The sequence below is a fragment of the Undibacterium sp. Ren11W genome, assembly GCF_049340485.1.
Lineage (GTDB): Bacteria > Pseudomonadota > Gammaproteobacteria > Burkholderiales > Burkholderiaceae_D > Undibacterium.
This window is the reverse complement of sequence record NZ_JBMPPB010000004.1, coordinates 173,015-288,357: the sequence shown is the minus strand read 5'-3', so window position 1 is coordinate 288,357 and position 115,343 is coordinate 173,015. Positions and strand designations below refer to the sequence as shown.

At 47.4% G+C, this 115,343-nt stretch carries 102 protein-coding genes, 5 tRNA genes, 1 other RNA gene and 1 pseudogene (1 of these 109 cut by a window edge); 52 read left to right on the top strand and 57 right to left on the bottom strand.

All coding sequences use genetic code 11. The features are described 5' to 3' along the window. The first annotated feature begins 191 nt into the window (after positions 1 to 191). The 3 genes from ACO0K8_RS11930 to ACO0K8_RS11920 all read left to right on the top strand — a co-directional run bounded on the left by ACO0K8_RS11930 (position 192) and on the right by ACO0K8_RS11920 (position 4,518). Entirely contained in the window at positions 192 to 1,490 is a 1,299-nt protein-coding gene (locus ACO0K8_RS11930; protein ID WP_422946867.1) for an MFS transporter, read from the top strand. 274 nt (positions 1,491 to 1,764) lie between these two features. Then, the gene (locus ACO0K8_RS11925; protein ID WP_422946866.1) at positions 1,765 to 4,038 is read left to right on the top strand and encodes an OPT family oligopeptide transporter; all 2,274 of its coding nucleotides are present in this window, start codon (positions 1,765 to 1,767) and stop codon (positions 4,036 to 4,038) included. A gap of 213 nt (positions 4,039 to 4,251) precedes the next feature. Further along, on the top strand, positions 4,252 to 4,518 hold the full coding sequence (locus ACO0K8_RS11920) for a hypothetical protein (protein WP_422946865.1): 267 nt from the start codon (positions 4,252 to 4,254) through the stop codon (positions 4,516 to 4,518). Positions 4,519 to 4,725: 207 nt separating this feature from the next. Here the strand turns inward: ACO0K8_RS11920 and ACO0K8_RS11915 are convergent, their stop codons facing one another. Continuing rightward, on the bottom strand, positions 4,726 to 6,780 hold the full coding sequence (locus tag ACO0K8_RS11915) for a M13 family metallopeptidase (RefSeq protein WP_422946864.1): 2,055 nt from the start codon (positions 6,778 to 6,780) through the stop codon (positions 4,726 to 4,728). 150 nt (positions 6,781 to 6,930) lie between these two features. Then, positions 6,931 to 7,176 carry a hypothetical protein gene (locus ACO0K8_RS11910; protein ID WP_322348664.1) on the bottom strand — a complete coding sequence of 82 codons (246 nt, stop codon included), beginning with the start codon at positions 7,174 to 7,176 and terminating at the stop codon, positions 6,931 to 6,933. 196 nt (positions 7,177 to 7,372) lie between these two features. On the opposite strand from ACO0K8_RS11910, the gene ACO0K8_RS11905 reads away from it, so the two are divergent. Further along, the gene (locus ACO0K8_RS11905; RefSeq protein WP_422946863.1) at positions 7,373 to 7,858 is read left to right on the top strand and encodes a hypothetical protein; all 486 of its coding nucleotides are present in this window, start codon (positions 7,373 to 7,375) and stop codon (positions 7,856 to 7,858) included. 46 nt (positions 7,859 to 7,904) lie between these two features. Here the strand turns inward: ACO0K8_RS11905 and ACO0K8_RS11900 are convergent, their stop codons facing one another. The 3 genes from ACO0K8_RS11900 to ACO0K8_RS11890 form a co-directional block, all read right to left on the bottom strand. Further along, positions 7,905 to 8,861: a chemotaxis protein gene (locus ACO0K8_RS11900; RefSeq protein WP_422946862.1), complete on the bottom strand. Its 957-nt coding sequence runs from the start codon at positions 8,859 to 8,861 to the stop codon at positions 7,905 to 7,907. Between the two features lie 141 nt (positions 8,862 to 9,002). Beyond that, on the bottom strand, positions 9,003 to 10,373 hold the full coding sequence (gene ppnN, locus ACO0K8_RS11895; protein ID WP_422946861.1) for a nucleotide 5'-monophosphate nucleosidase PpnN: 1,371 nt from the start codon (positions 10,371 to 10,373) through the stop codon (positions 9,003 to 9,005). A gap of 54 nt (positions 10,374 to 10,427) precedes the next feature. Continuing rightward, the gene (locus ACO0K8_RS11890) at positions 10,428 to 13,163 is read right to left on the bottom strand and encodes a diguanylate cyclase (protein WP_422946860.1); all 2,736 of its coding nucleotides are present in this window, start codon (positions 13,161 to 13,163) and stop codon (positions 10,428 to 10,430) included. A 248-nt stretch (positions 13,164 to 13,411) separates the two neighbouring features. Between ACO0K8_RS11890 and ACO0K8_RS11885 the strand changes: the two genes are divergently transcribed. The 6 genes from ACO0K8_RS11885 (at position 13,412) to ACO0K8_RS11860 (ending at position 18,597) form a co-directional block, all read left to right on the top strand. Next, a tRNA-Met gene (locus ACO0K8_RS11885) sits at positions 13,412 to 13,488 on the top strand. Between the two features lie 521 nt (positions 13,489 to 14,009). Beyond that, positions 14,010 to 15,389 (top strand): ATP-dependent RNA helicase DbpA, encoded by a 1,380-nt coding sequence (gene dbpA / locus ACO0K8_RS11880; protein WP_422946859.1) that lies wholly within the window; start codon positions 14,010 to 14,012, stop codon positions 15,387 to 15,389. Between the two features lie 177 nt (positions 15,390 to 15,566). Then, the gene (locus tag ACO0K8_RS11875; RefSeq protein WP_422946858.1) at positions 15,567 to 16,196 is read left to right on the top strand and encodes a response regulator; all 630 of its coding nucleotides are present in this window, start codon (positions 15,567 to 15,569) and stop codon (positions 16,194 to 16,196) included. A gap of 177 nt (positions 16,197 to 16,373) precedes the next feature. After that, positions 16,374 to 16,757, top strand: coding sequence for a response regulator (locus ACO0K8_RS11870; protein ID WP_422946857.1), 384 nt, complete (start codon positions 16,374 to 16,376; stop codon positions 16,755 to 16,757). A 23-nt stretch (positions 16,758 to 16,780) separates the two neighbouring features. After that, positions 16,781 to 17,686: a Crp/Fnr family transcriptional regulator gene (locus ACO0K8_RS11865; RefSeq protein WP_422946856.1), complete on the top strand. Its 906-nt coding sequence runs from the start codon at positions 16,781 to 16,783 to the stop codon at positions 17,684 to 17,686. A 71-nt stretch (positions 17,687 to 17,757) separates the two neighbouring features. Further along, entirely contained in the window at positions 17,758 to 18,597 is an 840-nt protein-coding gene (locus ACO0K8_RS11860; protein WP_422946855.1) for a universal stress protein, read from the top strand. Positions 18,598 to 18,661: 64 nt separating this feature from the next. Here ACO0K8_RS11860 and ACO0K8_RS11855 read toward each other — a convergent pair whose 3' ends face one another. Continuing rightward, the gene (locus ACO0K8_RS11855; protein WP_422946977.1) at positions 18,662 to 19,039 is read right to left on the bottom strand and encodes a hypothetical protein; all 378 of its coding nucleotides are present in this window, start codon (positions 19,037 to 19,039) and stop codon (positions 18,662 to 18,664) included. On the opposite strand from ACO0K8_RS11855, the gene ACO0K8_RS11850 reads away from it, so the two are divergent. Next, positions 18,942 to 20,753 carry an MASE3 domain-containing protein gene (locus ACO0K8_RS11850; RefSeq protein ID WP_422946974.1) on the top strand — a complete coding sequence of 604 codons (1,812 nt, stop codon included), beginning with the start codon at positions 18,942 to 18,944 and terminating at the stop codon, positions 20,751 to 20,753. The two genes, ACO0K8_RS11855 and ACO0K8_RS11850, sit on opposite strands and share 98 nt — an antisense overlap. Before the next feature lie 63 nt (positions 20,754 to 20,816). Continuing rightward, the gene (locus ACO0K8_RS11845) at positions 20,817 to 21,170 is read left to right on the top strand and encodes a flagellar basal body rod C-terminal domain-containing protein (protein ID WP_422946854.1); all 354 of its coding nucleotides are present in this window, start codon (positions 20,817 to 20,819) and stop codon (positions 21,168 to 21,170) included. Between the two features lie 209 nt (positions 21,171 to 21,379). Here the strand turns inward: ACO0K8_RS11845 and ACO0K8_RS11840 are convergent, their stop codons facing one another. The 12 genes from ACO0K8_RS11840 to ACO0K8_RS11785 form a co-directional block, all read right to left on the bottom strand. Beyond that, complete coding sequence (locus tag ACO0K8_RS11840) at positions 21,380 to 22,144, bottom strand: sulfite exporter TauE/SafE family protein (protein ID WP_422946853.1); 765 nt, start codon at positions 22,142 to 22,144, stop codon at positions 21,380 to 21,382. A 252-nt stretch (positions 22,145 to 22,396) separates the two neighbouring features. Continuing rightward, positions 22,397 to 22,654, bottom strand: coding sequence for a hypothetical protein (locus tag ACO0K8_RS11835; RefSeq protein ID WP_422946852.1), 258 nt, complete (start codon positions 22,652 to 22,654; stop codon positions 22,397 to 22,399). A 49-nt stretch (positions 22,655 to 22,703) separates the two neighbouring features. Then, positions 22,704 to 23,249, bottom strand: coding sequence for a FixH family protein (locus ACO0K8_RS11830; RefSeq protein ID WP_422946851.1), 546 nt, complete (start codon positions 23,247 to 23,249; stop codon positions 22,704 to 22,706). Between the two features lie 8 nt (positions 23,250 to 23,257). Then, positions 23,258 to 24,640 carry a cytochrome c oxidase accessory protein CcoG gene (gene ccoG, locus ACO0K8_RS11825; protein ID WP_422946850.1) on the bottom strand — a complete coding sequence of 461 codons (1,383 nt, stop codon included), beginning with the start codon at positions 24,638 to 24,640 and terminating at the stop codon, positions 23,258 to 23,260. A gap of 74 nt (positions 24,641 to 24,714) precedes the next feature. Then, positions 24,715 to 25,701: a cytochrome-c oxidase, cbb3-type subunit III gene (ccoP, locus tag ACO0K8_RS11820; protein WP_422946849.1), complete on the bottom strand. Its 987-nt coding sequence runs from the start codon at positions 25,699 to 25,701 to the stop codon at positions 24,715 to 24,717. Between the two features lie 2 nt (positions 25,702 to 25,703). Continuing rightward, on the bottom strand, positions 25,704 to 25,850 hold the full coding sequence (locus ACO0K8_RS11815) for a cbb3-type cytochrome oxidase subunit 3 (RefSeq protein WP_422946848.1): 147 nt from the start codon (positions 25,848 to 25,850) through the stop codon (positions 25,704 to 25,706). A 30-nt stretch (positions 25,851 to 25,880) separates the two neighbouring features. Further along, the gene (gene ccoO / locus ACO0K8_RS11810; RefSeq protein ID WP_422946847.1) at positions 25,881 to 26,498 is read right to left on the bottom strand and encodes a cytochrome-c oxidase, cbb3-type subunit II; all 618 of its coding nucleotides are present in this window, start codon (positions 26,496 to 26,498) and stop codon (positions 25,881 to 25,883) included. A 27-nt stretch (positions 26,499 to 26,525) separates the two neighbouring features. Beyond that, on the bottom strand, positions 26,526 to 27,965 hold the full coding sequence (gene ccoN, locus ACO0K8_RS11805; RefSeq protein ID WP_422946846.1) for a cytochrome-c oxidase, cbb3-type subunit I: 1,440 nt from the start codon (positions 27,963 to 27,965) through the stop codon (positions 26,526 to 26,528). Between the two features lie 218 nt (positions 27,966 to 28,183). After that, positions 28,184 to 30,103, bottom strand: a complete 1,920-nt coding sequence (locus tag ACO0K8_RS11800) for a SurA N-terminal domain-containing protein (protein WP_422946845.1) — start codon at positions 30,101 to 30,103, stop codon at positions 28,184 to 28,186. Between the two features lie 72 nt (positions 30,104 to 30,175). Then, positions 30,176 to 30,252, bottom strand: a tRNA-Asp gene (locus ACO0K8_RS11795). 29 nt (positions 30,253 to 30,281) lie between these two features. Continuing rightward, a tRNA-Val gene (locus ACO0K8_RS11790) sits at positions 30,282 to 30,357 on the bottom strand. Between the two features lie 53 nt (positions 30,358 to 30,410). After that, entirely contained in the window at positions 30,411 to 30,683 is a 273-nt protein-coding gene (locus tag ACO0K8_RS11785) for an HU family DNA-binding protein (RefSeq protein WP_422946844.1), read from the bottom strand. Between the two features lie 299 nt (positions 30,684 to 30,982). On the opposite strand from ACO0K8_RS11785, the gene purT reads away from it, so the two are divergent. Both purT and nadB read left to right on the top strand, forming a co-directional pair. Beyond that, positions 30,983 to 32,197: a formate-dependent phosphoribosylglycinamide formyltransferase gene (gene purT / locus ACO0K8_RS11780; RefSeq protein ID WP_422946843.1), complete on the top strand. Its 1,215-nt coding sequence runs from the start codon at positions 30,983 to 30,985 to the stop codon at positions 32,195 to 32,197. Positions 32,198 to 32,323: 126 nt separating this feature from the next. Then, a complete protein-coding gene (gene nadB, locus ACO0K8_RS11775) occupies positions 32,324 to 33,928 on the top strand; it encodes an L-aspartate oxidase (RefSeq protein WP_422946973.1) in 1,605 nt (534 codons plus the stop codon). Between the two features lie 152 nt (positions 33,929 to 34,080). On the opposite strand, the gene nadC is transcribed toward nadB, so the two are convergent. From nadC to ACO0K8_RS11750, 5 genes are all read right to left on the bottom strand, one after another. Continuing rightward, entirely contained in the window at positions 34,081 to 34,947 is an 867-nt protein-coding gene (gene nadC, locus ACO0K8_RS11770) for a carboxylating nicotinate-nucleotide diphosphorylase (RefSeq protein ID WP_422946842.1), read from the bottom strand. A gap of 96 nt (positions 34,948 to 35,043) precedes the next feature. Further along, a complete protein-coding gene (gene nadA, locus ACO0K8_RS11765) occupies positions 35,044 to 36,177 on the bottom strand; it encodes a quinolinate synthase NadA (RefSeq protein WP_422946841.1) in 1,134 nt (377 codons plus the stop codon). 121 nt (positions 36,178 to 36,298) lie between these two features. Further along, positions 36,299 to 37,609 carry a DUF3443 domain-containing protein gene (locus tag ACO0K8_RS11760; RefSeq protein WP_422946840.1) on the bottom strand — a complete coding sequence of 437 codons (1,311 nt, stop codon included), beginning with the start codon at positions 37,607 to 37,609 and terminating at the stop codon, positions 36,299 to 36,301. A gap of 12 nt (positions 37,610 to 37,621) precedes the next feature. Beyond that, a complete protein-coding gene (locus ACO0K8_RS11755) occupies positions 37,622 to 38,074 on the bottom strand; it encodes a DUF2844 domain-containing protein (RefSeq protein ID WP_422946839.1) in 453 nt (150 codons plus the stop codon). 287 nt (positions 38,075 to 38,361) lie between these two features. Beyond that, a tRNA-Leu gene (locus ACO0K8_RS11750) sits at positions 38,362 to 38,448 on the bottom strand. A gap of 378 nt (positions 38,449 to 38,826) precedes the next feature. Here ACO0K8_RS11750 and ACO0K8_RS11745 point away from each other — a divergent pair. Further along, positions 38,827 to 39,972: a branched-chain amino acid ABC transporter substrate-binding protein gene (locus tag ACO0K8_RS11745; RefSeq protein WP_422946838.1), complete on the top strand. Its 1,146-nt coding sequence runs from the start codon at positions 38,827 to 38,829 to the stop codon at positions 39,970 to 39,972. 149 nt (positions 39,973 to 40,121) lie between these two features. Here the strand turns inward: ACO0K8_RS11745 and ACO0K8_RS11740 are convergent, their stop codons facing one another. Then, complete coding sequence (locus tag ACO0K8_RS11740) at positions 40,122 to 40,430, bottom strand: c-type cytochrome (RefSeq protein WP_422946837.1); 309 nt, start codon at positions 40,428 to 40,430, stop codon at positions 40,122 to 40,124. A gap of 134 nt (positions 40,431 to 40,564) precedes the next feature. Between ACO0K8_RS11740 and ACO0K8_RS11735 the strand changes: the two genes are divergently transcribed. The 5 genes from ACO0K8_RS11735 (at position 40,565) to ACO0K8_RS11715 (ending at position 44,992) form a co-directional block, all read left to right on the top strand. Then, the gene (locus ACO0K8_RS11735) at positions 40,565 to 40,789 is read left to right on the top strand and encodes a TIGR04438 family Trp-rich protein (RefSeq protein ID WP_422946836.1); all 225 of its coding nucleotides are present in this window, start codon (positions 40,565 to 40,567) and stop codon (positions 40,787 to 40,789) included. Positions 40,790 to 40,907: 118 nt separating this feature from the next. After that, positions 40,908 to 41,792, top strand: coding sequence for a LysR family transcriptional regulator (locus tag ACO0K8_RS11730; protein WP_422946835.1), 885 nt, complete (start codon positions 40,908 to 40,910; stop codon positions 41,790 to 41,792). A gap of 13 nt (positions 41,793 to 41,805) precedes the next feature. Continuing rightward, positions 41,806 to 42,675, top strand: a complete 870-nt coding sequence (gene lgt, locus ACO0K8_RS11725) for a prolipoprotein diacylglyceryl transferase (protein ID WP_422946834.1) — start codon at positions 41,806 to 41,808, stop codon at positions 42,673 to 42,675. A gap of 6 nt (positions 42,676 to 42,681) precedes the next feature. Then, entirely contained in the window at positions 42,682 to 43,455 is a 774-nt protein-coding gene (locus tag ACO0K8_RS11720) for an enoyl-CoA hydratase/isomerase family protein (RefSeq protein WP_422946833.1), read from the top strand. A 7-nt stretch (positions 43,456 to 43,462) separates the two neighbouring features. Next, positions 43,463 to 44,992: a malonate--CoA ligase gene (locus tag ACO0K8_RS11715; RefSeq protein ID WP_422946832.1), complete on the top strand. Its 1,530-nt coding sequence runs from the start codon at positions 43,463 to 43,465 to the stop codon at positions 44,990 to 44,992. Here ACO0K8_RS11715 and ACO0K8_RS11710 read toward each other — a convergent pair whose 3' ends face one another. From ACO0K8_RS11710 to ACO0K8_RS11695, 4 genes are all read right to left on the bottom strand, one after another. Then, entirely contained in the window at positions 44,993 to 45,448 is a 456-nt protein-coding gene (locus tag ACO0K8_RS11710; RefSeq protein ID WP_422946831.1) for an EVE domain-containing protein, read from the bottom strand. Between the two features lie 299 nt (positions 45,449 to 45,747). Further along, a non-coding RNA gene (ssrS, locus tag ACO0K8_RS11705) (6S RNA) lies at positions 45,748 to 45,926 on the bottom strand. 68 nt (positions 45,927 to 45,994) lie between these two features. After that, on the bottom strand, positions 45,995 to 46,306 hold the full coding sequence (locus ACO0K8_RS11700) for a cell division protein ZapA (protein ID WP_422946972.1): 312 nt from the start codon (positions 46,304 to 46,306) through the stop codon (positions 45,995 to 45,997). Positions 46,307 to 46,317: 11 nt separating this feature from the next. Further along, positions 46,318 to 46,536, bottom strand: coding sequence for a DUF904 domain-containing protein (locus ACO0K8_RS11695; RefSeq protein WP_422946830.1), 219 nt, complete (start codon positions 46,534 to 46,536; stop codon positions 46,318 to 46,320). Positions 46,537 to 47,075: 539 nt separating this feature from the next. Between ACO0K8_RS11695 and trxA the strand changes: the two genes are divergently transcribed. Next, positions 47,076 to 47,402 carry a thioredoxin TrxA gene (trxA, locus tag ACO0K8_RS11690; RefSeq protein ID WP_422946829.1) on the top strand — a complete coding sequence of 109 codons (327 nt, stop codon included), beginning with the start codon at positions 47,076 to 47,078 and terminating at the stop codon, positions 47,400 to 47,402. Between the two features lie 186 nt (positions 47,403 to 47,588). Further along, positions 47,589 to 48,851: a transcription termination factor Rho gene (gene rho / locus ACO0K8_RS11685; protein ID WP_126768767.1), complete on the top strand. Its 1,263-nt coding sequence runs from the start codon at positions 47,589 to 47,591 to the stop codon at positions 48,849 to 48,851. 94 nt (positions 48,852 to 48,945) lie between these two features. Here rho and ACO0K8_RS11680 read toward each other — a convergent pair whose 3' ends face one another. Genes ACO0K8_RS11680 through ACO0K8_RS11670 form a run of 3 tightly spaced genes read right to left on the bottom strand, consistent with a single transcriptional unit; the run spans position 48,946 to position 54,892 of the window. After that, complete coding sequence (locus ACO0K8_RS11680; protein WP_422946828.1) at positions 48,946 to 50,397, bottom strand: efflux transporter outer membrane subunit; 1,452 nt, start codon at positions 50,395 to 50,397, stop codon at positions 48,946 to 48,948. Between the two features lie 2 nt (positions 50,398 to 50,399). Beyond that, positions 50,400 to 53,555 (bottom strand): efflux RND transporter permease subunit, encoded by a 3,156-nt coding sequence (locus tag ACO0K8_RS11675; RefSeq protein WP_422946827.1) that lies wholly within the window; start codon positions 53,553 to 53,555, stop codon positions 50,400 to 50,402. A gap of 23 nt (positions 53,556 to 53,578) precedes the next feature. Continuing rightward, entirely contained in the window at positions 53,579 to 54,892 is a 1,314-nt protein-coding gene (locus ACO0K8_RS11670; RefSeq protein WP_422946826.1) for an efflux RND transporter periplasmic adaptor subunit, read from the bottom strand. A 338-nt stretch (positions 54,893 to 55,230) separates the two neighbouring features. Here ACO0K8_RS11670 and ACO0K8_RS11665 point away from each other — a divergent pair, with 338 nt between their 5' ends. Then, positions 55,231 to 55,884 carry a TetR family transcriptional regulator gene (locus ACO0K8_RS11665; protein ID WP_422946825.1) on the top strand — a complete coding sequence of 218 codons (654 nt, stop codon included), beginning with the start codon at positions 55,231 to 55,233 and terminating at the stop codon, positions 55,882 to 55,884. Positions 55,885 to 55,936: 52 nt separating this feature from the next. On the opposite strand, the gene ACO0K8_RS11660 is transcribed toward ACO0K8_RS11665, so the two are convergent. Further along, the gene (locus ACO0K8_RS11660; protein ID WP_422946824.1) at positions 55,937 to 56,566 is read right to left on the bottom strand and encodes a trimeric intracellular cation channel family protein; all 630 of its coding nucleotides are present in this window, start codon (positions 56,564 to 56,566) and stop codon (positions 55,937 to 55,939) included. Between the two features lie 351 nt (positions 56,567 to 56,917). Between ACO0K8_RS11660 and ACO0K8_RS11655 the strand changes: the two genes are divergently transcribed. The 6 genes from ACO0K8_RS11655 to ACO0K8_RS11630 all read left to right on the top strand — a co-directional run bounded on the left by ACO0K8_RS11655 (position 56,918) and on the right by ACO0K8_RS11630 (position 64,778). Continuing rightward, positions 56,918 to 57,184 carry a type B 50S ribosomal protein L31 gene (locus ACO0K8_RS11655; protein WP_126128773.1) on the top strand — a complete coding sequence of 89 codons (267 nt, stop codon included), beginning with the start codon at positions 56,918 to 56,920 and terminating at the stop codon, positions 57,182 to 57,184. Positions 57,185 to 57,267: 83 nt separating this feature from the next. Further along, positions 57,268 to 58,986 carry an ArnT family glycosyltransferase gene (locus tag ACO0K8_RS11650; RefSeq protein WP_422946823.1) on the top strand — a complete coding sequence of 573 codons (1,719 nt, stop codon included), beginning with the start codon at positions 57,268 to 57,270 and terminating at the stop codon, positions 58,984 to 58,986. Positions 58,987 to 59,134: 148 nt separating this feature from the next. Then, entirely contained in the window at positions 59,135 to 61,891 is a 2,757-nt protein-coding gene (locus ACO0K8_RS11645; protein ID WP_422946822.1) for a bifunctional diguanylate cyclase/phosphodiesterase, read from the top strand. 4 nt (positions 61,892 to 61,895) lie between these two features. Then, entirely contained in the window at positions 61,896 to 63,233 is a 1,338-nt protein-coding gene (locus ACO0K8_RS11640) for an extracellular solute-binding protein (RefSeq protein ID WP_422946821.1), read from the top strand. 62 nt (positions 63,234 to 63,295) lie between these two features. After that, positions 63,296 to 63,380: transfer RNA gene (locus ACO0K8_RS11635), tRNA-Leu, on the top strand. Positions 63,381 to 63,545: 165 nt separating this feature from the next. Next, complete coding sequence (locus ACO0K8_RS11630) at positions 63,546 to 64,778, top strand: tyrosine-type recombinase/integrase (protein WP_422946820.1); 1,233 nt, start codon at positions 63,546 to 63,548, stop codon at positions 64,776 to 64,778. A 635-nt stretch (positions 64,779 to 65,413) separates the two neighbouring features. Here the strand turns inward: ACO0K8_RS11630 and ACO0K8_RS11625 are convergent. Further along, complete coding sequence (locus ACO0K8_RS11625) at positions 65,414 to 67,141, bottom strand: sensor domain-containing diguanylate cyclase (RefSeq protein ID WP_422946819.1); 1,728 nt, start codon at positions 67,139 to 67,141, stop codon at positions 65,414 to 65,416. A gap of 145 nt (positions 67,142 to 67,286) precedes the next feature. Here ACO0K8_RS11625 and ACO0K8_RS11620 point away from each other — a divergent pair, with 145 nt between their 5' ends. The 3 genes and pseudogenes from ACO0K8_RS11620 to ACO0K8_RS11610 form a co-directional block, all read left to right on the top strand. Next, on the top strand, positions 67,287 to 67,946 hold the full coding sequence (locus ACO0K8_RS11620; RefSeq protein WP_422946818.1) for a diguanylate cyclase domain-containing protein: 660 nt from the start codon (positions 67,287 to 67,289) through the stop codon (positions 67,944 to 67,946). A gap of 340 nt (positions 67,947 to 68,286) precedes the next feature. Further along, positions 68,287 to 69,033, top strand: coding sequence for a Crp/Fnr family transcriptional regulator (locus ACO0K8_RS11615; RefSeq protein WP_422946817.1), 747 nt, complete (start codon positions 68,287 to 68,289; stop codon positions 69,031 to 69,033). Positions 69,034 to 69,634: 601 nt separating this feature from the next. Further along, positions 69,635 to 69,811: pseudogene (locus ACO0K8_RS11610) on the top strand (transposase domain-containing protein); the annotation flags it as partial. Positions 69,812 to 69,923: 112 nt separating this feature from the next. Here the strand turns inward: ACO0K8_RS11610 and ACO0K8_RS11605 are convergent. Then, positions 69,924 to 70,109 carry a CsbD family protein gene (locus ACO0K8_RS11605; RefSeq protein ID WP_422946816.1) on the bottom strand — a complete coding sequence of 62 codons (186 nt, stop codon included), beginning with the start codon at positions 70,107 to 70,109 and terminating at the stop codon, positions 69,924 to 69,926. Between the two features lie 593 nt (positions 70,110 to 70,702). Between ACO0K8_RS11605 and ACO0K8_RS11600 the strand changes: the two genes are divergently transcribed. From ACO0K8_RS11600 to ACO0K8_RS11575, 6 genes are all read left to right on the top strand, one after another. Then, entirely contained in the window at positions 70,703 to 71,062 is a 360-nt protein-coding gene (locus ACO0K8_RS11600) for a hypothetical protein (protein ID WP_422946815.1), read from the top strand. A gap of 17 nt (positions 71,063 to 71,079) precedes the next feature. Beyond that, entirely contained in the window at positions 71,080 to 71,412 is a 333-nt protein-coding gene (locus ACO0K8_RS11595; protein WP_422946814.1) for a hypothetical protein, read from the top strand. A 187-nt stretch (positions 71,413 to 71,599) separates the two neighbouring features. After that, entirely contained in the window at positions 71,600 to 72,559 is a 960-nt protein-coding gene (locus ACO0K8_RS11590) for a DUF932 domain-containing protein (RefSeq protein ID WP_422946813.1), read from the top strand. Positions 72,560 to 72,634: 75 nt separating this feature from the next. Continuing rightward, positions 72,635 to 73,636 (top strand): YqaJ viral recombinase family protein, encoded by a 1,002-nt coding sequence (locus ACO0K8_RS11585; protein ID WP_422946812.1) that lies wholly within the window; start codon positions 72,635 to 72,637, stop codon positions 73,634 to 73,636. A 94-nt stretch (positions 73,637 to 73,730) separates the two neighbouring features. Then, complete coding sequence (locus tag ACO0K8_RS11580) at positions 73,731 to 74,678, top strand: hydrolase or metal-binding protein (protein ID WP_422946811.1); 948 nt, start codon at positions 73,731 to 73,733, stop codon at positions 74,676 to 74,678. 254 nt (positions 74,679 to 74,932) lie between these two features. After that, a complete protein-coding gene (locus tag ACO0K8_RS11575) occupies positions 74,933 to 75,139 on the top strand; it encodes a hypothetical protein (RefSeq protein ID WP_422946810.1) in 207 nt (68 codons plus the stop codon). An 86-nt stretch (positions 75,140 to 75,225) separates the two neighbouring features. On the opposite strand, the gene ACO0K8_RS11570 is transcribed toward ACO0K8_RS11575, so the two are convergent. After that, positions 75,226 to 75,354, bottom strand: coding sequence for a hypothetical protein (locus tag ACO0K8_RS11570; RefSeq protein WP_422946809.1), 129 nt, complete (start codon positions 75,352 to 75,354; stop codon positions 75,226 to 75,228). A gap of 137 nt (positions 75,355 to 75,491) precedes the next feature. On the opposite strand from ACO0K8_RS11570, the gene ACO0K8_RS11565 reads away from it, so the two are divergent. Next, positions 75,492 to 77,021 (top strand): DNA cytosine methyltransferase, encoded by a 1,530-nt coding sequence (locus ACO0K8_RS11565; protein WP_422946808.1) that lies wholly within the window; start codon positions 75,492 to 75,494, stop codon positions 77,019 to 77,021. A gap of 27 nt (positions 77,022 to 77,048) precedes the next feature. Here ACO0K8_RS11565 and ACO0K8_RS11560 read toward each other — a convergent pair whose 3' ends face one another. From ACO0K8_RS11560 to ACO0K8_RS11540, 5 genes are all read right to left on the bottom strand, one after another. Further along, the gene (locus ACO0K8_RS11560; protein ID WP_422946807.1) at positions 77,049 to 79,136 is read right to left on the bottom strand and encodes an AIPR family protein; all 2,088 of its coding nucleotides are present in this window, start codon (positions 79,134 to 79,136) and stop codon (positions 77,049 to 77,051) included. Beyond that, the gene (locus ACO0K8_RS11555; protein ID WP_422946806.1) at positions 79,133 to 80,104 is read right to left on the bottom strand and encodes a PD-(D/E)XK motif protein; all 972 of its coding nucleotides are present in this window, start codon (positions 80,102 to 80,104) and stop codon (positions 79,133 to 79,135) included. Before ACO0K8_RS11555 ends, ACO0K8_RS11560 begins: the two co-directional genes overlap by 4 nt. Next, a complete protein-coding gene (locus ACO0K8_RS11550) occupies positions 80,094 to 82,820 on the bottom strand; it encodes a Z1 domain-containing protein (protein WP_422946805.1) in 2,727 nt (908 codons plus the stop codon). The genes ACO0K8_RS11555 and ACO0K8_RS11550 overlap by 11 nt, the downstream gene beginning before the upstream one ends. Further along, positions 82,813 to 84,285 carry an ATP-binding protein gene (locus ACO0K8_RS11545; protein ID WP_422946804.1) on the bottom strand — a complete coding sequence of 491 codons (1,473 nt, stop codon included), beginning with the start codon at positions 84,283 to 84,285 and terminating at the stop codon, positions 82,813 to 82,815. The genes ACO0K8_RS11550 and ACO0K8_RS11545 overlap by 8 nt, the downstream gene beginning before the upstream one ends. A gap of 239 nt (positions 84,286 to 84,524) precedes the next feature. Then, a complete protein-coding gene (locus ACO0K8_RS11540; protein ID WP_422946803.1) occupies positions 84,525 to 84,737 on the bottom strand; it encodes a hypothetical protein in 213 nt (70 codons plus the stop codon). Between the two features lie 709 nt (positions 84,738 to 85,446). Here ACO0K8_RS11540 and ACO0K8_RS11535 point away from each other — a divergent pair. Beyond that, positions 85,447 to 86,163 (top strand): MobA/MobL family protein, encoded by a 717-nt coding sequence (locus ACO0K8_RS11535; protein WP_422946802.1) that lies wholly within the window; start codon positions 85,447 to 85,449, stop codon positions 86,161 to 86,163. Between the two features lie 192 nt (positions 86,164 to 86,355). Here ACO0K8_RS11535 and ACO0K8_RS11530 read toward each other — a convergent pair whose 3' ends face one another. From ACO0K8_RS11530 to ACO0K8_RS11495, 8 genes are all read right to left on the bottom strand, one after another. After that, positions 86,356 to 87,594, bottom strand: a complete 1,239-nt coding sequence (locus tag ACO0K8_RS11530) for an AAA family ATPase (protein WP_422946801.1) — start codon at positions 87,592 to 87,594, stop codon at positions 86,356 to 86,358. 337 nt (positions 87,595 to 87,931) lie between these two features. Beyond that, a complete protein-coding gene (locus tag ACO0K8_RS11525; protein WP_422946800.1) occupies positions 87,932 to 88,243 on the bottom strand; it encodes a helix-turn-helix transcriptional regulator in 312 nt (103 codons plus the stop codon). Positions 88,244 to 88,389: 146 nt separating this feature from the next. Beyond that, positions 88,390 to 89,244, bottom strand: coding sequence for a hypothetical protein (locus ACO0K8_RS11520; protein ID WP_422946799.1), 855 nt, complete (start codon positions 89,242 to 89,244; stop codon positions 88,390 to 88,392). Positions 89,245 to 89,940: 696 nt separating this feature from the next. Next, the gene (locus ACO0K8_RS11515; protein ID WP_422946798.1) at positions 89,941 to 90,171 is read right to left on the bottom strand and encodes a hypothetical protein; all 231 of its coding nucleotides are present in this window, start codon (positions 90,169 to 90,171) and stop codon (positions 89,941 to 89,943) included. 176 nt (positions 90,172 to 90,347) lie between these two features. Beyond that, entirely contained in the window at positions 90,348 to 91,280 is a 933-nt protein-coding gene (locus tag ACO0K8_RS11510) for a TIGR03790 family protein (protein WP_422946797.1), read from the bottom strand. A 542-nt stretch (positions 91,281 to 91,822) separates the two neighbouring features. Continuing rightward, complete coding sequence (locus ACO0K8_RS11505; RefSeq protein WP_422946796.1) at positions 91,823 to 92,800, bottom strand: EpsD family peptidyl-prolyl cis-trans isomerase; 978 nt, start codon at positions 92,798 to 92,800, stop codon at positions 91,823 to 91,825. A gap of 92 nt (positions 92,801 to 92,892) precedes the next feature. After that, positions 92,893 to 93,225 carry a hypothetical protein gene (locus ACO0K8_RS11500; RefSeq protein WP_422946795.1) on the bottom strand — a complete coding sequence of 111 codons (333 nt, stop codon included), beginning with the start codon at positions 93,223 to 93,225 and terminating at the stop codon, positions 92,893 to 92,895. Positions 93,226 to 93,635: 410 nt separating this feature from the next. Next, positions 93,636 to 94,370 carry a SapC family protein gene (locus ACO0K8_RS11495; RefSeq protein ID WP_422946794.1) on the bottom strand — a complete coding sequence of 245 codons (735 nt, stop codon included), beginning with the start codon at positions 94,368 to 94,370 and terminating at the stop codon, positions 93,636 to 93,638. Positions 94,371 to 94,669: 299 nt separating this feature from the next. Between ACO0K8_RS11495 and ACO0K8_RS11490 the strand changes: the two genes are divergently transcribed. The 4 genes from ACO0K8_RS11490 (at position 94,670) to ACO0K8_RS11475 (ending at position 97,580) form a co-directional block, all read left to right on the top strand. Beyond that, the gene (locus ACO0K8_RS11490) at positions 94,670 to 95,089 is read left to right on the top strand and encodes a response regulator (RefSeq protein WP_422946793.1); all 420 of its coding nucleotides are present in this window, start codon (positions 94,670 to 94,672) and stop codon (positions 95,087 to 95,089) included. A gap of 157 nt (positions 95,090 to 95,246) precedes the next feature. Then, on the top strand, positions 95,247 to 95,978 hold the full coding sequence (locus ACO0K8_RS11485) for a flagellar brake protein (RefSeq protein ID WP_422946792.1): 732 nt from the start codon (positions 95,247 to 95,249) through the stop codon (positions 95,976 to 95,978). Positions 95,979 to 96,039: 61 nt separating this feature from the next. Next, positions 96,040 to 96,933 (top strand): KPN_02809 family neutral zinc metallopeptidase, encoded by an 894-nt coding sequence (gene ypfJ / locus ACO0K8_RS11480; RefSeq protein ID WP_422946791.1) that lies wholly within the window; start codon positions 96,040 to 96,042, stop codon positions 96,931 to 96,933. A 20-nt stretch (positions 96,934 to 96,953) separates the two neighbouring features. Further along, a complete protein-coding gene (locus ACO0K8_RS11475; protein ID WP_422946790.1) occupies positions 96,954 to 97,580 on the top strand; it encodes an alpha-ketoglutarate-dependent dioxygenase AlkB family protein in 627 nt (208 codons plus the stop codon). 105 nt (positions 97,581 to 97,685) lie between these two features. Here the strand turns inward: ACO0K8_RS11475 and ACO0K8_RS11470 are convergent, their stop codons facing one another. After that, on the bottom strand, positions 97,686 to 99,179 hold the full coding sequence (locus ACO0K8_RS11470) for a PLP-dependent aminotransferase family protein (RefSeq protein WP_422946789.1): 1,494 nt from the start codon (positions 99,177 to 99,179) through the stop codon (positions 97,686 to 97,688). A gap of 162 nt (positions 99,180 to 99,341) precedes the next feature. Between ACO0K8_RS11470 and ACO0K8_RS11465 the strand changes: the two genes are divergently transcribed. Genes ACO0K8_RS11465 through ACO0K8_RS11455 form a run of 3 tightly spaced genes read left to right on the top strand, consistent with a single transcriptional unit; the run spans position 99,342 to position 100,879 of the window. Further along, positions 99,342 to 99,743, top strand: coding sequence for a GNAT family N-acetyltransferase (locus ACO0K8_RS11465; protein ID WP_422946788.1), 402 nt, complete (start codon positions 99,342 to 99,344; stop codon positions 99,741 to 99,743). A 39-nt stretch (positions 99,744 to 99,782) separates the two neighbouring features. After that, complete coding sequence (locus ACO0K8_RS11460; protein ID WP_422946787.1) at positions 99,783 to 100,244, top strand: OsmC family protein; 462 nt, start codon at positions 99,783 to 99,785, stop codon at positions 100,242 to 100,244. Continuing rightward, the gene (locus tag ACO0K8_RS11455; protein WP_422946786.1) at positions 100,244 to 100,879 is read left to right on the top strand and encodes an FMN-binding negative transcriptional regulator; all 636 of its coding nucleotides are present in this window, start codon (positions 100,244 to 100,246) and stop codon (positions 100,877 to 100,879) included. The genes ACO0K8_RS11460 and ACO0K8_RS11455 overlap by 1 nt, the downstream gene beginning before the upstream one ends. Positions 100,880 to 100,937: 58 nt before the next feature. Here ACO0K8_RS11455 and ybiB read toward each other — a convergent pair whose 3' ends face one another. Beyond that, on the bottom strand, positions 100,938 to 101,921 hold the full coding sequence (ybiB, locus tag ACO0K8_RS11450; protein ID WP_422946785.1) for a DNA-binding protein YbiB: 984 nt from the start codon (positions 101,919 to 101,921) through the stop codon (positions 100,938 to 100,940). Between the two features lie 352 nt (positions 101,922 to 102,273). Between ybiB and ACO0K8_RS11445 the strand changes: the two genes are divergently transcribed. The 3 genes from ACO0K8_RS11445 (at position 102,274) to ACO0K8_RS11435 (ending at position 106,366) form a co-directional block, all read left to right on the top strand. After that, on the top strand, positions 102,274 to 103,185 hold the full coding sequence (locus ACO0K8_RS11445; protein WP_422946784.1) for a hypothetical protein: 912 nt from the start codon (positions 102,274 to 102,276) through the stop codon (positions 103,183 to 103,185). Between the two features lie 84 nt (positions 103,186 to 103,269). Next, positions 103,270 to 105,489, top strand: a complete 2,220-nt coding sequence (locus ACO0K8_RS11440; RefSeq protein WP_422946783.1) for a gluconolaconase — start codon at positions 103,270 to 103,272, stop codon at positions 105,487 to 105,489. A 190-nt stretch (positions 105,490 to 105,679) separates the two neighbouring features. After that, positions 105,680 to 106,366, top strand: a complete 687-nt coding sequence (locus ACO0K8_RS11435; protein WP_422946782.1) for a glutathione S-transferase family protein — start codon at positions 105,680 to 105,682, stop codon at positions 106,364 to 106,366. A gap of 314 nt (positions 106,367 to 106,680) precedes the next feature. Here ACO0K8_RS11435 and ACO0K8_RS11430 read toward each other — a convergent pair whose 3' ends face one another. Genes ACO0K8_RS11430 through ACO0K8_RS11410 form a run of 5 tightly spaced genes read right to left on the bottom strand, consistent with a single transcriptional unit; the run spans position 106,681 to position 109,518 of the window. Beyond that, the gene (locus ACO0K8_RS11430; RefSeq protein WP_422946781.1) at positions 106,681 to 107,568 is read right to left on the bottom strand and encodes a hypothetical protein; all 888 of its coding nucleotides are present in this window, start codon (positions 107,566 to 107,568) and stop codon (positions 106,681 to 106,683) included. A 26-nt stretch (positions 107,569 to 107,594) separates the two neighbouring features. After that, positions 107,595 to 108,089 (bottom strand): hypothetical protein, encoded by a 495-nt coding sequence (locus tag ACO0K8_RS11425; protein ID WP_422946780.1) that lies wholly within the window; start codon positions 108,087 to 108,089, stop codon positions 107,595 to 107,597. 29 nt (positions 108,090 to 108,118) lie between these two features. After that, on the bottom strand, positions 108,119 to 108,655 hold the full coding sequence (locus tag ACO0K8_RS11420) for a hypothetical protein (RefSeq protein ID WP_422946779.1): 537 nt from the start codon (positions 108,653 to 108,655) through the stop codon (positions 108,119 to 108,121). A 1-nt stretch (position 108,656) separates the two neighbouring features. Continuing rightward, the gene (locus ACO0K8_RS11415) at positions 108,657 to 109,181 is read right to left on the bottom strand and encodes a hypothetical protein (protein ID WP_227869674.1); all 525 of its coding nucleotides are present in this window, start codon (positions 109,179 to 109,181) and stop codon (positions 108,657 to 108,659) included. 46 nt (positions 109,182 to 109,227) lie between these two features. After that, positions 109,228 to 109,518, bottom strand: a complete 291-nt coding sequence (locus ACO0K8_RS11410) for a hypothetical protein (RefSeq protein WP_422946778.1) — start codon at positions 109,516 to 109,518, stop codon at positions 109,228 to 109,230. Between the two features lie 504 nt (positions 109,519 to 110,022). Here ACO0K8_RS11410 and ACO0K8_RS11405 point away from each other — a divergent pair. Then, positions 110,023 to 112,128, top strand: a complete 2,106-nt coding sequence (locus tag ACO0K8_RS11405) for a M13 family metallopeptidase (protein ID WP_422946777.1) — start codon at positions 110,023 to 110,025, stop codon at positions 112,126 to 112,128. 107 nt (positions 112,129 to 112,235) lie between these two features. Here ACO0K8_RS11405 and ACO0K8_RS11400 read toward each other — a convergent pair whose 3' ends face one another. Together ACO0K8_RS11400 and ACO0K8_RS11395 are read right to left on the bottom strand one after the other, a co-directional pair. Continuing rightward, complete coding sequence (locus ACO0K8_RS11400) at positions 112,236 to 113,804, bottom strand: methyl-accepting chemotaxis protein (protein ID WP_422946776.1); 1,569 nt, start codon at positions 113,802 to 113,804, stop codon at positions 112,236 to 112,238. Between the two features lie 212 nt (positions 113,805 to 114,016). Next, complete coding sequence (locus ACO0K8_RS11395) at positions 114,017 to 114,805, bottom strand: hypothetical protein (protein WP_422946775.1); 789 nt, start codon at positions 114,803 to 114,805, stop codon at positions 114,017 to 114,019. A gap of 336 nt (positions 114,806 to 115,141) precedes the next feature. Here ACO0K8_RS11395 and ACO0K8_RS11390 point away from each other — a divergent pair, with 336 nt between their 5' ends. Further along, on the top strand, positions 115,142 to 115,343 hold the start of the coding sequence (locus tag ACO0K8_RS11390; RefSeq protein ID WP_422946774.1) for a response regulator. Its footprint extends 1,688 nt past the window's final position; 202 of the gene's 1,890 nt are visible here — the first part of the coding sequence; its start codon is at positions 115,142 to 115,144; its stop codon lies off the right edge, out of view.

Here is a 115,343-nt window from a genome sequence, read left to right as displayed (position 1 = left end):
CGTTGCTCGAATTAATTTACCCAAGTAAATCCGCGCACCTCGCCTATTTTCTTAAACTCTCATTGCAAGACCCTCCTTCTGCGTTCCTGCCTCGCCCCGCAACACGCGTATAGAAGTAGGTGCAAAATATTTAATTTTGCTTAATTTTGCTTACTACTCTTAAGGCGGCGAGCAAACGATACAGGTAAAAAATGTCTATCTCTCTGAGTCAAAATATCTTGTCGCGCTTTTCTTTGCCGAAACACGATCTGTTGCGCGACCTGATCTATCGCCGTCTCTGGACTTCGATCTTGATTAGCTCTTTTGGTGCGCAAATCACTATGCTGGCCCTACCTTTGACAGCGGCCGTGCTACTCAAGGCCAGCCCTACTCAGATGGGTATTTTGATTTTTATGGAGACCCTGCCCTTTGTTTTACTCTCACTGCCGTCCGGGGTCTGGCTGGACAGAGTCAAAAAACTCCCTGTGTATATCGTCGGCGAGAGCATGATCGCTGTCGGTGTTGCCAGTGTGCCTTTGGCATGGTGGCTGGGTTACCTGGACATGAGTTGGTTGTATGTGGTCGGTTTTCTGATCGGAGCGGTCAACACCACGGCCGGTACCGCCGCGCAGATCGTATTGACGCAAATCGTACCGCGCAAAAGACTGGTAGAAGCCTATGCCAAGAATGCGCTAGCCACTTCCGGCGCCGAAGTGGCAGGCCCGGCCACTGCTGGTGCTTTGATTAAATTACTTGGTGCACCCCTGGCTTTACTGGCCGATGCGGTGTTATTACTGAGCTCGGCGCTGATACTACGCGGTATCAAAATTGTAGAAATACGCCCGGTACGCGAAGACGCCCACTTCTGGACCGATCTGAAAGCGGGCGTACGTTTTGTCGCCCACAAACCGCTACTAATTACTTTGGCCTTGATGGTCGGCACCTGGCAACTCTGCTACAACGCTGCGCTGGTGGTGCAAATTTTATTCGCCACCCGCATCCTGGGCTTATCCGAGCAGGCTGTCGGTCTCAGTTATATGGGCATGGGCGTTGGCACTATCATTGCCAGTGTCTATGGCAACCGCATCAGCCGCGCGCTAGGCCCGGGGCCCTGCATGGTGCTCGGCGTAGCGGTCTGTAGTCTGGGCTGGTGTCTATTGGCAATCGCACCGGCGAACGCCTGGGGTATCGCTGCATTTGCCGTGATGCTGGCGTGTTTTTCAGTTGGTGGCGTGCTTATCTTCATTAATTTTCTGGCGCTGCGTCAGGCGGTGACACCAGAACCCATGCTGGGCCGCATGACTAGTACTATGCGCTGGCTGATACTGCTACCGGCTGGCCCCGGTGCCCTGATCGGCGGCTGGCTGGGTGAACATCTGGGCTTACGCTATGCCCTGGGTTTCGCAGGCATCTTGGCATTATTGCTGACCCTGCTGGCATGGAAAAACCCCATTATTCGTAACATCAAAATATTACCTAGTCTGAGCAAGCAAGAAGAGCCGCAAACCTAATACAACAGAGTAAGCATACTTAGCTAATTTGCTAGCCAGGAAGATTGCGTAGGCAGAGTAAAAGGCGGGATAATGCGCAGACTCAGTATTTTGATCTGAGTTTTTTAGGACTGACGCAAAATTGTTCCGGCAAGGCGGTTGCAACGACGCTGGGGTGGTTTTACGTAAGTCCTATTTTGATGTGCCTTGGCGGAGACTCTAAGGCGCGATCAACGCAGCAGGCTGTGGTACACGATACCTCAGCCTAGATTTGACACCACAATAAGGTAGAAAAATGCCAAAAGAAATCGCCGTTCCCGACTTTAAACCATATATTCCGGCCTCGGCCGTGCTCCCCGAGTTCACCCTGCGCGCACTGATCATGGGTGTCGTATTAGGGATGATTTTCGGCGCATCCTCGCTGTATCTGGTGTTAAAAGTAGGTCTCACCGTCAGCGCCTCTATCCCGGTAGCGGTGATCGCCATCACCTTTTTTCGCCTGATCAATAAGCTAGGCGGCAAAGATTCGACCATCTTAGAGAATAGCATTACGCAGACTGCAGGCTCAGCCGGTGAATCGATCGCCTTTGGTCTGGGCGTCACCATGCCCGCCATCTTGATTCTAGGTTTTGATCTGGAAATTTCCCGGGTTGCCTTGGTTGCGGTACTCGGCGGTCTATTGGGTATTTTGTTAATGATCCCTATGCGGCGCGCCATGATCGTTGAAAACCACGGCGTACTGAAATATCCGGAAGGCACAGCCTGCGCCGAAGTCTTAAAAGCCGCAGCGACCGATTCATCGCGCGCCGCCGCTGGCGAAAGCAGCAATCCGCACGCACAAGACGAGGCTGGCAAACGCGCCGCCATCATCTTCGGTGGTTTCGCGGTCGGTATTTTGTACAAGGTCATCAACGTCGCCTTTAAAGGCTGGAAAGATACGCCTGAAGTCGCCTTTGGCGCGCCGCTCAAGGGTGGCTCGATGGGGATAGAAGTCTCGCCTGAACTACTTGGCGTCGGTTATATCATCGGTCCGAAGATTGCCTCAGTCATGGCGGCTGGTGGCGTGATGTCGTATCTGCTGTTAATCCCTATGATCAAATTTTTTGGCGACTCGCTCAGTGTGCCTTTGAGCCCGGGCGTCAAACTGATTAGCGAAATGAGTCCGCATGATGTGCGCAGTGCTTACGTGCTCTACATCGGCGCCGGTGCCGTGGCAGCGGGTGGCTTGATCAGCTTGCTGCGCGCAATGCCGACCATCTGGCGCAGCTTATCTGCCGGTTTATCTGGCCTGAAAAAGACCGATCAGAGCGGCGCGCCGCGCACGGTGGAAGCACGCCTGCGTACCGATCAAGACATCCCTATGAAATGGGTATTGATAGGCGCACTGTCTATCATCGCTGTGATTACCTTCGCCACCCCGCTGCACATGAATTTACTGGGTGCTTTATTGATCTTGGTGTTCGGCTTCCTATTCGCCACGGTGTCTTCCCGTCTAACCGGTGAAATCGGCTCATCGTCGAACCCTATCTCCGGCATGACAGTCGCCACCTTGTTGTTCACCTGTCTGATCTTCCTGATCATGGGCTGGACCGGCGGCCAATATTATGTCACCGCGCTGTCGGTCGGTGCGATCGTTTGCATCGCCTCGAGTAACGCTGGAACCACCTCGCAAGATTTAAAAACCGGCTACATACTCGGCGCCACGCCGCGTCTGCAGCAGTACGCGATTTTGGCTGGAGCACTGTCGTCAGCTTTGATTTTGGGGCCAATTCTGCTCAAGCTCAACGATGCCGGCACGGTCTACGTCCCTGCGGCACAAGTGGCACCGAGCTTGATGACGGACGCCTCCAAACTGACAGACACGGCACAGCTGCAAGGCCCGCAAGCCGAGCAAGATAAAGCCACATATAAGGTTTGGCACAAAGCCGATGCAGTCGGCGGCCCTGCCGGTAAATACCTGGTGGATAACGCGGGCAAAGCGGTGTATCTGGTGGATCCGGGTATCAATGGCGCTTATCACAAACGTCCGGACGGCACCGAAGTGAAAAAATACGATGCGCCTAAGGCGGTGCTGATGTCTTACATCATCAAAGGCATACTTGATAGACAGTTGCCATGGACTCTAGTCCTGTTCGGCGTCATGATTGCACTGGTACTAGAGATGGCAGGTATCCCCTCACTAGCCTTTGCAGTAGGCGTGTATTTGCCACTGTCGTCTTCCGCACCCTTGTTTGTCGGCGGTATGATACGTTATCTGGTTGACCGCAGAAATAACAAGCTGGAGCAAAACAAAAACCTGAGTGAGGAAGAGCAACAAGCCGCTGGCGACAGTGGATCTGGCACTTTGCTGGCTTCGGGCTATATTGCTGGTGGCGCGCTAGGCGGCATTGTGATCGCGTTTACTGCCGGTATTTTGACCGATTTCGACAAGAAACTGGGCGACTGGGCAACCGCCAATAACCCCTTCTTTGAAGGTATCAACGCCGATGCTTTATCCATGCTGCCGTATGCACTAATCGTGCTTGGTTTGTTTTGGATCGCGCGTGAAAAGAATAAACCGGTTGCATAAACAGGCTAGCGAGTCACCCGCCGCTAAGGCAGACTAAACAAATAGGGGCTTAAACGCAGCACGGTTTAAGCCCCTATTTTATTCAAAACAAAAAGTGTATGCGCAATAAGCATGCGCCTTCCAGCCCGATTATCTGCCAGCAGGCGCATAGATAGTGCGGCATCGAATAGTGATTGCGCTTAAAATGCAGCAAACTCCACTGAAAGTCATCCCATGTCCGATCCTAAACTGCTAGACAGCAAAAACCAAGTCGTCGCCCTCGGTGACATCGTGCGCGTCATCACCCTGAGTAAAAAATTCATCAAAAGCTTTCCGGAAGACGAAAGAATTTTGATCGAATCGATGATAGGTAATTTCTTTAAAGTCATGGCGATCGACGAAGAAGGTCAACCTTGCGTCATGCGCGAATGGCACGATGAACACGGTCTGCTACAAACCCATGTGATCGCCCTCGATCCAGAAGAGATGGAAAAAATCTAAAACCTGACCGCCACGCACGGCACGTCGCCTAAGTGATACCCGAAATTAAAATATAGCCAGGCCAGTGGCGCACTATTGACAAGGGTTTTCAGCCTAGGCAGCCTGCAAGCCACATAGATATTGCGGCTTGACGCAGTGCCCGCAATGCCATTTCTGGCATTTTCAAAGGAAAATGGCGCCGCCGTGACGGTGGCGCCATCTTTCAATTTACCAGATAGTTACGCGCTTGCCTTCTACTCGCAATGGCGAACGATCGCCCTGGCAACTAAATGCTTGCGAAAACTCAGGCATATTTGCCAGCGGTGCAATCACCCGGTATTTTTCAGGCGCATGCGGATCGGTGGCCAATTGCAAACGCAGACGTTCATCGCGCATCAGGCCACGGAAACTCTGCGCATTGGCAATGAAGAAGCGTTGTTCAGATGTGAGGCCATCGATTTTATCCGCTTGCGGCTGCTGTTTCAACGATGTTTTTAAGGCCTGCAGAGCGATCTTCATGCCGCCCAGGTCAGCGATATTCTCACCAGCGGTCAGCTTGCCGTTGATATGCAATTGATCGATAGGATTAAACTCATCAAACTGTTTCTCTATGGCGCTCACGCGGCTTAAGAAATTCTTTTCATCCTGCTTGGTCCACCAACTTTTCAAGTTCCCTTGTGCATCAAACTGACGGCCTTCATCATCAAAGGCATGGGTCAACTCATGCCCGATAGTGGCACCAGTATTGCCGTAATTAGCGGCAGGATCGGCATCCACATGGTAGAGCGGCGGTTGTAAAATGCCAGCGGGGAATACCATCTCGTTCATGGTCGGGTTGTAATAGGCATTGACTGTCGGTGGTGTCATGCCCCATTCGTTGCGATCAATAGGTTTGCCCAATTTCGCCAGATTACGTTTGAACTCGAACTCGGCGGCCAACATATTATTCATGGCATAAGAAGACTTACCGTCGATTTTCAAACTGCTGTAATCTCGCCAAGTGTCTGGGTAACCTATCTTAACCAGGATAGTGTCTAGCTTTTTATATGCTTGTTGCTTGGTGCTGTCGGACATCCACGCCAACTGGCTGATGCTCTCGCGCATAGCCTGCTTGATATTATCGACCATCTGCAGCACGCCAGCCTTGGCCTCTGGACTGAAAAATTTAGCCACGTACAATTCGCCCATAGCCTCGCCGACATTGCCGTCTATCGTGACCAACACGCGCTTCCAACGTGGTTGCAATTCTTTGGTGCCTGCCAGGCTGCGTCCGTAAAATTCAAAATTAGCGGTCACAAAATCCGACGACAGATCCTTTGCCTTGCTATTGGCCAGATGAAAACGTAAATAAGTCTGCCATTGTGCTAAAGGCAGCGTGTCCATCATGCGACCCGCCTCTGCCATAAACTTCGGGTGAGCCACATTGATTTGTCCGGGGGCAGCCAGACCTATGTCTTTGAAATATTTATCCCAGGCAGTATGTGTATCGAGTTTTTGCAAACCCTGTATATCCATCAAATGATATGAAGCTTGTGGATCACGTAACGCAACCTTGGTCAGTGAAGCTTTTGCCAGACGGGTTTCCAACGCCAGCACAACGTTGGCATTTTTCTTAGCCAGTTCAGGCGCATCGCCTAGCAAACTAAATAATTTTTCTAAGTAAGCTACATATTGCTGACGAATCTGACGCGTCTTGCCGTCATTTTTCAGATAATAATCTCTATCCGGCAAACCCAGACCACCTTGAGCGATTTGCGGGATATAGCGACTGGTGTTTTTTGCGTCCTGGTCGACATAAAAATTAAAGACAGCACTGACGCCATGCTGATGTTGGGAGGCGATCACCGCCAGCAATTGTTCACGACTTTGTATTGCAGCGATCTGCGCCAGGGCCTCTGCCAAAGGCCTTGCACCATCCGCCTCTATTTGCACCTCATCCATGCCGCTGCGATAGTAAGAACCGACCAGTCGTGCCGCATGGGTTTCGCCTTGCCCGCTTGCAGCAGCTTCGGCTATGTTTTTTAACGCTAACAGATTACGCTCGGTAACTTCATCGTAGGCGCTATAGCGGGCCCGATCTGCAGGAATTGGGTTATTCCGCAACCACTCCCCATTCGCATACTGAAAAAAATCTGTACAGGCATCTACACGCTTATCCATAGCCTGGGATTCCAGCACCAAATTATTGCTAGTCGTGCTGACGAGATTGGCAGCATAGCCATTCAGGGAAAAGCACAGTAAAGTCGCCAATACACTGTGACGCAGAGCGGTCGTTTTATTCATTGATTGTGTCTCAAAATAAGTTTTCGGGTAGTGGGCCAACGCAGATAGCGCCCCCAGCTAAATTTGGCAATTCCGCAGCAGAATAGCGTCGACGCCACGCCGTTTGCAAATGCATGCAGCGTAGACTAGAGAAACAAAGAAAAGTGCCGCTTACTTGCGATAAATTTCTGGCCGGGATTTATTTCTTTGTTCAAAAACTAATTTTGCATCATGCATGGCACGTGAAGGATTGCGCATTTCTACGTGCTCATCATGCAAAACGAAGAAATTGGCAGCTTGGGCGCGCATCACATATTTAATGGCGGCATCATCGGTTAAATCATACATTTCCGTCAATAAAGTAGTCACTTCATCCAGATACTCTTCATACGTCATTTGTTTTTCTGCGGCAGTCATTTTTTATCCTCAATGAGTGGGTATTTTTTATAAGCCTGATATGGTACATCACATGCTCGCCCTCCAGATTGGTAACGGCATGTAATTGCATAGGCAGTAGCGGCATTTTCGTTCTAAAATGAAGTTTACGTCGCCAAGTGTTTTAATAATGACACTACGATAGAATACAGCAGTAATTTTTCTCGCGAGGTGTAACATGAAATGGTTAAGAACATTCAGCAGTAGCACGCTAATTTTATTGGCATTAGCCAGCGCAGCGCCAGCATCTGCGCATGGATATGGTCGTGGCTACGGCCATGGATATTATGGTTCCCGGCTTGGTTTCGGCATCGGTTTGGGTGTTGGCATTGCACTCAGTCCTTACCCTTCGTATTACAGTCCCTACTATGGCAGCGCTTATTACGGCAATCCATATTACGCACGGCCCTACTACCCCTACAATCGTGAGGTAGTGGTCAATACTGTCTACACCTCGGCACCGCCCACGGTTTACTCAGAGCAAAGCTATGCGGTAATCTCAGGGCAATCGCAATCGCAATCGACATCTTACGCGAGCGGACCAGAGTCAGGAGATACATCGAGTTGGTATTACTGCCATAACCCAGATGGTTTTTATCCTTCGATCAAGGCTTGCTCATCCGGCTGGCAGCGGGTAGCGAAACAAGCTCCGACTGAACGTTAAATAAAAAAGGGACGCCGATGCGTCCCTTTTTTATTTGGGCATAGAATTAATGTCCGACCACTTTGCGTATCGTCGCGGCGAGTTCTTCTGCCACGAATTTGGCGACATAGGCATCCGCCCCGACGCTCTTGACGTGTTCTTCGTTGGTAGATCCTGACAAGGACGAGTGTATTACGACAGGTAAATCTTTGAAGCGCTCATCTTGCTTGATATTGCGGGTCAGGGTAAATCCATCCATTTCAGGCATTTCCAAATCTGTGAGAACCATCGCAACCTTATCGCGGATATTTTTACCCTCCGCTTGCGCTGCCACGTGCAGGGATTGCAATTTATCCCAAGCTTCCTTACCAGTTTTTGTCATAATATAATGCGCACCGATCGCATCGAGGGCCTGACCGATCAAGCCACGCGCCACCGCAGAATCATCAGCCGCCAAGATCACCGAGCCTGGCTTGATGATCAGCTTGGCACCTATCGTCTCACTATCGACGTCCTTGGTATCTTTTGGTTGCATCTGACGCAAGATCTGCTCTACGTCCAGCACCTGCGCCAGACGGGTATCTTCGGCATCACCATCCAAGCGTGCAATACTAGTGACCATACCACCTGCAGTACTCGCTTCCGCTGACAAGACCTGACTCCATTCCAAACGCACAATTTCCTCAACCGATTCAACAGCAAACCCTTGCGTAGAACGGGCGAACTCTGTCACCAGCATAATATTCAAGCCAGTTTTTGGCTTGCAACCAACGACCGACGATAAATCAATCACTGGAATAATTTGCCCGCGCAAATTGACCACGCCTAAATTATGCGGGAGTGCGCCGGCAACCGTCGTAATAACTGGCATCGCAACGATTTCACGCACTTTGAATACATTGATACCAAATAATTCAGAACGGCCATGCAAGCCACTTTCTCCCAAGCGAAAGAGCAAAAGTTCAAATTTATTGGAACTGATTAAATTGGTACGCTCATCTACGTCATGCTGTACGGTACTCATATCTATCATCCTCAAAGGTTAGCGCGGCGATCATGGAAGCAAAGCATAAGCTGCCCTGCACTAATTTTTTATTATGCTACTTTTTTTGAAAAAACACTAAATAATTGTCAGTCTGAAATCATTAATATGAGGTTTATTCGCTTATTTTATAACTCTGTAGCAAGGTGTATATGCTTTTCCAGGCAATTTCATCCGATTATGCGCCACAAATGAACTTAATAATGCATCCATGGCCTCCATAATGGCGATGTCACCAGTAATTTCAAAATGCCCATATTTTTCTATGGCGCGTATCCCTTGATCCTTGACATTACCGGCCACTACACCAGAAAAAGCACGCCGCAGATTTGCGGCAAGCAAATGTGTCTCTTGATTTTTGTGCAGTTCAAGATTTCGCATATTTTCATGCGTAGGATCAAACGGCTTTTGGAACTCTGGATCTATCTTAAGTAACCAGTTGAAGTAATAGGCATCACCCTTTGCCTTGCGAAAATCTCTTACTTTTTTAATGCCTGCGAGTATTTCTTGTGCGACCAAAGCAGGATCATTGACGATGATCTGATAACGCTGCTGAGCCTGCGCACCCAAGGTTTCACCGATGAATTGATCAATTTGCAGGAAGTAGTCTTTGGCACTCTCTGGGCCGGTAAAAATCAAAGGAAACGGGAGATCCTGATTATCAGGATGCAACAATATCCCTAGTAAATATAAAATTTCTTCGGCCGTCCCCGCCCCGCCCGGAAACACCACAATCGCGTGCCCAATACGAACGAAGGCCTCCAGGCGTTTTTCGATATCCGGCAAAATAACAAGGTCGTTGACGATAGGGTTAGGCGCCTCGGCTGCAATGATGCCTGGCTCGGTGATTCCCAAATAACGACCGCGACCAAGACGTTGTTTTGCATGCCCTATCGTCGCCCCTTTCATCGGCCCCTTCATCGCACCTGGGCCGCATCCGGTACAAATATCCATGCCACGCAATCCTAGGTGATAACCGACCTGTTTGGTGTAGTCGTACTCAACACCAGAAATAGAATGCCCACCCCAGCACACGACCAGATTGGGATTAACCTGAGGCTGCAGCAAATTGGCATTGCGCAGGATATGAAAGACCGCGTCACTGACGCCTTCAGTTGTGTTCAGATCAAATTTAGGGTTATCCTCAATCTCACCGTGCAAAAATAAAATATCCCTTAACACCGCAAACAAATGTTCCTGAATACCCTTAATCATTACTCCGTCGACAAAGGCGTTAGCCGGTGCGGCCTTAACGTCTAGCTTGATGCCGCGTTCGCGCTGAACAATACTGATTTCAAAGCTTTTATATCTCTCCAGCAATTCTTTGCCATCATCTAAGCCACTACCACAATTTAATACGGCGAGTGAACAACTACGGAACAATTGATATAGCCCACCATGGCTGGTATCTAACAGCTTTGCGATTTCGGCCTTAGATAAAACCTCCAAGCGTCCGTCCGGTGCAATTTGAGTATCGATTACCTGGTATGTCATTTTTTATCGCCTCTCTTGTTGGCTCTTTTTGTTTTACTTTTCTGATTGCACTATTCAACTAGCAGTGGACTGTTTTTTAGTCAGTGCATCAATCACTAATTGAGGTATTTTATTCGTCGCTAGTTTTAGTTCCTTGTTGAGTATCGCGCCTTTCGGGTCGTTCTTCAAGGTGCAGAGCAGTAATTCTGGCCACGCGTGCTCCTCCGCAGACAATCCCACCCAACCATTTCGCCCAGAATGTTTAACTGCATACAAGGCGATATCAGCAATATCTATCACTTCTTGCCAACTAATGGCGCGTGGATGCGCTGTCACGAAAGGAAAGCAGGCAAAACCAACCGAACAAGTCTGCTGAATCAGCAAATCACCGTCCAGTAGAAAATTTTTCTCCGCTACCACCAAACGCACACGTTCCGCTAAACCTGCGGCTATTTCTCTGGAAGTACCACGCGCCACGATTAGAAACTCCTCGCCGCCCCAGCGTATCAAGTAATCGGTATCACGAAACACCTGTTGCAGACGCTCGCGAATTTGCACTAATACAGCATCACCCGCAGCATGCCCATATTTATCATTAATCTGCTTAAAGTGATCCAAATCCACCAAAAACATGAGCAGATCCGCGTCCTTGGGAATTCTATTTACATCCGAGGAATTGAGCTGATAATTGCGAGTACATAGCGCCACATCGTTTTCTATGTTTTGTATCAAAAATCGTCGATTTTTAAGCCCCGTCAATGGATCGGTCAAGCTGGTTTCCTCCAACTCTTTTAAGGCTCGCTCCAATTGAATCTGCGTTTTTTGTAACTGATCATGCGCGTGTGCATTATCAAGCGCAATAGCACCGTACGCGCACAAGCTTCTAAAGATAAGCCGCTCACGCTCACCATATGTGCCTGCATTTTTCGATTGTATGGCAATCACTCCTAGCGCGCGATCCGCAATAATTAAGGGGCCAAACAAGCTAGCTTGCGGACTCGTTGCGAACTCATCGGACTGACATACCAACTCATCCCTTAGCATGATGCACGATGCAGCATTACGCGCATTGTTGTCACTTCGCGATAAAGTCGGCGCTATGGCTATATCATTTTCCACACAATAGGACAACTCAAGTTCACCACTGTTTGCCGATATCAACCAGATGCATAAATCTGCAGCCCCAAGTAAACTCCCCAAATGTCGCTGCAAGCTTTGACAGACATTTTTAAAGTTCAGGTCTGCGGTAATCTCTTGTCCCACTTTCGCCAAAAGTTTTAAAGTCTGTGAAGTTTCCAGTGAAGCAGTCGCCATTTGTTGGTGATGTACTGCTTCTGCTTTGGCACGCTCGGTCTCGTGCCTTACTTCCATTAAGGTTGCCCAGTTTTCAGCTTGCTTATTCCGCTCGCAACGATCTGCCGCAATCGCTTGTTTTGCAAATACAAACGCCTTCTGTCCCTCTTGCACTGCTGACCAAGCTTCTGCCAGCGACAATAGCAGTGTTGCTGGTGCCTGCCATCTTTCGAGGCTACTTCCAACACTGAGTGCCTCTTCGAGATAATGGATAACCAGATTCGGAGCGGCAATCTCAAACGAACACGGCAACTCATGGCGACCATGAATTTCGGCGAGTGCCACACGTAAATCGACCTGTAAAACATCACCAGACAACTCAAAAATCAAGCTGCGTGCTTCATCGATGGCACTCAACGCAGCCATTGGTTCTCCAGCCGCAGCCAAAGCACGGGCCTGGCTAATCAAATGTTCAGCCAGATTGCCTCTCGAGCCAGAGGCTCGATACAAAGCAATCGCGGTATCAAAATAGCCGGCGGCTTGTTTCGGCAGGCCTCGCAACAGCAAGGTACTTCCCAATTCAGCGTGTGCAATCGCCGTATGTATTCCATGATTGCTCGCGATCAAGCCCTGGAGCGACTCTTCCAAAACTTGCTGACTTTGTTCTAGCCGATTTAAGTGCCGTAACAGCTCACCAAAGCGCATCAGGCTAAACGCAATCATCAAAGGCCACTCAGTTTTCCGAGCACGTGTCACAGCCCAGTCGTAAGAAGTAGCTGCAGCATCGAAATCACCTAGCTTTTGCAGCCCGACCCCCGCGTTGCAGGCGGCCATGATGGCTAGTCGTATCAAGCCTGCCTGTTGCGCTAATTCACTGGCTTGCGAATAGAGCACAGCTGACCTAGCCACCTCAGTGGTAAATAACAATTCAGCTTGCGCGGCCGCAATCAACGCCGCCAGGGCTGGATGTTTAACATCATTAGCACTGACTAACAAGGACATCAATTGTTCACGCGCCTGCGTCGGCTCAGAAAAAGCTAAAAGATAAATATGCCATGCCTGTGCCAGCAATATGCGTAACAATTCATTGCCATGTTCAAAATGACTTAACGCGGAACTGCTCGCGTTCAGAGCGCGTTTCATGTCACCTTGCTCGAGGGCGATCACGCTCTCCACCAAATAACTATCGCCATCACCAATCACATCACTCTGCGACACAAAACCCAGCCTTGCATCACATAGAAATTGTTCTGCAGATTTAAAATCTCTCGATAAGGCGGCTATTTCTGAGCGCGTTAATGATAGACGGCCTAGCAAAATACAATATTGATCAGCAGGCAGAACGCAGGAGCCGATTAGAATCTCAGCTTCATCTAGAAAAAGCAGAGATTGTTGACTATCGAATTGACGCAAATACCAAGCAAGTGAGGCTAAAACCTTGACCTTAGGAGCTCCAGCCAAAGCACTTAACTCAGGACGAAGACGACTTATCTCATCGTTCAGTGCATATAAATTCATGGTGTTGCCATTCGAGATCTTAAAAATTGAGTTTGAATTAGAGATAATTGAAAGTTAAATTAAAGATGATTATTATGCACTCAAACAAGTATCTCTCCTAACACTTCGCGTTGCAGATTACTGCGCAGGCTCAAGGAAAACCTGGGTAAATTCAGAAAAAATGAATCCCTAGTTTCGCGCCTCGCAAAAATATATTTAACAATTACTTGTGGCATTCAGCAATGCTCTATATACTTCGGCTCCTCAGACGCGGGGTGGAGCAGTCTGGCAGCTCGTCGGGCTCATAACCCGAAGGTCATAGGTTCAAATCCTGTCCCCGCAACCAAACATTTAAAGCCGTTGATTTTTAAAAAAATCAACGGCTTTATCGTTTCTCGCGATCAACTACTTTCACTTATAAAGCCAATTTAATCGAACATGAGAGATGTCAAGGATTACACTACCTTAGAGTTACCTGGACTGGACCTTTCCGCCCTGCCACTTCCGTCGCAAATAGAAAAAAGAACTAGCCCAACACGCAATGTCAAAGGAAAACTGACATCATACAGTCAGCTCGATTTACTTGAACCATTGGGCCAGAATGACCAAACCGGTTTGCCCGTATGGTCTAACGATCCCCAACTAGATCAAACCGGACTACCAGTCTGGCAGCCGATCTAACAATCAAACAAGAGGATTTAGACGCGATTACTTTTCAAAAAAAATTTTCTGAAATCTAATTTTCCGCGAAAAATCCTTGCTGCACCTGGTACACATCAAACAATAAGCGCTGGTGGATGCCTAGCGCAACTGCTAGACTTCAATGCTGAAGTATCCACGTTTTCCTCTCTACACAGAATGCACTTCATGACCTCAACCTTTTCCAGTTTAGCTCTTACACCTGAGCTGATCCGCAATCTCGATAGCCTAGGCTATACCCAGATGACGCCGATACAAGCAGCTAGCCTGCCTATAATACTGGAACAACGTGATCTCATCGCACAAGCAAAAACTGGTAGCGGAAAAACCGCAGCGTTTGGAATAGGGATACTGGCAAAACTTAATCCCAGCTATTTTGCCATTCAGGCGCTCGTAATATGCCCGACTCGCGAACTGGCCGATCAAGTTTCCAATGAAATACGTAGACTCGCTCGCTTTGCTGAAAATATCAAAGTGCTGACCCTTTGCGGAGGCACTCCTATGCGTCCCCAGATGGCATCACTAGAGCATGGTGCACATATCGTAGTAGGCACGCCTGGCCGGCTGCTAGATCATATAGGTCGTGGCAGCATCAAACTTTCTACTGTCCAAACTTTGGTGCTAGATGAAGCCGATCGCATGGTCGACATGGGATTTTATGAGGATATCGTAGGCATTGTTGCTGCATGCTCGCCACGCCGTCAAACTTTACTATTCTCCGCCACCTACCCTGACAACATTCGAAAAGCCAGCGAACAATTTTTGCGTGAGCCCGCCGAGATCAAGGTCGAGAGTCAACACGCAACCAGTCAGATTGAACAAATCTTCTATGCTGTAACACCAGAGAACCGAAATGCGGCTGTCGCTCAATTACTCAAGCACTTTCGCCCAGTTTCCACCCTCGCGTTTTGCAACACCAAAATTCATTGCAGGGAATTAGCCGAAGAACTGCAACAGCAAGGGATTAATGCACTGGCATTGTATGGTGATCTGGAACAGCGGGAACGAGATGAAATCTTGGTTTTATTTTCCAATCAAAGTTGCTCGGTATTAGTCGCGACGGATGTCGCCGCACGAGGGCTGGACATACAAACGTTGGGCGCGGTAATCAACGTCGATGTATCGAAAGACACCGAAGTCCACATCCATCGCATCGGTCGCACTGGGCGTGCTGGTGAAAAAGGACTGGCACTTAGCTTGGCTGCGGCCAATGAAAAAAAATGGGTGAAACTGATCGAGGAATATCAAAATGCGCCAGTGCAATGGCAAGACCTCGATCAATTAACTATAGACTCTGAAGATACATTGCAAGCGCCAATGACCACCATCTGCATTATGGGCGGAAAAAAAGACAAACTGCGCCCCGGTGATTTATTAGGTGCATTAACAGGCGACGTTGGTCTAAGCAAAGAGCAAGTTGGGAAAATCAATGTTTTTGAGTTTATGACCTACGTTGCTATTGATAGACATGTCGCCGACGACACCTTAGATCGTCTTAGTCGCAGCAATATCAAGGGCCGGCAATTTCGCATGCGCATTGTTTGGTAAGTCTACAGGCTAACAGCTCCTAATTTTTTCAATGATGAAACTGGTATGATCCATTGATCAGGACGTCACCAGTTCGACTACATTGAGATGAGCTCCAACACACTTTGTACGTTACAATTAATGACTCTATAGAGCGACGTTCCCTTACTCAGCCGCCCCTGCAACGAAGAACACCACATGATTCGAATTTTAATCGCCGACGACCACACCATTATGCGAGAAGGCTTAAAACGCATACTTGAAGGCGTAGAGGATATACAGGTAGTTGGAGAAGCGGTTGACGGGCACGACACTTTAGAGAAGGCCAGACTAGGTAATTTTGATGTATTACTGATGGATCTTTCCATGCCGGGGCGTAGCGGAGTAGATTTAATCCGTCAAATCAAAGATGAGATGCCTAAATTGCCGATCCTTGTGTTGACCATGCACGAAGAGGAGCAATACGCGGTACGTACCATACGTGCCGGCGCACGTGGTTACCTGACCAAAGAAAGCGCGGGAACACAGTTGGTCACGGCATTACGAAAAGTGGCGTCTGGCCGTCCTTACATCAGCATAGAGGTTGCCGAGCAATTGGCGATGTCAGCGATGCCAGCCGACAATGAACATCCACACTCACTCTTGTCGGATCGTGAATTTGAAGTATTTGGCTATTTGGTCAAGGGAAAATCGATTACCGAAATCGCCGAGCTTTTGCATTTGAGCGTCAAAACGGTCAGCACCCACAAAACACGCATTATGCAGAAAATGGATAGAAATACTCTCTCCGACCTTGTGCAATATGCCGTTGCCCATAATCTGATATAAATATTTTCTGCCCGTGCGTCATTTTTTTCGCACGCATGTGTAGGAAAATTCCTACACACCCATCCCAAAATCCCACACTTTAAATCAGCAAACCCTGATTTAAATCAAAGCACCCATTGGCGATAATGTCGGTACGCAAAAAATATTGCGACACCCACACTATTGAAAATCGCCCACATGAACTTGTTTATCGTTGAAGACTCGCCGTACATACAAAACCGCTTGATACGGTTTGTAGAAGAACTGCCAGATATTCATGTGGTTGGGGTCTGTGGAGAAGTGCACGCTGCCTATGTCGAGATTCTCGCTAGCGATGCCGAAGCCATGATACTTGATGTGCAATTAAGCGATGGAAATGGATTACAACTACTCAAGAACATCAAACTCAGTAAGCCTGAGATTAAAGTTGTCGTTTTAACTAATCACGCAACGGAAGCCAATCGGATGCAAGCGCTACGCGCTGGTGCGGACGGTTTTTTAGATAAATCTACAGATTTCGAACAAATACCACGCATTTTGCATGATTGGCAACAATCTACACTTCCCCAGAATCTGAATTAACCATTTACCCAAAGGTCGATACCATGTCCGCTATTTCTACACCAGCAAGAACGACAGATTTGCCAGCAGTCGCCGTCAACTTCCCTTTGCTATCGAATGACGCGGGATGGCGTTGCCAAGGGAGTTTATGGTCAACATTGCATGAAGTGTGTGAATTACTTCACATAGCGACCCCGGCCAATTCAAACACCGAAGATGCTTTATTCCAGCACGTGCGTTACAAGGCTGGTCAGAGAATTCACACTATCGGTCAGCATTTTGAGAATCTCTACATCGTTAATTCTGGCTTTCTTAAGACAGTCTTAATCGATGAGTATGGTAATGAACAAGTCCTCAGCTTCCCTATGAAAGCGGATCTCTTGGGTATCGATGCCATTTATACCCAACGTCACGCCTCCGAGACTGTGGCTCTTTCAGATTGCGATGTTATTTTAGTTCCTTATAAAACGTTTTCGGCGCTCGGTCGTACTTACGTAGAATTAGAGCAGGCAATGTTTAGTGCGATGAGTCGAGAACTGGTGCGCGAACAAGCCATGATCAGCATGCTAAGTGCTCTGAGCGCAGAAGCCAAAGTGGCGCGTTTTCTTACTAATTTGGGTGAACGTTTCGGCCAGTTGGGCTACTCAAGCAAGGTGTTTAACTTACGAATGACACGCCACGAGATAGGAAGCTATCTCGGATTGACACTAGAAACCGTCAGCCGCACACTTTCGGCATTTAATGAATTAGGCTTAATCACGGTAGATCAGCGACAAATCGGCATCATCGATCCAGTATCATTAAAAGCCTTACGCCGCCTGCCTCCAGCCAAGTCACGTAACAAAGTGAGTAAAATAGTGAGTGAAAAGATGAGCGAAAAAGTTTCGGCACTGGTAGCCAAAAATCTTCTACCTCAATGGACACCAGAACTGGCCAGTGCCTTGAATTAATTAATTCACAATTTAAAAATAAGCTACCATTGACGCACAAAAGTATTTTGCCTAGCTCAAAAGGGGAAAACATGTCATACAAAACCATACTGGTGCACGTGGACGAATCTAGTCGCTCCGATATAAGGGTGCGCATTGCATCCGAATTAGCCAAAAATGAAGAGGCTCATTTAATCGGCTCCGCCGTGACAGGCGTCTCACGCTTCATCTACCAAGACGGTAACATCAGTGCAAGTGACCCGAATCTGGCGATACACTTAAAATTTCTACGCGAGCGCGCAGAAAAAGCCATCATTGGATTTAAAAACGTCGCGCGCGAATTAGGCGTCAACTCGTACGAGAGTATGATTTCCAATGACGAAGCTGGTGGCGGTATCGGCTTGCTGGCTCGTTACAGCGATTTGGTAGTGCTAGGTCAGACCAATCGAGATGAACCATCCCCCTCTATATTGTCTGACTTTCCAGAGTATATTGTGATGAATTCTGGTCGCCCAGCCCTAATTATTCCTTACGCCGGAGATTTCACTAGTGTCGCGAAACGCCCTCTGATCTCATGGGATGCCAGCCGTGAATCTACCCGTGCGGTAACGGATGCTATCCCTTTGCTTAAGCGGGCCGATCTGGTGCAGGTCGCACTATTTAACCCTAGCTCAAAGCCCGATGCTCATGGAGAACAGCCGGGCGCTGATATCGCCTTGTTCTTAGCACGTCACGGCATTAAAGTGGAGGTCTCGGTGCATAAGACCTCGACCGACATCGGTAATGCGATTTTGTCTTTATCTCACGACTTAGATAGTGATATGTTAGTAATGGGCGGCTATGGCCATTCGCGCTTCCGCGAAATGATCATGGGCGGGGTCACTAGAACTATTTTAGAGAGTATGACAATACCGGTATTCATGTCACATTAAAACTAATTGCCGACCAAGCATCAAAAGGCGCCAGATCTGGTGCCTTTTTTATTTACTGCATAGACTAATGTACTTCGATATTTTTACTTACGGCGAAACCTCGCGCAAATATCCAGACATGACGAGAAAACCGACCTAGAATACGTCCTTCCTTACGAGCGACATTCGCACTGCCGCTACACTTATCTATGACGACAACGACACCAAAAGAACTCAAACGAGCAGCCTGGATTAGCTTTTCACTCTTGCTCTTATCTATACTAATGTGGTCTAACAAGGCCCGCCTCAGCATATTCCAAGTGCCGGCCGCCCTGCCACTACATACGGCGCTAGAAACTGCAACGATCGTTATTTTTTCGTCGGTTTTTATTGTTTGCTGGAACGCTTTCGATGAGATCAGGAAAAAAAGTAGTGTGATACTGGCAGTGGCTTTTTTATGCACTGCAATCTTCGGCTTTTTTCATGCCATCAGTTTTCAAGGAATGCCTGGCTTTCTTAGCGCAAATGATATGCATAAGTCGCTAAGTTTCTGGCTACTATCGCGCACCATCGTTACCGTCACGTTACTTGGACTGGCAATCAACTTCGGTGATACTCCGGTCTCTCCAAAAAAATCGCTGCGTTTTCTGATTGGCGGAATATTCCTAACACTTGCGAGCTCCCTCGTCATTTTCATCAAACCTGAGTATTTACCGAGCAGTTATATAGAGGGTACTGGTCAAACCGCATTTAAAATTAACTGCGAAATTATCATTGTCATCATCAACACCATTACAGCCTTTATCCTGTTTACCCAAGCTCGCGCCTTCCCTATAGCAACATCGGGCGAGCACTTACAAATCAAACGAGCCCATTTGTTTTTAGCTAGCTCCATGATCGCGATGTCGGAAGTATATTTCTCCTTGTACATCAATGCGAACGAAATATTTGTCGTAGTCGGACACGTTTTTCAGCTAATGTCAGCACTGGCAATCTACCGCAGCATGGTCGCAATAAACATCCACGGACCTTATACAACCTTGTCCGACGCGAGCAAACAATTAGTCGAGACAACCGAGAAATTGCAACGCCATAAAAGACGACTGGCTGGCATCATAGAAACCGCGATCGACGGCATTATCACTATCGATGAAGATCACAAAATGATCTTGGTCAACCCTGCAGCTGCTGCTCTTTTTGGGAATACCGTCGAGGGATTAACTGGCCGCTCGCTCAGTCAGGTTATACCTGACAGACACCGGGCAGCACATGGCGCACACGTCAAAAAATTTGGAGATACTGGTGTTACCAGGCGAAAAATGGGAAGCGATTTTGATGATTTTTATGTAACTGGCTTGCGATCTGACGGGATCGAGTTTCCTATCGAGGCATCTATTTCCAGTCTGATGGAAAATGGGCTACGCTATTACACCGTGATCTTTCGCGATATTACAGAAAGAAAACTTGCAAAAGAAAAAATCGCACAAAATCACACTCAGTTGAGCCAACTATCCTCGGCATTGCAAAGCATACGGGAAGAAGAGCGCAAACATATCGCGAGAGAATTGCATGATGATTTGGGACAACTGCTAGCAGCCTTACGTATGGATTTATCGCTTTTACAAAGAGATAGTCTAATTAGCGAGAAATCACAAAAAACCATCGCTAGCATGGATCAATTGATACTAACGTCTATTACCACTCTGCGGCGCATCGCTACCGATTTACGCCCGCGCGCGTTGGACGAAGGGGGCTTGTTTTTCGCGCTACAGAAATTAAAGAAAGATTTTTCACTCAGACACGGAATCGATTGCGAATTGCTCGCCAATGAAGAACAATTGATGCTGGACGATGCTCACAGTACGGCTATCTTTAGGATTATTCAAGAATCCTTGACCAATGTAGCGCGGCACGCGAAGGCAAGCGAAGTACAAATAGAATTTAGCCGTAATCTTGAATTGCTTAAATTTAGCATTAACGATAATGGCCAGGGTATAGAGGAAACGGACATGCATAAATCTCGCTCATTCGGACTGGTAGGTATGCGCGAGCGGGTTAAGGCGATGCAAGGTCAATTTGAGCTTAGCAGCGTGCTCGGCGAAGGCACTAACCTAAAAATTAGTATTCCTCTATCGAAAGATATCGGCGACAGTAACAATTTCCGACAAGAAATGTAATAGACATAGCGCATGCCCCAAAATCAGTGTAGTCTTTCGCTAGTCACTACCTAGGATTGCATCATGTCTATTACCGCCTTGAACACTGGTCTTTCTGGACTAAAAGCCTATCAGGGTGCGCTTGACAGCAGCGCCCATAATATTGCCAATGCTAACACCGCTGGATTCGTGCCACAGCAGGCTCAATTTCAAGAATCAAAAACAGGTGGTGTGGTCGTAAACATTAGTAAAGAAGGAAGTTTGGCAGCGCAAACGACCGCAGCTGAAACGCCTAACACCAGTGCTGAAGATAGCGGCACAGACCTTGCAAAAGAATTAGTGAGCTCGATACAATCTCAATTGGGATTCGATTTTTCCGCAAAAATCGTCAAGACTGCCGACGCACTACTAGGCACGGTGATTGACATTAGCGCCTAATTTTCCAGCGAACGAAGTGCTGAACTAAGCATCTCCGACGACCTTCTACGTTTTTTTCATACTCCAACTCGACTACGCAGTCTCCATGCGCCCTGCAGCTCGATGTTGGCTGGAAACCCGCATGGATAGTGCGTGATAGGTCTACATCTGAAAAAACTTGATGATTCACTCACCCTCCAGCACATTTCACTACCAATAAATATTCTCTATCACATCGGGGTTATGCACAAAAACCCTGGCATGTCTTGCATATCGAAATGCCACAACCCAAACAAAGCGATCAGTATCAGGATCGCGGCGCTGGTACCTCGAACGACACCAAAGTAGCGCGCGTTTGGATTCCATTTATGCAGGCTTTGCACAAATAAGAGATGCGGCAAAGCTGCCAGCCCAAACAACAACATCAACAAGGCACCAGAATAAGCATCGCCTGATAGGAACGCAAATGGAGCGATACCAAACAACAGGCCACAAGGTAAACAGCCCCAGCTCATCCCCACCAATAATGGAGAAGCAGCGCCAGTGAGCATGCCTGGCAGAAAGGCGCTGGCGAGGCGCTGCACAAAGTTGCCCACTACCTCAAAAAACATCAGAGCGGGTCTAAGCCCAAGTAAGCGAAAACCAAGCAACAGCAATGCCAGGTTACCCATAACATAAAAAATCTGTTGTAGCGGCAGATAAGGCTGAGCGATCACACCTGCGGCGCCCATAGCGCCGAACACAGCACCAATCAACATATAGGTCAACAAGCGACCGCTATGCAGCAAGAATTGATAACGCAGCGTATTAGCCGCTGGTTTACTCTTGCAAGCACTAGAAGTAATTGGGATGCGGCTATTGGCAATCGGTATTACTTTCATCCCAGTACGCGCACTCGCATTTTGAGAAAGTAAGGACGAGATTCCTCCGCACATGCCTACGCAATGCACACCACCTATAGCGCCTGCGCTCAATGCAGCAAGAGCCAACGGCAAGGTAATCAAAGGTAAATTCTCACATGAGACGAGGGTTGCCGTGCACTCCCGGCGTGTGCGTTTATGCTACTCCACGCCAAATGAGTTAGTCTTGTTTTGGCATGGCATTTGGAGAGGTAACAATACATAGGGTGGAAGTGAGGCCTTGGAGCCAGGGTCTAAAAACGACGAATTAACCCGTCTAAAATACCAAAAGCTAGTCTATTTAAGATCGGATGATTCTCCACTTTTTAACTTTAAGATTTGGCAAACTTATCGAGATTTTTGTACCAATAAGGCAGTCAATGCACTAGATAGAATTCCTAACAACCAAAAAGCAAAAAAACCTATCGTGTACGCTCCCAACGCATGAACCTTGATACGTTCATCCAGAACGATCAATTCCATAGGATCAACCAGACTAAAAAATAGGCCAGTTGCTACACACGCCATCAAAAATGCGGGCCACAAAACGATCATTAATATCGAGCGTAACTGTGGATTGGTATTGGTAGAATTGCTGTTGTTCAAATTCTGTCTCCTTCTAATGGTTATTTATTTCAAAACCAAGGAGCCGCCTCTATTTCGCTGCAGCTAGATGCGCTTGCCTTTGCTCTGGCTCGAACCAATCGCCAGTTAAACGCCACTCCGTGGTCTCAACTTTGACGTGCAATAATTTTACCGCGGCTATCGATAGATTTGATGATAAATTCAAATCCCCCTCATAACTACCTGCTTGTATTTGGCGCATAGGCAATCGACGAATCACTTCAGTAACTGAAGATGTTTTTTTATCGGCACTGGCAAGACTCACCTGCACCGTATCAGGCATCGTTTGATTTGCGGCTAACTGCATCTTTAGCTTGCCCGCAGCCAAGTCCAGTGTAATGGTAGCCGAAAGTGCCAGTGCACGTGCCCTGGCATCGCGTTGTATATCCTTATTAATCATCAAGCCTTGCTTGTAATAATCCTCGGCAACCACCTTATCCGCCCCTCTAAAGGCGATCATGCCGGTAAACAAACTGGCACAAACCACGATCAAAGGACCGCCGACTACAAGAAGTAACCACGGCTCCTTATACCAGATATCTTTTTTTGTCTTTTGTTGCAGTAATATCGAATTCATATTTTTCCCTATTTCGGTACCAAAAATACCGCTTTTTCGGTCACTGTGATTTTTGGCACGTTAATATCCTGAATCACAAAACGTATTCGGTTTGAACCGACCTCGGCAACACCCGCAGGTATACGAACGCGTACTGGAAACGGAATAACCGATGCTGCCGGCACGTCGATTTCGGTCTGATTGACAATTTCAATTCCCTGAGCGCCTTTCACCGAAATCAAATACTTATGGGCTTCTTCATGCGAGTTGGTAATCTGTAAGCGATACACGTTCTCAATCGCTCCTGTATCGGTCACTTTAGGCATACTACGGTCGCGCATCACATCAACCTTAAGTGGAACGTGATAGGCCAAGGACAGGGCTGCAGCCAAAATAATCACACCGAGTATGCTGCCATAAATCAGGGTGCGCAAACGGAACACACGTCGCCACATAGCTTTATTATCGAGTTTGCGCTCTAGTGCGTGGTCAGTGGTATAGCGTATTAAACCTGGTTCGTAACCCATTTTGTCCATGACCTGATCGCAGCCATCAATACATAGACCACAAGCGATACATTCATATTGCAAGCCCTTGCGTATATCGATGCCCGTCGGGCAGACCTGCACACATATGCCGCAATCGACACATGAGCCTAAGCCCTCAGCCTTAAAATCAACTTTTTTATTGCGTGAGCCACGTGGCTCTCCACGTGCAGTGTCGTAAGTGACGATTAAAGTATCTTTGTCAAACATCGCACTTTGGAAGCGCGCATACGGACACATATATTTACATACTTGTTCACGCATAAAACCGGCATTGCCATAGGTAGCAAAGCCGTAAAACAAGATCCAAAAATATTCCCAAGGCCCAAGTGTGAAAGCAAACACTTCTTGCGCCAATACATGAATAGGCGTGAAATAGCCAACAAAGGTAAATCCAGTCCAGAGCGAAAGCGCCAGCCAGGCTAGATGTTTAGCAGACTTCAGAGAAAATTTACGCACGGACATGGGTGCGTCATCTAGTTTGATACGCGCATTTCTATCACCCTCTATCTTCTTTTCTATCCACATGAAGATTTCGGTATACACAGTTTGCGGACAAGCATAGCCGCAAAATAAACGCCCTGCTATTGCAGTAAATAGAAATAGGGATAAGGCAGAAATAACTAATAGCACCGCGAGATAAATAAAATCCTGCGGCCATAAAACCAGTCCAAAAATATAAAATTTTCTAGTCGTCAGATCAAATAGAACGGCTTGCCTATCATTCCAATGTAACCAAGCCCCTCCATAAAATAAAATTTGAGTGAAAAATACCAACACCCAGCGCCACGAGGCAAACCAGCCTTTTTGTGAACGAGGATAAATCTTCCTACGCTCCTCAAACAACGCCATTTCGACTTCACTCATGGGCGCTGGGACTATCGGTATAATTTTCATTTTTCTATCAAACAATTCTGAATTACTTCTAATTTACGACTAATTTACTTCTCGACAGGTGCATTGGCAATCTGCTTGATTGCACCCGCTTCCGCTTGAGTAACAGCTACAGCAGAATTGTTCGATAAACCCCAGACATAAGCGGCCAGCAAATGTACCTTGGCATCACCCAACAAGGTTTTGTGAGCTGGCATCTGATTGCCGCGCCCCTTATTGATGGTTTCCATCACATTATCGATACCACCACCATAGAGCCATATTTTATCCGTCAAATTAGGCGCGCCCAATGCCTGCGTACCCTTCCCCTCCGCACCATGACATGCGGCACATGCCATAAATTTAGATTTCCCCAATGATGCTTTAATAGGGTCATGCGCTGAATTAGATAAACTCATGACATAGTTAGCCAGATTACGTACGTCATCTTCGCTACCGACCGCAGCAGCCATCGGAGGCATTTGACCGTGACGTCCATTCAAGATACTAGTTTTTATGGTTTCAGGATCGCCACCATACAACCAGTCGCTATCAGCCAAGTTCGGGTAACCCTTACCACCTTGCGCATCAGAACCATGACATTGGGAGCAGGTATTTAAAAACAAACGTTGACCAATTTCCCTTGCCTGTTCATCTTTCGCAACGGCCGGAATATCCATATTCAAAAATTTATTAAATATAGGACCATATTGCTGTTCACCATCTTTGACTTCTTTTTCGTAAGCGCCGACTTGACTCCAGCCAAAACGCCCTTGAATACTACCCAAGCCTGGATACACGATTAGATAACCGACCGCATAAATGATAGTGAGATAGAACAACCACATCCACCAACGTGGCAGCGGATTATTTTGCTCCATCAAATCCGTATCCCACACATGCCCTGTTGTTTCCGCTGGCAATGGCTTACCGTCACTACCCAGTTTTACCTTCACTTTGGATTGCGACCACAATAATAAAGCACAAGCCACAATACTGATGAGCACGGCGACCGCAATCGCAATACTCCATCCTTCGTTAAAAAAATCTGCCATGACTATTTCCCGTTATCGTTATCAATTGGCATGCGCCCTATTTTTTCAAAGCGCGCTTTATTCTTTGAGCTGAAGGCCCAATAAATAATGCCAAGAAAAACCACCATGCTAACCACCGTCACTATGCTGCTGAGTATCGTGAAATTCATATTTACTCCCTAAAAAGTGATCAATGCGCTTTAATTCTTGTTTTTAATTGCAGTACCCAAAATCTGCAAGTAAGCAACAACTGCATCCATTTCAGTCTTATCTGTCAGCTCAGATGCAGCCTCTTTGATCTGCTGCTCGGTATACGGCACACCCAGTGTTTTCATGGCCCGAAATTTCGGGGTAATCTCTGCTGGATCCAACTTAGTTTTTTCCAGCCACGAATACGCAGGCATATTCGATTCTGGAACTACTGAACGAGGATTATTCAAATGATCGCGATGCCAGGTATCGCTGTAGCGCCCGCCAACACGTGCCAAATCAGGACCAGTACGCTTACTACCCCATTGAAACGGGTGATCATAAACAGACTCGCCAGCAACCGAGTAATGTCCATAACGCTCAGTCTCAGCGCGGAACGGACGTATCATTTGCGAGTGACAGGCATAACAACCTTCACGCAGATAAATATCCCTACCCGTCAATTGCAGTGCCGAATATGGTTTCATTCCTTCGACCGCTTCGGTCGTTGATTTTTGAAAAAACAAAGGAACTATTTCAACCAGACCACCCACGCTGATGGTTAAAATCACCAGCACAAGTAACAAGCCAACATTACGTTCAATTAAATCATGTGTAAAATTTCGCATCAGTATTCTCCTGTTGATTTCACTGACTCAAGCATGTGCTGACACATGAGGCAAGGCTGGAATCGCATTATTTACTGGCTTGGCAGCCATAATAGTTTTTGCGACGTTATACGCCATGATGATCATGCCACTCAGATACATCAAGCCACCAACCATACGAATCACGTAGTAAGGGAACGTTGCCTTCACACTTTCGATAAATGTATAAGTCAGAGTGCCATCTTCATTCACTGCGCGCCACATCAAACCTTGCATCACACCCGCGATCCACATAGACGCGATATACAGAACCACACCGATGGTAGCTATCCAGAAATGAATCTCGATCAAACGCTTGCTGTACATTTGCGTCAACCCAAACAAACGAGGAATCAGATAATACAAACTACCCATAGTGATAAAACCCACCCAACCTAAAGCGCCGGAATGCACGTGACCTACGGTCCAGTCGGTATAGTGAGATAAGGCATTAACGGTTTTGATCGCCATCATCGGGCCTTCAAACGTAGACATACCGTAGAACGACAAGGACACGATCAAGAAACGCAGAATCGGATCAGAGCGCAACTTACTCCAGGCGCCAGACAAGGTCATGATACCGTTGACCATACCACCCCAAGAAGGTGCTAGCAAAATCAATGAAAATACCATACCGATCGATTGCGCCCAATCAGGCAAAGCGGTGTAATGCAAATGATGCGGTCCCGCCCACATGTAAGTAAAAATCAAGGCCCAGAAGTGAACGATAGAGAGACGATACGAATACACAGGACGCTCGATTTGCTTAGGAATAAAGTAATACATCATCCCAAGAAAGCCAGCCGTCAAAAAGAAGCCCACAGCATTGTGACCATACCACCATTGCACCATCGCATCCTGCACACCGGCATAAGCCGAATAGGATTTCACCAATGAAACCGGGATCGCTGCGCTGTTGACAATATGTAGTACCGCCACTGCCACAATAAACGCTCCGTAAAACCAATTGGCAACGTAGATATGCTCAACTTTTCGTTTTGCCAGCGTGCCAAAGAAAACAACGGCATAAGCGACCCAGACCAAGGCGATCAGAATATCGATAGGCCATTCAAGTTCGGCGTATTCTTTACCTTGGGTATAACCTAAAGGAAGTGAGATTGCCGCCGCCAATATGACTAACTGCCAACCCCAAAAAGTAAACTCCGCCAACCAACCAGCGAATAGACGCACGTTCGAAGTGCGCTGCACCACATAATAGGAAGTCCCCATCAGGGCACAACCGCCAAAGGCAAAAATAACGGCATTCGTATGCAAGGGTCGCAAACGGCCATAACTCAGCCAAGGAATGCCTCCTAAAAATTCTGGCCAGGCAAGTTGTGAAGCAATCAACACGCCAACAAGCATGCCAACAACGCCCCAAACTACTGCCATGACAGAAAATTGGCGTACAACACGGTAGTTGTAAGTATTTTCTTTAATTAAAGTCATGATCTCACTCGGTTGATAAAAGTATAGTTGAAGAATAGCAATTCAATGCTCAAGCTGTCTTGATACAAATCAAATACCGACAGCATAGCCCTAGCATTTACTGACTTTAGCAACATATTGAAAAATAATCACGTTTTTTCGACACAAAAAAAAAGACGACACATCCTGTGTCGTCTTTTTTTTGCTAAGAACTTAGCAAAAATAATGCTAAAGAATTTTTATTGCTGCGCCGAACTAGGAATTGCCAATGCAGATTTATTGATCACTACCTTGGATTTATCCTTCAAGGCTTCGACATAGGTATAAATATCCTGCTGCGCAACTGCATTAGCAATTTGTTGCCGCTCTGAGCTACGGCGAGTTGCATCTACCGCTCCAGCATTTACTTTAGCAATACGATAAACTGCATAACCAGAACCCGGCACATCGACACCAATAAAGGCAGGTAGTTTCTGAGCATCCGCCTTCATCACAGCGGAAAAAGCATCACCACTAATTCCCTGGTTCTTTAAACGTGAAATTACATTGGACTCAGCAAAGCCACTCACACTATCAGCCGCCTTAAGTGTGGCTAATTTTGATTCTCCAGCTTTCTTCGCTAACGCGGCAGCTTCGATCTGAATAACTTTGGCCTCGATTAAATTCTTCACTTCTTCCAAAGGACGCTTACTTGCCGCCTTATATTCCAGAACACGGCCAGCAATCAATGTTCTCGGAGCGACCTCAACTGCCTCAGTGTTATGTTTTTTCTTCAGCGAATCTTCGGAAAATATCGCTTTCAAAAATTTAGGATTATTTACCGGAACAGTCGCCGGAATCGCAGCACTAGGAAGGCGGTTTAAAGAGGCAACGGTTTCAATTTTTAAATTCAATTTATCCGCAACTGCTTTTAAGCTGTCCGATTGCTCGTACACCATATTAGTAAAAACTTCAGCTGACTCGGCATACAACTTAGCAGCTTTTTGCTTCTTGATATCAGCTGCAATTTGCCCCTTTACTTCATCTATTGCCTTGATAGCGGCCGGCTTAATCGCCGTCAACTGAATGATATGAAAGCCATAATCAGATTGAACCAAGTCACTGATTTCAGAGAGTTTCAGTTTATAGGCGGCATCTTCGAACGACTTAACCATCGCGCCTTTTGTGAAGAAGTCGACATCGCCACCACGCTCTGCAGAGCCGGAATCTTGTGAATTTTCTTTAGCTAATTTGGCAAATAGCTCAGGATTCTTACGCACTTGAGTCAACAAACCCTCCGCCTTGGCTCTTGCACTTTTTTGATCGGCTTCACTACTGTCTTTTTTAACTGAAATCAAAATATGACTTGCACGTCGAGACTCTTCTGTGGCGTACGCTTTTTTGTTTTGTTCATAGTGAGCCAGAATATCGGCATCAGTAACATTCACTTGCGCACCCACAGCTTCATCATTAAACACGACGTATTCAGCCTTGATCAACTCCGGAATCTCAAACTGATTTGAATTTTTTTCGTAATACGCCTTCAGCATCGCATCAGTGACTTTGACTTGCGCCAGATAGTCGCTACTTTTAAAGTCCATTTTTTGAACTTCACGCTCTTGCTCATAAATAGCAGAAATACGGTCAGCGACAGTTTTAGAAGAAAATGCAGTTCCTTGAACCGCACTCAATAACTGCTGCAAAGCCAAATCCTGACGCAATCGCTGCTCGTACATCGCTGGATTCATGCCTTGCGCCGCCAATAAACTCTTATAGCGACCAGTATCAAATCCACCGTCCGGCTTGGTTAAGCCTGGTGTGGATAAAATATTTTGCTGCAAACTTTGATCGCTGACCGACAAATGATTTTTTACAACCTCAACAGCGATCACTTTACGCGAGACCAACTCATCCAAAAGTCCTTGTTTGGCCTCTGGCGAACTAAGCATTTTGGAGTCGAACTGCTGACCGTAGGTCTGACGCAATCTATCCAATTGCTCACGCTGAGCAGAGTCAAACTCTTGTTGGCTAATCGTTTGACCAGCAACTGTTGCTACCGCAGTAGCGGCGCCATTGGAGCGAGTAAAACTCTCAATGCCAAAAAAAGCAAACGATGGAAAAATAATTAGCAGCAATAGAAGCTGCATGATGCGTTGGTGGGTACGAATATATTCAAACATGCTCAACCGATCACTATGACAAACTGATTCCGAATATGAAAAAAGGCGAACTCTCGTTCGCCTTTTAGATTTTGGCGGAGTGGACGGGACTCGAACCCGCGACCCCCGGCGTGACAGGCCGGTATTCTAACCAGCTGAACTACCACTCCTAATTTACTACTCTATGCTACTAGTGTTATGGTGGGCGCTGAGAGGCTCGAACTCCCGACCTAAGCCTTGTAAGGGCTCCGCTCTACCAACTGAGCTAAGCGCCCCATCATACGACACTAACAACATTGCGGCGCTTGTCACCGCGCCACGAAGTCCATTAGTTTACAGCATCTTTCAAAGCTTTGCCAGCTTTAAATTTAGGAACCTTAGCTGCTTTGATTTTAATTGCTTCACCGGTACGTGGATTACGGCCAGTTCTAGCGGCACGTTTGCCAACAGAGAAGGTCCCGAAACCGACCAGAGTTACCGTGTTACCTTTTTTCAAAGTCACTTTTACTGCACCGATCAAAGCATCCAAGGCGCGCGATGACGCAGCCTTAGAAATGTCGGCTGTTTTCGCAATATGATCGATTAATTCAGTTTTATTCACTTACGCCCCCTCACAAAAGTTTAACGTCGTAACGATGTCTTCGTATGCCTTGTTGGTCGTCCATCTATCACGGTAAGCAGAAAATCTGCATGCGGTATTAGATCAAGCAGTAAAGCATCGTGTCAAGTGTTTTACATAGTTTCTTTGCACTTCAAGAACATTTTTCTCGATAAATCAAAAGTATAATTTCAAAGTAATCAGCACACTTCGCACCGATCAAAAAACCCCTGCAATTTTTCTGGTAAAGACTGATCAGCGCAATTTGCGCCATCCCTTTTATTTTTACTTGGCACGATAAAATGAATTCAATTAAACGACTCGGCACTCCCCTCTCCCCAGCAGCGACCAAGGTAATGCTCCTTGGGTCCGGCGAACTAGGCAAAGAAGTCATCATCTCTCTGCAACGACTTGGAGTAGAAGTAATCGCCGTTGATCGCTACCAAAATGCACCAGGCCATCAGGTAGCTCATCGCGCCCATGTTATTGACATGACCGATGGCACAGCCCTGGCACAACTGATAGAGCTGGAAAAACCCGATCTGGTGGTGCCGGAAATTGAAGCCATTGCCACCACCACCTTAGTTGAACTAGAAGCGACCGGCAAAGTCCGCGTCATCCCCACCGCGCGCGCTGCCTGGCTGACAATGAACCGGGAAGGCATACGCAGACTAGCTGCGGAAACTTTGAGCCTGCCGACCTCAGCCTATCGCTTTGCAGATAATCTGCAAGAGTTGCAAGAGGCATGCGCGCAAATCGGTTTTCCGTGCATCATCAAACCTGTCATGTCTTCATCGGGAAAAGGACAATCCAAGATCGACCATGCAGGTGAAGTTCAGGCCGCCTGGGATTACGCGGCTTCCGGTGGACGAGTCAACGCAGGCCGCGTCATTGTTGAAGGTTTCGTCGATTTCGACTATGAGATCACACAATTAACAGTAAGAGCAATCGGCAAAGATGGCCAGATCGAAACCCATTTTTGCGAGCCTATCGGGCATGTGCAAGTACATGGCGATTACGTCGAGTCATGGCAACCACAAGCGATGCACGCGCGTGCTTTGGAGCGTGCGCGTGAAATCTCTAAAAAAGTCACCGATGATTTGGGTGGATTAGGATTATTCGGCGTTGAGCTATTCGTCAAAGACGAGATGGTTTGGTTTTCCGAAGTCAGCCCGCGTCCACACGACACCGGCATGGTTACCATGGCCAGTCAATATCAAAGCGAATTTGAACTACATGCAAAAGCTATTTTAGGTTTGCCTGTCGATGTCTCACTGCATACGCCAGCAGCATCGGCAGTGATTTATGGTCAGCACGAGCACGCAGGGATTGCCTTTGAGGGCGTAGCAGAAGCTTTACAAACGCCAGGGGTGGATATCCGCCTGTTTGGCAAACCAGAGTCTTTTAGCCGCCGACGTATGGGTGTCGCTCTGGCCAGAGCGACAGACACAGATACGGCACGAAATTTAGCAAAACAAGCTGCGGCCAAAGTAAAGCCAGTGATCGTGACTGAATAAGCCGAAGGCTATGTAAGTCGATATTGGGGCGATAAAATCGGTGATTAGCAACCGCGCGTCTCAATATCACCTATAGTTCAGCTTCCGACGCGAAATTAACGTTTAATTTTTACGACCTGTTTTATGATGAAATTTGATGTAGCAATTGTGGGTAGCGGCCTAGCCGGTTTATCAGTGGCACTGCATTTAGCAAAGACCCGCAAAGTTGCGGTGATTTCAAAGCGCACTTTATTAGATGGTGCCAGTGACTGGGCGCAAGGTGGGATCGCCGCAGTTTTGGACTCAGGCGATAGTCACGAACAGCATATTTCCGACACCCTGATCGCAGGCGGTGGCTTGTGCGACGAGAGTGCCACCCGCTACATTATCGAACATGGTCGGGAAGCGATTGATTGGCTGATAGCACAAGGTGTGCCATTTACGCGCGATGATGAGGCGGAACTTGGCTTTCATTTGACGCGCGAAGGTGGCCACAGCCAGCGCCGCATCATCCATGCGGCCGACGCCACCGGTCACGCGGTGCAAACCACCTTAGAGCAGCAAGTACGCAACCACCCCAACATCAGTTTGTTTGAGCATCATTATGCAATCGACGTCATCACCTCGACAAAAATCGGCGACAACAGCCTGCCACCGCGCTGCTTAGGCTTGTACGTACAAGATGTTAAAAGTGGCGAAGTCCACACCTTCAGCGCGCAGCACACCGTGATGGCAACTGGTGGTGCCGGCAAAGTCTATCTATACACTACCAATCCCGACACGGCCACCGGCGACGGCATCGCGATGGCGTGGCGCGCAGGATGCCGCGTCGCGAACATGGAGTTCATGCAGTTCCACCCGACTTGTCTGTATCACCCGTACGCCAAATCATTCTTAATTACCGAGGCGGTACGCGGTGAAGGCGGTCACTTAAAATTACCGCCCGAAGCTGGCAATGCAGCGGGTTCACGCTTCATGTTGGAACACGATGAACGGGTCGAGTTAGCACCGCGCGATGTGGTAGCCAGAGCCATCGATTTCGAGATGAAGAAACGCGGCCTGGATTATGTAGAACTCGACATCAGCCACAAGAGTCCGGAATTTTTAAAAGAACACTTCCCCACTATCTACGCACGCTGCCTGGAATTAGGCATAGACATTACCAAACAGCCGATACCGGTCGTCCCGGCTGTGCATTTCACTTGCGGTGGCATCGTTACCGACACCACGGGTCGCACCGATCTGCCAGGTTTATACGCGGTAGGCGAAACCGCTTACACCGGACTGCATGGCGCCAACCGTCTGGCCAGCAACTCTCTGCTTGAGTGCCTGGTCGTAGGCAAGGCCGCGGCCCTGCATATCGCAGAACAAGAACTGGTCTCCCTGCCCTACTTACCCGATTGGGATGAAAGCCGTGTTTCAGATGCGGATGAAGAAGTGGTGATTGCCCATAATTGGGACGAGTTGCGACGCTTCATGTGGAATTATGTAGGCATCGTGCGCACCACCAAACGTCTGGAGCGCGCCAAACACCGCATCAAATTACTCAAAGAAGAAATAGACGAGTATTACGCCAATTTCCGCATTAGCAATAACTTGCTGGAACTGCGCAATCTGGTCGAGGTCGCCTCCTTGATCGTCAACAGCGCATTGTCGCGCCGCGAGAGCCGGGGCTTGCACTTTAGCCGAGATTACCCCGATACCATGCCAAAAGCACTAGCGACGGTGCTATCACCTAAACGAAAAAAGTAAATCAGGAGTTTTAAAAGTGGCACCGCCAGCGCGCATATTCCATGCGCCTGCTGGCGGCACATGGCTCGAAACCCGCATGGATATTGCGCAAGCGGCCTATGCCCTATTTAATTTCTGGTGCGAATGCAGCAGAAGCTGTCACTGCATCAAGCTTAGATAATCCGCAAAGAGTAGTCGATTGCTCGAATATCCTTGGTCAAGCTGCCGATAGAGATGCGATCAACGCCAGTCTGGGCGATCGCTTGCACACTCGTCATATCAACTCCACCGGAAGCCTCCAGCAAGGCGCGACCAGCATTCAAATCCACCGCAGCGCGCATCATATCGGTACTGAAATTATCTAATAATATCGAAACAGCCCCAGCATGCAAAGCTTGCTGCAACTGCTCTAAAGTCTCTACCTCTATCTGTATCGTCACGCCAGCATTGAGAGACTTGGCTGCGCGCAAAGCCAGTTCGATACCGCCAGCTGCTGCAATATGATTTTCTTTAATCAAAATGCCGTCATACAAAGCCAGCCTTTGATTCTTGCCGCCCCCCACCCGCACCGCATATTTTTGCGCCAGGCGCAAACCCGGCAAAGTCTTACGCGTATCGAGTATCGCGGCAGAGCTATCCTTAGTAATATCCACATAATGATGGGTGGCAGTGGCTACGGCTGACAACATCTGTAGAAAATTCAAGGCACTGCGCTCAGCCGTGAGTAAGGCGCGGGCCGGTGCGACGATTTTACACACCACACTATCAGCGCGCATAAAATCACCTTCGGCATACTGCCAATCTAGGGTGATAGACTCATCCAAAGCTGCCATGACTGCATCAACCCAGGGCGCACCACAGAGAATTGCAGACTCCCTGACGATCACCTGCGCCTGCACGCGCTGAGTATCAGGCACAAGCAAACCCGTCAAATCGGCAGCACCAATATCTTCGTCCAAAGCGATGGCCACGTTGCGCTGAAAAGCAGCATGTAAATCATGGTCGAATGGTGCGAAACTGTTTTTTAAATTACTACTCATTTAATGGCTCATTTCATTATTCAGGTCTAGATACGCAAATCTTTGCATCTCTTGATACCCACTGCATTTGCTTGAACCAGCAGCAGTGTGCAAAATCTATGCGGGGCCTATGCCGGAAAAAAGTTTCTGTTCTTGTGCCAAATCAGAACCCGGACGCACATTCGCTTTCTTCGCCGCTGCAAAATCAAGCATACGATCGATACACAATTTGGCTTTTTTCCCGACGTTCGGATCGACAGTGATTTCGCCGCTACCAGTTTCCAGCGCGTGCAAGAGATTCGCCAATCCGTTCATTGCCATCCATGGGCAATGGGCGCAACTCTTACAAGTGGCACTATTACCTGCCGTGGGGGCTACGATGAAACGCTTGCCTGGTGCAGCCATCTGCATTTTATGTAAAATACCGTTGTCGGTGGCGACGATAAATTCTTGGGCATCCATCGTCATCGCGGCATGAATCATTTGCGAGGTGGAACCCACCATATCGGCCAAGGCCACCACTGCGGCGGGCGACTCTGGATGCACCAGAATTTTTGCATGCGGATACTCGGCTTTGAGCAGATCTAACTCTACGCCTTTAAACTCATCATGCACCAGGCATGAACCCTGCCACAGCAACATATCAGCGCCGGTTTTTTGCTGGATATAGCCGCCCAGATGCTTGTCCGGAGCCCAAAGGATTTTTTTACCTTGCGCATGTAAGTGCGCCACAATATCAAGACCGATACTAGACGTCACCATCCAATCGGCACGCGCTTTCACGGCTGCGCTAGTATTGGCATATACAACGACTGTGCGATCCGGATGCGCATCGCAGAAAGCAGCGAACTCATCCGCAGGGCAACCCAGATCGAGCGAACAGGTGGCATCCAGGTCAGGCATCAAGATGGTTTTTTCCGGACTGAGTATTTTGGCGGTTTCGCCCATAAACTTTACGCCCGCAACTATCAAGGTTTGCGCGGCGTGATCACGTCCGAACCTGGCCATCTCCAAAGAGTCGGACACGCAACCACCAGTCTCTTCAGCCAAATCCTGCAACTCAGCGTCCACGTAATAATGCGCCACCAAGACCGCTTTTTTTTCAAGCAGTAATTGCTTGATGCGCGTTTTTAAACGCAGTTTTTCTGCAGCAGTTGGCACATCAGGCACGCGCGCCCATGCCGCCGCAGTGCAACTACCACCCACATCCATCTGCGGACGCTCAAACTCTATAACTTTGGTCGCTTCCATCTGCACTCTCAAAGAGAAAAAACATCAGTTTATCAGTAAACAAAAAAACTACACCTGTCCAGGTGCAGAACGCCAGTCCTATGGTAATGAGCCCCGAGAAAACACGACACCTGGAGGTGATTCAATACGCCCAGTAAGGGCCCTTGCCGTAAGCCGTGTCTGCGTCTTTTATCGCAACGAAAACACGTCGCCCAAAAAAGAAAGGCAAACCCCAATCAAAACTATTACTATTAAAACTACCGGAAAAACCAGTGCCAGCACCACCGATATGCGCCGCGATCGCACCTGAACTCAAGCCATCGGTAGCCTCCAGCCGAAAGTTAACGACCCCGGAAGCGCGACCATCAAATGATTTATTGGTAGCACTCAAATTTAACGCGGCAGGCGGGCAATAAAAGCTGGTCGACAAGCTACATGACTTAATCGCTTTATCGTCAAAATAATACCCGTTTGAACCGCTATCAATAAAACTGGCGGTGAGTGCCTTGTTGTTATAGACGGTAATAAAGTTCCCAAGACTATCCGCTGCAAAAATCGATTCTGTAGCAAGCAGATTATTGCTCTGCGTGCCAACACCAAAAATGAGCGAACCGTTTAATTTCGCGACTCCACCGAGTGCGACGGCTGGCATCAGAACCAACACACCATTATTGTTCTGTGCCAATGACGCCACCGGATTAGAAACCTGTTGCACCAGAGGCGCACTGATATTTTTGCAGCTAAATACATCACAGCCATAATAGGCTCCGGGTATCGCCGAATTCACGCAAGCCTGGCCACAATCCTCCTTAAACATGCCCACGCCTAGCACGCCATTTGCCCCTAAAGCAGCTACAGAACCAATATCCAAGCCAGTGTTTTGGCAAGCAAGAGGAGTCTTGGAATACTCGGGTGCCGCATCAGCGACTATATGTATCGGCAGGGCAGCGATAGACTCGCCGCCTATTTTCACATTTGCCTGACGCACAGCGCCCCACTGATATCCACTGGCAAATTGGACGCACTCCGCGAGCAGCATTCCATCATTCGTCTTCATGGACGGCAACTGCAATTCCGCATTAAGTAAATTCGGTGCTATCAGACGCAAACCAATCGATGCAGTGTCGAGCAAAATATGATCGATGGTCTGACACACAGAAGTTCCCGGCCTGCATATAGTCACGCTCACATAAGGCTGATTAATCGTGCTCTTACTGCCTAACGGCCCCCTATCAACAATGATAGCCACCTCATTGCTCGCAAGTGAAGGTGGAGTCACCACAGCAGGAGGATTGGCAACACTCGAGGTTGAGTCAGTGGATCCACCGCCGCTACCACAGGAAATTAGCAGCATGCAAAAAAGACTCAGACAACATAAGTTGAGCATGCGCGTCAACGAGCGCTCAGACCCAAGATCAATAGCCAGACTCGATAAAAAATTCAGATTGAACATATTTCTCTCGTCTTATTGAATATCTTCTTGTTTAAAATCGGAAGGAAACTCACTGACGATCCATGCCCGTCCAATAAAAGCGCGCATATGCCCACCAGAATAAATACTCACTTCCGGCCTGATTATCTGCAATTGCGAATAGCCAGCTCTGGGAACTCGTGCAGCCTCAGTGCGCATAGTGTCGAAGTGCTTTCCGAGCAAATTTTGTAGATCAGGCAGAAATGGCCCATTCCAGCTCACTGCAAACACGATGCCATTAGCGTCTATATACTCTCGTACGGTCGTCCCAGTAGTAAGTACGGACTCTAAGATACGATAATTTTTCGGAGCAACAGCTACAGAGGAGGACAACGACTGTGACTTACGCACGTCAGCTTTATTATTAAAAGCACTGGGAGCGGCACCTAATTCCGCTTTAGCCGAACAACAAATCAGTACAAGGAAGACCGAGAGCAAGCTGCGCATAAAATGATCCTATTTTATTTAAACCACATACTGCCCCAGAACCGCGCACTCACCACGCTGGAACAGTTTTGGGAAAATCCGCTATTTACAAACACAATAGAAAAAGTGAGTGCCCCATTATGAGCATCAAAACAAGTCTTTGCTAGCGCGGCGACGCATTTATATCTATAGCCCAATTACAACAGAATAAGAAAGATAGATTATCCGACTTAAAAACAAAAAACCCGCATTCTCATAGTGAGTGATGCGGGTTTAAGTTCTTGCTAGTACTGCTTGAAACCTCTGCTTGGTGCCCGGAGCCGGAATTGAACCGGCACGACCTTACGATCGAGAGATTTTAAGTCTCTTGTGTCTACCAATTTCACCATCCGGGCACTTAATTTAGCTCTACGCCAGTTAATACATCCCCATGCGAGTGCCATTTCTAAAGCAGGCATTATTCTATCATAATGATCACTGTTTTTGAAAATCTAAAATCACGAATTATATAAACACTTCTTTTTTCAGAGAAAAGCTGGGGTGCCTTAGCCAATCGCGCACTCTTTTAAAATGCGACTCGTCAACCCAACGAAACTCACACGTATCATCAACTCAATTTCGGGACATATAAAAAATGTCATTTCGATGAAAAAACCACACAAAATAGCTTTGCGAAATATTTTTTCTGTTGTACCTTCTTGCTGTTCAGTTATCTGAATAAGTCAGAGATGCAGTAATGTAGTCCTACACATTAAAACCTTAGGAGTATCTTCATGTCGTTCAAAACTAAAATGATTCCATTGGCTGGCGCAATCGCTTTCGCATTTGCAGGTGCCGCAGCAGCTCAAGAAATGGTCGTAAAAATCGGTCACGTTGGTCCAGTTTCAGGCGCTATCGCCCATTTGGGTAAAGACAATGAAAACGGTGCCAAAATGGCAATCGAAGAACTGAACGCCAAGGGCGTCATGATCGGCGGCAAAAAAGTTAAATTCGAACTGCTGGCTGAAGATGACGGTGGCGATCCTAAACAAGGCACGACCGTAGCCCAAAAACTGGTTGATGCAAAAGTAAATGGCGTTATTGGTCACTTGAATTCAGGCACTACTATCCCAGCGTCGAAAATTTACAACGACGCAGGTATCGTACAAATTTCACCGTCGGCAACTAACCCTAAGTACACCCAACAAGGCTACAAAGGCGCATTCCGCGTAGTAGCGAATGATGGCCAATTAGGTGGCACTTTGGGTCGTTACGCAGTTCAAATCAACAAAGCAAAGAAAATTGCAGTAATTGATGATAAGACAGCCTACGGTGAAGGCGTTGCCGCTGAATTTATCAAAGGCGCAAAAGGTAAAGGCGCTGAAGTGGTTGTGCAAGAACATACAACTGACAAATCGACAGATTTTAGTGCTATTTTGACCACGATCAAAGCAAAAAATCCTGACGTGATTTTCTTTGGCGGCATGGATGCGGTTGCTGGTCCTATGTTGCGTCAAATGAAAGCATTGGGGATTACTGCGAAGTTTATGGGCGGCGATGGTATCTGCACCACAGATTTGGTTAAGCTCGCTGGTGATGGTATAGGTGAAGGCCAAGTGGTTTGTGCTGAAGCCGGTGGTGTTGTTGATGCGCAGAAAAAAGGCATGGACGACTTCAAAGTTGCTTACAAGAAGAAATTCGGTGTTGAAGTTCAGATCTACGCACCATATGTCTATGACTCTGTAATGGTCATGGTAGAAGCGATGAAACAAGCCAATTCTGCAGAATCTGCAAAATACTTGCCTATGCTGAAGAAAATGAAATACAAAGGCGTTACTGGTGATATCGCGTTTGATGATAAAGGTGACATCAAAGATGGTACTTTGACTTTGTTCACTTACAAAGCAGGCAAACGTGAACTGGTTCAGGTTGTAAAATAATTTCTGACTAGCTCTGAAAAATAAAAATGCTGTGGGTCGAAAGACTCACAGCATTTTTTATGTCTGCCGAAAATTGCTCCCGATACATCTGAGATGTTTTCGATGGCAACCTAACGCCGATTACGTTTGCTATTCAAACCATCAGCCAATTACTTAGTCGCCAAAATCCACTTTACCAAAGTACGCGCTTCAGCATCTGTCACTTGTGGATTTGCTGGCATAGGGATAGACCCCCATACACCGGTACCGCCCTTCATTACTTTGGCGACCAATTTATCCTCGGCAGTTTTATCACCTGCATATTTTTTCGCTACATCAACGTATCCCGGCCCCACCACTTTATTCGCGATCGCATGACAGGCCATGCAATTTTTTGACTTCGCCAAATCCGCATTTGCCATCACTGAAGCACTCGCGAAAACAGTCAACGCTGCCACTACCGATAAAGAAAATTTCATTAATTTCTCCTAGTTAAAAATCGACAAGTTTTATTTTACTACTTTCTCAAGCGCTAAAGACAGAACGTATATCAAGCCACAACAGTTGACCTTCTTTGAATTTACTTCTATCCTTTACCAAAAGGAAACTAAACATGCCACTTATTATCATTATTGCCGTACTCAGCCTCTTAAAATACTTTGAGGTTGGATTTGTCGATGCATTATCCTGGTGGTGGATCATTGGGCTGGCAGTATTTGCCTTTATCTACTTCGAGTTTCTCGAAAGAATGCTTGGTTTAGATAAACGCAAAGATCATGCTCACTTTGAGAAAATGAAAAAAGAACGGCTTAAGCGCTCGTTTGAGAAAGACAAATAGCTATTTTCTTGTAATATTCAGCTCGTTTCACGATCGCGATCAGACTTATGTCTGGGGATTAAACTGCCCCGATATGCCTATCCAATCATCGCTACCTGAACCTCACTAACACCCCTCAATGAACATAGAGTTGCGCCAACTTCGGTATTTTTTAGCCGTCGCCGAAGAAATGCACTTTGGACGCGCCGCAAATAAACTGCATATGACCCAACCGCCGCTATCGCAAGCGATACAGGTGTTAGAGGAAAATATTGGAGCGCAACTATTCATACGCACGACCCGCAGTATTGCCTTGACTGCGGCTGGATTAGCCTTAATTCCCGAGGCGAAAAAAATATTACAGCAAGCAGTCGCCCTTCCGCAACTAGTGCAACGCGCCGCCGCAGGTGAAATTGGAGAGCTATCACTAGCCTTCATTTCTATCGCTGATTACAGCATACTGCCGCCTTTTTTACGGCAGTTTCGACATCATCACAAAGATGTTCGGATAGAGTTGCGCGAGGCCACCAGTAATGTACAGCTTGAACTACTGGAAAAATCAGAAGTTGACGCCGGCCTATTGATCCCACCGATACCCCCTAAGCTAAGCGAAATCCTGAACTATCAAAAAGTATTATCTGAACCTTTGATATTGGCAGTTCCGGAAATTTTTTCTTCTCGAAAAAATTCACAGTACCTCTCTACTTATGCAGACTTGCCCTTGATTATTTTTCCGCGCAAGATTGCTCCATCTTTGCATGACACTATTTTGGGCTGCTTTCGGACCGAAGGGCTAACTCCTGCGATTGCGCAAGAAGCGATACAAATGCAAACCATCATTGGCCTGGTGTCCGCTGGTATGGGCATCGCTCTTGTGCCACAATCTGTGTCAAATTTAATCCGCCCCGGTGTAGTCTACTATCCTATGCCCAACTTGAACGCTAGGGTAGAGATAGGCATAGCCTGGCGCAAAGAAAATACATCCCCCGTACTTAAATCATTTCTAGATTTACTGAAAAATTAAGAAAGACATTCTGATGTTGATACACCCTAATCCAGATCCGGTAGCCATCAAGATCGGTTTTTTATCCATACATTGGTATGGATTGATGTATCTGGTCGCCTTCGCGCAATTTGTGGCACTCGGCAGGATTAGAATACGCCAGACGCATATCGCGGCACTTGGTTGGACCAAAGAAGATATCGACGACATGCTTTTTTACGGCGTGCTTGGTGTAATTCTCGGTGGCCGACTCGGTGAAGTCGTGTTTTATCAATTGCCACACTTCATGGCGAACCCCCTGGAAATTTTTGCGGTCTGGAAGGGCGGTATGTCTTTCCACGGTGGACTGATAGGTGTAATGATCGCGATGTATCTATGGGCGCGCAAAGCCAAACGCAATCTGGCCGATGTCTACGACTTTATCGCACCGCTAGTCCCACTTGGCTATGCAGCAGGACGCATCGGCAACTTCATTAATCATGAACTTCCAGGTCGAGTGGCATCTGCAGACTTACCATGGGCAATGATCTGGCCAGGACTTGACCACCCGGTCCATCCTTCGCCGATTTATCAAGCGCTGGTCGATGGTGTTTTGCTGTTCATCATTCTATGGCTATTCTCCAGGAAAGAGCGCCCTCGCCTTGCAGTTGGCGCTATGTTCGTCACTCTTTACGGCTGCGCAAGATTTTTCACAGAATATTTTCGCACCCCCGACTACGAAGTCAGCTTTTCTGGCTTGACCATTTCGGCTGGCCAAATGCTGTCGTTGCCTATGATACTAGTCGGTGGCTTGTTGCTTATTTGGGCTTACAGAAAACAACCTATAAACCAGTCACCTGAAATTGAACATAAAAATACAACGGCTCGCAAGAAAAATTCAAAAAAACAAAACTCCAGAAAGTAAGCCGAGATGTCAGAAGTTTTTTGTCAGGTCGTCGATCAGATAGCTTTTGTTACTCTGTCGAATCCAGGTAAACTTAATGCCCTTGATGTAGTTATGTGGGACTTTTTGCGCAAGCATTTTGATGCTCTATCAAGCGATGAGAATCTTCGCTGCATCATCCTTCGTGGTGCCGATAAAAATTTCGCTGCAGGCGCAGATATTGAAGAGTTTGCGAGCGTACGCAATTCGCTCACAAGCGGCATGCATTATCACAATCAGACCATAGCGCTGGCCTTAGCCTCTATTGCGCAATGTCAGCATCCAGTGATTGCTGCGATTGAGGGCGTGTGTGTAGGCGGCGGGCTGGAAATCGCCTGCGCCTGCGATATCCGGATTGCCGCCCCGACGGCCCGCTTTGGTATTCCGATTAATCGACTTGGCTTCCCTTTGGCACCCGGCGAATTACAAGGATTGCTTGCACTTACTGGTTCCGCTATCGCGCTAGAGATATTGCTAGAAGGCCGCGTATTCTCTGCGACTGAGGCAAAAGAGAAGGGATTAATACAACGCATTGCCGACGATGTTCAAAAGGAAGCGATGCTCAGTGCTAATCGCATCGCAGCAGGTGCGCCACTGGCAGCACGCGCGAATAAGCGAATGATCAGAAGATTGACTCTCAACCCCGAAGCCCTCAGCAAACAAGAAATGACGGAGGCTTTCGTCTTGCTGGAAAGTGCCGACTATAGCGAAGGCATCAACAGCTTCTTAGAAAAGCGACCAGCCCAATTTATAGGAAAGTAAAATTTTTATGCGCACTGCAAATGCCAATCTATATGCCTTGTTCGCCGCCAACTTCCCCGCCGATCGCTCGGCATGCTGCATAGAAACGCAGGACCAAAGATACTTTAGTTGGGACGACGTAGAACGCGCTAGCGCCAAAATTTCCAATTTACTCTGGAGCCTTGGCTTACAACCAGGCGCGCGCGTTGCAGTGCAGGTAGAGAAATCAGCTGAAGCACTAATTCTCTACCTAGCAACTTTACGTTCTGGGTATGTGTATTTACCACTCAATACCGCCTATAAATCGGCAGAAGTAGCTTACTTTATTCAAGATGCGCAACCGGAGGTAGTGATCTGTTCACCGCAACATTTTGGCTGGGTATCGCAATTGGCATTTCAGGCTGGCAGTCAACATGTATTTACGCTCGATGCGCCTGCAGAAGGGCGCAATGCGGGATCGCTTCTACAAAGAGCAATGGCTCACTCAGATCAGTTTTCAACAGTGATGAGTGCGCCCGATGATCTGGCTGCGATCTTGTACACGTCGGGTACAACCGGGCGCAGCAAAGGGGCGATGTTAAGCCACCAAAATCTTGCGTCAAATGCCCTCGCGCTACGCGCGGCATGGCATTGGAATAAAGACGATGTGTTATTACACACCCTCCCCTTATTCCATGTACATGGACTTTTCGTAGCAAGCCACGGCGCACTCATCAACGGCAGTAAGATGATCTTATTGCCGAAATTTGATGCGACTCAAGTCCTCGCCTATTTGCCGCGCAGCACCGTATTTATGGGGGTACCGACTTACTACGTACGCTTATTGCAAGAAGAGCTATTTTCGAAAGAACTATGCAAGAACATGCGTTTGTTTATTTCAGGGTCTGCACCGCTGCTGCTAGACACGTTTCAGACCTTTCAAACACGTAGTGGTCACACCATACTCGAACGCTACGGCATGAGCGAAACCACCATGCTCAGCTCCAACCCCTATCAAGGTGAGCGTAGAGGTGGAACCGTGGGATTTCCCTTAGCTGGTACCAAGATACGTATTATGAATTCCGACAATACAACATGCGGAGTCGATGAAATTGGCGACATACAAGTACAGGGCGCCAATGTATTCAAAGGCTATTGGAACATGCCGGAAAAGACGGCTGAAGAATTCAGCCTCGATGGATACTTCAAGACTGGTGATGTCGGCAAGTTCGATGAGAAATCCTACTTGCACATCATAGGGCGCAGCAAAGATTTGATTATTTCTGGCGGCTACAATGTGTATCCAAAAGAAATCGAGGGCCTCATTGACGATATGCCAGAAGTCGCCGAATCGGCGGTAATCGGTCTGCCGCATCTAGAATTTGGTGAGGCAGTCACTGCCGTGATCGTTTTACAAGCGAAGGCGCAGCTATCAGAGCAGTCTTTGATCTTGCGACTAAAAACCATGATTGCCAACTTCAAGGTGCCAAAACAGATTTTTTTCATTCAAGAATTGCCTCGCAATGCGATGGGCAAGGTGCAAAAAAATTTGCTGCGCCAGCAATACCAACAGAGATAACTATTTCTCTATCAGGCTCATCACGGCGCCCCACTCCTCGGTCGTCACCGGCGTAATGGAAAGACGATTGCCTTTTTTCAAAACCAGCATTTGCTCCAGCTCGGCGCAGCTACGTAGCTCTGATAAACCGAGCAATCGAGTCTTGCGCAAGGCTTTAACATCTACTAGCATCCAACGCGGGTTTTCCCGACTAGATTTAGGGTCAAAATACTTACCCGACGCGTCAAACTGCGTCTCATCCGGATATGCCAGGCTGGACACTTCAGCGATGCCAGCAATACCTGGCTCCGCGCAACTTGAATGATAAAACAACACACCATCTCCGATACGCATGGCATCCCGCATGAAATTTCGGGCTTGATAATTGCGCACTCCAAACCAGGCAATGGCAGGCAAGGCGAGAGCATCGTCGATGCTAACTTCTTCGGGTTCCGACTTCATTAACCAATAGGACATAAGAGGAAATAAATAAGGTGAGTCGGCGTCAGTCATACATAGCGGTGACGGATAAAACAAAAAATGGCAAGCCCGGATGCGCAATATCCATGCGCCTTTCCAAGCAGTAAGGCCCGAAAGGCGCATGGATATTGCGTGTTGAAGCAATCCTACCTAAAAAAATTCAGGATTAACGGACTAACTATCAACACATTATCATCAAGCTGCAGCAGTGTTTTCTATAGGGAGACCAGCTCACCATTAAAAAATCACGCTTTCAATAAAAAAGCACTCGCGAAAAAATCGCAAGTGCTTAGCAATAAGTCCCCACCAATGCCGCTATGCCGGCATCCTGAACCAGACGGTTCAAGTTGGCCACAGTCGTTTCAACTTCGGGTTCATCGAACTAGCGACGCTCACACCTGTCGAACAATTCCCGCAGCCTGTGCACATAAATGGTTCAAGGAATATATGGCACTGGCGAACACGGTAGGGAATTTAAGTTTACTCTCAACCGCGAATTCTCACTACCTTTTTTTCAATTAAATTAAGCAATAAGGAGTGAATTTAAAATAGATTTTCTTGTGGTGTCAGTGCTAAATCCAAAGTATCGTGCATGCTGAGAATTTTTTGTTTTACTTCCGCCATACTCAATCCAGACAAAGGTCCATCTGGAGATTTGGTCGCTAACAACTCAGTTGCTAAACTAAGCGCCGCCATCACAGCAATTCTATCGGTTCCTTTGACCTTGGCACTGTCGCGTATCACACACATTTTTTCATTCAGATAAGAAACAGCATTGAGCAAAGCTTTATCTTCCCCTGCTCTACATGCCAGGGTATAAGACTGTCCCATAATATTGACTTCTAGCTGTATCAAATTATTCTCCTTCATGCAAGATCCTCTTCTGCGTCTTCATCACTAGGTAATTGCGCCAACAACGCAGAGACGCGTTCATGCGCCTGCGACATGCGCAGTTGCAGATCGCCATTTTCCGCGACAAGTACGGCTGCAGCGCGGCGTAACTCAACATTCTCAAGTCTTAAGGCGTGCACCAATTCGGCCAAGCTCTCAACTTTATTTGCAAGTAATTCAAATTCAGAAATCATTTTAATCGCTTATTCTAGTGCCCTGTCAGACACGTCTACCTTCAGAATTTTTCACTTTCAACGACCGCATATTAGTCAGCGCTCCATGCGGTTATAGACAAGCTACTCTACATTATAAATGTAAAAATTAATTACTACACTACTATGATTATGAGCTTGTTTGAGACCAATCCGCTCAGTAATAATATGCAGCCGCCCCCAACAACCCAGGACAGGAATATTTGCTCACAAACGTAATAGAGGCTTTACTCAGTAAGCTAACATAGCAAGCGGTAGATCGATAAAATATGGCGTTTGCCAAACTTTAAGAAAAATAGGTTACTATTTGAGTATAGTTTGCCACTTGACATAGATTCCTGCTCATTTGTTCCTTTCAATACCATTGAATTGGAATGAAACGTCTCCAACTTAAGTTCATTGCTTGCTACCATCAAGGAGCTAGGTAATTGGAAGCGTCGAATGCGGCCTGCGATCAAAAATTCAGCTGAACATTCTTGTGGCGCTACCAACTTTTAATTTGCCATCTCAACGAGTAATCCATGAGCGAAAACATTATCTATGTAAGCGATGCTTCTTTTGAAGCTGACGTTTTAAAATCCGACAAACCTGTCCTGGTTGATTTTTGGGCGGAGTGGTGCGGTCCATGTAAAATGATTGCCCCTATTCTTGAAGAAGTTGCCAAGGATGCTGGCGGGAAATTTATTATTGCTAAAATGGATGTAGATGCAAATCAAGCCATCCCGGCTAAATTTGGCATTCGTGGCATCCCAACACTGATTTTGTTTAAAAATGGTGTTGCAGCAGCGCAAAAAGTAGGCGCTCTATCAAAAGGACAATTAACATCCTTTATCGATAGTAATATTTAAGGTAATATGCTGAAATAAATTTTCAAGCGATGTTGATACGTCGCTTGAAAAGCAGTGCAAATATTAAAGACACTCTATTTTTTAGAAAACTGCCCTGACGATACACTGGGCGCAGTTAAAAACATCACACTGTAGTTCACTTCTTCTCACTCCCCCACCTACATATCCCATCTCGGGACACTCACCATGCACTTATCAGAATTAAAGGCGTTACACGTCTCAGCCTTGCTAGAAATGGCCGTAGGCTTAGATATCGACAATGCCGCACGGATGCGCAAACAAGAACTGATGTTCGCAATCCTTAAGAAACGCGCCAAATCAGGCGAGCAAATTTTTGGCGATGGAGCACTGGAAGTTTTGCCGGATGGCTTTGGCTTTCTGCGCTCGCCAGATGCAAGTTATATGGCATCGACCGACGACATCTATATCTCGCCTTCGCAAATTCGCCGCTTTAATCTGCATACTGGTGACTCGATCGAGGGAGAAGTACGTACACCAAAAGATGGTGAGCGTTATTTTGCCCTGGTGAAAGTAGACAAGGTCAACGGTGAATCACCTGAAGCATCGAAACACAGAATTCTGTTTGAGAATTTAACACCTCTGCACCCTAACGTTCCCTTACGCTTAGAGCGTGAAATGAACGGGCAAGAAAACATCACCGGTCGTATCATCGATTTGATAGCCCCGATCGGTAAAGGCCAACGTGGCTTACTAGTGGCTTCACCAAAATCTGGTAAATCCGTTATTCTGCAACACATCGCCCACGCAATTACCGCCAACCATCCGGATATCACGCTGATTGTTTTGCTAATTGACGAACGTCCTGAAGAAGTGACCGAAATGCAGCGTTCGGTGCGTGGTGAAGTGGTGGCATCGACCTTTGATGAGCCTGCAACGCGGCACGTGCAAGTGGCTGAAATGGTGCTGGAAAAAGCTAAACGTCTGGTCGAAATGAAGAAAGACGTGGTAATTTTGCTGGACTCAATCACCCGTCTGGCACGCGCTTACAATACCGTCATCCCTGCTTCCGGCAAGGTATTGACCGGTGGTGTTGACGCTAACGCACTGCAACGTCCAAAACGTTTCTTCGGCGCCGCTCGTAACATCGAAGAAGGTGGATCACTGACCATCATTGCAACCGCTTTGATCGAAACCGGTAGCCGCATGGATGACGTGATTTTTGAAGAGTTCAAGGGTACCGGCAATATGGAAGTACACCTTGAGCGTCGCTTGGCAGAGAAACGCGTTTACCCTGCGATCAATCTGAACAAGTCAGGCACCCGTCGCGAAGAGTTACTGATCAAGCCTGATCAACTGCAAAAAATTTGGATCTTGCGCAAGCTGCTGTATAGCATGGACGAAATCGAAGCGATGGAATTCATCCTCGACAAGATGAAAGCGACTAAAAACAACGCAGAGTTTTTTGAAATGATGCGTCGCGGAGGCTAAGCCCTTCAAAGTTTAGACTGATAACGATACATCGCTATCAGCAATAAAAAAACCCGCTAGCTTTTCCAAGCTAGCGGGTTTTTTATTGCCTTAGTTATTTGGCTGCAAAACGATTCGACCGATCCCAACCACCGCCAAGCGCTTTATACAAACTAGCCAAGGCCGATAAATGCGCACGCTGAGTCTCAACCAAACTAGTCTCGGTTTGCTGCAAATCACGCTGCGCATTTAGGACTTCGAGATAACTGCTGTAACCATTTTTGTAGCGTAAATCTGCCAGACGCAAAGAGTCTTTCAAAGCTAGCACTCTGCGATTGCTGGCAAGATAAACGTTTTCGTTGGCCGTTGCGTTATTCAAGGCGTCATGCACATCGCGAAATGCGCCCTGCACCGCTTGCAGATATTGCGCCAGCGCCTGATCCTTGCGCGCCTCGGCCCCCGATACTACTGCGCCGATCGCCCCTGCTCGAAAGATAGGCTGCACCAGATTGGCACCGACATTCCACAACAGAGACGCTGGATCGAGCAAATCGCGGAATACACGAGACTCACCACCGATACCCGTAGTCAACTTAACGCTAGGAAAATACAGCGCCTTAGCCTGACCGACGTCCGCATTGGCGGCCACCAGCGCTTGTTCGGCGGAGATGATATCAGGACGGCGATTCAGCAAATCGGATGATATATCCACAGGCAAATTCACATGCTGATACAAGTCGCCTATACTGCTACCCCGCGCTAAAACGGGATTGGCAATCGCATTAGGAGAACGCCCCAGTAGCACGCTAAGAGCAGACTCGGTATTGGACAGCGTCTGTTTTGCCTGTGCCGTTACGATTTCTGCAGCAGCCATTTCTGACTCTGCCAAATGTAAATCAAGTTCACCGATAGATCCTGCTGCGTATCGTTTTTTCTGCAAACGCAGATTTTCCTGCCTGGTACTCAAACTCGCTTCAGCCAGCGCTACTTGGCCATCATAGGCCCGCAAGGCAAAATAAGTTTGCGCCAGATTCGCGTACAAAGTACTTTGTACCAGGCCACGGTTGGCTTCTTGTGCCAACAAGCGTGCTCTCGCAGCTTCATCGGCGCGCGCCAGTTTGCCCCAGAAATCAACTTCATACGAGGCATTCAAACCAAGCTGAAAATCTTTGGCGACAGGGTTAGCTCCTAAGCCCAATTTCCCGGCATTTTCGCTGGTACGGCTTTTACTGCCACTCAGGGTGGCATCAACAACCGGGTAACGACTAGAATTGGTCCCGGTCGCGGTAGCCTGCGCCTCTTGTATGCGTGCAGCAGCCAAGGCAAGATCCTGATTATGTGCCGCAGCTTCTTCCAGCAAGCTGTTCAGTACTGGATCTTGCAAGCTTTTCCACCAAGCCAGCAAGTCGACCGGACTGGCGGCCTTGGACTGGACTGATCCAATTGCAGCATTAAAGTTAGACGGTGTTTCTAGTACCGGCCGCTGGTAATCTGGACCTACCGAACTGCAGCCAGCCAAAGCCAGACTCGCTGCGAGAATACTCATTGTGAATGTAGTTCTGAGCATGACTATTCCTTTCCAGTGACAACTGGCGCGTTGTGCAAAATATGTACAGGATGATCAAAATCCTGCTCGGTAGTTTTAAGGCGCTTGTCGTTGATCAATTTAAAAAACAAGGGGACAAAGAAAATCGCCAGGAAAGTGGCGGCCAGCATGCCACCCAAGACACCGGTACCGAGCGACTGCCGTGCCGCAGCGCCTGCGCCGTGCGAGAACGCCAACGGCACGACACCAAGAATGAAGGCCAGCGAAGTCATTAGTATCGGCCTGAAGCGCAAGCGCGCAGCTTCCAGTACTGCAGCAACCGGTGCATAACCTTCATGTACTTTCATGACGGCAAACTCGACGATCAAAATCGCATTTTTTGCCGACAAGCCTAGCAAGGTCACAAGACCAATCTGAAAATACACGTCGTTATTGAAGTGACGCAGATACACCGCCAGCAAGGCCCCAAAGATACCAAAAGGCATCGCCAACAACACCGAGAACGGCAACGACCATTTTTCGTATTGCGCTGCCAGGATCAGGAAAATCATCAGAACCCCCGCTCCCAATGCCAGCCCTGCCGCATTGCTACTGCGTTTTTCCTGGAACGATGCACCACCCCAGTCATACACAACATCAGTAGGTAAAACAGATTTGGCGGCACGTTCCATGGCAGCGATCGCCTGCCCAGAACTAAAACCTGGCTTGGCCTCGCCCAATAATTTAATCGATGGCAATGCATTGAAGCGCTGCACCGAATCCGGACCGGAAATATACTTGACCGCGGTAAAGGCGCGCATAGGTATCATCTGCCCCGCGGCAGAACGCACATACATGCTTCCAATATCATCTGGCTTGGCGCGATACTGGCCTTCGGCCTGCAACTGCACGGTGTAAATACGGCCATTTTTATTAAAATCATTGACGTAATAACTGCCCATGGTGGCCGCCAGCGTATTGTAAATATCGGACAGGGCCACACCCATGGCGCGCGCTTTTTCATTATCGACGTCGACATAAATTTGCGGTGAATTAGCTTGCCACAGAGTTTTCACGCCGGCCAATTCGGGCTGCTTATTTGCTTCTGCGATTAATTTCGGCAACAATTCAGCCAGACGTTTTACTCCGCCCTCGCCCATGTTTTGCAAATAGAATTCAAAGCCGCCGGTTTGCCCCAAACCTTGTATGGCAGGTGGGCTAAAGAATAAAGGCATACCTTCCTTGATACGACCGGTTTTCATATAGCTTTCGCCCACCATCTGCTGCGCCGACTGAGTGCGTTCCTCCCAAGGCTTCAGCGGAAAGAACATGGTCGCAGCCGAGGACTTCAAGCCACCACCGCCAAGAAAATCAAGTCCGACCAAAGAGAAAGTCGTGTCGATATTCTTATTCGTCTTCATTACGTCTTCAACCTGACGCACCATATTATTGGTGCGATCCAGTGACGCACCTTCTGGCATGATGGCCGCACCAATGAAATATCCCTGATCTTCGTCTGGCACCAAGCCTCCGGGTACATTTTTCCAGAGCAGACCAGTGATAACGATCATGCCGGCAAAGACAGCAATACCCAGTACGGCACGTTTCAAGAAGAAAGTCACGCCATTGGTATAGTGCTTAGTCAGACGCAGGAAAGCGCCATTAAACCAGGTAAAGAAACGATTATGATTTTCCGCGCCGGGCTTAAGCAACAGCGCACACAAGGCGGGTGTCAGTGTCAAAGCAACCAAACCTGACAACACCACTGCGATCGAAATCGTGACCGAAAACTGACGATACAGCTCACCCGCTAAACCACCGAGGAAGGCAATCGGGCCAAAGGCTGCCACCAATACCAGCACAATCGCAATCACCGGTCCTGTCACTTCATGCATCGCCTCTATTGCTGCATCTTTCGGCGTCATACCCTCTTCGTTCATTAAACGCTCGACGTTCTCGAGCACCACGATAGCGTCATCGACCACGATCCCGATCGCGAGCACCATACCAAACAGTGTCAGGGTATTGATGCTATAGCCGAGTAGATGCAAGCCCGCCATCGTACCGATTAAAGAGACCGGCACTGCCAGAGTTGGAATAATCGTGGCGCGCCAGCTTTGCAGAAACAGGTACACCACGATGAACACCAACACCATCGCTTCTCCCAGAGTCTTCAAGACCTCAGCAATCGACTCGGTCACGAACGGAGTCGTATCGTAAGGAGTGGAATACTCCATCCCTTCAGGAAACTTCGCTTTCAAAGTCTGTAAAGTTTGCTCAACTGCCTTACGGGTATCGAGCGCATTCGCACCGGTTTGCAAGAACACCCCAATGTTGGCGGACGGATGTCCATTGACGCGCCCATACAGGTTGTAATCTTTAGAGCCCAATTCCACACGCGCTACATCTTTTATCCGTATAGCGGCACCGCCCTTTGCACTTCTGACGATGATATTGGCAAATTCAGCCGGTTCCAGCAAGCGCCCCTTCGCGGTCACTGTCATAGTCAGTTCTTCCGAATTATTCGGTGGAGCACCAACTTTACCAGCAGCGTATTGGGCATTTTGTTCGGTAATCGCATTTGAAATATCGGCGACCGTGACACCTAATTGCGCCATGCGGTCTGGCCGCATCCAAATGCGCATCGCATAATCTTTAGCACCAAAAATCTGGACATTGGTCGTACCCGGCACTCGTTTCAATGCATCAAGTACGTTTTGAGTCGCGTAATTGGACAGGAAAAGTGCGTCATAACGATTGTCAGGCGAGTACAAAGCTGCCACCACCAAAAAATTCGACGAGCTTTTTGAGACCGTAACACCTTGACGTCGCACTTCCTGCGGCAACTTGGCATCAGCCTGGCGTACCCGATTGTTCACGTTAACGGCGGCGATATCAAGATTGGTGCCAACCTCGAAGGTGACATTAATCGAGACACGGCCATCAGCCGACGAGACCGAATCCATGTACAGCATGTGTTCGACACCATTGATTTGCTCTTCAATCGGTGCAGCAACGGTACGTTCCACCACTTCGGCAGAGGCGCCTGGATAAATCGCGGTGACGTTGACCACCGGAGGAGCGATTTCCGGATAGCGTGAAATTGGCAGGACGCGCAAGGCGGCCAAGCCAGCCAGCACAATAATCAACGACAAGACTGTCGCGAAGATAGGCCGGTTAATGAAAAATTTTGAAAACATAGTCTATTCCTTAAGGCCTTAGCTTAGTGTGCAGCGGGTGTACTGGCGGCTGGTTTGGCGGGCGAAACTGCTGGAGCAACTGCCGATGCAGGACCAGCGGCATCTTTAGCAGCCAGTGCCACTGGTGTCACCGTCATGCCCGGCGTATGCGCCTTAATCACGCCATCGACCAACACGCGATCCCCATTTTGCAAGCCCTTGGTGACTATCCACTCACCATTACTCCAACCATCTAACTCTACTGGCCTTGGCGCGAGTTTATTGTCAGGAGTTACCATGAACACCATCTTGCCCATAGGTCCGTCTATTACAGCTCGTTGTGGTACCGCCGTCGCGCCAGTACGGGTCGCCCCATTGAGCGAGACACGGACAAATTGGCCTGGACGCAAAGTCCCTTCAGGATTGGCAATTTCAGCCCGTGCATCAAACCCACCGGTAGCTGGGTTAACTTTCTCGCTGACAAAATTCATTTTTCCAGCGGTTGGAAACAAGCTTCCATCGGCTAACTTGACTTTAATATCAAAGCCCAAGCTGCCGTTACTAGCGCGTTTACTTGGCAGGGCTATTTTCCCACTGCCCAATTCACTACTTACTTTTAAAAAATCCGCTTCCGGAATACTAAAGTTCACATACACAGGATCAGTCTGGACGATAGTAGTGAGCAAACTATCTGACGGGGTCAGTAAGCTACCGTTCGATTTGGCGGCAATCCCGGTCACACCTGAAATCGGTGCGACTACCTTGGTATATCCCAGGTTAAGCCTGGCTTCGTTGACTTGGGCGCGCACTTGGCGCAAGGCAGCATCAGCAGCTTCAAAACTAGATTTTGCATCATCAAATTCTTTCTGGCTGATGGCTTTATCAGCCGCCAGCGGTGTCAGGCGCGCGAGTTCGCGTTTCGCCTGATTCAGTTTCGCTTCGCTTACGCCGGCCGCTGCTTCTGCCGAGGCAAGTTGGGTCTGGTAGGTACCCGGGTCGATCTGAAACAACACCGTACCGGCCTTCACGCGTGAACCTTCTTCATACAGGCGGTTTTCCAGAATACCAGAAATACGTGCCCTCACTTCGGTCTCGCGGGAACCGGAAGTTTGTCCTGCATACTCAAAATTGACCGCCAGATTTTTCGCCTGCACGGTCACCACATTCACTTCAGGCGGAGGCATATTACCCGCAGCATTGGCAGCGCCATCTTGCTTGCCACATGCCGCCAGTGCTAGCAAAGGCAGACTAATTGCAGCCAGACGCAAGGCTTTGACGGTCGAAGATTCATACGTCGAAGCATGAATGCTAAAAGGATGACGTAGTCGCGCAGAGAGGGTGTTATTAGAAGAGCTCATAGAGATATTTTCTGTAGGTAGAAGCGGAAAACAAGGATTATGCTACAATATACATTCACGAATGTTTGTAAAGAAGCGAGTATAACCTCTTTTTGAAAAACTTTTTTGAAGCGAAGAAAAATACGCTTTGAGCAAACCAGAATTATTAAACCGGCAGGCTCAGTGCGCAATACCCATGCGGCTTTCAAAGCATACTGGCTGGGAACCCGCATGGATAGTGCGCTCCAGGCCGATGTACTTTAGCAATCATGAAGAAGCCTCTACCATGCACGCGCTGCCAGGGCCAGTTAGTAAAAAGCGCGCAGAGATAAATTTATCAAGGTCGCGAAAGGAAACACATGATGGTCAGAAAAACCAAGGAAGAAGCGCAGGAGACCTACTCCGCCCTTCTCGACGCAGCGGAGCAGGTCTTCAGCGAAAAAGGCGTAACGCGCACCACGCTCAATGAAGTTGCCTGCGCTGCAGGCATGACACGCGGCGCCATTTATTGGCACTTTAAAGATAAAACGGCCCTATTTCAAGCCATGTGCGACCGCGCCTTCCTACCGATGGACTCCCTGCTCAATGAAATCGCCAACGCACCGGATAAGGACCCTATTGACGCATTACGTCAGATGATGGTGCACTTGCTCAAACAGATCGCTACCGATAAAAGACAGCGTAAAGTGTTCGATATCATTTTCCATCGTTGCGAAAAAACGGAAGAAATGGCTTTTTTTGTACTGGAGCAGGAGAAGCGAGCAGAATGCCTGTCCCAGATGGAGGTCATCTTACAAGTAGCGGTCACCCAAGGCGTCCTACCTACCGCAACCAATACCCAAATCGCCATGCAAGCGATTCACGCCTACGTAATCGGACTCATACATGAATGGTTGGTCGATACCAATGCTTACAACCTGGAACAACATGCCGAAGAAATGATGGATATATTTTTGGCTGGCTTAGTTGCCCGTCCGCCATTAAAAAAGTGTTATTCCCAATTGCCACCTTAGCGATAACAAGTCCGCCTATTAACAGATAAGCGGCAACATTAGTCGTTAAAGGCTAAACCGGCAACCGCCAGTGAAAGCGCAATGCCAGCGCGCGCAGAAAAAAACATACTGCAATACCAGCCAGCAAAGCTGCCGACTCCGTCGCATGCATTTTCTCCATCAACAAATACGTCCAGCAGCCGACAAAAGAGCAAGTCGCGTACAGTTGACCGCGTTTAAACACCAAGGGGATTTCATTGCAAATAACATCACGCAAGACGCCACCAAAAATTCCGGTAATCACCCCCATCATGACACAGACAAACATAGGCATCTGGGCATCCGCGGCCAAGGAGGCACCGGTAACACTGAACAAGCCCAAGCCCAAAGCATCGGCATAATTAATCGCCTTTTCAGCAAACGCGTGCTGCAAATGGCGCGAAAAAGGGATAGCGATCAGCGCCATTATAAAAATAAAAATTGGATATTGTTGATGCTCCACCCAAAATAGCGGTCGTCTATCAAGCAACAAATCCCTCAAAGTACCACCACCAAACGCAGTAATAAAGGCGACGGTAAATACGCCAACCGCATCCATTTTTTTTTGACGCGCCTCAATAAATCCGGAACAGGCAAAAGCGATCACACCCGCCACCTCTACCGCCTGCAAAACTGTACTCATTTCCAAATGCAAAGCTTTCATTTCTAATCCATAGTCGAGGTTAGCTACAATTTTCAGCGGAATTTTAAAGCGTAAAACATAAAATATGCAAAATAGATAATTAAAAATATCCAAACAGCCGCAATAAGACGGCCGCCACATCGATTTATAGTGCATATTTCGCAGACCAAAGTGCCACGGCAGACTACATTAAGAAAACTCAGGTCAAGTCCTTCACTTAGGATGGATAAAAACTGTGTTTTCATTGTATAATCAGCAGCTTGGCATCAAGTTGATACCAATTTTAACCTAGGCAAGTGATACTCAATCGGGTCAAGAAGCAAGGCGACCGACGAAGTGCGTATTGGCTACCCATATTTTTCAGAGGCAAGCATGAAAGACGGCATACACCCAAATTATCGTGAAGTTTTGTTCCACGATGTTTCTAACGATTTCAAATTCGTCACACGTTCGACTATCAACACACGTGACAAAATGGAATTCGAAGGTAAAGAATATCCACTAGTGAAGATTGAGGTTTCTGCAGAATCCCATCCTTTCTACACTGGTAAGCATAAAATTGTTGATACCGCTGGTCGCGTTGATAAATTCCGCAAAAAATTCGGTACTGTTGGTTCTAAAACCTCAGTTGTTGAATAAGCGATATTGCAATTGTTGTAAAAAAAAAGGCAGCCCTAGCTGCCTTTTTTTTAATCTAATCAGACACTACGCCATCGAGAGATATGAAGCCTGTCCGCCTTCCTGCCGCCGCGACTAATGCCCTGCCACGCTGGGTTATTTTCTCCCTATGTCTACTCTATATTTTGCCAGGATTGATAGGCCGTGACCCTTGGAAGGGCGATGACGCCTCCAGCTTTGGGATTATGTGGACAATGGCCAATGGCGGCATCCAGGATTGGCTATGGCCACATATTGTTGGCTTGCCAATGCCAGAAAAAGGTCCACTCGCATTTTGGCTAGGCGCAATTTGCATTAAATTATTTGGCTGGATTTTCGGTGCCCCTATGGCAGCACGTCTATCGACTGGACTGTTTTTCATGCTGGGCGCACTTTCAGTCTGGTACACCACGTATTTACTCGGTAGAAGAACCGAGGCACAACCGCTCAAGCTTGCCTTTGGCGGTCAACCAGAACCGAAAGATTTTGGCAGAACTTTAGCCGATGGCGCTTTACTGATTTATCTCGGCAGCCTCGGTCTTTTGGTACGTAGCCATGAAACTAGCGCAGAAACCTTACAAATTTCATTAGTGGCCTATGCGCTCTACCTCAGTGCCAGACTATTTGACGCGGCAACAAAAAAGACCGCCCTTAAATTAGGCTTGATACTAGGCTTGATGGTACTCACCCGTGGTTGGGTTCTTCCTGTTACCTTATTTTTTAGTTTGCTAGCAATGAGTTTTTATCATCAGCAAAAACAGTATCGCCTACTAATCAGTATCGTTGCCCCAACTGGGATACTCATCGCGGCCAGTTGGTTGCTTGCGATCCTGGCATTACGCCCCTATGACAGCTCGCCTTATCCGGCATGGATGGTTTGGAACTACCGCCAAATTGGCTTACCGACACTCGCAAGCGTGAGCTATTTTTTCAAATACAGCATCTGGTTTGCCTGGCCGGCCTGGCCGTTTGCAGCATGGGCAGTCTACGCATGGCGCAAACAGGAACGCGCGCTGCATATTTTATTGCCAATCACGTTTTTATTCTGCTTCGCCTTGCTCGCGGTCATCAACAACAATCCGGAAGAAGGCATATTACTGCCTATGCTGCCCCCTCTAGCCATACTCGCAGCGTTCGGCTTGCCGACAATGAAACGCAGTGCGATCAATGCAGTAGACTGGTTCGCGGTGATGATACTGACAGGTGTCGCAACTACCGTTTGGTTATACTGGATTGCACAACAAACCGGCTGGCCTCTGGGAATGGCTAAGAAAGTCATCAGCTGGGCACCCGACTACCATGCCCAATTTGGCGTCATCAGTTTCTTGATTGCACTGTTTGCTAGCATTGCCTGGTGTCGTTTGGTGTATTGGCGAATTTCCCGTCAACCTTCGGTTTTGTGGCGCGCAGTGGTCCTTTCGGGTGGTGGTGCGATTTTATGCTGGCTACTACCGATGACGCTATTTCTTCCTTTAATCAATCAAAGGATTAGCTACATTCATGTGGCGCAACAAATTTCAGAAAAGTTAAACACCACTTATAAATGTATAGAGAGCGACGTAGGCCCTTCCCAGCGCGCCTCCTTCGCCTATTTCGGAAAACTAAAATTTGCTGTCTTCTCAGATCAGGCCTGCGATGTTCTCTTATTACAAAATAACACGCCATCACAACTCAAAGCTCTGGTTGCCACCGATGGCAATCTTCAGGAAAGTTGGCAATTACTTTGGTCGGGTCGCCGCACAGCAGACAAAGATGAACTTTTTTTGTTATATCGAAAAAAATAGATTTCTTAATTTAAAGTAAATTAACGATCGCTTAATTTAAAGTAAATTAACGATCGCTTAATTGACGATTAACGCGAATATTATATTATTTGTCAACATTTGCTTATTTTAAATTTTTTACCTTTCTTAGTGCATCCGACCCCGCAACATGAATCAGATTAAGGCGACTCCCTTTTTCAATATGAAAGCGGTTCCGGCTGCAGCACTCACTGCAGCAGTGTTTTTATCGATCACAGCCTGGCTATGCTGGCTCTCCTTGCAAGTATCGAAAGAGGATCTGCAACGTCAGCAGCAGCAGACAATCTTAGAACACCATGCGACGATACAAAATGAGTTAGACCACGAGGTTTCTCAGCTCGATTCTTTCGTCAGTCTGTATCACATATCCCCAAACTTCAATCGCTATGCGTTCCACTCCTTCGCAAAAATAGAAAATAAACCCTGGCTGATAGCCAAGTTATTTTCAAGAAGGGTCAAGTTCGACGATATGAGGGAATTTGAAAGCATGGTTAAGACCGACACCACCGTGGATGTGCGAGGCTATCCAGATTTTGTAATTCAAGACAAACAAGAACATCAAGATGCACTAGTCGCTCTTTATCTGGAGCCAAGACAGTTGTTGCAAAAAATTCAGGGCTTGAATCTGGAGAAATGGTTTCCAGTTGGTAGTAAGCGTATGAAAGAAAGCGCTCAAACTCTGTCCTTTTTAATTAAAGACTCACATCCCATATTAAGAGGAAACAATATCATCCTCTCAACCCCTGTGTATGAAACTCACCTCCCAATACGCAATGAGATACAGAGAAAAATTGCTTTCGAGGGTACTTTTTCGACTGTAATTTCTATCGATAAACTGATCAACGGCTTACTCGACTCTCCAAGCTTATCAATCTCTCGAGTCGAACTCATAGGTAGCGGTGTTAAGGATGAAGCGCTCATCATTCCATTAAAATTTTTAGTCGTTAAAAAGCAAAACCCTCGATTATTTTTGGAATCGTCTCAGCTCGAATTGCCATTATCAGTACCAGGAAAAAAATGGGCGATTCGATATGAAATGCAAATGGTGAATGGTGTTAGTGACAACCGCGTGATTTGGTTAATTGCGTTAATAGGTTTACTACTGACAATGTTTGCCTCTGGCTTTGTCTATGTCACGATACACACTGGGAAAATAGCCCTTAGTATCGCCAAAGAAATGACGAAAGCTCTGCACATCAGTGAAGATTCTTTGCTGGAAACGCAAAGACTTGCCAAAATGGGCAGTTTTCAGATTGGTCCACTAGGCGAAATTAGCGAACTTTCCGGGAATATTCGTGCTCTTTTTGAAATGCCTACGACTACAACAAATTTCGATATAACACAGATACTTGAGCATATAGATGAACAGTATCGCCTCGCCTTCAATTCACTAATTACACGGGCATGTGATGCATCTCTGCATACTCACCTTATTATAAAAGTTCGAAAAAACACACCCACCTGGCTAAATTTAATTGTCGACTCTAGCATCACCGAAGCCAGTTTCACCTTGCGCGTGATTGCTATGGATGTCACTGAAAAATACCAAGCGGAACAAAAAATTAAGCATTTGGCTTATCAGGATTCGCTCACCGGCCTAGCTAACCGCGCAAGTCTAAGGATAGCTACCGAACAAGCAATATTGACCTCCATAAAGGATGGCAATCAACTCGCACTGATTTTTTTGGATCTGGACAGATTTAAATTCATCAATGACTCAGCAGGGCACGATATCGGGGATCAGGTATTGACCGAGATAGGTAAACGTCTTCGTAGCGCTGTAAAAAGTCGAGATTTCATCGCCCGCCTGGGGGGCGATGAATTCGTTATCTTGGTGGAAGAACTAACTTCAGAAGTCGATCTTAAACTTATCGCAGAGAGAATACTTGCCCTAGTCAGCGCTCCTATGGTCATCGGCCTCCACACCTATTACCTAACCACTAGCATAGGTATCGCACTGGCAGAAAATGGCAAGCAAAATGCCGACATCCTGATGAAACAGGCTGACATCGCGATGTATCACAGCAAAGAAAAAGGTAAAAATAAATACACGATGTTTTCCAGTGCGATTGCCGAAGCCTTAGAAAATAAAACTAAACTAGAGATAGAGTTGCGCAGCGCTATCGAAAACTCTCTGTTTATTCCATATTATCAGCCGCAATACCGCGTCGATACTGGCCTGTTGTGCGGAGTCGAGAGTTTATTGCGTTGGAATCACCCTAGACGCGGCATGCTTTCTGCAAAAGAGTTTATCGACACAGCAGAAGAATCTGGCTTAATTATACAAATCGGCAATCAAGTCCTCACAGACGTCTGTAACACCATCTCTACATGGGATATGCCGGAAGACTTTATCGTTGGAGTCAACGTATCTAGCCTGCAATTTTTCCAAGTCGGATTTGTCGATTTCGTCATTAAAACCATACGCCGAGCAGGCATTCCCCCGCAGCGACTAGAAATTGAAGTCACGGAAACCATGATCATGCACGATACCGAGGTTGCCAGGACGAGTCTGGAGCAATTACACGCTTTTGGCGTAGGTGTCAGCATCGACGATTTTGGCACTGGTTACGCGTCGCTTACTTATTTAAGAGATTTTCCGGTTCAACGGATAAAAATTGACCAGCGCTTCGTGCAAGGACATACCGAGAATCACAAAGATATGGCGATCGTCAAAGCGATTTCAACGCTTGGTCATGATTTTGGAATGCAAGTGATCGCCGAGGGTGTAGAAACTGAGGCACAGTTAGTTTCATTAGGTCGAATGGGCTGCGATCTGTATCAGGGTTGGCTACGCTCGAATGCCCTTCCCGCAACAAGCATAAATCAACTTCTTAACGACGCTATGCTCGCCCACGAAACGCTCGCACTTCCAACTCTTGGATAGGCATATGACACAAAACAACCGGCGTCAACTGCTGCGATTTGCTCAAGCGCTGGCGTGCGCACCTCTAATCACTAGCCTAGCGGCATTCGCCGACGCCACACCGAAAAAAACAGTGATACGGGTAATGCTACCCGCTATCCCCTACTTTGAAATAATCAAACACTTTCTCATCAAGCTAAGTGTCAAATCCGGCATTTCCATAGAGATAGACGTACTTCCCTATTTGGAAATGCGGAATATTCAACTTATTGAATTACAAAAAAATCAGGGTAAATACGATCTTATTTTCATACTTACCTCCTGGAAAACTGAATACGTTGCATTAAGCTTATTAAGCAATCTCGATGTAGCGCAAAAAAATGGCAGATTGAAGATAGACGCAATCAGCGATTTTGTTCCGGCCTATCTAACGGTCGCGGGCAAAGTTGGCGGCGAGCGAGGTTACTTAGATGGGCCGCAGGCAAATTTATACGCGCTACCGCTAGGTACGGACACCAGCATCTTCGGCTATCGCAGCGATATTTTTCAAAAACATAATTGGAAAGCCCCACTCAATTACGATGAGTTACTCGCATTATTGCCACTCATACGGCAACACGAACCTGAGCTTATTCCCTTATCCAGCAGAGGTGCCCGCGGGCATCAAATAACACATGCCTGGTTGCTGCATTTCAACGCCTATGGCGGTGCTGTGTTCGACAAAAATTGGCAAGTGACGGTCAATAGTCCGGCCGGAATTAAAGCAATCGACGTATTAAAAGCAATTCACATCACGACTAAAGGTGGCATACTCAAGAACAATTATGCAGACGTTGGTAATGCATTTATTACCGGAAACGCAGCAATGTATCTCGACTCTTCGTTTATTTTTAATATTGCCAACGACACGGTCAAGTCTGTGGTGCACGACAAGGTCAGTTATGCACTTCACCCTAAAGGAACAATCCATTCGTCAGAAACTGGCGGCTTTGCCATTGCCGTACCAAAAAATTCCCCATCGATAGATAAATCTTTAGAATTACTGTCAATATTAACCAATCGCGCCCAAGAAAAAATTTTCGCAAGAATTGGCGGCATCCCGGTTCGCAGTAGTACTTTACGTGACCCTGAGCTGCAAAAAATATTTCCCGAGTACGCAGTCCTGGCCAAGCAGATAGAGTATGCCAATCCGAATTGGCGCCCTGCCATTCCCGAGTGGTCGATTATCAATGAAGAAATTCTTGGCAGTTTACTGCACGATGCTGTAGCAGGAAAAATCACGGCAACTCAGGCATTAGAGCAAGCACAAGAAAAAATTCTGCTAGTAATGCAAGCATCAGGTCGCTTTAAGAAGCGAGTTTGAGCCATGCTTAAGGGTGACTATTGCAATAATTCGCCAGCCCTGTCATAATACTCGTATGCGTTGCCGAGATGGCGGAATAGGTAGACGCACGGGACTCAAAATCCCGCGCTGAAAGGCGTGCCGGTTCGATTCCGGCTCTCGGCACCAACAGGTTATACAAAGAAGTACAAAGCAGTCCAAAAGCCCGTGTTACTCACTATGAGAACGCGGGTTTTTTGTTTTATGCCGTCTTTTAGCGTCCATTGCCATCCAACAGTTTTGCATCCATACTTTCATCCATGGATGCAAACCTCAAAACAGCATGGATGCAAAATGCCAAAGCTCTCAAAACCACTCACTGACACCCAAGTAAAGACTGCCAAACCTAAAGGGGATAAGCCCTATACCTTAGCTGACGGCGGAGGTATGTATCTTGAGGTTACAACATCAGGTTCCAAAATCTGGCGCATGTCATACCGCCAGGAAAATGGCAAACAAAACCGCTTAACCTTCGGAGCCTACCCGGAAATATCCCTCCTTGAAGCCAGAGCAAAACGTGCAGTCGCCCGCAAACTACTAGCGGATGGTATCGACCCAGGGCAGTTCAAACGAGACGCTAAGCAGGCGAAGGCGATTGCAGCTACGCACACTTTTGAAGCCGTTGCATTAACATGGCTAGAAAAGACAGTCGCGACCCGAGCAGTGACAACCCAAGAAAAAGTAACCAACTGGCTGAAGAAAGACGTGTTCCCATTCATCGGCAACATGCCAGTATCGGCGATCAAACCAACCGACGTCCTTGCGACTGTGCAAAAAATGGAGGCAAGAGGTGCCATTGATTCCGCACATCGTGTAAAGCAAATATGCGGACAAGTTCTACGATATGCGGTTGCGATCGGATTAATAGAACGCGATGTCACTACAGACCTAAAAGGCGCTTTGACAATCTCAATCAAGACCAACTATGCATCGATTACCGAACCTAAACAGTCCGGAGAATTAATGCGTTCAATATTTAGCTATACAGGACATCCTTACGCGCTGGCAGCATTGAAACTATCCGCCCTCTTCTTTGTACGACCAGGTGAGTTACGGTCAGCACAATGGTCAGAGATTGACCTTGAAGCCGCAGAATGGAGGATTCCCGGCGAAAAAATGAAAATGAAAGTTGACCATCTGGTTCCGTTATCGACTCAGGCAGTAGATATTCTACGCGGAGTATTTGCCATGTCTGGACATGGCAAATATGTATTCCCAAGCATAAGAACAAACGAACGATGCATGAGCGAAAACACGGTCAACGCAGCCTTGCGAGCGATGGGCTACGCAAAAGAGACGATGACTGCGCATGGATTTCGAGCAATGGCGCGTACGATCTTAGATGAAGTGCTTGGCGAACGAGTCGATCTGATAGAGCATCAATTGGCACATGCTGTTAAAGATCCAAATGGCCGCGCCTACAATCGAACGGCCCACTTACCTGCACGCCGTGAAATGATGCAACGTTGGTCAGACTACCTAGATAAACTGCGTATGGACGTTGGCACTCACTCTATACGGACATGAATTACCTTTCATCATCGGTCAAAATTCATTTCACTTCAAATCTGCCCCTGGTAGATTGATAATTTTAATATTAAGTTGCATTGCATTTTAAGAACGCGAGATTCAAGGATATTTCAAACTGGGAGTGTACGGATAACGCCTTCACTATCTTACTCAGAAGTTACACACCCAGTCTTCGCAGTCCACACTTACGAATTAAATCGACGTGCCATCTACCGGCTTTTTACGTGCAGATATACCGATCGCTGAGAATATGTCGTCACATTCACCTTCATCCTTACGCCCTAGCTCAGTTCCATTACTACCTTTGGCAACGAAAATTTGGCAAGCCTATGCGCTTGTGAGCAACCACCCTTGAAGGTGCCAAGCTCGAAATTATGTGTATTTGTGTCAAATAAGCCATCGATTTACACGACAAACCTGCCACTGGTTTGCACATTAACCAACCATGTTTGGGCATCTCAACGTAGCCACTCATTTCACACCAAATTTACTTCATAAAATAAAGCGCGCTTGTGTGGCAACTTACCCGAAACCTGACAGGCTCGTTTGGCGCGGAAGCCGACATCCACTTTTGGTCTTCGAATGTCGCCTACCCCAACCAGCCAATGATTTTTCTTTTCCAATACGATCAGTCATAGCGTAGCGGGGGCCTCGCAAACCTTGTCGCGCCCGCTGTTCTTGGCCGCGTAGAGCGCTTTGTCTGCCCGCTCCAACAGCGTATCGACCGTGGTGTCGCTGTCGTTCGCCGTGGCAACCCCGGTGGAAATGGTCAGGCGCACCACCGCGCCACCCTCCAAGGGTATCTCGGTAGCGGCGACGGCCTGCCGCAGACGCTCGGCCACATCAAGCGACTGCTTGGCGTCCGTTTCCGGCAGCAGCACGGCAAACTCTTCGCCGCCCATGCGACCCACGATGTCCCAGTCCCTCAGCATTTGCCGACTCGTCGCCACCAGCGACTGCAAGGCGACATCTCCGCCATGGTGGCCGTAGGTGTCGTTCACGGCCTTGAAGTGATCGATATCGATCATCCATAGCGAAGCCGGGTGACCATAACGGCGACAGCGTGCCAGCTCTTGATTGGCTATCTCGACGAATCGGCTGCGATTGGCGACTTGCGTCAGCGGATCGGTTTGCGCCTGGTGTTCCAGCACTTTCATCGTCGCACGCCGATCCGTGTTGTCCACGCCTGCCCCGACCAGATAGGCCTCATCGCCCACCACGAAGCGCCGAAAACTGATGAAATAGTACCGAGCGCCTTGGTCATGGGTGAGCATCTGCAACTCTGCCTGTGCATAACCGTCGGCGATGGCTTCTTTCATGATCGCCGCCGCGCGCGTCCGGTCCTCCAGAAGAATGGTTAGCAACCAGGTCCGGGCATGGAGTTCACGGTCCGTTAGCCCGGTCAGGCGGTTCAGTTGGTTGTTCCAGCGGCGGTAGTTGCCTTGTGCATCAATGACGTAGAAAGCACCCGGCGTACTTTCGACCATGGCGTCGAAAAAATTCTTCTCATTCGCGAGCGCCTCCTCCGCCTGCTTGCGTTCCGTGACATCGATGCCAAAACTGGCCACATAAGGCACGCCATCGACCTCGAGGCGCCGCGCCGTCTTGAGGTAGAGCCGTATCCCCCGATCAGCAGTCGACACACGAATTTCCATGCTGGTATAGCCCGTGGCAAAGGCCGTCAGAAACTTGGCTGCGGCCAGCGGTCGATCCTGCTCATGGATGCAACTCAAGATCGATTGGCCGCGCAATTGTTCTTCCGACAGGCCGGTTTCCTTGCGAAAGTGCTCGTTCCAGCGCACCAGCCTGGACTCCTCGTCGATCATGAAGAAGCCCCCGGGCGCGCACTCGATGATGGTGTCGGAAATCGTCGTCGCACGCTTCAAATCGCTCTCCAAGCGATGGGCAATAGCTTCCTTGTCGACTGCGAATCGCACCACCGACTCGGCCAATGCCTTATCGACGGCCTCGTTGAATCGAATCATCCCGTCGAGGTCGCTTTGCATGGCGGTGGCACTGGATTCATTCCATAAGCGAAGTACGGTTGCGCGCAACGCCCGAAATTCTGACACTGTCTCGGGCATGCTGAAGCCGCTTGTTTGACGTTCAGACCCGTGCAACTGGGCTTGACTGTCTTCCTCTTTCTCCGGGGCTAGACCTTGTGATTTTTCCGACTGCTCATCCGGAGTTTGCCTTTGCTCCATGTCCGCGACAATGGCCCGCAACATGCCCTTAGCATGATCGCGCGCCTGCACCGGGCTCAGACTGACGGGAATGATGTCCATCGCGAACTTTTCCCATTCGGCCAAGATGCAATCGATATTCTTGCTGATGTAATTGGATAATTTGAGCGCGGTCATTTACGTTCCTTCGGGAGCCGAGCCACACGGCCGGTCAAGTTGAGCCCCATGATGGAGGGAGCGAACGATCGTGTCTGTACGCTGTCGCACAGTAATGTTGGAGATGCACTGATGAACCATAGGAGCAAGTAATTGATGTGGCCGAATGACCAGTCATGGCCTGGATTTGCCAGATGTTAGTGGCTGCGCAAAAACGCGCAAAGACGGCGCACTTTCAACGTCGATATTTTCAATATTGCCTGAAAGAGAAAATCGTGCGATGCACAACGATTATGTGCTCAACCATAACCGACGATTGTTTCTCGACCGGCTGGAGCAAGAGGTCATGCATGCAAGGCGCATAGGTGCATGCACGGCTCTTCTATTTATCGACCTTGATCATTTTAAGGAAGCGAACGATCAGTTTGGTCATGAAGCGGGCGATCAATTGTTGCGACTTGTGACGGCTCGATTTCGTTTGTGCACTCGCGAAACCGATACAGTTGCCCGCTTGGGTGGGGACGAATTCACCATCATCCTTCAAGATTTGGGCGATACAAAGTACGTCGAATTCGTTGCCGAGAAAATCCTAACTGAATTGTCAAAGCCATTCCATATTTTCGATCATTTTATTCATATTTCAGGCAGTATAGGGATAGCGCTTTGCCCACAGGATGCGACTCAATCTGAAGTCCTCATGAAATATGCTGATCAAGCAATGTATTTGGCAAAAAACGTCGGTCGCAATCAAGTAAAATTTTTCTCGCCGCAGCTACCGGAGGTTGTTCCCCCACTTTCGCGATACACCGGCAGGATTACGCATTGACTGAACTAAATATGAGCATTAAATTCAGTTCTTCAGCGCCACCTAATGCCGCGGTTAATCCACCAAACGAGCATTGCAACGAGTGGCTTTAGGGGGGCCGCCTTCGAGACTGTCGGGGCCAAATTTGGAACATGCGCAGTCGGCGCATTTGAACTTCCGCAGATTGGCGTTATGCCAAGCTTTGCGTGAAGCCCCTATGTATAGCCGAGATTTCGAAGGACAAGTGAAATGACCATTAGTGTTTGCGCGGCAATTGAATCGACGCGACAGCAGGCTAAATAATATGCTGTTAGTATGCGTCTTGGCCGTCTAATCAGTGCTATTTCTTTTGAAAGTTATCTTGAGCAAACTTCTGCATAACGTAAAACCCGATCCCCGCCTAAACCAAATTCTGGCCGCGCTGCCTGATGAAGACTACGCGAGAATTCTGCCCAACTTGCAACTGGTAGAAATGCCGCGCGGCTGGACGATGTCGGAATCGGGTGATCATGAGAACTATTTGCACTTCCCAACATCAGGCATTGTTTCGTTGATATACGCATTAGAAGATGGTTCGTCTAGCGAAATCGCATTGGTTGGAAATGAGGGCTTGGTTGGCATTTCCATTTATATGGGCGGCGAAAGCTTGCCCACCAGCACTGAGGTGCAAAGTGCGGGACAGGCTTATCGCTTGAGCAGGAAGATGATGAAGAGAGAGTTTGGGCTCGGAGGCCAGCTCCAGCACCTCGCGTTGCTCTACACCCAGGCGTTGGTTTGTCAGACATCGCAGATGGCCGTGTGCAATCAGCATCATTCGGTGGAGCAACGGTTCAGTCGCTGGATGTTGATGACGGTGGATCGACTTAACAGTGACAAAGTTGTTATTACCCAAGAGCAGCTGTCGCACTTGCTTGGCGTTCGGAGAGAGAGTGTGACGCTTACTGTAGGTTCGCTTCAAAAAGATGGAATGGTTACCTGCGTCCGAGGCAGCATTACCTTAGTCGACCGAGTAAAGCTCGAAGAGCAAGCTTGCGAGTGTTACAGCGCGGTCAAGTTGGAGTGCGAACGATTGCTTCCAACGCAGTACGCGCCTAAGCTAGCGGCCTGAGTTGGTTACTAGGCGCTACCCAACCGCCCATTCTCATACTGATACATCGCTTATGTCCGTTGTAGCTTGGTGGCATCGTTCTGATTTTTACATAATATTCCCTTAAGACGAAGGCTGACACTTGGGAATTTCATGTGTCCTCGTCGAGCCGTAATGCTGGCGAGAGTGTAAATCTTGGCGGCACAAAACGGCCCGTCGAATATCCCCGATCGAACGACAGCTATGCAATGGTACCTATGAGTCGCAAGAATTGGCTATTCTGTTGGACTTAGTTGGGTCCCAAGCACATTGGCATTGTGCTGAGCATCTGTGAAAAATCAGAAGTAAATAAGAAAAATTAGAAGTTGGTGAGAAAGTTCAATATCGGTTTTTCCGCAGGATGTGCCAGCACTTAGTGTCATTCATTCGCCCTGAAAGCTAACGCATATATCTGTTAGCTCTAAGGGCCTTTCACATGCTGTGGGAATTTACCAGACGTCAATACAATCATTCGGAAACAACTTTCAATCAAGTCTCGCTAACTTCTGCATTTTTTCTCACTAACTATTGAACTTCTGTGACAAAAAGCGGCTGTTTTTATCAAAATCAACTGATTGGTCACAGCATCGTTGTCACCTGCCGTCTGCATGACATCAATCCTTACGATTATTTCGTTAATGTATTCCAGCGCGTGTGGCAACACCCCGCCTCTAAAGTGCATGAACTTACGCCGAGAATGGGGAAGGCGCTGTTTACGGACAATCCATTGCGTTCGGATTTACATCAAACGACGCGATGATACGATGACGGCGTGTAGTCACCGATTACCACGGTATGGCCTCGTTTCATGGCTGGATTCAATTCAAAAAAAATGGCCACTTTTAGCGACCATCTTATATAACGATAACGCTTCAAGAAATTTTATTCGCGTCCTTGAGGATTTCCTTTGCATCACCGTAACTTTTCTCGGCTTTTCCGGAAATCTGTTTTCCGAGACCTTTTACTTGTTGCTCTTTGTTGCCAGCCAGTTTTCCAGCCTCTTCTTGCACTTTACCAGCGATGTCTTTTGCGACTCCCTTAACTTGATCTTTGTTCATTGTCATATTCCTTCATGTAAATTGACAGGCATCCCTGTAGAATCTCAAGGATGAACTAATCGTTGCTGCCAATCTGTACGGTACCCCACAATGGATCGACCCATCCCATGTGATTGCACACGACGATTTTGCCGAGTGGGCCGCTCAGGTGCTCAGAACCGGTTATCTTAGATGTAAAACGCCAAATTGCCGGGAAGTGAATGGCTGCATTCAGTCTGCTGTTGCCCATCGGACGTCATCTTCAATTTGAATGAAATTTGTGGCTACTTTGCCGCGTCAATTGAATGCTGGTTTCAAATGTAAATGTTTGGTTTTTTGATGCAACTTGGTGGCTGTTTTGAATTGCCATTCGCTGGCCGCATTAAATGCAAACCGGTGGCAGGTTTGTGATGCAAATCGGTGGCTTATTTGATGCTAATACACAAATTAACCATAGGAAATCGATAAAAGGCAAATTAGGGTTCGTCTACCTGACGTACGTTTGGCCGATTCAAAAAAATTTCAGCCATATATCCTAGTAGTGAGAATAGCTAATCGCTATTACTTAAACACGATCAGGTTGATGGTGTTTATCTTATTGCAAAGGAAAATTCATGGACCAAAATACTTTCTTCACGAGCATCAACATAGCAACCGGATCATTCGTGCTTGTGATGCTTTACCCCATCCTCACATCCAAGAACCTGCAGGAGTTAAATGACTCGCTTAAAACCCGGCCGTTACTTGCAAAAATGGTCGCCAGTAAATCCGCCAGGAGTTACTTACAGGCCTGCATTTACTTTCTCATTTCTTTTATGGCGTATAGCGTAATCGCCAACAACGGTGACGTCGAGGTCGATATGGATCTGGCGATACTGTCTTTGCTTATTCTGTTTTTCATCACATTAATCAGAATATGGAAATTGCGCAGCCTATTTCGCCACTCCGCACATCAATCAGCAAAAAACATCTAATTGAAGGAGCCATAAAAATGGATATCAAATGCCCACGATGTGGATCAGTTCATATACAGACAAAGAATTACGGAAAGAAAACCGGTGGTACCGTCGGCACAGTCGCAGGTGCTGCGGCCGGAGCTGCTGGCGCACTCGGTGGTGCTGAGATAGGTGCGACGGTCGGACTAGTGGCTGGCCCCGTCGGTGCTGCGTTAGGCACCATTGCGGGTGCCATGCTAGGCGCACTCTTTGGCGGGTCCGCCGGATGCGTCACAGGAACCAAGCTTGGTGTAGTAGTCGACGACACTGTCTTAGACAATTATCAGTGCTTCGAGTGCCACCATTCATTTGGAAAGACTCACGTTTAAAAAGTAACCCCCTCCTCCGCACACTCTCTGATGTGTATTGACGATTTTTAATTCAGCTTCTCTCTGGCAACGCTATCAATAGCATCGCCATCGCAACACTCACTTAACAAACTCCCCGCACTAGCTTGCTTAAGCTGTTTTATACAGCGGCATTGCTACGTGCATACTCAATGAAAGGTAATTCATCATGGCACATCTCGTCGAATCAATGGCCTATGTCAACGACACTCCCTGGCATGGTCTCGGTAATCAACTTACCGCACGTCAGCCTATCGAAGTCTGGGCAAAACAAGCAGGTATGGATTGGCAGATCCGGGAAGCCCCGGTCCGCTATATGACGGAAAGTATAGGCAGTCTGGGAGCGATCATGTCGTTCCCAGAAAATAAGGTGCTGTTCCGCTCCGACAGTAACGCGCCTTTATCGGTGGTTAGCCAGCGCTATCAGGTAGTACAGCCACGTGAAATTCTGGAGTTCTATCGCGATCTCACAGAGATCTCTGGCTTTGAACTGGAAACGGCTGGAATCTTGAAAGGTGGCCGCAAGATATGGGCACTGGCAAAAACGGGACAGTCCGCGATCATCAAGAACAATGACGTGACCAATGCCTACGTTTTACTGGCAACCGCCTGTGACGGCACTTTGGCAACAACCGCACAATTCACCTCGATACGCGTGGTTTGCAATAACACCTTAGCGGTAGCCCTCGCTGGCGGCACTGGCGCAGTCAAAGTGCCGCACAACACGTCATTTGACCCGCAAGCGGTCAAGAAGCAATTAGGAACCTCTGTGTCTAACTGGGATGCGTTTATGTATCGCATGAAGGGATTAAGTGAACGCAAAGTCAAATCAAATGAGGTAACCAATTATTTATTGCGCGTGTTTACTGATCAGACAAAAACAGGGCCAGGTCACACGAATGATCGTGCTATGAGCAAGGCATTGACCTTATTCGACGGCCATGGGAAAGGCGCAGAACTGGCATCATCGAAAGGAACGGCCTTCGGCTTACTCCAGTCTGTCACTGAATTTGTAGATCACGAGCGCCGGGCCAGAAGTGTCGATCACCGATTGGAATCAGCATGGTTTGGTCAGGGTGCGGCACTCAAGCAAAAAGCACTCGACCAGGCGCTACTGTTAATAGATTAATCACTATGTTTTATCACACCACAAAGCCCGACTGAGCTAACCCCTCGGTCGGGCTTTTTACTTTTAGGACTAAAAATGAATACCGCAACGATGTCAGTAAAACCCAATCGTCCAGCATTAAGGCTGGTATCAACAAAAGAGTTAAGCCGTAATGATTGGCTCAACGTCAGAAAAGGAGGCATCGGCAGTAGCGATGCTGCCGCAGCAGTCGGGCTAAATCCCTATCAGTCACAGCTGGAACTATGGCTGATCAAGACGGGCCGTGACGCTGACTTACCCAAAATCGATCCTAAGGATGAAACCTCACCGATGTATTGGGGATCGCTGTTGGAACCGATAGTGGCAGCACACTATACAAAGCGCACCGGCCATCGCGTCCGGCGCATCAACGCGGTTCTGCAACACCCTGATCCGGATAAGGCATGGATGCTGGCAAATCTCGACTATACGGTGGTCGGTGTCGACGAAGTACAGATCCTCGAATGCAAAACCGCTGGAGAGAATGGGGTCCGGCTTTGGCGTGAAGGCGTGCCAGAGTATATTGTCTGCCAGGTGCAACATCAGCTTGCCGTAACAGGAAAAGCAGCAGCGGACGTCTGCGTGCTGGTTTGTGGTCAGGAAATTCGCATTTACCGGATTGATCGCGATGATGCTCTGATTAGCAGACTGATTGAGTTGGAGCAAAAATTCTGGCATTACGTGGAAACAGATACTCCACCTCCAGCCGATGGCTCTAATTCTGCCGATATGGCATTACGCTGTCTTTATCCACTGGATTCGGGCAATAGCTTAGATTTGACTGAAGACACTGAGATGTCATCCACCTTCTCGGATTTGGTCAACCTCCGTGCAGATATCGCAAATCGTGAAGAGATCGAAGCCATACTCAAACAAAAGATCCAGCAGCGTATGGGTGATGCCAGTCGGGCTGTATTTGAAACAGGATCAGTAAGCTTTAAACGCAGTAAAGATGGTCTTGGTATCGACATGCCTAAGCTTTTGCTGGAGCAACCAGACCTGCCACAGCGTTACCCCTTGGTCAAACCGGGCAGTCGCCGCTTTCTCATCTCGGTATAAATCACACCACATCATCCGCCCCATGCAGGAGCCTTTATGCCGCCTTCGCCATCCATCAATATGGCGTAGGCGTTTCTATTTTTAGGAGCACAAAATGATCAAAGGTTTAGCAATCACCCCTCCGATACTGGGTCGTATCTCTATTGGCAGAGTCGTTGAAAAAAATGGCAAACGCTTACCCGAGAAAGACGATCAATTTACGATCACCTCGCAAGTCCAGAATCGTGAAGGCTGGATTAATCACCCTATAGACGAAGAACTACGCAAAGCATCCCCCAATGGAAAAATTCGTTCTATTCCAGTGCGTTTATTGTTTAACGATCCTGATTTAAATTTGCGTGCCGAATACAGTCTATTTGACCGCCAGTCTGGCCGCCCGCTGTGCGTTGGCAATGGTGAGACGTGCAGACGCTATACCGCATCCGGAGTACAAGTTCTGCCCTGCCCGTCGCCAGATCTGTGTGAACTAGCTAAGGGCGGGCAGTGCAAACCCTACGGCAGATTGAACGTGGTGCTTGGTGACGATGATGAACTTGGTACCTTCATCTTTAGAACCACAGGCTTTAACAGTATCCGCAGTCTGGCAGCGCGACTCAGTTATTACCAGGCTGTGTCGGGCAATCTCTTGGCCTGCTTACCCTTGGAACTGCGTTTAAGAGGAAAAAGCACGACACTCAGTCATCGCTCTGCGATCTACTATGTTGATTTAACCATCAGAGAAGGCTTGACGCTGGTGGTCGCTATTGCAGAAGCTAAGCAAAACGATACGCGGCGCAAGGCCGGCGGATATGACCAAGCGGCGCTTGATGCTGCAGCCATTCAGGGATTTGGTAATGGGACGTTTGAACACAACGACGAAGAAATTTCGGAGATTGTTGATGAGTTCTTTCCCGCTGATGAAGGGGAAAATCGACGTGGCAACGCTGCTGCCGATACTAGTGTCGGCAGCAAGCTTAAGCCGAGTTTAGTGCAGAAATTGGATAAGAAAGTGGTTGACCTTAACGGTCTCGCTACATCATCATCAACAGTCTTCGATCATTGATACTTGCAATACTTTCTTGGTGCACGGCTATTTAGTACGACTTAAACAATATTGAATTGACGATAACCGTCAATTTTTTTTCATTTCAACTTAACTCATTTTACTAATTAAAATACTACAAATATACTCACACAAAAGTAAATCACTGTTCAGCACTCATATCTTCATTTGTAAGCTGAGGCCAAACGGACATGTCTCATTATATTTGAAGAGCCTTTTTGCCTCTCAATTTTTTGTATTAACGGGTTAGTAATATGTTTAAACGCGGTGACCAAGTAGAAATCCTTCCTGAGTTCCAAGGCGACGGAGACGATAAATTCATTTGGATTGTTTTAGGCGACGAAGAAAAAGGTCGCGTCGACATTAGTCCGATAAATATTAGCTTAACGATCAAACCAATATATATGTTTTATGTTAATCAAATCAAGTTAGTTGCCCCACAAAAAAATTATAAAACCTAAGATATAACAAATAGCATCCAATAGTTTCCATCTCGGGAGCGCATTAATTTTTTAGTGGATGATTAATGACACCCAGAGTGTTGACCTCAGAAACTCCCGGTCACAAAAATTACCAATCTGTATTTAGGTAACACGAGGTCGGGTCTTCCTGGTAAGCTTCGGGAATGCAATCGAGAATGGAATCCTTTTCCATGTAAAAATCGCCGCACGATCATTTCCGCTTTTTTGTGTCGTTCTCAAGAATCGATTCCATCATGCAGGATCTTTTGGCTTTACTAAAAATAAAGTCCATAAGTTAATCCCACTACATTTGTTATTAAAATTATACTTTTTATTTAAATATTGAATTGCCATGCCTATTAAGATAGTCGATTTGTTTGCAGGACCTGGAGGGCTTGGAGAGGGATTTTCAGCTTTATCAAAAGGAAAAATTTTTAAAATTTTAATTTCCGCAGAAATGGAATCTTCTGCGCATGAAACATTGAGACTTCGTAGTTTTTTCAGACTAATACACGATGATCCTAAAGCAATCGCCAATTACTATGCTTTTTGCAATGGAGAGGCAGAATATCCATTTAACATTCAATCCCAAGCTGCTTGGGATGAGTCAGGATTAGAAGCTAGACAATTAACGCTCGGTGATCCGACTGATAATGCAATTTTGGATTCCGTGCTTGATGCCAAGCTTCCCGTTAATGATAAATGGGTCCTCATTGGTGGCCCACCTTGCCAAGCATATTCATTGGTTGGCCGATCTAGAAATATTGGCACTGCAGACTACCGTCCAGAAAATGATCATCGCCATTTTTTATATAGGGAATACCTAAGGATTATCCGAGATCGGAGACCCCAAGTTTTTGTGATGGAAAACGTAAAAGGCATTCTCTCATCTAAGGTTGGTGGTAAAAAGATTTTTCAAGATATCCTGCGCGATCTATCTGATCCTGATGGCGTTTTTGGAGAATCAAGAGTTACCCCGGGTTACCGGATTCATTCTCTCGTGACGAGTACATTTTACGAAAGTGGAATGAATCCGACCGACATTGACCCGCGAGATTTCATTGTCAGGTCCGAAGAATTCGGTATTCCACAGGCACGTCACCGTGTCATTTTGCTAGGTGTTCGTACCGACATTAAAGCAAATTTTACTAGGCTCATGGCACAACCAAAAATAAGTGTGCGGGAAGTTCTTTGTGATCTTCCACCATTGCGTAGCAGAATAAGCAAATGTAAGGATACATCTGACGAATGGGCTGCCGCTGTTAAAACTCATTTAGTTGAGCTTGCAGAAGACGCACAACAGAAAGACATGAAAAGTTTAGCGGCTTCATTAAGACAGTCGGCAATGTCAGTAAGAACAGGACTACAATGGGGAGCACTGCGTTTTCCACGCAAGAAAATTATTGAGATAGAACCACACGCTGCGACTTGGTATCTGGATTCAAAGCTAAAATTTTGGCTTAATCATGAAGCCCGTAGTCACATGACAAGCGATCTTCGGCGGTATGGCTATGCCGCAACTTATGCAGCTCTTCATGGACATTCGCCGAAAGGTCATGCGGAATTTTCGCTTGCTGGTTTAGCGCCGAATCATGAAAATTGGGAAAGTGGAAAATTCTCAGATCGTTTTCGCGTACAGCGTTTTGACGCACCCGCCACAACAGTGACAAGCCATATTGCGAAGGATGGGCATTACTTTATCCATCCTGATCCAACACAGTGCCGCAGCCTTACTGTGCGTGAAGCTGCCAGACTTCAGACTTTTCCCGACAATTACTTCTTTCAGGGAAATCGAACCCAGCAATATCATCAAGTTGGGAACGCAGTTCCACCAAGATTAGCAATCATGATCGCGAAGATAGTAAGTGAAATTCTTGTTTGATTGAACAGGTTCTAGTTCATTGTGTAACTAAGCCTGCTTAACATAACCTTCCTCAACCAGCTTTTCATGTATCTGCCAAATCTGCGCGCATTGTTTTTCAGTTGGCATTTTCACCGGGATTTTCGATGCCAACTGAAGGAGATCCGATTGTATTGGAGTGAGTAATTTCTGCTCATTCGCCCAAACTCTCAATTTACCCCATTGACTGCCAGGAATACTAATCACGGCGATCTGGGTGGCAATTCCATTATCAGTCTTCTGAACTTCCTTCGCTATTTTTGCTGCATTGCTGACGGTACGCAAATCTTGTAGTGATGTGAGCATTGCGCTACTAAGTGCAATTTTTGATGATTTGATCTGATCCCAGCATGCCTGCATTTTTGCCCATTCCGTCACGTTATCTTTTGGTCGCTCAGGGTCAGTCAACATCTCGAACACACGTTTTGCAATCATTGCAATCTGATCGACAACTGCATTTGAAACTGATTGCTTGTCCCAGATACCGCGCAGATCCATTTGTTTCCCTAGCGCCTGTTCGGCGATCATGTCGTGCAATTTAGCCAATGAATAAGTTACAATATTTGCTCGGTAACCACCTTGATACCATGCTTGCTGCTTGACCAGCAACTCAGTACGTCTAAACAAAATCGCAAGTGCGGCAAGGTTGCGAAAATAATCTTCATTAAATTGCTTTTCGTCTTCATTCCAGCATTTTGCTATCAAATCAGCGAAAAGCATGAAGTTTTTCTGGGCGCCCATACTGACCTTGTTTGGCATCCCCCGCCAAGTATTTTCTAGTTTCGCAATATCTGTTTTCGTAAGTAATTGGGACTTTGGATTTTGAAGCTCAAATTGACGTTTCTGAGCTGGTGTCAATTTTGTCTGTTCATTCGCATACTGACCACGTGCACGCTCGTAGAACCAATGCGTACCGTGCTGCGCACCACCTGCCGGAGTTGCAAAAATTCTTCGTGAAAATTCCTCTAATCTGATGTGATAAGGATGATTTGCAAAGAAATCAGCATCACTTACTTTATTCTGACTATTGGCATATCGTGCTATTTCTGGAATGAGTTCACCTGCTTTATCCGGTGGTAAAACGGAGAGTTTCATTTGTACCATTACCTGAGATAAATCAGCTCCATCTTTTTTCCCAGAAGTCCCTCTTCCTGCCATTGCAAGCGAGGCAGTGGTTTGTCCGCCATTTACAATCTGAAGGTTCGTAGCGCTGACAATTCGCATGCCTAATGCTGTCTGCTCCATGACAATGTCTTCCGCAGTCGCCGCGATACCATTATTAAAGGCAAAAAACATCTCTGGTTGGTTCTTGATTGTAAGTTGAATTTTTGCATTCACTTTACCTTTTGTACTTAGAAAAGAGCGAACATTACCTTCCAATAAACGACTTCCATAACGATCGTAAATTCCTGCCAAGGTCAGGCCAGGTATCATGCATAGGTAAGCCTGATAATCACCATCTGAAGATGCGGCAGCCAAACATGGAAGGCCATTGCCGCCAAATTCAGCGAAGTCCACGATTAATTCATCACGCCCAGTTGCAGAAAGATGCGCAGTATGAAAGCGCACAATATCCCATATATGCAATTCGGTTGGAGTACCGCTGATGTTTTCTTCAGGCCAGTCCTTGGCCTTTGTTTTCAGTATTCCGTCACTTGCCAAGTAAAATCGGTACTTGGTGATTTTGGGATGCCAAGCCATCAAATCTGATGCCAGACCATGTGCTGGGTGGCTTTCTTCAATAGAGCCATCCGTAAGTTTCCCTTGCAAAGCCTCCTCGACAAAAGCACGTAACATTCCGAATGCCTTTACAGTATCCGAAGTATTGAAGGACGGCACGAAATCGTCATTCGAAAAATCTGCGACAAGCAATGCCAAGGAATTATCTGCTTCATCAAAGGCATATCCATCGATTTTAAGTTTTTTCTTTCCGCTAGTTCCTTCAAAACGGCAAGGTTCAAAGTCTGCAAATTCTTCTGCGTCAGATAACCTGTCCCCGACTTCATCGACAAAACCAGCGCGATTAAAATCTTGATTTGATTCTGCGCGAGCCCGCACGGTTTCCAAAAGGTCTATTCGAAATTCTTCAAGTGTCATGGATGATCCTTTTTTTCTGCAAATGAAGTGGTGTCAATTCGGTGTTTTTCGCATTCTGACAAGCAAATGTCATAAACTACATGGCTTACACCTTGGGGAAGTATTGCACCAGTGATACATGGAAATCCATCGCCAACGACGAACATGGACATTGATTTTTTAATTAAGGTTAAAGCGCCATATTCCACGCGAGATATATAGTCTGCCGTAGCGAGATTTGCCTCGAACCGTTCACTACTGTCATAATCTTCAGCCAAAAGCGCTCTGATTTCTTCAACCAATGTGGCGAGTGTAAACGCACCAACAGCGTCAATCGCACTGTCGGCGAGTTCATAGACAACCAGGTGTATGACTCTTGTATTTGTTTGAAGTTGGGATTCTGAAGATATTGTGACTCTATTTGCATCTGGTCGTATCGTCTTGATTTCCCATGCACTTTCAGGTATTTGAAAATCTTGATTTGCTTTTTGGGGACCAACCCAAGCTTTCACAGCATTTGATTTTCCTATATCAAACGACAAATGTTGAAGAAAAAGTAGTTCGCCGCACAGTCCGCGAATTTCAGATTCATTTAGCATATCAGGCATTCCATGTTCAAGCAGCCTTCGCCAGTTCCCCAAGCGTTTTAATACGTAACTCAATGACTTATCCGCAGGAAAACCGGTGGAGCGCGAAGACTCGATCAGGTCTTCGCACAACATCGAGAACATAGGTGCTAACGCCATGTTTTCCAGGGTCAACAGGAGGGACCATTTACCATCATCGCGTTTGAATGAGCGAATACGAATTGCGCGCATGTCACGAATCGTGGGAGGAATCTCTGGGGTTACCAAAAGCAAAAGCCTGAAATTATCAGCATCCTTACCGAGATAAAAATCCATCAAATGGTCAGCATCATAAAGCTGAAATACGGCACGTAACGGATCAGATCCGAGCGCATCCCACCTGGTATCAAATTTATTCGCCATCGTCATCTTCTACGTCATCATCATTTACAAACTCGCTTGCCATCATGTTGCGCAATTCAACCAAGTTAATTCTGTACCTCACGCGTTGGCTGGCAATATCAAGTGAAGGGAAAATGAGTCCAATAGCAATAAGGGCTTGGCATTCGTCAGGAAGCGGATAGGCCATGCCTCCCGTTCCATGTGTCGGTTTCATTAGATGCAGCAACAATAACGGTCTTGTCCTCTCTTCGCGATACGCATGTCCTGGAATATTTTTCTTGTCAGAATTTTTGGGAATCGCTCTGAAATTTTCTTCAGCTTTTATAATTTCATTCTCTGTTAATCCGATTTTTTCATCTGCTGCCGTACCAACACGCATTTTTTTTGCGTTTACTAAAATAGACCGTTTATCTCGCTCTTCCAAGATTTTTCGCCTACGCATATTTACTGCGACTCCGGGAATCAGGTTTACGATGTCCTCTTCACCGCTTGGTATTGCGACGTCCCAACTCAAAAGTTTCTGATCGTTGGATGTACCTATAAAGTCTGCCAAGCCATCGGACTGCAATTTAAGATTAAGCGGATGACTCTGGAATCGTCTTAAAAATTCAACTACGAGCGCTTTGTCAACGCCGTGCCATACCGGAAAATTGTATGTCGATATTTTTTCCGCCGAACTAGCGACAATTTGTTCTGTGAATTTTTGAGCCGCCACAAAATTGTTTAGTATTACAGCTGGGTCTTGCAGAAGCCGCGTTGATTCCAAGCCTTCTTTACTAATGGACATCATGTGAATGATTTCCTCCGAGGCGCGCATCTTATTCCTCGCGGTAATCAAAAGCGATTCAGGATGCGCCCTCACCCGAAGACCAAAATCGATTGGTTTGAGTCTTGACAGTTGCATGCGTCGGATTTCATCTCTTAGTTCATCAGTTGCATCCGCAATATGGGAGTACCAGTTAGCAGACTCTTCACTAATCCAGATACGAAATAGATCAATGTATCCATTTCGATATCCGAACCATCTTCCCATCTGTAACAGTGCATCATACATCTGAGTTCCGCGATGAAAATAACTCACGCAGAGCCCTTCAAGAGTCAAGCCACGAGCAAGGCTGTTACCACCCACCGCAATTACACGTAAGCCATTTTGCTTGTAAAGCGTATAGTCAAGACTGGCAGCTCCACTTTTTTGATTTACCGATCGAACTTCCATTGGCAAGGTTGCGGCGGTCAGTGCAGCTTGTACCTCATTCCAAGTAGTTCCTGAACCTGAATATTCACGCATGTAAACTTCGTGTAAAGCCGCAAGCGTGTTATTTTTCAACGCTTGCATTTCGGGTAAGGATGCGTAGTTACGAATGTCTTCCTGCATTTTTCGCAAAAGACCATCGAGTATGTCTCGCACCTGATTCTGAATGAGAGTGAAGTGACTGACGTTGATTAGCATCGATCGGTGCTTTGGCATTTCGTTGCGCAAATCCATAATGGCATTAACTACCAGAAAACATCGAACGGCATCATGCATGGAGTCCGGCACCAGATTGACAACGCTATCGGCTTTTTGTCCCGCTGGAAAAGCAATCTCCGCGTCATTAATATAGCGCAGACAATCAAGAGGCGATTCTTCGCCAAAGATTAACTGAGCTCCAACGTAATTGGTCGGGGCATCAAGTGCGTAGATGAAGTCACGAGGAAAAAGATCGTCGCCAACCATGTCATCAGTCGTATCAGGATTAATGAATACATTGGCGAATGGTGTCGCGGTGAATCCAACGTAACTAGATCGTTTAAACACCTTCAGAAGACTGCGAATGCTGGAATTGATTGCAGTAGCCTTCGCTAGGTTTGTATTGACGGACGCGTTGTCTGCCTCATCATCTATCAAGAGGAGTGGCAAATTAATTTCTCCTCCCTGATTTGCGTTAAAGGTAATTAGCCAGTCTGTTAAATTTTCAAGAATTCGTTTATTCTTTTTCACGACAAGCAATACAGGCTCGTTGTAATCCTTGAGTTTGAATCCAAGTATATTCACAGTTGCTGCTTTAAAGTCACCAATTGTAGAAGTAAATACACCCGCTGCACGGGCACTATTGACTAAACCAACACCGATTTCACGGCGATGGCGGTTACGGTTGACCACTCCTGAACTATCGAGACCAACAAATCCCGCATCTAGTCTCTCTTGGGTTTGACGGCGTAAACTTTCCAATGTACCTGTCAGCAGAATCACCAGTTTGTAACCGGCATCTGCTGCCTTACATATAAGTCCCGTGTAGTTAGACGTTTTCCCCGATTGCACGTCTCCCATGACCAGACCGCGTCTTGGCCAGCCGGATTCCGTTCCAGGGTCTCCCATCAAGTCCAAAATCTCGTCAGTCACTTTGTCTAGTGAAGTCACGACCTTCGGTCCCCATCCTTGCTTGCGTAAATCGGTTTGATAACGCGACCAATAAAAAGGGTCAATTTCTGCCTTCCTCGCTTGTAACCACGGAGCATGGTCATCTACGACAAAACTACCTATGCCCATCTCAATCGTTAATGCTTCATGGAGACGTCTAATGACCTCAATAAACTCTTCATCAGTAACAGAGTAAAGCGGAATTTTCCGCAAATGCCCTGCAAGCTCAAGAATGTCGTCTTCAGTAGGAATGCCATCGACCGTCAGAGCAGTAATGACACTTAGCTCTAGCCGACGTGCATTATCGGAAAAAGTGCGGAGATTTTTCTTATTCATGTTTTTTGATTTCTTCAACAATTTTTCTGGTTACTTCAGGGTGCAAATTAAATGGCTCAATCAGATGCAAAGTCGTAAGTAAATTTTTCCTTAATGGCGAATTTCTTTCGATGTCTGCAAAAATTGCCTCCGCCATTTCCTTGAGGCGACCTGTTACTTCGTCACCATTGAACGATGATCTAATATCGGATGCCATTCTTGAATAGAGCGCGTCAGCTGGAAATGAACTTTCGATAACTGCGAGCACGGCATCGAATGCTGCCGCTTCGAGTTTAGTTAACTGGTTGGTAAATGCGTTAAGTGAAGGATGGTTGCGATTGATGTCAAAACGCACTCCATCACGATCAAGTATTTCATTCCAACCTGGTGTGATGTCACCTCTGTCCGCCGAACGCCCTCGAAAAATTATCGTACGGCCACTGACATGACGTATGCGTTCAACAGTCCGGCGCAAATTAATTCTAACGGCTTCTGGGGGATGTGCAGCTGATTTTTTAATGTCCAACGTCCAAAGATGATCGAGAGAATTTGGAATATCGACTCGAACTCTAGCAAGCTTACTGAGTTCATCTTTCCTGGCTAGACGAAACCATGTTCCCCAGATGATGAGGCGCCGATTTCTATAAATATAAAACCCTTGCTGATTCCTTAGCCCATCGCTGCCTCCAGCTCGCGCCATTTCGGTTGGAGTCAGTTTGCTGGCGTGGGGAAGAATAAATGGCTTTACGACTATTTTGCTGCCTTCTACACTAAAAATATCATCATCAAGATGCTGTGTTGCCTTGTGATCTGTAAGAAAAGGATCAATCGCTGGCAATGCATTTTGATTGATTGAAAGTGATATGCGAGATCTTGTTGTTTCTGGACTAATGAACCTGTGAAATACCAGTGACAAATGATTTCTTGCCTGATCCATTTGTTGTCCAATGGCGCTATCTGCTGAACTTTCTCCCGCAGTAAGGCGGTCAAGATTTTGCCAAAGTACAATCGTGCCCTTTCCTTGAGAGCGCAATACTTCTATGTGTGGGATATTCGCAATATCGACAGGTTCCAGTTCTAGCATGACCCAAGAACCGCGCTCAACAATAACGTCAAGATCCCAACAGTAGGCGCAAAATTTGTCGTCTCTGAAGGAGATAACAGTTAGACGTCTGCACTGTGATAGGGATGATGTCTTCAGGCCAAGCCCATATCGCCCTAAATCGTCGCCATGTCTTTTTTGAAGGGGATTTGTACTACCATGGCGCATCGCACTTTCGAGTGCTGCTTTGGACATTCCATCACCGTCATCGATAATTGCAACGTAAGGTGCGTCGGTAGGACGAAATTCTATATTGATCCGTTTGGCTTTTGCCGAGATACTGTTATCAATGATATCTGCCAAGGCTGATTCGAGAGAATAGCCAATCGACCGCATTGATTCCAATAATGACGGCGCATGTGGTGGATTTTGTATTTCTTTCACAATCGGGGCACTGACGCAAGAAGAGGAGAAACTCTCTTCGCATGAAAGAATAAAGACTGCACATAGTTATATCTGTTAAACGGCAAGTTGAGTTCCAACGTATTCTTATTGTGTTTGTGAAATTATCGAATGATTAAAATATTAACATGGGGATATCGTTGGGTGCTTAAAAAATTGAACCCAATTAATCTTTTTTTTGAGTCGACTTGGCAAGTAGATAAAAGAAAATGACGAGAACGTTAGCCCATTATTTTTTCAATTGCCATATGTGATTCTGCGATCGCCTCACCTAGTGTAGTTGCTAAGCCACAGTCAATTTCACATTCGTCTTTACAAACCGACCACGCAAAACCACCTCGATAGTGATCTGGATTTAGTTCAATGTATATTTCATGGTCATGAAAAATTTCTTCATAACTTTCGTCACATGTTTCAGTTTTTTCGCTGCTCATTAATCGCTCCAATTCTTGAAGAAAATCTTAATCTTATTATATTCGACAAGTTATTTACTACAAACTATCATCAGACTCATAGCGAACAATGATTTTAAAATAAATAACATCGTTAATTTCTAGCTCATTACTCCCGTTCGTAATAATTATATTCATCTGACCTAAGGATATTGAATTAACGACTGTCAATCAAATTGGTTGTATTACTTAGGTATTGAACCGCACTCAAAATTCTTTGATAGCCGACTGCTCTTAATCATTGTCATGCTAGCGTCCTACTTTGAGTTGATGGTAGTTTACTCGCCGTCGAATATAAATAAGTTAACCAAGTTCGCAATGACCTTAGTTTCAGTAATCCTCTTGATATCTAATTTTGTAATTAGAACTGTTAATCCTACCAAATACTTACGCATAGCCGCTTATTAAGTTACTTGCCTTGCAAGTTAACTTTAAAGCAATCAAATAAACTGATCAACTACTAATGTCAATTATTAAAGTAAATTTTTATTTCATATACCTATGGTATGGAAGAAAGATTGTCATCAATGATTCATTGAAACAGTTAGTAGCATAGAGTAATAAGGTAGGCGCACTTACCCTTTCTCAAAAATCAACAAAATATTGCCAATCTCTTCTTCCATTTACAGTGGCATATCGGATCTCAAATCCAGATTTAGCCACTTAAACAGAAAACCTAAAGAGGTAGATCATGGCAAGTTTTCATTTAAGTATAAAAAGCGGGGAAAAAGGAAGTGCGGCAAATCATGCTGCGTACATCGCTCGCGAAGGTAAGCATGGCAAAGATGGTAAGCAATCAGATTTGATTGCAATTGCACACGGAAATCTACCTTATTGGGCGGATGACACCCCTACTAAATTCTGGGCAAGCGCAGATAAGCACGAGCGGGCAAATGGAGCCGCGTACCGGGAATATGAAGTTGCTCTACCATCAGAATTGACCGTCGATCAGCAAAAAGAAATAATCAATGAATTTATCCTGTCTGAAATAGGCCCCAAACCGTTTCAGTATGCAATTCACTCACCAACAGCAGCATTAGGTGGCAATCCCCAACCTCATGCTCACATCATGGTTTCAGACAGATTGCCCGATGACATAGATAGACCCGCTGAACTACACTTTAAACGCCACAATTCAACAGACCCTGAACTTGGTGGCTGTAAAAAAGACAGTGGCGGGAAAGATCGAGCGCAACTGCGAGAGGAAGTAATTAGCACCCGTGCAAACTGGGCGCGAATTCAAAATACGACGTTGGAAAAATCGGGACATGAGACGAGAGTCGACCATCGTAGCAATAAGGCAAGAGGTATTCAAACCACGCCAGAACGACACCTTGGTCACTTAGGTATTAAGAAAATGTCTTCAGAAGAAAAAATTGAGTACGCAGGACGGAGGAAGAGTAAATAACATGGCCTTACGCCCATTTAACGATGTGCTTCCTTAAGGCAATAATTCAAATGGGAATGTAGTATATGAAGGGTTACTTCAAAGCTACTTCCGCTATTAATAGCGGAAGTAGCAAATGCAATAACTCATCAATCTGTAGAATACCAGATCAAGAAATCTGCTTGATCGCGCGCAAGTCGATGTCCAACGTGTTCAATCCATCAGATTCCTTGTATCCTCGGCATCAGGCAGACGCCATGCTGAACGACCGTCACCTTTTTGCTTTTTAGCGACAAGCATAAGAATAGATTTGGCAGCTAGTAGCGTGCCATTTTTGACGTCGGCTTCTTCAGCAAGTTTTTCTATTTCAATCCGTAGTAGAGGTCCATCCTTGAGGACCATCTGCAAAAATTTTACTGCTAGATCCAATTTGCTCATTTTTTCAACCGTTATGCCACGATCAGCCTGATCTAGTATATCGTCAGCGGAACCAGTTAGCTCCCGGGTGACAACGAATTTTGGCGCTGTTTTTGTGCCGTTTTGACCAGGAACTTCGACTGACTTAATACAATATTCAAATCCACCATCCATTCTGCCCTTGTTTTTTGCGTGCACGAGAACGTATGTACCACCTGTCTCGGTTGGTCCGTTTGAAATTTTTGACAACAACATGGCAGCACGAGGCACTTGTCGCAACGCAGGTGGTCCTGCGACCCGTCGTAGAGCCTTCCTGCCTAATGAGTTTTCAACGGCATGTGAGACTCCCAGAACCGCACATGTCAGGAGTTTGGATAGCGCAGTTAAACGTTCATACGCTTGTCGTGCTTTGTGATTGGAATTTGGGTCGCCATCCACGGCAAAATATATCGGGTCGACAATTAACAGCCCAATATTATTATCAAGTCGTTCCGCCAAACCCATCAGGCGACTTATATCTCGTTCGTTGGAAAATGAGAAAGGAGAATCATCGCCAGGTCCAGTTTCACGACCGATGATGTGTACCTTGTCCAGATCCGCTCCAGCAGCCTCCAAACAAGGTTTGAGAACCGTTTCGAAGTCATCTTCTTGATTAATGATGACGACATGTCCCGCTCCTACGGGTGTCAATCCGGGGTGAAGTGAAAAGCTCGATCCTACGGTAACACCTGCCGCTAGCATACATTCGAGTGTCGTTTTACCTCCGTCGATTGGGCCAACCAAAATCGTCACTTCACCCTCTTCCAGCCAATCTGGATAAACCCAAATTTTTGGACGCGACTGGATATCTGATGCTGTATGCAAGTCCAATTTTTGGGATTCGCGCATCCGATTTTTTGCTTTCATGTTGTCAATGTACTCCGGATTACTCCATTTACAGTTCAGGAGGCTAAGCCCCTGTCGTTGATAATCCTGATGATATATTGCAATTTTTGAAGTATTTTTCTTATTATTTGATTCATTATTATTCGCCATATTTAGTCCTTAAAATTACAAGATCGGTCCAGATCGAAGCGCAGTGCCTAATTTAAAAATAGGCGGTATCACTTACAACGTGCAACAACAGAAACCTAACTAACTCAATCAGAAAATCTACATAGACTGCCAAAATTCAGCAAAAAAATACGATGATTTTGGAATATAATTTTTCTCTATTTAGTTAGTTAGTTGCCGTTTTATGTCCCAACTGATTGATATTTATCATTATTTTATCGCGAAACGTTTTCGACTAAAAAATGAGCTAGTGAGTTGTTTACCAACGCTCTAGTGAGTTGTTGTTGTTTCGAATACGCCCTTTTCCAGTTTGAACCGTTTAGCTTGTTGATATATTTTTGCAGTTCGACGGATCACGATCAGCTTCTTTGGTATGGTTCAGGTTGTTGAGGGCGTTACTACCCACACCATTACGACTGATGCTCACGCGTGACTCTAGCCAGGCTTGAACCTCGTGCTCAAGCCAGCCAACAGCTGCTGCCCCCAAGCGGATTTGGTGTGGAAAGCTGGGGTCGTAGCTTGGTGATTTCGGATCTAGCATGGCGTAAACATGTGCAGGGGAAAGACCAATACGCTGACAGAGCGCCTGTTTACGCAAGATAGAGAAGGGAGATTGGATAGATTGAATCATTTTTAGAACTCCTGATATATAATTGGACAACGAACCCCCATCATAAAAAATCTTTAGTCGGCCTAAAAGACGTCTGCTAAAAGAAAATTTTGGACATAAAAAAACCCCTCGTCAGAGGGGTCATGATGGCGGGTGAGGTAGTCGTATCAGGTCTTGGACTTGATGCGATGGACAAATCGCTCTGGATCAAGTTGAATCCATCCTTGAATAATTTTCGGAAGGTTGTCAGTTTTAAGTTGACAATCTTCAACAAATTTTGAATGGCTAAAAGTTAGTTTTTTTGCAACCTCATGAATGGCATTCGGAGTGGATGCCCAACCTTCGTCCGGTGCCAGACTAGTCAGCAATTCGGCAACTTTTTGCTGTACAGGTTCGCGTAGAAGATCCTTCCCAAGCCCTCCTGTGCGGGCTCGCTCCACAAATCGATCGTTGGGGTTGAGAATGAACATGGCGGGACTTGACCAATAAAGCCCTCGATCAACGCAGTACGACGCATGATTTAGATCATTTTTCGCCAACGCTTCGGCACCCTCTCTGGCATACACCGTTGCCATTACCGGTGCGCAAAAATGTGCATCGTAGCCATAGGCAGCGATAGCACGACCAGGATACTCACTTCGACACTCCAAGTCCTCTACAGAGAGTCCAGATTCTAGTGCTGCGCTAATTGACGCCTCTTGCTTTTTCCAATCTGAGTTCAGCGCATTTTCCACGATGTATTCACGCACACGTTCTTCAATGCTCGCCAGTTTTTCTTTCAATGTTTCACGAGATTGAAGCGTATCTGGATTCTGATCTTTTGAAAACCATGTATTCCAACCTCCATCAGGAGCCCGCTCACCTTGCATGACAAATATTTTGGGCTCAATCAAATCGGCTCGAGATAATTTCACCGATAACGTGAAACGCACGGCTCGCTTATCTTGCAGGATATTCCATATTTCTTTGACCTTATTTTCAGCTTCAATCAAGAATTTTGGTTTTTCCATTTTTATTTTCATTTTGCCCTCAACAAAGTTTTTAAGTGCGCTACTCTGAAGGTTGAGCCCTCATTGGAAGTTTACGCGATATGTCACACTTTGATTTTCATTCAAACTCAGCAACTTAGCCTCCCAATATTCGCCACCCTAATAATCAAAAATAGCGTCGTCACATCGACCGTGAGAGTAGCGTCATTGGCAAAGATAAGGTTCAGATCAGAAATGAGCGACCTATCATTGCTATCCTGCTGGGATGCGTCGCGTATTTTTTATCCAATAGAATCTCCTTCGACAAGAAATCAATTCAGCATACCTCTTTTAAGATCGGCTATGATGCGATCATTAAACTTTTATCCACTTAACAATCTACTTTAACCGAAAAAACATATTTGAATTTAGTTAAATTTTGGTGATTTCACACAAGTGCATTTGGTCATAACACATGTAGGATACTTATATATAACGCAGGTCATACAATTTAAAAAACTCATGCATTTTATAAAAGACTCATTTTCATGATGAATCCGATCGCATTATCGATTGCAAATATTTCTGGTCGATAGAAATTGTTTTCAAATATCCCAAAATCAATCGATTCCTTTATTTGATAGTAAAATACAATGGCATTGGGTTTGGTATAGTTATGCGAATATCGAAAAGTTGTACCGAATCGAGGAACCAACTATTTTTGCATCCATATTTGCATCCATATGGATTTTAATAAAATTTAATTCTACGTGCAGTAACGGTTTCAAGGCACATTGCGGTTCCGGCTCTCGCACCAAAAGAATTATAAGGCTCTCCTCGTGAGGGCCTTTTTTCTTTCTTGGAATTGTTTTTCATCGCGAAATTTAAGCTCTCGTCTTTAGCTTCACTGTGGCCGCGGGCTAACGCAACACTTTCTGGTCCTACTCCGTCATATTTGTCAGCCAACGATACTTTCGGCATTTAAATGCCTGCGCGATTTTATTTTGAAATCGCAATAACAAGACAAATTTATTTGTTGGTTCTTTTGTTGGTTCTTTTGTTGGTCCTTTTGGTGGCATTTCCGTTAAACACGTAATAAAAACCCACACTGATTTCACCATACTTTCTCTGCCTGCCGCCAACTTCAATTTAATAGTTTATCGGTACGGTGCTGCGAGCGGCTCGCCGATAAACACGCCTTGACTGGGCCAGGCCACACTTTTCCAATAGGCTTCAATTGCACTATCACCCGACAGATAGTGCTGAAGTAAGACACTTGCTTGAGGAAATTTTTGCCAATGATTGCAAGGCTCGGATACCGTTCCATAACTTGCAGTTGCGCCACTTTCTAGCCAGCGTAAACTACTCATTTGGCTTTTGCCTAATAGGTCACCACCGCTAGAAGTTAAATGATCGGCTAAAGCCCCCGGCATAAAATGTAAACTGTCTAAGTTTTGCACATGCGTCAATCCCGTCAAGTAAAACATCACGTCTTGCGCACCTTCAACACTGTCGCGTTGCAAGTTTTGTATCTGAAGTTTTTTCTGAGGTACTAAACCGGAAGAGGGAAAAAATTGTGCGCGTGAATTGCGATTCACATCCGAGGTCGTCAAAAAATACGCGCTCGCCGGGCGCACTGCAAAACTACTCATCACGCCGCGATCAATCAAGGCCTTTGCCTGTATCACCGAATCAGTCGGCAACAGCATCGCCAATCGCAGGCCCAACTCAGTAAATGGCAGCGAGGCGGAAGAATTGTAGTAGCGACTTGGCTTACCCACAGCACAGGTTTTCTTGCATTGTTCGGCATCGTAACCCAAGCTCAATGCAGATGTAATCGAATTGCACTCGACTGAGTAAGGCGCTGTCCACAACATCAGTATGGCTTGTATTTCCGGATATAACTGCGCCTCTATCTGCTGCCTAAGCTGCTCGAAGGCCAGCGCCGTCAAACGATGTGGGCTATTTGGGATATGCACGTGCACTATGTTTTTTTCAGGGATACTTCTGGCCTGCTTGTAATACTCCCCTATTGCAACACTATTTGGCTCATCATCATTAATTACAATGGCTAATTGTTGCGCGCTCAAGCCGCGCTGTTTGACTAATCTCCCTGAGCCAGTATCTGCAATTTGTGCAAAAAGCTGACTATGAAAAAAAACGAGGCAGATTGCAAGCGCAATGCGATCCTTAATAATTTTTTTCATTTTTTAGGGAATTGCAGATGAGGTATGAAACCTCAATGCTAATTTTTAACATCGACAGGGTAACAGAGAAAGAAATGAATTTGCTGTAAAAGGATAGTGACCGGGTAGATTAACTTGACCCAGTACCAAAACCGGTTGACTCCGGATTAATGAAACTATTCACTTGCGCCTTACGAATAAAACCTCCACTCTCAAGCAACTTTGAGATTTTTTGTTCTGCTTTGTAAGTTGACATAAACCGAAATTTTTTCGACATCGCCAGCACCCAGCTGCAGAATTTATGCCGCAACATCTTCGGCAAAAAATACAATAAGCGTAAGTAGTATCGCTCCAATTATTCGATGTATTTCTTAGTTCCTGATATTCAATAGAAAAGGGGAGGCAATAAACAGGAGATACACTTTTCCAGTCGGTAATGGGATTTTCTACAAGCCGGCAATGCCACGTTTAAGCGCATCGCCACTATTTTTTCCGATCAAATTCATTGCTGTGCTCGCGGTAGCAGATTTGGTATCAGGATCTGGGGTTGCCATTCCTTTTATTGGTGTCAGGTATTCAATTTTTGCATCTGAGCGCAGTCGCGCTAACTCGGCAAGTGAAGCCAGCTTAATACTCTGATCCAACAAAAACTGACCAATCTGGGGCTCAGCAATTTCTAAAGTAACAGGAACTTCTTTCACGTCATTAACGGTAACTAAGACGCTACGATCTCCTTCCTCCACTACCATCAATTGCCCTTTCTTCATCCCCTGCAACTTAGCCACCAACTCTAGCGGCATCTCCGAAGAGTTTTTTACCATTTTATTGCGTACAAATTCCACTTTATGTACGGTAAACCAAGTGCTTATATCATCAAGTGATTTAGATTCGCCAATCAAGATTTTGAGCTCATTGCTAAAATCATTTTTCGCAATAATCAGCTGACTCATATTAAATATTTTTCTTTGCGCGAAGATTTCTGGATGCTGATTAAAATACGCTTGAATTTCATCCTTCGTTGGCTTTGCGTTTGCGGCTAACCGTTTTTGCAGATAGGCCTGCGCCACAATTTGGGATTTAGAGCGTTCAATTGCTTGCATTACAGCAGGATCGCGATCGATTTTATCCTTCACTGCCTGCCCTTGTAGTAATTGCCTATCAATCAGAGACTCTAACAACTGCTTGCTTGCGAGTTCTTTCTGCTCAGGAGGAATCTGCACATTACTACGCATTAATTCATCATTAATTTGATGGACGGTAATTTCCTGTCCATTCACGACCACTAAAGATTGACTCGCCGGCTTTTCCTTCGAGCCGCACGCAGCTAAACAAATCATTGCCATCGCAAGGGTGAAAGCATTGAGCTTCCTGCAGCACCTATTTGAATCATTTTCAGTTAGACACAATGAGATATCAGCGTACATAGAGCACTTTCAAATTACGATAGAATAAAATTGCTTAGAAAAATTCAAAGGAGCTGTACGTCAACTCCCACGCCAACGACAAAAAACGTGAGCTAGTGCAAATTCCATGTTGCGCTTCCACGTTTGCGACGCCTTAGCTGATACACGGCAAAGCCAGCTCCAAGTATGGCCATAGCCCATGCTTGAGGCTCATCGCTACGTCCTTCATTCTCACGTTGATAAAAATTAGCAAAGCCGATTTTTAAATATTGTCCCTCATCGATCACAACTTTATTGAGCAAAGATGAGATCTCCATCACTTGATTCCAGTCCAAGTTAATAGATGCAACTTGTGATTTCTCAAATAGTTTTATCGGCGCGCTGGCATGTACCTGGCTTAGAACACCCAGACTGAGGGCAATGGCTATCAATCGCAACTTTTTCATCTTGGCACCCAACATAAAAATACCGCAAAATACTAAACATCAGCGCCAGAATGACGCAGCCGGTTGAAGGCATTTCCACTTCAATGAAGCCAAGTGTAGTGTGTGAATATGACAAGGGAATGACTGATAGCGGTCAAAAACAGCTATCCCAAACACATGTATTTTGAAACCGGCTGCAGTGTATTTGTATGAGGCGACGTGATATGTTGGAGATGCTGGAAGAGTGCCCAGTACATGGTCCGACACGCATATTCCATGCGGGTTTGCGGCCACCTAGTCTTGGGAGGAGCATGAGCATTGCGCACTGGGCGCATTGCTAAAAATAGAGCGCAGAATGTGCAGCACTTACAAGAGGAACAGGATGGCAGTAGAACCACCATCCTTTGAGTAGCTTAAAAACTCAACGACAACTAGGCAGCTGGCAACACGAGTTCTAAACGTGCAGCGATTTTTTGAATATTTGGCAAAGAAATTAAATGCGCGTATATACATGCTAAATGACCGTTGCGTGCCAGAGACAGCAATTCCGCATCCGTCAGAGCATTCATGCGCTCTTCATTAATCACGCTAAAACCATCTAAAGTGAAAGTCTCGCCTTTTTTGGTATTGACGCTGACCATTCTAGGAATTAACAAATCCAACTCTATGAAATGTTTCACCATATTGGTGGTCTGTGCCGTGTGTGTACGGAAATTGTTCAGCAGTTCAAGTATCCCGTTTAACATCTCGGACTCTGTGCCATCTTCCGCAAACAAACGCTCTCCGTCTTGGGCGCCGTATCCATCTGCTTCTTCATCGATCATCACACCGAAACGCTCTGAATCCTCATCACCTTGCAGAATGAAGGGATAACGACGTACAAATGCTGGAACATAGGTATTGTCCCAATGACCTTCGGCGTTAACAAACAGGTTTTCACTGTCGCGCAAACCTGTGAGCACTAAAGGCACACCGCCACCATGTTGATCGGTAACAAACACGATAGGATATTCACGACAGACATCGACAAACTCAACAGCAACCACGGGGATAGAGTTAGTTTTAGCTGCATACGAATAACCCTTAGCCAAAGGCTTAAAACGCAGATCGCGATGGGTAACGCGGTCTATCGTCACTGGTTTTTTATAAAACATTAATGTCGACATGGATTTCATTCAATAAAGTTAAGGATTAGCGATCAATTGGACAAAACGTGCACGCCCTTATGCGGCGCAGGTATTTTAGTGGAAATAACCCAGTTTGTGTGCTCCTACCCGGCCACACTTAATAAAAAGGAATTCCCATAGGACTGGCGCTGCCACTGCATTGGCAATTCTAAAAAAGGTCATAAGCAGGTCATAAAAATTTGACATTATATTATCATTTAAATAATTCAAGCGCATTTGCATCCTTACGTAAAAAATACAGGAGCAAAAGTTGCCGATTTAAACAATGGATAAAATTAATGAAAATTAGTATTTTAGTGGTGGAAGATGAGCATGCGATACAAGAGCTCATTGCAATTAATCTCAGCCTTTCGGGTTATAAGGTCATACGCGCCAACGACGCTGAAATCGCATTATCAATCCTCCGTGAAACCTTACCCGATATGTTACTGGTTGACTGGATGCTCCCAGGTCAATCAGGTATACAACTAATACGGGTGCTGCGATCACATCCACATACCAAGGCACTGCCTATCATGATGCTCACCGTCCGCAGCGAACGGCAAGACAAATTACTCGCGTTAGAAAGCGGGGCTGATGACTATATGACGAAACCGTTTAGCCCAAGGGAAATGATCGCCCGAGTCCAAGCCGTATTATTCAAAACCGCCGCAAAATCAGCGACCGATACATTTCCCGATTCTCGTGCGCAGCAATAAACGCTTAAGCCGGTCATTGAGACCAATAAGCCGACATCAATCGGCATAAGATAGATAGCATCCGGGACTACATAGATCAGGCCCTACCCCAATTGTATTGACTCGCTGCAAGCTAGGGCGTATTTTTATGTTACTCATATTAATACGGAGACATTCTATGTCCGCATCCTTGAGTGATGACGAGATTGAGGATAAATTTTTCTTGCTTGGAAGAATGGAAATCCTCAATGTATTAAATGATCTGATACATAGACGAGAATCGGTTGCCGTATATTTTAATGGTGGCAAAGATTTCATTTTAACGCTCTTGCTGGACGCCAGATCCGACGCTCTGATTTTTGATTTGGGTGGCGATCCCAGAACCAATAAATTACTGGCGCAAAGTACCGGCTGTGTTTTTATTGCTCAGCCTGACGGGATACGGGTACAGTTTTCAGGTGTGCACCCGCAGCGATTTAGCTGGGGCGAAACTGATGCTTTTTGGGTGCCGCTACCAGAGCGGGTGATACGCCTGCAAAGGCGCGAGTGTTATCGAAATGTGCTGCCGGTGATCACTGCACTCAAGGTAAAATTAAGCAATGAATATGGGGTCAATCTATGTGATTGGTTGTTACATGATTTGAGCGTCAGCGGCTTTGGCGCGACTGTGCTAGGGCCACCGCGTTTCGCCAATGATGAAACCGTGGCGCATGTGGTAATCGCGTTATCAGATAAGATACGATTAGACTGCTCCGGCATGATACGTCACATCTCGCAGATTGATCGCAAAGGCAAAGGCCGCTACCGGGTCGGGGTTAAATTCATAGATTTACCACACGTGGTGGAAGTGGCGATACAGCGCTACATCATTAAGATCGAGTATGAAAGACGCAAGCTATTGATGAAGTAAATGCGGAAGTAAATGCAGAAGTAAAGGATACATAATAAGGCAGCCCTCAAGGAGAACTTGCATGAAATGGGAAGGTAATCGCGAAAGCGATAACGTAGAAGATAGACGCGGCGAGAGTAACTCGGGTGGCAGTCCGCGCGGCATCCTCGGTGGTGGCCGCATCGGCATTGGTACGATCGCAATCGCCTTGGTCGCCTCGTATTTTTTTGGGATTAACCCAATGACGGTACTAAGTCTATTGAGTGGAGGATCCGGGCCGTCCCAGTCGGTTTCTCAACAACCGAGCGAGGCCAACAACCAAGCGCCCGCCAACGATAGAAGCACACGTTTTGTCAGAACCGTCTTGGCCGATACCGAAGATGTCTGGGATAAAATTTTTCGCGCTAGCGGCAAACAGTATGTGCGTCCCAAACTCGACGTTTTTACGGGCTCCATCAGAACCGCTTGCGGCAGCGGCGACACCGCCAGCGGACCGTTTTACTGCCCCGGCGATCAGAAGGTGTACATCGATCTGGCTTTTTTCCAAACCATGCGCGATCGCTTTCAGGTCAACAGCGAATTTGCCCAAGCTTACGTGATCGCCCATGAGATTGGACATCATGTTCAACATCTCACGGGCATTAGCGACAAAGTCGATCAGCAACGCAATGCCATGTCCGAAAAACAGGGCAATGCCGCCTCGGTCAAGCTAGAACTTCAGGCCGATTGTTTTGCTGGCGTCTGGGCGTTTCATGCCAATCAGGCCCGTAGCATTTTAGAATCCGGAGATATAGAAGGCGCCTTGAAAGCCGCTAGCGCAATCGGCGACGATACTTTGCAGCGCCAAGCACGCGGCCAGGTGGTGCCAGACTCGTTTACGCACGGCAGCTCTGAGCAAAGGGTGCGCTGGTTCACGCGTGGCATACAAAGCGGCAAACTCAATGAATGTAATACCTTCGCCGCCAGCCAATTGTAAATGCGCAAGCCCGGTCCCCTATGAGCACCTCGTTATCCTTGTTCGAGCAATCCGGCAATTTGGAAAGCATCGTCTTGCCGGATGCCGAACTGGGGTTTGCGCAGCACTTTTATGCACCAGCGATGGCCGACGACTTGTTTGGGCAACTGCTACAGCAAACCGCCTGGCAACATGAAAGCATACTAGTCTGGGGTAAGTCGCATCTGCAGCCCCGGCTCACCGCTTGGTACGCCGATCCTGGTACGCGTTATAGCTACTCCGGCATCACGCTCCAGGCAAAACTCTGGACACCCACTCTGCTGGATATCAAACACGCCATCACTAGGGCAACCGGGCATGAATACAATAGCGTCTTACTCAATCTGTACAGAGATCAGCAAGACAGCATGGGCTGGCATAGCGATGATGAGCCCGAACTTGGACGCAACCCGGTGATCGCCTCCTTAAGTCTGGGAGCCACGCGCGGCTTCAAACTAAAACACAAGACCTTGAAGTCACAAAAAACCCTTACGCTGGATCTGATCAATGGCAGCCTATTGCTGATGGCAGGTGCGATGCAACACCATTGGCAACACGCGGTGGCTAAGCAGAGCCAGGCTATCGGACCGAGAATTAACCTGACCTTTCGGCAGATTCTGCCACAGTAAATTTCACGTCTAAAGTTGCATACGCATATTCCATGCGGCCTGCAGCCGATTATTGGCCTGCAAGGCGCATCAAATATGCGCATACGTTTTTTAGAAGGTCGTTTTTCATTTCAACGTTCTGAGCACTTGCAACAACCCAGCGGCGCCCTGTGCGATCTCTTTTTCAGTCACGGACGAAAAGCCTAGCAGCAGACCGGGTAAAAAATTTGCCGGCGCTGGCAGTACGGTTGGCATCGCGTAATACGACAAGCCACGCAATTCTATACCTGCAGCCAGCCCGGCCTGTACCACGGCCTGCTCATCACGTTCACGTCTAAAATGCACCGCCAGATCCAGACCTCCATCGCTGGCAGCGCAGCTTAATTCGTCCTTCAATGTGGTATCCAAAGCGTGCAGCAAGGCAGCCTGACGTTGCGCATACAGCTTACGGCTACGTTTGATATGTCGACCAAAATGCCCTTCTGCCATAAAATCGGTCAGCACCATTTGCGGCACGATACCAGTATGTTTATCGACGATGGTTTTGGCCTGCAGCATAGGCTGTACCAGAGCCTCAGGTAACACCATATATCCGAGGCGCAGACCGGGAAACAAGACCTTGGAAAGTGTGCCCACATAAATCACATTGCCACTCTGATCCAGACTCTGCAAAGAAGCCAGCGGTGCGCCGTTATACCGGTACTCACTGTCATAATCATCCTCGATCACCCAGGCACGCTGCTGCTTGGCCCAGGCCAGCAAGGCCAGCCGCCTTTGCAAGCTCATGGTCATCCCCAATGGCAGCTGATGCGAGGGCGTAACATAGACCAATTTGGCATGTGGATAATGGCTGGCACCATAGGCAACATCGAGACCATCAACATCGACCGGCACAGGACAGACTTCCACTTGTGCCGCCAGCAAGGGAGCGATCGCGCCACGATAGCCCGGGTACTCTACCCAGGCAGCGTCACCGGGATCAAGTAAGACCGTAGGCAGCAAATACAGAGCTTGCTGCGAGCCGGAAGTGATGATGATTTGCCCGGCGTGGCAATTGACACCACGCGAGGCTTTCAGATACACCGCCAACAATTCGCGCAAGGGCTGATAACCGGCCGAGTCGCTATAACCGAGCTTATCTTCGTGATGGCGCCAGCGGCGCGCTTCTAGCCGCGCCCAGGTGTCAAACGGGAACGCATCCAGCCCTGGCATGCTGACCCGAAACACCCGAGTTTTATCCTGATGGACATGCGACTGACCGACCGTATCGGCATAGCGCAATCCCCGTTGCGACAAGCCAGGCGCATTCTCACCCTGCGCGACTGGGCTTGGTGCGCTCAGCGATTTAGTCTCAGAGCAAGCCGGCAGCTGATGATGGACGTAGGTGCCCTTACCTACTTCGCCGAGTAAATAACCCTCGGCCAGTAACAGCTCGTAGGCATTCAACACGGTCTGGCGCGACACTGCTAACGCCCGACAAAAATCACGGGTCGGTGGCAACTGCATACCGGGCTGCAGCGCGCCTGTGAGAATAGCCTGTTTGATCGCCGCATACAGTTGCCGAAACAAGGCAGTTTTGGCACCTGGCTTTAATTGAACAGACTGGATAAATAAAGACATCATGAGACTAGCTCTATCGCTGAAATTGGATTGAAATAACAAATGGCACGGACAAAACACCGACATTGGTATTTTAAAATTATACTTTATTGGCACTTTTAAATAACCAAATCAAGTAATAAAATGACTTCGTCGAAACCAGCTCATCCATCATAGTTAATTATGCCCTCACTTAGTTACCACACAGATCTCAGCATTAGCGCAGCACAACTGGCAGATCTTTTTACCCGCTCTGGCATCAATCGTCCCACAGAAGAATTGCCAAGAATGGCGCAAATGCTGCAGCACGCGAATATCCTCGTCACCGTTTGGGATCAGCAAAAACTGGTCGGCGTAGCACGCGCCCTGAGTGACTTTTGCTATTGTTGCTATCTGTCCGACTTAGCAGTAGACCGGGCATACCAGAAAACCGGAATAGGCAAGCAGCTCATTAAACTCGTGCATGAGCTGATAGGACCGCGCACCAACTTATTGCTGGTAGCAGCCCCTAGCGCCACCACTTACTATCCTAAAATTGGTTTTGAAGCGGTGCCCAGTGCCTGGGTCATCAGACGTACTGAATAAAAAACCGATAGTAGAAATTCAATTTCATCAGGAGCAGACATGCATCAATATCAAGCGCAAATTCACTGGCAACGTGGTGATCAACAATTCACCGACAATTTATATAGCCGCGCCCACGACTGGCAGTTTGATGGCGGCTTGACGGTGCCAGCCTCGTCCTCACCACTATCGGTGCCCTTGCCTATGTCGGTGGCCGCCAATGTTGATCCGGAAGAGGCGCTGGTGGCAGCAGCATCAAGCTGCCACATGCTGGTGTTTCTGTGGCTGGCCTGCAAGCAAGGTTTTACTGTGGATAGCTATACTGATAAGGCAGTCGGCACGATGGCCAAAAATGAATTCGGCAAGCTCGCCATTACCCGCATCAGCCTGCGACCTGAAATCGCATTTTCCGGAGTCAGACTTCCTAATGCCGAGGAACTGGCTAACTTGCATCATCAATCGCATGAGGAATGCTATATCGCCAATTCCTTGCGCGCTGAAATCGTCGTCGAGGCTGCCTGATGTATATCCCTGCACATTATTCTGAAAAGCGCCTGGAAGTACTGCATCAACTGATGCAAGAGCACCCGCTAGGCACCCTGGTGACGCTTGAGGCGAGCGGCCTCAATGCCAATCACTTGCCGTTTGAACTCATCGCCGCGACGCCAGAAGCGCCGTTCGGCACACTGAGAGCGCATATCTCACGCGCTAATCCGCTCTGGAAAAACCTGCAGAGCGAGTTTGAGGCTATGCTGATTTTTCAAGGGCCTAGTGCGTATATCACGCCCAATTGGTATGAAGAAAAACGCATCAGTGGCGAAGAGGTTCCTACCTATAATTATGCGGTAGTGCACGCGCATGGACAGCTAGAGCTAATCCACGATGCGCAATGGCTGCTCAAGCATTTGCATGCCTTAAGCGACATCCATGAAGCCAGCCAAGCCTTACCTTGGAAGGTCGACGATGCACCGCCAGCTTTCATAGCCAAACTGGTCAGGGGCTTAGTTGGCATTGAGATTCCGATTAAGCGTCTGGAAGGAAAATGGAAAGTCAGCCAAAAGCAGTCGGCACAGGATAAATTGAATATGGCAGCAGGTCTGCGCGCCACCGGGGGCGACGACGCGGTGGCGATGGCCGCATTGGTGAGCAATCGCTAGAACGATCGGGGCGCAGCAAGCACCCCTTATTCTGCGTTCTACGAATGAATACGGCGACCTAGCGACTACGTATCAGCTTGGCGACTGCAGCACAGTGCTCGACCTGGTCGGCGATATTCGGTGGCACCGCAATATCGCCCGTCATCACTGCCTTGATCCAGGCGGCGGTGCTAGCGGCATCGATTTCTTGCGGGGTATCCGGTAAATCTCCGAGCACACTTTGATGCGTATGAACCAGCGTGGTGCACTCGCCCTCGTGAAACCAGTCTATCTGTTGCGCTCTGGCGGTATTGGCGACAGTCTCGCCCTCGGTGCCGCGCATCAGGAAAACATCACCACGGGCACGTGGCGCTACCTGGCTAAAATAATGCTGCAGCATTAGCAGGTATTCCGGATGCGTGTAAGAAGTCAAACGCAAAGCCGCATCACTAAACGGCTGTAAAATTTTCACCAATGTATGGGTAGAACTGCGCACCCCCAAAATTTTTCGCATCGCTAAAATGCACGTCATTTTTGGCGACAAGACATCGATAGACATAAAGGCCGGCAATTGCTGCGCCATCTGCTCCTCAGCCTGCTGCCGTGATTGCGCCAGCGGATGTCCTAGGGTCTGAAAAATTTCAGCCGTGGTAACCCGACCGGCATCCTGCAGCACCCCATGCACTAACACCGGTACACCTTTGCGTGCCAGCAGCAGCGCCAGCAAAGGCGTCAGATTGGCTTTTTTACGGGCGCCATTGTAGGTAGGGATAATCACCGGCGCATACACGCTATCGGGTGGCGCAGTGAGCAAGGTAGTCGAGGCTTCCGCTGCTGCCAGAAAACCGGCTATTTCAGCCACTGATTCACCCTTGATACGCATAGACAAAAGAATCGCCCCCATCTCCAGATCGGAAACGCGCTGATCGAGCATGGCAGCATACAATAATTGCGCATCCTCTTGCGATAGGCTACGTGCGCCATCCTTGCCACGCCCGATTTCCTTAATAAAACGAGCGGCAGCCAGTGGCTCTTTAATTTCTACAGTGTGATGTGTTTTCATAGCGTTAGCTTACACCGTGTGTGCAGGTCTAGCCAAGAGCTTAGCATTTGAGTGCGATCAAACTAGCACACACCAAGCTCCCTCTGCCAACACGCAATAGCCATGCGCCTGTCAGGCCAGCATTGCCCGAAGAGGCGCATGAATAGTGCGCTTGGCAGCAGGGGAACTTCTAAAAACCCCATACTCGCGCGCATCGCGGCGTTGCAATTCCTCGCAATACCGACGTATTGCTCCGGTTTGCGCCTTGCGCTGCATCCCGATTAACGGGTTTTTAGAAGTTCCCGCAGGACACATTTGCGCTCAGTATATAATCGTGCTCACTCGAAGTTTCACCTACCACCAGCGTGCTTTTGTGATAAGTAAGATCAAACCTAGCGACACATTTCGTTATTTTCAGCAATTTTGCCTATTGTTATTGTCGTTATTGTTTAGCACCCTAGCCTGCGCCGTCAGCGTGACCTACCCAAGAGCAGAATCGGATAGCGATAGTCGCTATCAATACGATTGGGAGGTGTTGCGCACTGCCCTAAAAAAAACCAGTGCTCGCTTTGGCGCTTTCGACATCAAACAGTCACAACTCCAAATGCCCCCGGCCCGGGTCAGCTTTGAAATGCTACGCCCGAATAGCGAGATCAATTTATTTGTGCGCGCCACCAATGCCGAGCTTGAAACTACTTTTCTACCTATTCGCATCCCTGTCGATAGAGGCTTACTCGGATACCGGATTTTTTTGATACGGGCCGCCGATCAGGAGCGGTTCGCGGCAATAAAAAGCCTGGATGAGTTGCGCCAATTCAAAGTCGGACAAGGACGTGGATGGGCCGATGTCGCAATACTGACTGCGGCAAACTTTACCGTTATCGAAGGCAGTAGTTATGAAGGTTTATTCCCTATGCTGAAACTGCAGCGCTTCGATTTTTTATCGCGCTCCTTAGATGAAGCCTGGCGCGAATACGATGAGCGCCACGTGGAAAATAACTTATTGGTAGAACCCAGCATCTTGCTGTACTACCCGTTACCACGCTATTTTTTTGTGCGACGTGATGCCGAAGGCGAACTAATGGCAAAGCGTATAGAAGCTGGAATGGAAATCATGATTAAAGATGGCTCCTTGAATAGTCTGTTTAACAAACATAAGTCGGGCCTGATCAAACGCGCTGGTCTGGCACAGCGTCGTATATTTCGTATCCCTAATCCTAAGCTCTCAGCACAAACGCCCTTGAGCAGATCTGAACTCTGGTACGACCCGGTAAAAGGGAAATAGGGCAAACTCTTTTACAGCAAAGCGTTTGCATTAGTGCCAAATATTGTTAAGCTTCGCTCCCACTTTATTAGCAAATCTCACAACGTGACCCGCTCATCCCGTAAATTTATCCTCGCCGCCGTATTTTTAACGCTCATCATCAGCGCCGCCGGCATCAGCTATATTGTATTTCAGCGCCTGTCCGGCACCACCAGTTTATCGGTATTCAAAAAAAATACGGGAACAGTCACCGTCTTGGACTTACCTGTAAAACTAGTCGCATTTGCTGGCTCGGCGAATCCCGGCGGGCTCAATGGTGCGGCAGCCTCAGCCCGTTTCAGTGACCCTTTTGGCCTGGTCTACGACCAGTCGGGTAATCTGTATGTGGCTGATGGTGGCGACAACAATCGCATCAGAAAAATCACTCCCGATGGCATCGTTTCAAACTTCGCTGGTTCCAGCGAAGGCTATGCCGACGGACAAGGTACTGCCGCAGCATTTCATACGCCCTCGGGTCTGGCGATCGATATAGCCGGCAATGTCTACGTGGCGGACACCGGGAATAATCGGATACGCAAGATCACACCGCAAGGTCTGGTCAGCACCCTGGCAGGCAACGGCAAGCCCGGCTATCTGGATGGTGCCGCCAGCCAGGCGCAATTTAACGGGCCGGTCGGAGTAGCGGTCGACCATAGCGGCAAGGTCTATGTGGCCGATACCTATAACGACAAGATACGCGTTATTCACACAGACGGCCAAGTCACTACCCTGGCCGGAGGCGATAGACCTGGCTACCGCGATGGTAATGCCAAAGAGGCTTTATTTGACACCCCAAGTTCGCTGGTAATTAATACCGCAGCTGAGGTGTTGGTCAGCGACACCCGGAATAATGCAATACGTAAAATCAACCCGAACGGCCAAGTCACTACGCTGGCACGCAGCTTACCCGAAGATAGCGAGGCTCTAATGAAACGGCCGATAGGTCTGGCGCTGACGCACGAGGGCCTGCTGTATGTGGGCGAAAGTTCCAATGGTCGTCTGCTACAAATTTCGGCGAATGGAGAACTACGCGGATTAACTGGGATCGACATCGATATCCAAAGTGGTGACGCTCTAAGCCTGCGCTTACAGCGCCCGGTAGCCATCGCGATCAAGGCTGACGGCACGTTAGCGGTGAGTGACGCGGCCAAATTTCAAGTTCTAAGCGTCAGCCACAAGGTGGCCGGTGAGGACCGGGTTACGGCAACCAGTACAGGCAGCGCCGCGCTCGCCTTAGCAAGTGCCTCGAATATCAAACAGGAGACCAGCTTCCCGTGGCCCCTCAAGCCGCAATTACAGCCACACGAAATCGTCGGCACCATTGGCGAGGTACGCGGTAATTACAAGGGCGAGAGCCGCGACCATTTCCATAGCGGGGTCGATATCCAGGCCGCCTTAGGCGCACCAGTACTGGCAATATCAAGTGAAAAGGTCAGCGGCGTGCTGCCTGCCTGGGGCTACGGCAGCATCAACGAAGGGCTGCGCATCGCTAATATGTCGTACATCCATATGCGGGTTGGACGCAGGCAAGACGACAGCCCTATCGATCCTAGCCGCTTCATGTTGACTAAGGGCGAGCCAGTCAACATGAATTCAGAGAGCAAGGACGGCAAGGGCAAAGCGCTTGCCAATGATCAAATGCGGATTAAGCGCGGCACCCGCTTTCAAACTGGCGATTTCATAGGCACGGTCAACCGCATGTATCACGTGCATCTGAGCTATAGCCAGGCCGGTGTGGCACTCAATCCACTGACTCTGGGCTTAAGCGGCTTCAAGGATGAGCTAGCACCGCATATAGAGCAGATACAACTGCAAACTCAAAACGGTCAGACGCTGAAAAAAAACAAAGGCGACAGCCGCCTGCGAGTAGCGCGCAGCTTAGAGAATCTCAGCATCATCGTCGATGCTTACGACCAGGCCGACGGCAATGCGGCACGCCGTCGTTTGGGTCTGTACAAACTCGGTTATCAAATTCTGCACGCCGATGGCAGCCCACTGGCGGGGTTTGAGCAGCCACTTATCAACCTCGAATTTAACCGACTGCCACCCGACGATGAGAGCGTGCAAATTGCCTATGCCAGCGACAGCGGCATCACCGTACATGGCAGCGCCAGCACCCGCTTTTTGTATAACATCACCAACATCGTCAGAGACGGCCGCGCCAGCGCTGCCTACTGGTCCATTAAACAGATGGCGGCCGGCGATTACACGTTACGCATCCTGGCCACCGACTACGCCGGCAACCAAGCCATGACCGGACGTGATCTGGCGATACGGATAGAGTGAGGTAGAGCAAAGATGCATTGGCACGCTGCTCAGCGCAATTTCGCATATACTTTGCCTTGGTTTTTTTCACTATTTTTAGCAAGGCTTTTTCGACACCAGGATCAAATCAGTTGCTGTTTCATTGAGTCTCAAGCAGCCGCGCTTTTACCACTCACATCAAGCCTCTCCCCATCTATCCTTAGGAGCCTCCGTGTACACACTATTCATCGCCAATAAAAATTATTCTTCCTGGTCCTTGCGTCCCTGGGCGCTGATGCGCGAACTCGGGATTCCCTTCGAAGAAAAAATCGCACCGTTTGGCAGCGACTCCAACTGGGATGAATTCAGAAGCTTTAATCCGGCCGGCAAAGTACCTTGTCTGCATGCAAGCAAAGAAGCCGATGTGGTCTGGGATTCGCTCGCCATCATAGAATATCTGGCAGAAAGACATGAAGGCGTCTGGCCCGCTGATGGCAAGGCGCGCACCTGGGCGCGCTGTGCCGCGGCCGAAATGCATTCGGGCTTTGGCGCAATCCGCCAGACCTGCCCTATGCATGTCGGTTTCAGGATACAGATGAAACCGACCAGCGCAGCGTTTAATCACGACATTGCCAGACTCAATGAACTCTGGAACCACGGTTTGGATCAATTCGGTGGCCCGTTTTTAGCTGGTGCTAAATTCACTGCGATCGATGCCTTCTTTGCACCTGTGGTGTTTCGTGCGCAAAGCTATGGGCTGGCATTAAATGAGAAATCAAACGCCTATGCCAAGCACCTGCTGCAAACCAACGCCATGCAGCAATGGCAAACCGAAGCCTTAAAAGAATCCTGGCGTGAACCCGGCCACGAGGACGCGGCCTTAGCAGCCGGCACATTGCTGGCAGACTTGCGCACCTAAACAAAGCAGTTACTGTTCAGCCCGCTATACAAAACCCTTCTCCCGCTTGCGGGAGAGGGAGTTTTTCTAGCGAGCTGAACAGATACACAACGCCAGAATATGTCACAAGGCACTAGCCCAGAACGCATAGCCCATGCGGGTTTACAGCCGATCAGGCCGGAGAGGCGCATAGAATATGCGCGTTGGGCAGGTGCGCAATTTGAAGTTTTTTGATATTGCGAAACACCTGATGATACGCATGCAATCGCGAAATGGTATAAAAAGCCGCGAGCACTAATGCTAGTGAGCGGCCTTTAACGCTGTTATTAAACGAATTATTCCGTGATATCGGGCGTGCCGCTACGATCGAAACGAAGTGAGATTTCATGCACGCTGCTACGCATTTCTGCGCTAGCGTTGGGTGGCAAGATCACGAATCCTTCTTGCTGCGCGCTGCGTGCCAATCCTAATTTGAGCTTGAGTTCGCCTTCGGCCAGACGCAAGGCTGGCATACCAGAGGCGATGTGAAGTAAAAATCCACTCATCAGGTGGCCAACTTGATCGGGAGCGAGTACTTCCAGTTTACCTCCGCTCTCGATTTGCGCCGACAAGGACGCCACTCTGGCAGCAGCAAGCTTGGCCGTTTCTCCTAGCGCCTTGAGTTTTTCGCCTTGTTGCGCGGTCGTTACTGCAATCGCCGATTCCACCGCAGCTTTCTCTCTCGCATCACTGGTATCTATGCGCTCGAACAAAGTTTTGTTGTCTTGTTGAGCCTCGTCGGTAAGTTGTGCCAATCTTTGATTCTCGCTCAGCAAAGCACCAATTTGTTCTTTCATGCGTTTTAGCTGTTCTTGATTATCCGTATTGGGCAGCTCCAATTGGCGTAATTTAGTCAGTAAATCAGCGTTCATTTTGCGCAAAGCATCGAGCTCGGCACTTAGTTTAATTTCGCTGTCACTGGCACTAGTGGCCGCAAGTTTAAGTCTGGACATGAGATCGAGCGCATCTTCTAATTTTTTGCTCGCGACTAACTGCGTATTGGAACTCAATTTACGCTCCAATACTAAGGCTTCTCTGGTTGCGTTTAACTCATCTTGCAACTGACGCGCTGCCCCGCGCTCGCTCTCAAGTTTGCCGCGCAAGGAGTCGAGCTCTTTATTCGTATGCAGCAACTCAGTACGTAATTGCACTGTGCTCAGTGGTTTGTCGGTGCCTGATGCCATTTCGTAAGCCTTAGTCGGTATTTACTCTAGTCCATGATCAATTGTTCGCGTATCAGACGCCCACTCGAGTCGCTTGCCTTCAGGAGCCAGCGCTGATTCTCGCTTAAATAACTTGCGTGAATATCGAGTTCGCCCATGATTTTTTCCAGGCGCTGAAGATCATCCCGTTCGCGAAAAATTTTTATAATTTCTTCTCTGCTGCGAACCGGTGGATGTGCTGGCGTATTAGCTGCGCCAACCGCCGGCGCACTCGCTGTCGCAACAAAATTAACCCGTATGGTGGACACCGCTGAGGCATTGAGAGCGCCACTCAAATGCGCCGAAGAGAGTGGCTCTATCTCAAGCTCACCATTACCGGTGCGTGATATCGCCGCTTTAATCTCCAAGGTAGCATCGGACATCAGCATCCCGCTAGCAACCCCGACGCCTATCCCCAAATCTGCTTGCGCGCTACTTAAAGAAGCGCCCGCGGTACCTAACAGCGCACTTAAGGGCGCGCGTTTAATGTCTGTGCTTGCCATATAAAACATCTCCTTTCTGCGAGCTGAGCTTACTCAGTGCCAGTGCGGCGCGGAATATCTAAACGCAAAGGTGCCGGAACTGGCACCAAGGTAGCGGTAATCTTTGAATGAACGGACACGTCACGATTAAGCTTGCGTTCAAATCGTATATTTGAAGTTTCGGCAAATAAGCCCAGAGTGCCTTTCTTTCGGGTGCCGTCTTCATTCAACTGCTCAACCAGTTTCAGATCCATAGTCACCTCTATCGTCGCCTGCGAAAATTGATAGAAGGTAGGTTTCACACCTAGCGCTAATAAAGAAACGCTTTGTGCCTTAGCATGGTCAAACGAAACCGAGCCATCGGCAGAAATTTTCTCAGTAATGGAAGGAACGATGTCAACGAAAGTATCGGCGAGTTCTTGAACCATGGTCGCTGAACTGCGATCCAATGCTAACTGAGCGTCAGCAATCCCTTCCGCCATGAGGCGCACCAAATCAGCAAATGAACCAGAAGCGGTTTCCTGTACCGCAGCTTCTGGTGCATAGATCGGAGCACGAAAGGCCTTAGCGCTATCGAACTGAGTCATATCAAGGTACTTTCGGTGCTCGGTTATCGACGATATTTAACTGCGGAGCCAAGCGTGCGGGCGGTGGAACCGGCACCATCCGTGTCAGCAAGCGACTGGTGCCATGCACTTCTTTACCGAACTTGCGATTATGCGAAACATCCACAGAAACCGAAGCGCTCCAGCAGGCAAATCCAGCTTTTGCCTTCACCCCAACCTTCAGATTGGTTTCAACCGAGGTCGTGGTTTTGATGTCCATAGTGACTTCTATGGTCGCTTCTGCAAATTGATAAAAAGTAGGCATCAAGCCTATTTGTATCAAAGAAACGTTGACCGGACTAGCATTCACATAGGAGACCGTGCCATCTGCAGCAATGGTTTGTGTCACGCCCATAATCAGAGGCAACTCCGTTTCGGCCAGGACTTTCGCGGTCTCAACCGAGTTCTCATCAAGTGCTTTTTGTGCTTCTGCGATACCAAGTGCCAATTTCAGTACCATATCCGGTAGAGGCACATCTAATAATTCTTGTCCGACGCTACTAGCCATGTTGATCTCCTTGCAGTAAGCCGCAGCCCCCAATGAGCATTAGCAGTTATAAAACCAATGAAGGTGCTTGATAGGCACCCAATACGGCTGCTAGGCGTTGTTGATCTACATTGACAGGCCCAATAAAGCTGACCTCGATAGAAGCTCGTAGACCTAGATACGACGGTAACGTCATCACAACCAATGCACGGTTGGCATTAAAGCGGGCGACTATGCTCCCACCAACACTTTTTACTAAATTATCTAGCCGTGCAGGATCTTTTACGACGATAAGAAACATGCCGCGCCCAGATAAGGCCAGTGATACTTTTGCTCCGAAACGTTGCGCAATTTGCATAACTTTTAAGCCAAAAGATAATTGAAAAATTTTAAGTGCCGCGAGAAATTAAATCGAATCCTAGAGATACGCTACTTGCCCATATTTCGCTGTCAGTAAGTTAGGTACAGTGCAGAAATTGAGCTTAGCTGTATTAAATAGCCAAGACAAATTTACATTTATATTTATTATTTTTTTGATTATTTCAGATATAAATTTCATTGACAATCATTTTTACAAGTTATTTTTTGACAATTTTCCCGTCCTTCCAAATCTGATATTGCAGCAGAAAACCCCGCGCCTGTACTCAATAAATACGACTACGTCCGCGTATTTGAACTCTTGCAGCACTGCACAACAGATGAATCAAGACACAAGATGTCAGCTTAAAAAGAAAATTTATTTACATTTTTATGTTTATGATGTGAACTATGTTGTCTTCCAGAGTTCAACTCCTGAGCTTGCTGACTAACTTTAATTTACCGACCTATTCCATTGCTTTTTACATTCAACGAGGAAACCACTATGCGTCGTACTCTGATCTCGCTTGCCGTCACGTCCCTATTCTCGCTATCGACAGTCAATCTGGCCTTGGCCGAAACGGTTGCGCCAGCTAGCAAAACTGCTGCCAAAGGCCAAGTTGGCAGCAAAACCATGACTAAGCTCAATTCGGGACTGGACTTGCAATGGTTAGACAAGAGCGTACGGCCGCAGGATGATTTTTTCCAATTTATGTCCGGCAAATGGCTGGCCGCTACCGAGATCCCGGCCGACCGCGCGCGCTTTGGCTCTTTCGATCAATTGCGTGATTTGTCCGAGCAACGCTCTTTTGACATCATCAAAAGCTTAGCAAGCGATAACAAACTGGCGGTCGGTTCTAACCAGAAAAAAATCGCCGACTTGTACAATAGTTTCATGGATGAGGCACGTGCCGAGGCTCTGGATATCCAACCTTTGCAGGGCGAATTTGCACGCATAGATGCACTCGCCAGCAAGAGCGGATTATCAGCACTTATGGCGCAACTGGCCAAACGGGGTGTCGCCCTGCCGCTGCAGGCTGGCATCAATCAGGATGCGCGTGACTCTAGCGTATATGCCATATATCTGAACCAGGGCGGGCTGGGTTTGCCGGACCGCGATTATTATTTAAAAGAAGATGACGCCAAGCTCAAAGGCTTTCGAGTAGCCTATGTCAAACACATCGCCAGCATGCTGAGCATGGCGAAAGTGACTAGCGAGGCGGATGCAGAACAGACTGCGGCCGCCATCATGACACTGGAAACAGCGATAGCGAAAATCCAATGGAGCAAGGTAGAAAACCGTAACCCGGTCAAAACTTATAACAAGACCGAGATCGCAAAATTGGGCGAATTACTGCCGAATTTCGACTGGAGCGCGTATTTCGCCAGCGCTGGCAACGAGGGTAAAACATCGTATGTGATAGCCCGTCAACCTAGCTATCTGACTGGCTTATCTCAAATCATTACAGACACGCCTTTGGCGACCTGGCAAGCCTATTTTAAATGGCAAACCCTGAACGCCTACGCGCCGTTTTTGAGCAAGCGCTTTGTCGATCAGGATTTTGCGTTTTCCAGTGTGACACTGCGCGGCATCCCGACCAATCAGGCGCGCTGGAAGCGTGGCGTGGCGCGTATCGAAGAAGCGATGTCGGAAGCCCTAGGTCAGCTGTATGTAGAAAAATACTTCCCGCCTGAATACAAGGCAAAAATGCAAACCCTGGTAAACAATTTGATGCTGGCCTACCAGCAAAGCATAGAGACTTTAAGCTGGATGGGTGATGACACCAAAAAAGAAGCCTTAGCCAAGCTGGCCAAATTCACCCCGAAAATCGGCTACCCTGATCAATGGCGCGATTACAGCAAACTGGAGATCGCCAAAGAGGATCTGGTCGGCAATATCATGCGCGGGCGCGAACTTGAATATCAGCGCCAGTTGGCCAAACTCGGCAAACCGGTCAGCCGCCAAGAATGGGGCATGAGCCCGCAAACCGTGAACGCCTATTACAATTCTCGCCAGAACGAAATTGTATTCCCAGCCGCCATTTTGCAGCCGCCCTTCTTCAACGCCAAAGCCGATGATGCCGTTAATTACGGTGGCATAGGTGCGGTAATCGGCCACGAAATCAGCCACGGCTTTGATGATTCGGGTAGTCAGTCAGACGGCGACGGTAATCTGCGCGATTGGTGGAGCAAGGACGACAAAGCTAATTTCGGCAAACTGACCTCGGCCTTAGTCGCCCAATACAGCGCCTACAGCCCCCTACCCGGCTACCAGCTCAATGGAGCGCTGACCCTGGGTGAAAACATCGCAGATAACTCGGGCCTGGCGATCGCCTACAAAGCCTATCAGATTTCTCTGGGCGGCAAAGCTGCACCTGTCATTGATGGCTACACCGGGAATCAACGCCTGTTTATGGGCTGGGGCCAGGTCTGGCGCGGCAAGGCACGCGATGCTGAAGCGATACGCCTGATCGCCACCGATCCGCATTCACCTGCTATGTTCCGCGGTAACGGCCCACTCACCAATCTACCTGCCTTCTATTCCGCCTTTGGCGTCAAACAAGGCGACAAAATGTACGTAGCGCCGGAACAGAGAACCACGATCTGGTAATACCAAACGCAAAAAATAATTAGTCAATAAAAAAGCACATGGTCTTAAAACCCATGTGCTTTTTTTACTTCAAGAATCTACGTAAATGGCTAGTTTTTCTATCCGGTTTAGCGCGACAAGGCCACACCTGCACGCCTAACATTTGGGTTAGACGTCTTTACCAGCTTAAACACGCTGACCACTTCAGTTAAGCCTCCGGCCTGGTCGTGCAGGGCTTGTGCGGCGGCCGATGCTTGCTCCACCAGTGCGGCATTTTGTTGCGTCATATTATCCATCTCGACGATGGCATGATTAACCTGTTCGATACCGGCACTTTGTTCCTGGCTGGCCGACGAAATTTCGCCAACGATATCGGTTACCCGTTTCACGCTGGCGACTACTTTTTCCATGGTGGCACCGGCCAGCAGCACCAGTTTGCCGCCTTCGTCCACCTTCTCTGCAGAATTATCGATGAGCAGTTTGATCTCTTTGGCGGCGGCCGATGAGCGCTGCGCCAGATTGCGCACTTCGCCTGCCACTACGGCAAATCCACGGCCTTGTTCACCGGCGCGGGCCGCTTCTACCGCTGCATTTAAGGCAAGAATATTGGTCTGAAACGCGATGCTATCGATCACGCTGATGATGTCGACGATTTTTTTCGACGAGTCATTAATTGAATTCATGGTCTGAACCACCTGGCCGACCACCGCACCGCCTTGTATCGCCACCTCAGAGGCAGAGATCGCCAATTGATTGGCCTGTCTGGCGTTGTCGGCATTTTGTCTGACGGTCGATGTCAGCTCTTCCATGGTCGATGAAGTCTCTTCCAAAGCACCGGCTTGTTGCTCTGTGCGATTAGACAGATCCAGATTGCCTGCGGCAATTTCACCGGAAGCAGTAACGATAGAATCAGAACCTATACGTACTTGATTGACCACATTTGCCAGATTGTCGCGCATTGCTTTAATCCCGAACAACAGACTACTGCGATCATTGGCGTGCGTCACAATTTCTGTACTTAAATCACCTTCTGCGATCGCGCCGACCACGCTGGCAGCATAACTAGGTTCAGCGCCAAGTTGGCCCAAGATCTTATGTGTCATATGCCAGGCCAAAGCAGCCACAGCACACATCAGCAGAGTGCCTATCGCCAACAAAATGTTGGCCTGATGCCAAAACGCGCTGTCAATATCATCAATATAGGTGCCGTATCCGATAATCCACTCCCAAGGAGCAAATTTGACCACGGCGTACATCTTGGCGACCGGCTCTTTGACACCGGGGCGTGTGCCGTCCGCCAGCACGATACCGATGTGATTTTTTTCAATCGCGGCGCGATAGCGATCACCGGACTCTTTCATATTTTTCTGAGGCACACCGATCCGGTCGGCTTTCGGATGCACATACAGCAGGTCATCGTTATAGCCACGAACAAAAAAATAATCATCGCCTTTATGAAAACTGCTCAAGGCGGTTTTCGCCTGACTCAAAGCGTCTTCATGACTCAATTTACCGGATTGCTCGAGCGCGTAGGCTTTTTCCACCGCGGCATTGGCTAACTCTACCAATTCGCTGATATGTGCGGTGCGCTCTTGCACCATGGTTTGCCGCAGGGTAAACAAAGAGACGGCAGAGATGCCGATAATACCCATTAAGGTAACGACACAGAGAAGGATGATGCGTGTACTTAGCTTCATGCAGAGAGCCTTTCAATTAAAAACATTGCCATTCTACAATGTTTATGAAAGGCTCTCAAATAATCCGTGTGCAACAGAGGTTTTCAAGAAAAGTCTTTTTAAAAAAACGCCTAACAGATCGACAAATATCGACAAATACCGACCGACATCAACAGGCGTAGATCATTTCAAGAAAAATCACTCCAGCGTCATTGCCAGATCTCGCCAGAGACTTAAGGAGCAGTAAAACGTTTACTACCAAATGCAAGGCGCGCCGAGCTGCTATTACTCAGCAGACTCACCGCAACATATTCCTTACCACTACTCAAACCAGCCGTAGCCAGACTATAACTCGTGCTAGTGCCCGGCAACATTACGTGTGTCTTAATCGGAGTGAGGATGCCAGACTGCGCCAACACCGGATCTAGCACATACACCAAAGTGCTGGCAGTGCCGGTCACGCTAGGCCACGTCAGCATATTGGCGCTGACACTGAGCGTAAAGCTAGTAGGCAGGTTTTTCTCTATAGGGAAAACTTCCAATTTACCTAATGCCGCCACGTAATATTGGCTGCAGCCAGGCAAATTGAGCAATTGTTTACCTTTGGCATTCGAATACACCCCACTGTAATATCCAGTCGCAGGGTCGTAGGTTGCAAATATAGATCCCGATTGTGCCGTCGCATCCAGAAAACCAGACCAACTAGCGCCATAGGCGTTGCCAGTCTTGATGCCGGTGTCATTGCCAAAATTACTGGTTTGACAGCCAGCATACGTCATACTCAGCTTGGTGCCGCTATTGGCATCGGTCGCTGGCACACTGAGAACAACGGCGCCGACGATAGCATCTTCCGGATTATTCGTAACGTCTTCCTGAAAATAGCCTACATAAACGCCGCCCGGTGCCGGAATAATCGGTGCTGCATCCGGTACTGACGGCGTGTCGTCACCATTCCCTCCGCAGCCAGCCAATGCCGCAAAAGCGAGGGCGATCAGACTTAAGTTCAAGGTAGACAAAGACATCTGGTTTCCATTCGTAAGAGAAATAGGCAGAACATGCAGCTCTTACTTTACCATGCGGCATGCTGGCAAAAAACTGAATGAAAAGTCTAATAAAACCTTATTCCTTCTGTGTATCCACTTCCAGATTCGCCAGGCTCCATAGCTTGAGTGCAACAAATTTTACGGAATGTCGCTACTACGCTACAATGAGTTTCGGCAATTATTGTATAGACTGAGGAAGACGCCAGTTTGCCCCAAAAACGGCATGCGTAAACTGGCTAGTGCTTTTTTAGAGATATCAAAATGCCTCAAAATACGCTCAATTAACACCGTACTGACTTCGATTGCAGGCTCACTATGTTTGAAATAATTATTAGCTTTTTTTTGGGTTTATCGATAGGCGTGCTATCGGCCTGGCTGCTCTTGAAGAACAGATTCAAGACCAAACGCGAACGCAGTCTGCCTGAATCTGGCAATAGCGTGTTCGCAAGCAATGCGAGCGACGATCAGCAGACCTTGGGCTATGAAACCAATTTAGCCTGGAAGACTGAACAAAGTG

Excerpts from the sequence above, each read along its gene's own strand:
- ACO0K8_RS11575 (WP_422946810.1), top strand. The coding sequence starts at position 74,933 with ATGTTTAAACGCGGTGACCAAGTAGAAATCCTTCCTGAGTTCCAAGGC.
- ACO0K8_RS11525 (WP_422946800.1), bottom strand. The coding sequence starts at position 88,243 with ATGATTCAATCTATCCAATCTCCCTTCTCTATCTTGCGTAAACAGGCG.
- rho (WP_126768767.1), top strand. The coding sequence starts at position 47,589 with ATGCACTTATCAGAATTAAAGGCGTTACACGTCTCAGCCTTGCTAGAA.
- ACO0K8_RS11720 (WP_422946833.1), top strand. The coding sequence starts at position 42,682 with ATGTCAGAAGTTTTTTGTCAGGTCGTCGATCAGATAGCTTTTGTTACT.
- ACO0K8_RS11695 (WP_422946830.1), bottom strand. The coding sequence starts at position 46,536 with ATGATTTCTGAATTTGAATTACTTGCAAATAAAGTTGAGAGCTTGGCC.
- ACO0K8_RS11475 (WP_422946790.1), top strand. The coding sequence starts at position 96,954 with ATGAGCACCTCGTTATCCTTGTTCGAGCAATCCGGCAATTTGGAAAGC.
- ACO0K8_RS11455 (WP_422946786.1), top strand. The coding sequence starts at position 100,244 with ATGTATATCCCTGCACATTATTCTGAAAAGCGCCTGGAAGTACTGCAT.
- ACO0K8_RS11845 (WP_422946854.1), top strand. The coding sequence starts at position 20,817 with ATGTCTATTACCGCCTTGAACACTGGTCTTTCTGGACTAAAAGCCTAT.
- ACO0K8_RS11425 (WP_422946780.1), bottom strand. The coding sequence starts at position 108,089 with ATGGCAAGCACAGACATTAAACGCGCGCCCTTAAGTGCGCTGTTAGGT.
- ACO0K8_RS11520 (WP_422946799.1), bottom strand. The coding sequence starts at position 89,244 with ATGAAAATAAAAATGGAAAAACCAAAATTCTTGATTGAAGCTGAAAAT.
- ACO0K8_RS11745 (WP_422946838.1), top strand. The coding sequence starts at position 38,827 with ATGTCGTTCAAAACTAAAATGATTCCATTGGCTGGCGCAATCGCTTTC.
- ppnN (WP_422946861.1), bottom strand. The coding sequence starts at position 10,373 with ATGACATACCAGGTAATCGATACTCAAATTGCACCGGACGGACGCTTG.
- ACO0K8_RS11555 (WP_422946806.1), bottom strand. The coding sequence starts at position 80,104 with ATGGCGAATAAATTTGATACCAGGTGGGATGCGCTCGGATCTGATCCG.
- ACO0K8_RS11875 (WP_422946858.1), top strand. The coding sequence starts at position 15,567 with ATGATTCGAATTTTAATCGCCGACGACCACACCATTATGCGAGAAGGC.
- ACO0K8_RS11590 (WP_422946813.1), top strand. The coding sequence starts at position 71,600 with ATGGCACATCTCGTCGAATCAATGGCCTATGTCAACGACACTCCCTGG.
- ACO0K8_RS11515 (WP_422946798.1), bottom strand. The coding sequence starts at position 90,171 with ATGCCGAAAGTATCGTTGGCTGACAAATATGACGGAGTAGGACCAGAA.
- ACO0K8_RS11870 (WP_422946857.1), top strand. The coding sequence starts at position 16,374 with ATGAACTTGTTTATCGTTGAAGACTCGCCGTACATACAAAACCGCTTG.
- ACO0K8_RS11540 (WP_422946803.1), bottom strand. The coding sequence starts at position 84,737 with ATGAGCAGCGAAAAAACTGAAACATGTGACGAAAGTTATGAAGAAATT.
- ACO0K8_RS11670 (WP_422946826.1), bottom strand. The coding sequence starts at position 54,892 with ATGAGCTCTTCTAATAACACCCTCTCTGCGCGACTACGTCATCCTTTT.
- ACO0K8_RS11395 (WP_422946775.1), bottom strand. The coding sequence starts at position 114,805 with ATGTCTTTGTCTACCTTGAACTTAAGTCTGATCGCCCTCGCTTTTGCG.
- ACO0K8_RS11760 (WP_422946840.1), bottom strand. The coding sequence starts at position 37,609 with ATGTTCAATCTGAATTTTTTATCGAGTCTGGCTATTGATCTTGGGTCT.
- ACO0K8_RS11420 (WP_422946779.1), bottom strand. The coding sequence starts at position 108,655 with ATGACTCAGTTCGATAGCGCTAAGGCCTTTCGTGCTCCGATCTATGCA.
- ACO0K8_RS11665 (WP_422946825.1), top strand. The coding sequence starts at position 55,231 with ATGATGGTCAGAAAAACCAAGGAAGAAGCGCAGGAGACCTACTCCGCC.
- ACO0K8_RS11650 (WP_422946823.1), top strand. The coding sequence starts at position 57,268 with ATGAAGCCTGTCCGCCTTCCTGCCGCCGCGACTAATGCCCTGCCACGC.
- ACO0K8_RS11910 (WP_322348664.1), bottom strand. The coding sequence starts at position 7,176 with ATGACTGCCGCAGAAAAACAAATGACGTATGAAGAGTATCTGGATGAA.
- ACO0K8_RS11865 (WP_422946856.1), top strand. The coding sequence starts at position 16,781 with ATGTCCGCTATTTCTACACCAGCAAGAACGACAGATTTGCCAGCAGTC.
- ACO0K8_RS11740 (WP_422946837.1), bottom strand. The coding sequence starts at position 40,430 with ATGAAATTTTCTTTATCGGTAGTGGCAGCGTTGACTGTTTTCGCGAGT.
- ACO0K8_RS11580 (WP_422946811.1), top strand. The coding sequence starts at position 73,731 with ATGATCAAAGGTTTAGCAATCACCCCTCCGATACTGGGTCGTATCTCT.
- ACO0K8_RS11730 (WP_422946835.1), top strand. The coding sequence starts at position 40,908 with ATGAACATAGAGTTGCGCCAACTTCGGTATTTTTTAGCCGTCGCCGAA.
- ACO0K8_RS11900 (WP_422946862.1), bottom strand. The coding sequence starts at position 8,861 with ATGAGTACCGTACAGCATGACGTAGATGAGCGTACCAATTTAATCAGT.
- ACO0K8_RS11640 (WP_422946821.1), top strand. The coding sequence starts at position 61,896 with ATGACACAAAACAACCGGCGTCAACTGCTGCGATTTGCTCAAGCGCTG.
- ACO0K8_RS11815 (WP_422946848.1), bottom strand. The coding sequence starts at position 25,850 with ATGAATTTCACGATACTCAGCAGCATAGTGACGGTGGTTAGCATGGTG.
- ACO0K8_RS11660 (WP_422946824.1), bottom strand. The coding sequence starts at position 56,566 with ATGAAAGCTTTGCATTTGGAAATGAGTACAGTTTTGCAGGCGGTAGAG.
- trxA (WP_422946829.1), top strand. The coding sequence starts at position 47,076 with ATGAGCGAAAACATTATCTATGTAAGCGATGCTTCTTTTGAAGCTGAC.
- ACO0K8_RS11560 (WP_422946807.1), bottom strand. The coding sequence starts at position 79,136 with ATGACACTTGAAGAATTTCGAATAGACCTTTTGGAAACCGTGCGGGCT.
- ACO0K8_RS11530 (WP_422946801.1), bottom strand. The coding sequence starts at position 87,594 with ATGGCGAATAATAATGAATCAAATAATAAGAAAAATACTTCAAAAATT.
- ACO0K8_RS11600 (WP_422946815.1), top strand. The coding sequence starts at position 70,703 with ATGGACCAAAATACTTTCTTCACGAGCATCAACATAGCAACCGGATCA.
- lgt (WP_422946834.1), top strand. The coding sequence starts at position 41,806 with ATGTTGATACACCCTAATCCAGATCCGGTAGCCATCAAGATCGGTTTT.
- ACO0K8_RS11565 (WP_422946808.1), top strand. The coding sequence starts at position 75,492 with ATGCCTATTAAGATAGTCGATTTGTTTGCAGGACCTGGAGGGCTTGGA.
- ACO0K8_RS11415 (WP_227869674.1), bottom strand. The coding sequence starts at position 109,181 with ATGGCTAGTAGCGTCGGACAAGAATTATTAGATGTGCCTCTACCGGAT.
- ACO0K8_RS11715 (WP_422946832.1), top strand. The coding sequence starts at position 43,463 with ATGCGCACTGCAAATGCCAATCTATATGCCTTGTTCGCCGCCAACTTC.
- ACO0K8_RS11655 (WP_126128773.1), top strand. The coding sequence starts at position 56,918 with ATGAAAGACGGCATACACCCAAATTATCGTGAAGTTTTGTTCCACGAT.
- ACO0K8_RS11800 (WP_422946845.1), bottom strand. The coding sequence starts at position 30,103 with ATGTTTGAATATATTCGTACCCACCAACGCATCATGCAGCTTCTATTG.
- ACO0K8_RS11585 (WP_422946812.1), top strand. The coding sequence starts at position 72,635 with ATGAATACCGCAACGATGTCAGTAAAACCCAATCGTCCAGCATTAAGG.
- ACO0K8_RS11925 (WP_422946866.1), top strand. The coding sequence starts at position 1,765 with ATGCCAAAAGAAATCGCCGTTCCCGACTTTAAACCATATATTCCGGCC.
- ACO0K8_RS11890 (WP_422946860.1), bottom strand. The coding sequence starts at position 13,163 with ATGAATTTATATGCACTGAACGATGAGATAAGTCGTCTTCGTCCTGAG.
- ACO0K8_RS11675 (WP_422946827.1), bottom strand. The coding sequence starts at position 53,555 with ATGTTTTCAAAATTTTTCATTAACCGGCCTATCTTCGCGACAGTCTTG.
- ACO0K8_RS11535 (WP_422946802.1), top strand. The coding sequence starts at position 85,447 with ATGGCAAGTTTTCATTTAAGTATAAAAAGCGGGGAAAAAGGAAGTGCG.
- ACO0K8_RS11485 (WP_422946792.1), top strand. The coding sequence starts at position 95,247 with ATGTCCGCATCCTTGAGTGATGACGAGATTGAGGATAAATTTTTCTTG.
- ACO0K8_RS11465 (WP_422946788.1), top strand. The coding sequence starts at position 99,342 with ATGCCCTCACTTAGTTACCACACAGATCTCAGCATTAGCGCAGCACAA.
- nadB (WP_422946973.1), top strand. The coding sequence starts at position 32,324 with ATGAAATTTGATGTAGCAATTGTGGGTAGCGGCCTAGCCGGTTTATCA.
- ACO0K8_RS11505 (WP_422946796.1), bottom strand. The coding sequence starts at position 92,800 with ATGTACGCTGATATCTCATTGTGTCTAACTGAAAATGATTCAAATAGG.
- ACO0K8_RS11625 (WP_422946819.1), bottom strand. The coding sequence starts at position 67,141 with ATGACCGCGCTCAAATTATCCAATTACATCAGCAAGAATATCGATTGC.
- ACO0K8_RS11860 (WP_422946855.1), top strand. The coding sequence starts at position 17,758 with ATGTCATACAAAACCATACTGGTGCACGTGGACGAATCTAGTCGCTCC.
- ACO0K8_RS11430 (WP_422946781.1), bottom strand. The coding sequence starts at position 107,568 with ATGGCATCAGGCACCGACAAACCACTGAGCACAGTGCAATTACGTACT.
- nadC (WP_422946842.1), bottom strand. The coding sequence starts at position 34,947 with ATGAGTAGTAATTTAAAAAACAGTTTCGCACCATTCGACCATGATTTA.
- ACO0K8_RS11400 (WP_422946776.1), bottom strand. The coding sequence starts at position 113,804 with ATGAAGCTAAGTACACGCATCATCCTTCTCTGTGTCGTTACCTTAATG.
- ccoO (WP_422946847.1), bottom strand. The coding sequence starts at position 26,498 with ATGCGAAATTTTACACATGATTTAATTGAACGTAATGTTGGCTTGTTA.
- ypfJ (WP_422946791.1), top strand. The coding sequence starts at position 96,040 with ATGAAATGGGAAGGTAATCGCGAAAGCGATAACGTAGAAGATAGACGC.
- ACO0K8_RS11595 (WP_422946814.1), top strand. The coding sequence starts at position 71,080 with ATGGATATCAAATGCCCACGATGTGGATCAGTTCATATACAGACAAAG.
- ybiB (WP_422946785.1), bottom strand. The coding sequence starts at position 101,921 with ATGAAAACACATCACACTGTAGAAATTAAAGAGCCACTGGCTGCCGCT.
- ACO0K8_RS11550 (WP_422946805.1), bottom strand. The coding sequence starts at position 82,820 with ATGAATAAGAAAAATCTCCGCACTTTTTCCGATAATGCACGTCGGCTA.
- ACO0K8_RS11605 (WP_422946816.1), bottom strand. The coding sequence starts at position 70,109 with ATGAACAAAGATCAAGTTAAGGGAGTCGCAAAAGACATCGCTGGTAAA.
- nadA (WP_422946841.1), bottom strand. The coding sequence starts at position 36,177 with ATGGAAGCGACCAAAGTTATAGAGTTTGAGCGTCCGCAGATGGATGTG.
- ccoN (WP_422946846.1), bottom strand. The coding sequence starts at position 27,965 with ATGACTTTAATTAAAGAAAATACTTACAACTACCGTGTTGTACGCCAA.
- ACO0K8_RS11470 (WP_422946789.1), bottom strand. The coding sequence starts at position 99,179 with ATGTCTTTATTTATCCAGTCTGTTCAATTAAAGCCAGGTGCCAAAACT.
- ACO0K8_RS11905 (WP_422946863.1), top strand. The coding sequence starts at position 7,373 with ATGAAATGGTTAAGAACATTCAGCAGTAGCACGCTAATTTTATTGGCA.
- ACO0K8_RS11680 (WP_422946828.1), bottom strand. The coding sequence starts at position 50,397 with ATGCTCAGAACTACATTCACAATGAGTATTCTCGCAGCGAGTCTGGCT.
- ACO0K8_RS11460 (WP_422946787.1), top strand. The coding sequence starts at position 99,783 with ATGCATCAATATCAAGCGCAAATTCACTGGCAACGTGGTGATCAACAA.
- ccoG (WP_422946850.1), bottom strand. The coding sequence starts at position 24,640 with ATGAGTGAAGTCGAAATGGCGTTGTTTGAGGAGCGTAGGAAGATTTAT.
- ACO0K8_RS11645 (WP_422946822.1), top strand. The coding sequence starts at position 59,135 with ATGAATCAGATTAAGGCGACTCCCTTTTTCAATATGAAAGCGGTTCCG.
- ACO0K8_RS11915 (WP_422946864.1), bottom strand. The coding sequence starts at position 6,780 with ATGAATAAAACGACCGCTCTGCGTCACAGTGTATTGGCGACTTTACTG.
- ACO0K8_RS11920 (WP_422946865.1), top strand. The coding sequence starts at position 4,252 with ATGTCCGATCCTAAACTGCTAGACAGCAAAAACCAAGTCGTCGCCCTC.
- ACO0K8_RS11500 (WP_422946795.1), bottom strand. The coding sequence starts at position 93,225 with ATGAAAAAGTTGCGATTGATAGCCATTGCCCTCAGTCTGGGTGTTCTA.
- ACO0K8_RS11755 (WP_422946839.1), bottom strand. The coding sequence starts at position 38,074 with ATGCGCAGCTTGCTCTCGGTCTTCCTTGTACTGATTTGTTGTTCGGCT.
- ACO0K8_RS11930 (WP_422946867.1), top strand. The coding sequence starts at position 192 with ATGTCTATCTCTCTGAGTCAAAATATCTTGTCGCGCTTTTCTTTGCCG.
- ACO0K8_RS11495 (WP_422946794.1), bottom strand. The coding sequence starts at position 94,370 with ATGTCGACATTAATGTTTTATAAAAAACCAGTGACGATAGACCGCGTT.
- ACO0K8_RS11830 (WP_422946851.1), bottom strand. The coding sequence starts at position 23,249 with ATGAATTCGATATTACTGCAACAAAAGACAAAAAAAGATATCTGGTAT.
- ACO0K8_RS11410 (WP_422946778.1), bottom strand. The coding sequence starts at position 109,518 with ATGCAAATTGCGCAACGTTTCGGAGCAAAAGTATCACTGGCCTTATCT.
- ACO0K8_RS11490 (WP_422946793.1), top strand. The coding sequence starts at position 94,670 with ATGAAAATTAGTATTTTAGTGGTGGAAGATGAGCATGCGATACAAGAG.
- dbpA (WP_422946859.1), top strand. The coding sequence starts at position 14,010 with ATGACCTCAACCTTTTCCAGTTTAGCTCTTACACCTGAGCTGATCCGC.
- ACO0K8_RS11630 (WP_422946820.1), top strand. The coding sequence starts at position 63,546 with ATGCCAAAGCTCTCAAAACCACTCACTGACACCCAAGTAAAGACTGCC.
- ACO0K8_RS11735 (WP_422946836.1), top strand. The coding sequence starts at position 40,565 with ATGCCACTTATTATCATTATTGCCGTACTCAGCCTCTTAAAATACTTT.
- ccoP (WP_422946849.1), bottom strand. The coding sequence starts at position 25,701 with ATGGCAGATTTTTTTAACGAAGGATGGAGTATTGCGATTGCGGTCGCC.
- ACO0K8_RS11620 (WP_422946818.1), top strand. The coding sequence starts at position 67,287 with ATGACCAGTCATGGCCTGGATTTGCCAGATGTTAGTGGCTGCGCAAAA.
- purT (WP_422946843.1), top strand. The coding sequence starts at position 30,983 with ATGAATTCAATTAAACGACTCGGCACTCCCCTCTCCCCAGCAGCGACC.
- ACO0K8_RS11570 (WP_422946809.1), bottom strand. The coding sequence starts at position 75,354 with ATGATCGTGCGGCGATTTTTACATGGAAAAGGATTCCATTCTCGATTG.
- ACO0K8_RS11710 (WP_422946831.1), bottom strand. The coding sequence starts at position 45,448 with ATGTCCTATTGGTTAATGAAGTCGGAACCCGAAGAAGTTAGCATCGAC.
- ACO0K8_RS11405 (WP_422946777.1), top strand. The coding sequence starts at position 110,023 with ATGCGTCGTACTCTGATCTCGCTTGCCGTCACGTCCCTATTCTCGCTA.